Annotated in this window: 112 protein-coding genes and 2 pseudogenes (2 of these 114 only partly in view); 41 read left to right on the forward strand and 73 right to left on the reverse strand. The window is 67.7% G+C overall.

Annotation, left to right across the window (positions count from 1 at the left end; translation table 11 throughout):
- Positions 1-528 carry the 3' portion of a COX15/CtaA family protein gene (locus tag BJ980_RS03380; RefSeq protein WP_179500984.1) on the forward strand. 399 nt of this gene lie to the left of the window's left edge, so 528 of the gene's 927 nt are visible here — the last part of the coding sequence; its start codon lies beyond the left edge, outside the window; its stop codon occupies positions 526-528.
- Positions 529-548: 20 nt separating this feature from the next.
- Here BJ980_RS03380 and BJ980_RS03385 read toward each other — a convergent pair whose 3' ends face one another.
- A complete protein-coding gene (locus tag BJ980_RS03385) occupies positions 549-1,514 on the reverse strand; it encodes a heme o synthase (protein WP_179500985.1) in 966 nt (321 codons plus the stop codon).
- A 109-nt stretch (positions 1,515-1,623) separates the two neighbouring features.
- On the opposite strand from BJ980_RS03385, the gene tkt reads away from it, so the two are divergent.
- From tkt to BJ980_RS03410, 5 genes are read left to right on the forward strand one after another with little or no spacing between them, the layout of a single operon-like run.
- A complete protein-coding gene (gene tkt / locus BJ980_RS03390; RefSeq protein ID WP_179500986.1) occupies positions 1,624-3,729 on the forward strand; it encodes a transketolase in 2,106 nt (701 codons plus the stop codon).
- 59 nt (positions 3,730-3,788) lie between these two features.
- Positions 3,789-4,886, forward strand: a complete 1,098-nt coding sequence (gene tal, locus BJ980_RS03395; RefSeq protein WP_179500987.1) for a transaldolase — start codon at positions 3,789-3,791, stop codon at positions 4,884-4,886.
- The gene (locus BJ980_RS03400; protein WP_179500988.1) at positions 4,883-6,520 is read left to right on the forward strand and encodes a glucose-6-phosphate isomerase; all 1,638 of its coding nucleotides are present in this window, start codon (positions 4,883-4,885) and stop codon (positions 6,518-6,520) included. The genes tal and BJ980_RS03400 overlap by 4 nt, the downstream gene beginning before the upstream one ends.
- Positions 6,517-7,242, forward strand: a complete 726-nt coding sequence (pgl, locus tag BJ980_RS03405; RefSeq protein ID WP_179500989.1) for a 6-phosphogluconolactonase — start codon at positions 6,517-6,519, stop codon at positions 7,240-7,242. Before BJ980_RS03400 ends, pgl begins: the two co-directional genes overlap by 4 nt.
- On the forward strand, positions 7,239-8,009 hold the full coding sequence (locus tag BJ980_RS03410; RefSeq protein WP_179500990.1) for a tyrosine-protein phosphatase: 771 nt from the start codon (positions 7,239-7,241) through the stop codon (positions 8,007-8,009). The genes pgl and BJ980_RS03410 overlap by 4 nt, the downstream gene beginning before the upstream one ends.
- Before the next feature lie 5 nt (positions 8,010-8,014).
- Here BJ980_RS03410 and BJ980_RS03415 read toward each other — a convergent pair whose 3' ends face one another.
- From BJ980_RS03415 to uvrA, 12 genes are all read right to left on the reverse strand, one after another.
- A complete protein-coding gene (locus BJ980_RS03415; RefSeq protein ID WP_179500991.1) occupies positions 8,015-8,374 on the reverse strand; it encodes an RNA polymerase-binding protein RbpA in 360 nt (119 codons plus the stop codon).
- A gap of 20 nt (positions 8,375-8,394) precedes the next feature.
- Positions 8,395-8,634 carry a preprotein translocase subunit SecG gene (secG, locus tag BJ980_RS03420; RefSeq protein WP_179500992.1) on the reverse strand — a complete coding sequence of 80 codons (240 nt, stop codon included), beginning with the start codon at positions 8,632-8,634 and terminating at the stop codon, positions 8,395-8,397.
- 52 nt (positions 8,635-8,686) lie between these two features.
- Positions 8,687-9,487, reverse strand: coding sequence for a triose-phosphate isomerase (tpiA, locus tag BJ980_RS03425; RefSeq protein WP_179500993.1), 801 nt, complete (start codon positions 9,485-9,487; stop codon positions 8,687-8,689).
- A gap of 5 nt (positions 9,488-9,492) precedes the next feature.
- The gene (locus BJ980_RS03430; protein WP_179500994.1) at positions 9,493-10,710 is read right to left on the reverse strand and encodes a phosphoglycerate kinase; all 1,218 of its coding nucleotides are present in this window, start codon (positions 10,708-10,710) and stop codon (positions 9,493-9,495) included.
- A gap of 44 nt (positions 10,711-10,754) precedes the next feature.
- Positions 10,755-11,762, reverse strand: a complete 1,008-nt coding sequence (gene gap / locus BJ980_RS03435) for a type I glyceraldehyde-3-phosphate dehydrogenase (RefSeq protein WP_179500995.1) — start codon at positions 11,760-11,762, stop codon at positions 10,755-10,757.
- A 90-nt stretch (positions 11,763-11,852) separates the two neighbouring features.
- Positions 11,853-12,839, reverse strand: a complete 987-nt coding sequence (gene whiA / locus BJ980_RS03440) for a DNA-binding protein WhiA (protein WP_179500996.1) — start codon at positions 12,837-12,839, stop codon at positions 11,853-11,855.
- Positions 12,840-12,850: 11 nt separating this feature from the next.
- A complete protein-coding gene (locus BJ980_RS03445) occupies positions 12,851-13,804 on the reverse strand; it encodes a uridine diphosphate-N-acetylglucosamine-binding protein YvcK (RefSeq protein ID WP_179500997.1) in 954 nt (317 codons plus the stop codon).
- On the reverse strand, positions 13,801-14,682 hold the full coding sequence (gene rapZ / locus BJ980_RS03450; protein WP_179500998.1) for an RNase adapter RapZ: 882 nt from the start codon (positions 14,680-14,682) through the stop codon (positions 13,801-13,803). Before rapZ ends, BJ980_RS03445 begins: the two co-directional genes overlap by 4 nt.
- Before the next feature lie 5 nt (positions 14,683-14,687).
- A complete protein-coding gene (gene uvrC / locus BJ980_RS03455; RefSeq protein WP_179500999.1) occupies positions 14,688-16,655 on the reverse strand; it encodes an excinuclease ABC subunit UvrC in 1,968 nt (655 codons plus the stop codon).
- A gap of 44 nt (positions 16,656-16,699) precedes the next feature.
- Positions 16,700-17,110: a Rieske (2Fe-2S) protein gene (locus BJ980_RS03460; RefSeq protein ID WP_343047671.1), complete on the reverse strand. Its 411-nt coding sequence runs from the start codon at positions 17,108-17,110 to the stop codon at positions 16,700-16,702.
- A gap of 75 nt (positions 17,111-17,185) precedes the next feature.
- Positions 17,186-17,662 (reverse strand): Rieske (2Fe-2S) protein, encoded by a 477-nt coding sequence (locus BJ980_RS03465; RefSeq protein WP_179501000.1) that lies wholly within the window; start codon positions 17,660-17,662, stop codon positions 17,186-17,188.
- Between the two features lie 4 nt (positions 17,663-17,666).
- Positions 17,667-20,648 (reverse strand): excinuclease ABC subunit UvrA, encoded by a 2,982-nt coding sequence (gene uvrA / locus BJ980_RS03470; protein ID WP_179501001.1) that lies wholly within the window; start codon positions 20,646-20,648, stop codon positions 17,667-17,669.
- Between the two features lie 73 nt (positions 20,649-20,721).
- On the opposite strand from uvrA, the gene BJ980_RS03475 reads away from it, so the two are divergent.
- The 3 genes from BJ980_RS03475 to BJ980_RS03485 are packed head-to-tail and all read left to right on the forward strand — an operon-like array spanning position 20,722 to position 22,030.
- Entirely contained in the window at positions 20,722-21,390 is a 669-nt protein-coding gene (locus BJ980_RS03475; protein WP_179501002.1) for an MBL fold metallo-hydrolase, read from the forward strand.
- Positions 21,384-21,806, forward strand: coding sequence for a hypothetical protein (locus BJ980_RS03480; RefSeq protein ID WP_179501003.1), 423 nt, complete (start codon positions 21,384-21,386; stop codon positions 21,804-21,806). Before BJ980_RS03475 ends, BJ980_RS03480 begins: the two co-directional genes overlap by 7 nt.
- Positions 21,803-22,030, forward strand: coding sequence for an MBL fold metallo-hydrolase (locus tag BJ980_RS03485; RefSeq protein WP_179501004.1), 228 nt, complete (start codon positions 21,803-21,805; stop codon positions 22,028-22,030). Before BJ980_RS03480 ends, BJ980_RS03485 begins: the two co-directional genes overlap by 4 nt.
- Before the next feature lie 30 nt (positions 22,031-22,060).
- On the opposite strand, the gene BJ980_RS03490 is transcribed toward BJ980_RS03485, so the two are convergent.
- From BJ980_RS03490 to BJ980_RS03500, 3 genes are read right to left on the reverse strand one after another with little or no spacing between them, the layout of a single operon-like run.
- Positions 22,061-23,146, reverse strand: coding sequence for a ferredoxin--NADP reductase (locus tag BJ980_RS03490; protein WP_179501005.1), 1,086 nt, complete (start codon positions 23,144-23,146; stop codon positions 22,061-22,063).
- A complete protein-coding gene (locus tag BJ980_RS03495; protein ID WP_179501006.1) occupies positions 23,136-23,438 on the reverse strand; it encodes a hypothetical protein in 303 nt (100 codons plus the stop codon). The genes BJ980_RS03490 and BJ980_RS03495 overlap by 11 nt, the downstream gene beginning before the upstream one ends.
- Positions 23,438-24,580 (reverse strand): 3-ketosteroid-9-alpha-monooxygenase, oxygenase component, encoded by a 1,143-nt coding sequence (locus BJ980_RS03500; protein ID WP_179501007.1) that lies wholly within the window; start codon positions 24,578-24,580, stop codon positions 23,438-23,440. Before BJ980_RS03500 ends, BJ980_RS03495 begins: the two co-directional genes overlap by 1 nt.
- Before the next feature lie 62 nt (positions 24,581-24,642).
- Between BJ980_RS03500 and BJ980_RS03505 the strand changes: the two genes are divergently transcribed.
- The 3 genes from BJ980_RS03505 to BJ980_RS03515 all read left to right on the forward strand — a co-directional run bounded on the left by BJ980_RS03505 (position 24,643) and on the right by BJ980_RS03515 (position 27,399).
- Entirely contained in the window at positions 24,643-25,821 is a 1,179-nt protein-coding gene (locus tag BJ980_RS03505; protein ID WP_179501008.1) for an acyl-CoA dehydrogenase family protein, read from the forward strand.
- A 25-nt stretch (positions 25,822-25,846) separates the two neighbouring features.
- Complete coding sequence (locus BJ980_RS03510; protein ID WP_179501009.1) at positions 25,847-26,953, forward strand: acyl-CoA dehydrogenase family protein; 1,107 nt, start codon at positions 25,847-25,849, stop codon at positions 26,951-26,953.
- 68 nt (positions 26,954-27,021) lie between these two features.
- Positions 27,022-27,399, forward strand: coding sequence for a YdeI/OmpD-associated family protein (locus BJ980_RS03515; protein ID WP_179501010.1), 378 nt, complete (start codon positions 27,022-27,024; stop codon positions 27,397-27,399).
- A 6-nt stretch (positions 27,400-27,405) separates the two neighbouring features.
- Here BJ980_RS03515 and BJ980_RS03520 read toward each other — a convergent pair whose 3' ends face one another.
- The 4 genes from BJ980_RS03520 to BJ980_RS03535 are packed head-to-tail and all read right to left on the reverse strand — an operon-like array spanning position 27,406 to position 31,682.
- Complete coding sequence (locus BJ980_RS03520; RefSeq protein WP_179501011.1) at positions 27,406-28,131, reverse strand: NUDIX domain-containing protein; 726 nt, start codon at positions 28,129-28,131, stop codon at positions 27,406-27,408.
- A 22-nt stretch (positions 28,132-28,153) separates the two neighbouring features.
- On the reverse strand, positions 28,154-28,939 hold the full coding sequence (locus BJ980_RS03525; protein WP_179501012.1) for an enoyl-CoA hydratase/isomerase family protein: 786 nt from the start codon (positions 28,937-28,939) through the stop codon (positions 28,154-28,156).
- The gene (locus BJ980_RS03530; protein ID WP_179501013.1) at positions 28,939-30,039 is read right to left on the reverse strand and encodes an NAD(P)H-dependent flavin oxidoreductase; all 1,101 of its coding nucleotides are present in this window, start codon (positions 30,037-30,039) and stop codon (positions 28,939-28,941) included. Before BJ980_RS03530 ends, BJ980_RS03525 begins: the two co-directional genes overlap by 1 nt.
- Complete coding sequence (locus BJ980_RS03535) at positions 30,039-31,682, reverse strand: acyl-CoA synthetase (RefSeq protein WP_179501014.1); 1,644 nt, start codon at positions 31,680-31,682, stop codon at positions 30,039-30,041. The genes BJ980_RS03530 and BJ980_RS03535 overlap by 1 nt, the downstream gene beginning before the upstream one ends.
- 47 nt (positions 31,683-31,729) lie before the next feature.
- On the opposite strand from BJ980_RS03535, the gene BJ980_RS03540 reads away from it, so the two are divergent.
- Entirely contained in the window at positions 31,730-32,551 is an 822-nt protein-coding gene (locus BJ980_RS03540; RefSeq protein WP_179501015.1) for a crotonase/enoyl-CoA hydratase family protein, read from the forward strand.
- Here BJ980_RS03540 and fadD8 read toward each other — a convergent pair.
- Positions 32,548-34,128 (reverse strand): fatty-acid--CoA ligase FadD8, encoded by a 1,581-nt coding sequence (fadD8, locus tag BJ980_RS03545; RefSeq protein ID WP_218855398.1) that lies wholly within the window; start codon positions 34,126-34,128, stop codon positions 32,548-32,550. The genes BJ980_RS03540 and fadD8 overlap by 4 nt on opposite strands.
- Positions 34,125-35,171 carry an LLM class F420-dependent oxidoreductase gene (locus BJ980_RS03550; RefSeq protein WP_179501017.1) on the reverse strand — a complete coding sequence of 349 codons (1,047 nt, stop codon included), beginning with the start codon at positions 35,169-35,171 and terminating at the stop codon, positions 34,125-34,127. The genes fadD8 and BJ980_RS03550 overlap by 4 nt, the downstream gene beginning before the upstream one ends.
- Positions 35,172-35,253: 82 nt before the next feature.
- Between BJ980_RS03550 and BJ980_RS03555 the strand changes: the two genes are divergently transcribed.
- Genes BJ980_RS03555 through map form a run of 4 tightly spaced genes read left to right on the forward strand, consistent with a single transcriptional unit; the run spans position 35,254 to position 39,256 of the window.
- Positions 35,254-36,219, forward strand: coding sequence for a Zn-ribbon domain-containing OB-fold protein (locus BJ980_RS03555; RefSeq protein WP_179501018.1), 966 nt, complete (start codon positions 35,254-35,256; stop codon positions 36,217-36,219).
- Positions 36,220-36,229: 10 nt separating this feature from the next.
- On the forward strand, positions 36,230-37,282 hold the full coding sequence (locus tag BJ980_RS03560; RefSeq protein ID WP_179501019.1) for a thiolase domain-containing protein: 1,053 nt from the start codon (positions 36,230-36,232) through the stop codon (positions 37,280-37,282).
- Complete coding sequence (locus BJ980_RS03565) at positions 37,282-38,457, forward strand: thiolase domain-containing protein (protein ID WP_179501020.1); 1,176 nt, start codon at positions 37,282-37,284, stop codon at positions 38,455-38,457. Before BJ980_RS03560 ends, BJ980_RS03565 begins: the two co-directional genes overlap by 1 nt.
- 34 nt (positions 38,458-38,491) lie before the next feature.
- Positions 38,492-39,256 (forward strand): type I methionyl aminopeptidase, encoded by a 765-nt coding sequence (gene map, locus BJ980_RS03570; protein ID WP_179501021.1) that lies wholly within the window; start codon positions 38,492-38,494, stop codon positions 39,254-39,256.
- A 111-nt stretch (positions 39,257-39,367) separates the two neighbouring features.
- Here the strand turns inward: map and BJ980_RS03575 are convergent, their stop codons facing one another.
- From BJ980_RS03575 to BJ980_RS03620, 10 genes are all read right to left on the reverse strand, one after another.
- A complete protein-coding gene (locus tag BJ980_RS03575) occupies positions 39,368-40,312 on the reverse strand; it encodes a type IV toxin-antitoxin system AbiEi family antitoxin (protein ID WP_179501022.1) in 945 nt (314 codons plus the stop codon).
- A 197-nt stretch (positions 40,313-40,509) separates the two neighbouring features.
- Positions 40,510-41,610 (reverse strand): MlaD family protein, encoded by a 1,101-nt coding sequence (locus BJ980_RS03580; RefSeq protein WP_179501023.1) that lies wholly within the window; start codon positions 41,608-41,610, stop codon positions 40,510-40,512.
- A complete protein-coding gene (locus BJ980_RS03585) occupies positions 41,607-42,602 on the reverse strand; it encodes an MCE family protein (protein ID WP_179501024.1) in 996 nt (331 codons plus the stop codon). Before BJ980_RS03585 ends, BJ980_RS03580 begins: the two co-directional genes overlap by 4 nt.
- On the reverse strand, positions 42,599-43,657 hold the full coding sequence (locus BJ980_RS03590) for an MCE family protein (RefSeq protein WP_179501025.1): 1,059 nt from the start codon (positions 43,655-43,657) through the stop codon (positions 42,599-42,601). Before BJ980_RS03590 ends, BJ980_RS03585 begins: the two co-directional genes overlap by 4 nt.
- Positions 43,658-43,667: 10 nt before the next feature.
- Complete coding sequence (locus BJ980_RS03595) at positions 43,668-44,642, reverse strand: MCE family protein (protein ID WP_179501026.1); 975 nt, start codon at positions 44,640-44,642, stop codon at positions 43,668-43,670.
- On the reverse strand, positions 44,639-45,658 hold the full coding sequence (locus BJ980_RS03600) for an MCE family protein (protein ID WP_179501027.1): 1,020 nt from the start codon (positions 45,656-45,658) through the stop codon (positions 44,639-44,641). Before BJ980_RS03600 ends, BJ980_RS03595 begins: the two co-directional genes overlap by 4 nt.
- Positions 45,658-46,680, reverse strand: a complete 1,023-nt coding sequence (locus BJ980_RS03605) for an MCE family protein (protein ID WP_179501028.1) — start codon at positions 46,678-46,680, stop codon at positions 45,658-45,660. The genes BJ980_RS03600 and BJ980_RS03605 overlap by 1 nt, the downstream gene beginning before the upstream one ends.
- Positions 46,680-47,498: an MlaE family ABC transporter permease gene (locus tag BJ980_RS03610; protein ID WP_179501029.1), complete on the reverse strand. Its 819-nt coding sequence runs from the start codon at positions 47,496-47,498 to the stop codon at positions 46,680-46,682. The genes BJ980_RS03605 and BJ980_RS03610 overlap by 1 nt, the downstream gene beginning before the upstream one ends.
- A gap of 4 nt (positions 47,499-47,502) precedes the next feature.
- Positions 47,503-48,348: an MlaE family ABC transporter permease gene (locus BJ980_RS03615; RefSeq protein WP_218855399.1), complete on the reverse strand. Its 846-nt coding sequence runs from the start codon at positions 48,346-48,348 to the stop codon at positions 47,503-47,505.
- 111 nt (positions 48,349-48,459) lie between these two features.
- Positions 48,460-49,371: a DNA-3-methyladenine glycosylase family protein gene (locus BJ980_RS03620; protein WP_179501030.1), complete on the reverse strand. Its 912-nt coding sequence runs from the start codon at positions 49,369-49,371 to the stop codon at positions 48,460-48,462.
- Between the two features lie 90 nt (positions 49,372-49,461).
- On the opposite strand from BJ980_RS03620, the gene BJ980_RS03625 reads away from it, so the two are divergent.
- On the forward strand, positions 49,462-50,142 hold the full coding sequence (locus BJ980_RS03625) for a TetR/AcrR family transcriptional regulator (RefSeq protein ID WP_179501031.1): 681 nt from the start codon (positions 49,462-49,464) through the stop codon (positions 50,140-50,142).
- Between the two features lie 76 nt (positions 50,143-50,218).
- Here BJ980_RS03625 and BJ980_RS03630 read toward each other — a convergent pair whose 3' ends face one another.
- Positions 50,219-51,502, reverse strand: coding sequence for an acetyl-CoA C-acetyltransferase (locus BJ980_RS03630; RefSeq protein WP_179501032.1), 1,284 nt, complete (start codon positions 51,500-51,502; stop codon positions 50,219-50,221).
- Between the two features lie 179 nt (positions 51,503-51,681).
- On the opposite strand from BJ980_RS03630, the gene BJ980_RS03635 reads away from it, so the two are divergent.
- Together BJ980_RS03635 and BJ980_RS03640 are read left to right on the forward strand one after the other, a co-directional pair.
- Positions 51,682-53,010, forward strand: a complete 1,329-nt coding sequence (locus BJ980_RS03635) for a 3-oxoacyl-ACP reductase (protein ID WP_179501033.1) — start codon at positions 51,682-51,684, stop codon at positions 53,008-53,010.
- Between the two features lies 1 nt (position 53,011).
- Positions 53,012-53,899, forward strand: coding sequence for a MaoC family dehydratase (locus BJ980_RS03640; RefSeq protein ID WP_218855400.1), 888 nt, complete (start codon positions 53,012-53,014; stop codon positions 53,897-53,899).
- A 123-nt stretch (positions 53,900-54,022) separates the two neighbouring features.
- Here BJ980_RS03640 and BJ980_RS03645 read toward each other — a convergent pair whose 3' ends face one another.
- From BJ980_RS03645 to BJ980_RS03655, 3 genes are all read right to left on the reverse strand, one after another.
- Positions 54,023-55,258: a M23 family metallopeptidase gene (locus BJ980_RS03645; protein ID WP_179501034.1), complete on the reverse strand. Its 1,236-nt coding sequence runs from the start codon at positions 55,256-55,258 to the stop codon at positions 54,023-54,025.
- Positions 55,259-55,426: 168 nt separating this feature from the next.
- On the reverse strand, positions 55,427-56,299 hold the full coding sequence (locus tag BJ980_RS03650; protein ID WP_179501035.1) for an acyl-CoA thioesterase: 873 nt from the start codon (positions 56,297-56,299) through the stop codon (positions 55,427-55,429).
- A 45-nt stretch (positions 56,300-56,344) separates the two neighbouring features.
- Complete coding sequence (locus tag BJ980_RS03655; RefSeq protein WP_343047673.1) at positions 56,345-57,256, reverse strand: proteasome assembly chaperone family protein; 912 nt, start codon at positions 57,254-57,256, stop codon at positions 56,345-56,347.
- A 159-nt stretch (positions 57,257-57,415) separates the two neighbouring features.
- On the opposite strand from BJ980_RS03655, the gene BJ980_RS03660 reads away from it, so the two are divergent.
- Positions 57,416-58,108 carry a L,D-transpeptidase family protein gene (locus tag BJ980_RS03660; RefSeq protein WP_179501036.1) on the forward strand — a complete coding sequence of 231 codons (693 nt, stop codon included), beginning with the start codon at positions 57,416-57,418 and terminating at the stop codon, positions 58,106-58,108.
- 6 nt (positions 58,109-58,114) lie between these two features.
- Here BJ980_RS03660 and BJ980_RS03665 read toward each other — a convergent pair whose 3' ends face one another.
- From BJ980_RS03665 to BJ980_RS03695, 7 genes are all read right to left on the reverse strand, one after another.
- The gene (locus tag BJ980_RS03665) at positions 58,115-59,275 is read right to left on the reverse strand and encodes a gluzincin family metallopeptidase (RefSeq protein WP_179501037.1); all 1,161 of its coding nucleotides are present in this window, start codon (positions 59,273-59,275) and stop codon (positions 58,115-58,117) included.
- Between the two features lie 97 nt (positions 59,276-59,372).
- Positions 59,373-61,277 carry a 1-deoxy-D-xylulose-5-phosphate synthase gene (dxs, locus tag BJ980_RS03670; protein ID WP_179501038.1) on the reverse strand — a complete coding sequence of 635 codons (1,905 nt, stop codon included), beginning with the start codon at positions 61,275-61,277 and terminating at the stop codon, positions 59,373-59,375.
- Positions 61,278-61,344: 67 nt separating this feature from the next.
- Positions 61,345-62,271, reverse strand: a complete 927-nt coding sequence (locus tag BJ980_RS03675) for an SMP-30/gluconolactonase/LRE family protein (protein WP_179501039.1) — start codon at positions 62,269-62,271, stop codon at positions 61,345-61,347.
- Complete coding sequence (locus BJ980_RS03680) at positions 62,268-62,711, reverse strand: NUDIX domain-containing protein (RefSeq protein WP_179501040.1); 444 nt, start codon at positions 62,709-62,711, stop codon at positions 62,268-62,270. Before BJ980_RS03680 ends, BJ980_RS03675 begins: the two co-directional genes overlap by 4 nt.
- Before the next feature lie 35 nt (positions 62,712-62,746).
- On the reverse strand, positions 62,747-63,118 hold the full coding sequence (locus tag BJ980_RS03685; protein WP_179501041.1) for a hypothetical protein: 372 nt from the start codon (positions 63,116-63,118) through the stop codon (positions 62,747-62,749).
- 36 nt (positions 63,119-63,154) lie between these two features.
- Positions 63,155-63,757, reverse strand: coding sequence for a DUF3105 domain-containing protein (locus tag BJ980_RS03690; RefSeq protein WP_179501042.1), 603 nt, complete (start codon positions 63,755-63,757; stop codon positions 63,155-63,157).
- On the reverse strand, positions 63,754-64,050 hold the full coding sequence (locus tag BJ980_RS03695) for an MTH1187 family thiamine-binding protein (protein ID WP_179501043.1): 297 nt from the start codon (positions 64,048-64,050) through the stop codon (positions 63,754-63,756). Before BJ980_RS03695 ends, BJ980_RS03690 begins: the two co-directional genes overlap by 4 nt.
- A gap of 85 nt (positions 64,051-64,135) precedes the next feature.
- On the opposite strand from BJ980_RS03695, the gene BJ980_RS03700 reads away from it, so the two are divergent.
- Genes BJ980_RS03700 through BJ980_RS03710 form a run of 3 tightly spaced genes read left to right on the forward strand, consistent with a single transcriptional unit; the run spans position 64,136 to position 65,632 of the window.
- The gene (locus tag BJ980_RS03700; protein ID WP_179501044.1) at positions 64,136-64,363 is read left to right on the forward strand and encodes a hypothetical protein; all 228 of its coding nucleotides are present in this window, start codon (positions 64,136-64,138) and stop codon (positions 64,361-64,363) included.
- Entirely contained in the window at positions 64,360-65,316 is a 957-nt protein-coding gene (locus tag BJ980_RS03705; RefSeq protein ID WP_179501045.1) for a hypothetical protein, read from the forward strand. The genes BJ980_RS03700 and BJ980_RS03705 overlap by 4 nt, the downstream gene beginning before the upstream one ends.
- A 10-nt stretch (positions 65,317-65,326) precedes the next feature.
- Positions 65,327-65,632: a hypothetical protein gene (locus BJ980_RS03710; protein WP_179501046.1), complete on the forward strand. Its 306-nt coding sequence runs from the start codon at positions 65,327-65,329 to the stop codon at positions 65,630-65,632.
- A gap of 63 nt (positions 65,633-65,695) precedes the next feature.
- On the opposite strand, the gene acnA is transcribed toward BJ980_RS03710, so the two are convergent.
- The 6 genes from acnA to BJ980_RS03740 form a co-directional block, all read right to left on the reverse strand.
- Positions 65,696-68,521: an aconitate hydratase gene (gene acnA, locus BJ980_RS03715; protein WP_218855659.1), complete on the reverse strand. Its 2,826-nt coding sequence runs from the start codon at positions 68,519-68,521 to the stop codon at positions 65,696-65,698.
- Positions 68,522-68,827: 306 nt separating this feature from the next.
- On the reverse strand, positions 68,828-69,226 hold the full coding sequence (locus BJ980_RS03720) for a four-helix bundle copper-binding protein (RefSeq protein ID WP_343047674.1): 399 nt from the start codon (positions 69,224-69,226) through the stop codon (positions 68,828-68,830).
- A gap of 163 nt (positions 69,227-69,389) precedes the next feature.
- On the reverse strand, positions 69,390-70,652 hold the full coding sequence (locus tag BJ980_RS03725; protein WP_179501047.1) for an RNA polymerase sigma factor: 1,263 nt from the start codon (positions 70,650-70,652) through the stop codon (positions 69,390-69,392).
- Positions 70,653-70,708: 56 nt separating this feature from the next.
- Positions 70,709-71,086 (reverse strand): YciI family protein, encoded by a 378-nt coding sequence (locus BJ980_RS03730; protein ID WP_179501048.1) that lies wholly within the window; start codon positions 71,084-71,086, stop codon positions 70,709-70,711.
- A 175-nt stretch (positions 71,087-71,261) separates the two neighbouring features.
- Positions 71,262-71,660, reverse strand: a complete 399-nt coding sequence (locus BJ980_RS03735) for a YjbQ family protein (protein WP_179501049.1) — start codon at positions 71,658-71,660, stop codon at positions 71,262-71,264.
- A gap of 90 nt (positions 71,661-71,750) precedes the next feature.
- Positions 71,751-72,221: a DUF4383 domain-containing protein gene (locus BJ980_RS03740; RefSeq protein WP_179501050.1), complete on the reverse strand. Its 471-nt coding sequence runs from the start codon at positions 72,219-72,221 to the stop codon at positions 71,751-71,753.
- 346 nt (positions 72,222-72,567) lie between these two features.
- Between BJ980_RS03740 and BJ980_RS19560 the strand changes: the two are divergent.
- A pseudogene (locus BJ980_RS19560) lies at positions 72,568-72,963 on the forward strand (PAS domain S-box protein); the annotation flags it as partial.
- Positions 72,964-73,046: 83 nt separating this feature from the next.
- Here BJ980_RS19560 and BJ980_RS18815 read toward each other — a convergent pair.
- Positions 73,047-73,205, reverse strand: coding sequence for a hypothetical protein (locus BJ980_RS18815; RefSeq protein ID WP_246279918.1), 159 nt, complete (start codon positions 73,203-73,205; stop codon positions 73,047-73,049).
- A 6-nt stretch (positions 73,206-73,211) separates the two neighbouring features.
- On the opposite strand from BJ980_RS18815, the gene BJ980_RS18820 reads away from it, so the two are divergent.
- Positions 73,212-73,631 (forward strand): A24 family peptidase, encoded by a 420-nt coding sequence (locus tag BJ980_RS18820; protein WP_246280091.1) that lies wholly within the window; start codon positions 73,212-73,214, stop codon positions 73,629-73,631.
- 112 nt (positions 73,632-73,743) lie between these two features.
- On the opposite strand, the gene BJ980_RS03750 is transcribed toward BJ980_RS18820, so the two are convergent.
- On the reverse strand, positions 73,744-75,093 hold the full coding sequence (locus BJ980_RS03750) for an NAD(P)-binding protein (protein WP_179501052.1): 1,350 nt from the start codon (positions 75,091-75,093) through the stop codon (positions 73,744-73,746).
- 88 nt (positions 75,094-75,181) lie between these two features.
- Between BJ980_RS03750 and BJ980_RS03755 the strand changes: the two genes are divergently transcribed.
- The 4 genes from BJ980_RS03755 (at position 75,182) to BJ980_RS03770 (ending at position 78,732) form a co-directional block, all read left to right on the forward strand.
- Positions 75,182-76,024 carry a helix-turn-helix domain-containing GNAT family N-acetyltransferase gene (locus tag BJ980_RS03755; protein WP_179501053.1) on the forward strand — a complete coding sequence of 281 codons (843 nt, stop codon included), beginning with the start codon at positions 75,182-75,184 and terminating at the stop codon, positions 76,022-76,024.
- A gap of 101 nt (positions 76,025-76,125) precedes the next feature.
- Entirely contained in the window at positions 76,126-77,724 is a 1,599-nt protein-coding gene (locus BJ980_RS03760) for a phospholipase D-like domain-containing protein (RefSeq protein WP_343047675.1), read from the forward strand.
- Between the two features lie 573 nt (positions 77,725-78,297).
- Positions 78,298-78,402, forward strand: a complete 105-nt coding sequence (locus tag BJ980_RS03765; RefSeq protein WP_179501054.1) for an SRPBCC family protein — start codon at positions 78,298-78,300, stop codon at positions 78,400-78,402.
- 159 nt (positions 78,403-78,561) lie between these two features.
- The gene (locus tag BJ980_RS03770) at positions 78,562-78,732 is read left to right on the forward strand and encodes a hypothetical protein (RefSeq protein WP_179501055.1); all 171 of its coding nucleotides are present in this window, start codon (positions 78,562-78,564) and stop codon (positions 78,730-78,732) included.
- 64 nt (positions 78,733-78,796) lie between these two features.
- Here BJ980_RS03770 and BJ980_RS03775 read toward each other — a convergent pair whose 3' ends face one another.
- The 8 genes and pseudogenes from BJ980_RS03775 to BJ980_RS03800 form a co-directional block, all read right to left on the reverse strand.
- Positions 78,797-79,519 carry a hypothetical protein gene (locus BJ980_RS03775; RefSeq protein WP_179501056.1) on the reverse strand — a complete coding sequence of 241 codons (723 nt, stop codon included), beginning with the start codon at positions 79,517-79,519 and terminating at the stop codon, positions 78,797-78,799.
- A gap of 129 nt (positions 79,520-79,648) precedes the next feature.
- A complete protein-coding gene (locus tag BJ980_RS19205; protein WP_281363713.1) occupies positions 79,649-79,777 on the reverse strand; it encodes a hypothetical protein in 129 nt (42 codons plus the stop codon).
- A 125-nt stretch (positions 79,778-79,902) separates the two neighbouring features.
- Positions 79,903-82,425 carry a polynucleotide kinase-phosphatase gene (locus tag BJ980_RS03780; RefSeq protein WP_179501057.1) on the reverse strand — a complete coding sequence of 841 codons (2,523 nt, stop codon included), beginning with the start codon at positions 82,423-82,425 and terminating at the stop codon, positions 79,903-79,905.
- On the reverse strand, positions 82,418-83,830 hold the full coding sequence (locus BJ980_RS03785) for a 3' terminal RNA ribose 2'-O-methyltransferase Hen1 (protein WP_179501058.1): 1,413 nt from the start codon (positions 83,828-83,830) through the stop codon (positions 82,418-82,420). Before BJ980_RS03785 ends, BJ980_RS03780 begins: the two co-directional genes overlap by 8 nt.
- 155 nt (positions 83,831-83,985) lie before the next feature.
- Positions 83,986-85,173, reverse strand: coding sequence for a hypothetical protein (locus BJ980_RS18825; RefSeq protein ID WP_246279919.1), 1,188 nt, complete (start codon positions 85,171-85,173; stop codon positions 83,986-83,988).
- Positions 85,174-85,916: 743 nt separating this feature from the next.
- A pseudogene (locus tag BJ980_RS19565) lies at positions 85,917-86,432 on the reverse strand (ATP-binding protein); the annotation flags it as partial.
- A complete protein-coding gene (locus BJ980_RS03795; protein WP_179501060.1) occupies positions 86,429-86,605 on the reverse strand; it encodes a hypothetical protein in 177 nt (58 codons plus the stop codon). The gene BJ980_RS03795 and the pseudogene BJ980_RS19565, both read right to left, overlap by 4 nt.
- Before the next feature lie 88 nt (positions 86,606-86,693).
- Positions 86,694-89,975: an ATP-dependent DNA helicase gene (locus BJ980_RS03800; protein ID WP_179501061.1), complete on the reverse strand. Its 3,282-nt coding sequence runs from the start codon at positions 89,973-89,975 to the stop codon at positions 86,694-86,696.
- Positions 89,976-90,143: 168 nt separating this feature from the next.
- Here BJ980_RS03800 and BJ980_RS03805 point away from each other — a divergent pair, with 168 nt between their 5' ends.
- Positions 90,144-90,551, forward strand: a complete 408-nt coding sequence (locus BJ980_RS03805) for a hypothetical protein (protein ID WP_179501062.1) — start codon at positions 90,144-90,146, stop codon at positions 90,549-90,551.
- Positions 90,548-92,038, forward strand: coding sequence for an ATP-binding protein (locus tag BJ980_RS03810; RefSeq protein WP_179501063.1), 1,491 nt, complete (start codon positions 90,548-90,550; stop codon positions 92,036-92,038). The genes BJ980_RS03805 and BJ980_RS03810 overlap by 4 nt, the downstream gene beginning before the upstream one ends.
- Positions 92,039-92,282: 244 nt before the next feature.
- Here the strand turns inward: BJ980_RS03810 and BJ980_RS03815 are convergent, their stop codons facing one another.
- From BJ980_RS03815 to BJ980_RS03840, 6 genes are all read right to left on the reverse strand, one after another.
- Positions 92,283-92,537, reverse strand: a complete 255-nt coding sequence (locus BJ980_RS03815) for a hypothetical protein (protein ID WP_179501064.1) — start codon at positions 92,535-92,537, stop codon at positions 92,283-92,285.
- Between the two features lie 391 nt (positions 92,538-92,928).
- The gene (locus BJ980_RS03820) at positions 92,929-93,516 is read right to left on the reverse strand and encodes a dihydrofolate reductase family protein (protein WP_179501065.1); all 588 of its coding nucleotides are present in this window, start codon (positions 93,514-93,516) and stop codon (positions 92,929-92,931) included.
- Positions 93,517-93,580: 64 nt separating this feature from the next.
- Entirely contained in the window at positions 93,581-94,174 is a 594-nt protein-coding gene (locus BJ980_RS03825) for a hypothetical protein (RefSeq protein ID WP_179501066.1), read from the reverse strand.
- Positions 94,171-94,755, reverse strand: a complete 585-nt coding sequence (locus BJ980_RS03830) for a GNAT family N-acetyltransferase (RefSeq protein ID WP_179501067.1) — start codon at positions 94,753-94,755, stop codon at positions 94,171-94,173. Before BJ980_RS03830 ends, BJ980_RS03825 begins: the two co-directional genes overlap by 4 nt.
- Entirely contained in the window at positions 94,752-95,348 is a 597-nt protein-coding gene (locus tag BJ980_RS03835; RefSeq protein WP_179501068.1) for a hypothetical protein, read from the reverse strand. Before BJ980_RS03835 ends, BJ980_RS03830 begins: the two co-directional genes overlap by 4 nt.
- 71 nt (positions 95,349-95,419) lie before the next feature.
- Positions 95,420-95,827: a hypothetical protein gene (locus BJ980_RS03840; RefSeq protein ID WP_179501069.1), complete on the reverse strand. Its 408-nt coding sequence runs from the start codon at positions 95,825-95,827 to the stop codon at positions 95,420-95,422.
- A gap of 89 nt (positions 95,828-95,916) precedes the next feature.
- On the opposite strand from BJ980_RS03840, the gene BJ980_RS03845 reads away from it, so the two are divergent.
- The 5 genes from BJ980_RS03845 (at position 95,917) to BJ980_RS03870 (ending at position 101,333) form a co-directional block, all read left to right on the forward strand.
- Positions 95,917-96,516, forward strand: a complete 600-nt coding sequence (locus tag BJ980_RS03845) for a TetR/AcrR family transcriptional regulator (protein WP_179501070.1) — start codon at positions 95,917-95,919, stop codon at positions 96,514-96,516.
- 78 nt (positions 96,517-96,594) lie between these two features.
- Positions 96,595-98,985, forward strand: a complete 2,391-nt coding sequence (locus tag BJ980_RS18830; RefSeq protein WP_246279920.1) for a protein kinase domain-containing protein — start codon at positions 96,595-96,597, stop codon at positions 98,983-98,985.
- A 112-nt stretch (positions 98,986-99,097) separates the two neighbouring features.
- Positions 99,098-99,844, forward strand: a complete 747-nt coding sequence (locus BJ980_RS03860) for a hypothetical protein (protein WP_179501071.1) — start codon at positions 99,098-99,100, stop codon at positions 99,842-99,844.
- 3 nt (positions 99,845-99,847) lie between these two features.
- Positions 99,848-100,969 carry a hypothetical protein gene (locus BJ980_RS03865; RefSeq protein ID WP_179501072.1) on the forward strand — a complete coding sequence of 374 codons (1,122 nt, stop codon included), beginning with the start codon at positions 99,848-99,850 and terminating at the stop codon, positions 100,967-100,969.
- A gap of 52 nt (positions 100,970-101,021) precedes the next feature.
- Positions 101,022-101,333, forward strand: a complete 312-nt coding sequence (locus BJ980_RS03870) for a MobA protein (protein ID WP_179501073.1) — start codon at positions 101,022-101,024, stop codon at positions 101,331-101,333.
- A gap of 181 nt (positions 101,334-101,514) precedes the next feature.
- Here BJ980_RS03870 and BJ980_RS03875 read toward each other — a convergent pair whose 3' ends face one another.
- Complete coding sequence (locus BJ980_RS03875; protein WP_179501074.1) at positions 101,515-102,681, reverse strand: class I SAM-dependent RNA methyltransferase; 1,167 nt, start codon at positions 102,679-102,681, stop codon at positions 101,515-101,517.
- A complete protein-coding gene (locus BJ980_RS03880) occupies positions 102,678-104,735 on the reverse strand; it encodes an APC family permease (protein WP_343047676.1) in 2,058 nt (685 codons plus the stop codon). The genes BJ980_RS03875 and BJ980_RS03880 overlap by 4 nt, the downstream gene beginning before the upstream one ends.
- Positions 104,736-104,823: 88 nt before the next feature.
- On the opposite strand from BJ980_RS03880, the gene BJ980_RS03885 reads away from it, so the two are divergent.
- Together BJ980_RS03885 and BJ980_RS03890 are read left to right on the forward strand one after the other, a co-directional pair.
- Positions 104,824-105,474: a potassium channel family protein gene (locus tag BJ980_RS03885; protein WP_218855662.1), complete on the forward strand. Its 651-nt coding sequence runs from the start codon at positions 104,824-104,826 to the stop codon at positions 105,472-105,474.
- On the forward strand, positions 105,474-106,145 hold the full coding sequence (locus tag BJ980_RS03890; protein ID WP_179501077.1) for a potassium channel family protein: 672 nt from the start codon (positions 105,474-105,476) through the stop codon (positions 106,143-106,145). The genes BJ980_RS03885 and BJ980_RS03890 overlap by 1 nt, the downstream gene beginning before the upstream one ends.
- 56 nt (positions 106,146-106,201) lie before the next feature.
- On the opposite strand, the gene BJ980_RS03895 is transcribed toward BJ980_RS03890, so the two are convergent.
- Genes BJ980_RS03895 through dut form a run of 4 tightly spaced genes read right to left on the reverse strand, consistent with a single transcriptional unit; the run spans position 106,202 to position 108,512 of the window.
- Positions 106,202-106,942, reverse strand: a complete 741-nt coding sequence (locus BJ980_RS03895) for a DUF3159 domain-containing protein (RefSeq protein WP_343047677.1) — start codon at positions 106,940-106,942, stop codon at positions 106,202-106,204.
- A gap of 8 nt (positions 106,943-106,950) precedes the next feature.
- Positions 106,951-107,322, reverse strand: a complete 372-nt coding sequence (locus BJ980_RS03900; RefSeq protein WP_179501078.1) for an OB-fold nucleic acid binding domain-containing protein — start codon at positions 107,320-107,322, stop codon at positions 106,951-106,953.
- 18 nt (positions 107,323-107,340) lie between these two features.
- Entirely contained in the window at positions 107,341-108,003 is a 663-nt protein-coding gene (locus BJ980_RS03905) for a DUF3710 domain-containing protein (RefSeq protein ID WP_179501079.1), read from the reverse strand.
- Positions 108,000-108,512: a dUTP diphosphatase gene (gene dut, locus BJ980_RS03910; RefSeq protein WP_179501080.1), complete on the reverse strand. Its 513-nt coding sequence runs from the start codon at positions 108,510-108,512 to the stop codon at positions 108,000-108,002. The genes BJ980_RS03905 and dut overlap by 4 nt, the downstream gene beginning before the upstream one ends.
- Positions 108,513-108,563: 51 nt before the next feature.
- Between dut and BJ980_RS03915 the strand changes: the two genes are divergently transcribed.
- Positions 108,564-109,013, forward strand: a complete 450-nt coding sequence (locus tag BJ980_RS03915) for a DUF3093 family protein (protein ID WP_179501081.1) — start codon at positions 108,564-108,566, stop codon at positions 109,011-109,013.
- A gap of 31 nt (positions 109,014-109,044) precedes the next feature.
- Complete coding sequence (locus BJ980_RS03920) at positions 109,045-109,362, forward strand: DUF4235 domain-containing protein (RefSeq protein WP_179501082.1); 318 nt, start codon at positions 109,045-109,047, stop codon at positions 109,360-109,362.
- Positions 109,363-109,432: 70 nt separating this feature from the next.
- Here the strand turns inward: BJ980_RS03920 and BJ980_RS03925 are convergent, their stop codons facing one another.
- Positions 109,433-109,723 (reverse strand): DUF4193 domain-containing protein, encoded by a 291-nt coding sequence (locus BJ980_RS03925; protein ID WP_179501083.1) that lies wholly within the window; start codon positions 109,721-109,723, stop codon positions 109,433-109,435.
- A gap of 137 nt (positions 109,724-109,860) precedes the next feature.
- Positions 109,861-110,531, reverse strand: partial view of an inositol monophosphatase family protein gene (locus BJ980_RS03930; protein ID WP_179501084.1) — the 3' portion only. It continues 130 nt past the right edge of the window; only the last 671 of its 801 coding nucleotides appear in the window; the start codon falls outside the window, past its right edge; it ends in the stop codon at positions 109,861-109,863.

Consider the following 110,531-nt stretch of genomic DNA (forward strand, 5'->3'; position numbering starts at 1 on the left):
TCGTCGATGGTGATCATCATGATCTGCTTGGCGCTGCTGGACCACCTGCGCAGCCCGACCCGGCCGGCCGCGCGAGCAGGCCAGCGGGCCACCGCGTGGGCGATCTTCGCCGTGGGCTGGGTCGTGCTCTACCTCGGGACCGTCGTCACCGGGGCCGGCCCGCACGCCGGTGACCTGGACGCGAAGCGCAACGGGCTCGACCCGCAGACGACGTCACTGCTGCACGCTGGCTCGGTGACACTGCTGATCGTGCTCACCGTCGTCCTGCTGGTGCTGGCCGTCAGGGCCGGCGACCGGTGGCTGAGCGTGGTCACCGGCAGCCTGCTGGCCCTCGAGCTGCTCCAGGGCACGATCGGCTGGGTGCAATATGCGCTCGACCTGCCGGTCCTGCTGGTCGCCCTGCACATGCTGGGCGCCAGCCTCATCTCCGCGGGCCTGGCCCGGGTCCTGCTGGCCACGCGGGCGCACACGTCGGAGGCGACCAGGACCGGTCGACTGCTGGCCTGGGCAGCCGGGCACCGCCCCTAGCCCGACGACATCAGCGTGGGTCAGCCGCCGAGGTGGATCAGCGGGTCGATCGCCACGGCCACGAAGAGCAGGCTGAGGTAGAGGTTCGAGTTGTGGAAGAGCCGCATCGGCTTGATCTCCGCAAGGACGTCGCTGCCCTTGGCCCGGCGCCACATCTTGTGGGCCTCGACCAGGAAGACCGCGCCCAGGACGACCGCACAGGCCGGGTAGAAGTAGCCCGTGTCCGCCACCGGCCACAACAGCAGCGAGGTCGCCACCATCACCCACGAGTAGATGACGATCTGACGGCCGACCTCTGCAGCAGGCTTCACCACGGGCAGCATCGGGACGTCGACGTTCGCGTAGTCCTCGCGATAGCGCAGCGCGAGCGCCCAGGTGTGCGGCGGGGTCCAGAAGAAGACGACCAGGAACAGGATGACCGGGGTCCAGGCCAGCTCGTTGGTGACCGCCGTCCAGCCGATCAGCGCCGGGAAGCAACCGGCCAGCCCACCCCAGACGATGTTCTGGGTGGTGCGTCGCTTGAGCAGCATCGTGTAGACGAAGACGTAGAACGCGTTGGCGCCCAGGGACAGGCCCGCGGAGAGCCAGTTCACGAAGAAACCAAGGACCAGCGTCGAGGCCACGGCGAGAACTGTGGCGAAGACCAGCGCCGAGGTGGCCGAGACGATGTGGCGCGGCAGCGCGCGACGACGGGTGCGTCGCATCTGCTCGTCGATGTCGCGGTCATAGACGCAGTTGTAGGTGGAGGCCGAGCCGGCGGACAGCGTGCCGCCCACGACGGTGGCGAGGACCAGCCAGAGGTCGGGCACTCCGCGCTCGGCGAAGAACATCACCGGCACCGTGGTCAGCAACAGCAGCTCGATGACCCGAGGCTTGGTCAGCCCGACGTACGCACCGATCACATCGGAGATCGAGGCGCGTTCGGGGTCGGCAGGAGCCGCACCCTCCTGCTGCCGCGCAGAAGCTGACTGGCCGACGTACGTCACGAAAACCTCGGATGGAGAAGACTGGAGTTGCTGGAGCCGGGGTCGAGTCTATCCCTCGGGATGAGTAGGCTCGGAGTTGCCGTCACATCTGTCACGAGAGGATCCTCACTTGACCACCGAATCCGCCGCCCTGGAGTGGACCGAGCTCGACCGCAAGGCGGTCGACACAGCGCGTGTCCTGGCCATGGACTCGGTCCAGAAGGTGGGCAACGGGCACCCTGGAACAGCGATGAGCCTGGCCCCCGCGGCCTACCTCCTCTTCCAGAAGGTCATGCGCCACGACCCGAGCGACACCTTGTGGCGCGGACGCGACCGCTTCGTCCTGTCCTGCGGTCACTCGAGCATCACGCTCTACACCCAGCTGTTCCTCGGCGGTTTCGGCCTCGAGCTGGATGACCTGAAGGCGCTGCGCACGTGGGGCTCGAAGACCCCCGGTCACCCCGAGGTGCACCACACCGCCGGCGTCGAGACCACCACCGGTCCGCTGGGCCAGGGCATCGCGAACGCCGTCGGGATGGCAATGGCCGCCCGTCGCGAGCGCGGCATGCTCGACCCGGAGACCCCGCAGGCCGACTCCCCGTTCGACCGACACATCTATGTGATCGCCTCCGACGGTGACATCGAGGAGGGCGTCGCCAGCGAGGCGTCCTCGATCGCCGGGACCCAGCAGCTCGGCAACCTGACGGTCATCTATGACCGCAACCGGATCTCCATCGAGGGCGACACCGACATCGCGCTCTCCGAGGACGTTGCCAAGCGCTACGAGGCCTACGGCTGGCACGTCGAGGTCGTCGACTGGACCACGGGCGGCACCGGCTACAGCGAGGACGTCCCGGCCCTGCACGCCGCGATCACCACCGCCCGGAGCATCACTGACAAGCCCAGCATGATCGTGCTCGACACGATCATCGCCTGGCCGGCCCCGACCGCACAGGGCACCGAGGCCGCCCACGGCAGCGCACTCGGTGACGAGGAGGTCGCCGCCACCAAGGTGGTCCTGGGCTGGGACCCGGAGAAGACCTTCGAGGTGCCCGAGGACGTCCTGGCGCACACGCGTGGCCTGGTCGACCGGGGCGCCGCGCTGCGCAAGGAGTGGGACGAGCGTCTCTCCGCCTGGGGCGAGGCGAACCCCGAGGGCAAGGCGCTCCTCGAACGGACCAGCCGTCGCGAGCTGCCCGAGGGCATCGCCGCGGCGCTCCCTGCGTTCCCGGCAGACGAGAAGGGAGTCGCCACCCGCGCCGCGAGCGGCAAGGTGATCAACGCGATCGCGCCCCTGATGCCCGAGCTGTGGGGCGGCTCGGCCGACCTGGCCGGCTCCAACAACACCACCATCAAGGACGCTCCGTCCTTCATCCCCGAGAGCCGCTCCTCGCAGGAATGGACCGGGGACCCGCTCCGCGGCCGCGTGCTGCACTTCGGCATCCGCGAGCACGCGATGGCCTCGATCATGAACGGGATCACGCTCGACGGCCTGACCCGTGTCTTCGGCGGCACCTTCCTGCAGTTCGCCGACTACATGCGCCCGGCCGTGCGCCTCGCCGCGCTGATGGGCGTCCCGGCGACCTATGTCTGGACCCACGACTCGATCGGCCTCGGTGAGGACGGACCCACCCACCAGCCGATCGAGCACCTCGCCGGTCTGCGGGCCATCCCCGGCCTCGACGTGGTCCGCCCGGCCGATGCCAACGAGACCGCTGCCGCCTGGCTCGCTGTGCTCGAGCGCACCGATCGCCCGGCCGGCCTGTGCCTGACCCGCCAGGGCGTGCCGACCTTCCCCCGGGGCGAGGACGGCTGGGCCGACACCAGCAACGTCGCCCGCGGCGGCTACGTCCTGATCGACGCCGAGGGTGGCGAGCCGGACGTCGTACTGATCGGCACCGGCTCGGAGGTCCAGCTCGCCGTGACCGCCCGTGAGCAGCTCGCTGCCAAGGGCATCAAGGCGCGCGTCGTCTCGATGCCGTGCATCGAGTGGTTCAACGAGCAGGACGAGGCCTACCGCGCCTCCGTCATCCCGGTCTCCGTGAAGGCCCGCGTCTCCGTCGAGGCGGGCATCGCGCAGGGCTGGCGTGAGCTGGTCGGCGACGCCGGGCGGATCATCTCCATCGAGCAGTACGGCGCCTCTGCCAACTACCAGCGCATCTACGACGAGTACGGCGTCACGGCCGAGGCCGTCGCGTCCGCCGCGGAGGAGAGCATCAGCGCAGCGCGCGCCTGACCGAACGAGCCGGTGTCCGGCCGAGGCAGTCAACGACCCGAATTCCCAGGAGGAACAGAATGTCCGAACGACTCAAGTCCCTGGCCGCCGCCGGTGTCTCGGTGTGGCTCGACGACCTTTCGCGTGAGCGATTGGAGACCGGAAACCTGGCTGCGCTGATCGAGGACTCCTCGGTCGTGGGCGTGACTACGAACCCGACCATCTTCGCCGGTGCCATCGGTGCGGGCGATCGCTACAACGACCAGGTCGCCTCCCTCGGCGCCGAGGGCAGGACCGTCGACGAGGTGATCACCGCGCTCACCACCGACGACGTACGCGCGGCCTGCGACCTGTTCGCAGACGTGCACGCCGCCACCCCGCAGGACGGACGTGTCTCCATCGAGGTCGCGCCGGGCCTGGCCCACGACACCGAGGGCACCGCCGAGCAGGCCGTCGAGCTGTGGGAGAAGGTCGACCGTCCCAATGTGCTGATCAAGATCCCGGCCACCGAGGCCGGGCTCCCCGCCATCCAGCAGGCGACCGCGAGAGGAATCAGCGTCAACGTGACGCTGATCTTCGGCATCGACCGCTATCGCAAGGTGATGGACGCCTACCTCGCCGGGCTCGAGGAGGCCGCGGCAGCAGGCATCGACCTCTCCACGATCCACTCCGTGGCGTCGTTCTTCGTCTCCCGCGTCGACTCCGAGGTGGACGCCCGGTTGGAGGCGATCGGCAGCGACGAGGCGATGGGGCTGCGCGGCAAGGCCGCACTGGCCAACGCCTGGCGTGCCTGGGCTGCCTATCAGGAGGTCTTCACCTCCGAGCGCTTCACCGCACTGGCCGGAGCCAACGTGCAGCGTCCGCTGTGGGCGTCGACCGGCGTGAAGAACCCCGACTACCCCGACACCCTCTATGTCTCCGAGCTCGTCGTGGACGGGGTGGTCAACACCATGCCGCAGAAGACGATGGACGCCTTCGCCGACCACGGCGAGGTCACCGGTGACACCGTGACCGGGCGCAAGCCCGAGGCCGACGAGGTGTTCGCCGCACTGGAGCGGGTGGGCATCGACTTCGACGACGTCCTCGTGGTCCTCGAGGACGAGGGTGTGCAGAAGTTCGTCGCGTCCTGGGATGAACTTGTCGAGACCGTGAAGGGTCAGCTCGGGAGCACGCGATGACGGAGTGGGACGATAACTCCGGACCAGGAGCCCACCTGGGTCTCTGCTTCCCCGACGAGTCGGCCTACGCCGCCACCGTCGAGACTCTCGTCGCCGACGAGGTGGGCAGCCGGATCACCGCCGAGGACCCCACTCTGTGGGGCCCGGAAGCCGAGGAGGAGGCAGCCAAGCGGCTCGACTGGGTGTCGCTGCCCCGCAGCTCCCGCTCGCTGCTCACCGAGATCGCCGACCTCCGCGCCGATCTCGTGGCGCGAGGCCTGACCCGAGTGGTGCTGTGCGGGATGGGCGGCTCCTCGCTGGCCCCTGAGGTGATCTGCGCGGCCGCAGGCGTGCCGCTCGAGGTGCTGGACTCCTCCAACCCGGACACGGTGCGCGATGCCACCTCCGGCGACCTGACCTGCACCGTCGTGGTCGTCTCGAGCAAGTCCGGCGGCACCGTCGAGACCGACAGCCAGAAGCGCGCCTTCGAAGCAGCCTTCAAGGACGCCGGGATCGATCCAACCGAGCGGATCATCGTGGTCACCGACCCCGGCTCCCCCTTCGACAAGGGCGCGACCGTGGACGGCTATCGGGTGTTCCGCGCCGACCCGGACGTGGGCGGCCGCTACTCCGCGCTCACCGCGTTCGGCCTGGTCCCCTCGGGGCTGGCCGGCGCCGACATCGAGGCGCTGATGGACCAGGCCGAGGCCTTGCTCCCGGCGCTGGCGCTCGACTCGAACGACAACCCCGGTCTCCGCCTCGGCGGCCTGCTCGGACTGGCCGCCACCCAGCGGGTGGACAAGCTCGTGCTCGCCAACGCCGGTGCGGAGTTCGCGGGGTTGGGCGACTGGATCGAGCAGCTCGTGGCCGAGTCCACCGGGAAGCACGGCCACGGCCTGCTGCCCGTCGTGGTCGGGTCGGTCGACGCCCCCAACTTCACTCCCAGCACTGCTGACTCGATCCTGGTCAGCTATGGCCCTGATTCCCCCTTCGACGACGTACGACCGGCATCGGGGTTCGGCGCGGCCGTCGACGCACCCTTGGGCGCGCAGATCCAGCTCTGGGAGTTCGCGACCGCCGTCGCCGGACGGGTGATCGGGATCAACCCCTTCGACCAGCCCGACGTGGAGAGCGCCAAGCAGGCGGCCCGGGAGATGCTGGACGGACCGGACAAGGTTCCGGCGCCGCGCTTCGTCGACGGTTCCTTCTCGGTCCACGCGGGTGACTGGCTGCCGAGCACGGTGACCACTGCCCGCGAGGCGATCGAGACGCTCCTGGGCACCATCGTCCCGGCGAGCGGATATCTCGCGGTGCACGCCTACCTCGATCGCCACCGCGACGCCGACCTGGCCGACGTACGTCGTTCCCTCGCCACCCGCACCACCCGCCCGGTGACGTTCGGATGGGGGCCGAGGTTCCTGCACTCCACCGGGCAGTACCACAAGGGCGGACCGGCCACCGGGGTCTATCTCCAGATCACCACCGAGCCGGTCGAGGACCTCGAGGTTCCAGGTCGCGAGTTCACCTTCCAGGAGTTCTTCGGCTCCCAGTCGGTCGGCGACGCCCAGGTGTTGGCGGCCAAGGGACGCCCGGTCCTGCGGATCCACCTCGCCGAACCGGCGGCCGTCACCGAGCTGGGACGGTTGCTGCGATGAGCAGCGACGTCCGGGTCCACCCAGGTGCCGAGTCCCTCGCCGAGGCCGTCGCCGAGGCGCTGATCGCCCGGCTCAGCGACATCCAGGCAGAGGGCCGGGTGCCGGTCGTCGGGCTGACCGGCGGAACCATCGCCGCTGCGGTGCACCGCAAGGTCGCCTCGTCGCTCAACGGCTTCGATGTCGACTGGGACGAGGTCGACTTCTGGTGGGGCGACGAACGCTATGTCGACTCGAACAGTGGCGAGCGCAATGCGCGCCAGGCCCGCCGCGACCTGCTCGACCAGATCGAGGCCGACCCCGGACGGATCCACGAGATGCCCGGCACCGACTCGGGTCTCGCGCTCGCGGACGCCGCCGAGGACTACGCCGCGACCCTGCGTACCGAGGGCGGCGGCAAGTTCGACGTGCTCTTCCTCGGCATCGGGCCCGACGGGCACATCGCGTCGCTCTTCCCCGGCTCCGAGGCCGTGACCACCACCGGTGCCCTCACGGTGCCGGTGAGCGACTCCCCCAAGCCGCCGGCGCAGCGGATCAGCCTCACCCTCGAGGCCCTCAACCACGCGGATGCGGTGTGGTTCATCGCCTCCGGGGCAGGCAAGGCCGACGCCGTCGCCGCGGCCCACGCCGACGGATCCGTGACCGAGATCCCGGCACGCGGCGTCACCGGGCAGAACGAGACCGTGTGGTGGCTCGACCGGCAGGCAGGGTCAGCACTCGGATGACCGCCGCCATCAACTGGCTCGACCTGGACGGGGTCGTCAACATGCGCGACCTGGGCGGTCTGCCCACCACCGACGGCACCACGATCCGCGAGGGCAGGCTGCTCCGCTCCGACAACCTCCAGGACCTCTCACCGTCGGCTGTGCAGCACCTGGTCGAGGAGCTGGTCCTCACCGATGTCGTGGATCTCCGCAGTCACCACGAGGTCGAGTCGGAGGGACCGGGGCCGCTGCACGCGTGGTCCCGGGTCGCGCACCACCACCTGACCCTGTTGCCCGACATGGACGCGAGCTCCGGGCCGGTGGACGCCCTGCTGGTCAAGCGCGACCGCGCGCGTCGCGATGACGACCACTGGGCCAGCCATTACCTGGGCTATCTGGAGCACCGTCCCGAGTCGGTGCTGGCCGCGCTGCGGGTGATCACCCAAGCCTCCGGGGCAACCGTCGTGCATTGCGCGGCAGGCAAGGACCGGACCGGCACCGTGGTCGGGATGGCCCTCGCGGTCGCCGGGGTCACCGAGTCCGCGATCGTGGCCGACTACGCCGCGTCCGCGCAGCGCATCGACCAGATCCTCGCCCGCCTCGCTCCGCGGCCGACGTACGCCGGGGTGCTGAAGGGCGATCCGTCACGGCAGCGGCCGAAGGCCGAGTCGATGGCGCGGTTCTTCCGTGCCCTGCACGCGAAGTACGACGGCCCCGAGGGCTGGCTGGCGAGCCACGGCTGGTCTGACGCCGACCGCCAGGAGCTGCGGGCGGCGCTGCGGGACTGAGTCCCTCAGAAGATGATGTCGCCGGACTTGCGACGGGAGCGCAGGGTGGCGATCGCCTCGTCCAGGATGTCGGCCGCCTCCTGGTCGGAACGGCGCTCCTTCACATAGGCGAGGTGCGTCTTGTAGGGCTCGATCTTCGGTGCCGGCGGAGGGTTCTCCTGGTCCAGGCTGGCCGGGAGCCCGCAACGGGGGCAGTCCCACGAGTCGGGGACGTTCGCCTCGCTGGAGAAGGTGACCACCGAACGGTGGTCGTGCGAGCAGAAGTAGGTCACGCTCTGACGCGGCGCTGCCTCTCCCCGCTCGGCCTCGCCCATCGGGCCGGCGCCGACCCGGCTTCCCCGGATTGCATTTCCTGCACCAGCCACGTGTCAGTTCCTCTCGAGTCTCAGACGCCGTTGTAGGCCATCAGGAGCGACAGCGCGAAGATCGTCGCCGCCCAGATGACACCGATACCGACCGTGAGCCGGTCGAGGTTGCGCTCGGCAACCGACGAACCTCCGAGGTTGCTGGAGACGCCGCCACCGAACATGTCGGACAGACCGCCCCCGCGACCCTTGTGCATGAGGACCAGGAGGATCAGCACGGAGCTGGTGATCACGAGGATGATGGTGAAGAGCAGAGTCACGTCGGCAACCCTAACCCACACCTGCGCGGAACCAGCAAGAGCACCACGGAGCTCACAGCACCGGCATGTCGTAGAACCGGCAGACCCCGCCGAACTCGTCGGCCTGGAGGCTCGCGCCACCCACCAACGCCCCGTCGATGTCGTCCTTCGCCATGATGCCCGCGACGTTCGCGGCCTTCACCGATCCGCCGTAGAGCACGCGCAGCGCAGCACCCGTCTCCTCGCCGTGCACCTCGCTGACGCGGGCGCGGATCGCGGCGCAGACCTCCTGTGCGTCGTCCGGGGTGGCCACCTCGCCGGTGCCGATCGCCCACACGGGCTCGTAGGCAACGACGAGGCCGGAGACCTGCTCTGCGGAGAGTCCGGCCAGGGAGCCGTCGAGCTGGGCCAGGGTGAACGCGACGTGCTCGCCGCTCTGGCGGACCTGCAGACCCTCGCCGACGCAGACGATCGGAGTCATCGCGGCTGCCAGGGCCTTCTTGGCCTTGGCGTTGACGATCTCGTCAGACTCACCGTGGTGCTCGCGCCGCTCGGAGTGACCCACGACGACGTACGAGCAACCGAGCTTGGCCAGCATGCCGGCCGAGATCTCGCCGGTGAACGCACCCGAGTCCTGGGTGGACACGTCCTGTGCGCCGTAGCGGATCTTGAGCCGGTCACCGTCGACCATGGTCTGCACCGAGCGCAGGTCGGTGAACGGCGGGATCACCACCACCTCGACCTTGTCGTAGTCGTGGCGCTTGTCGGACAACGTCCAGGCCAGCTTCTGCACCAGGACGACTGCCTCCTGGTGGTTCAGGTTCATCTTCCAGTTGCCCGCCATCAGTGGGATGCGGGTCTGCCTCTTAGCCATGATCGTCAGCCTTCGTCCAAGACAGTGATACCGGGGAGTTCCTTGCCCTCGAGGTATTCGAGGCTGGCGCCGCCGCCGGTGGAGATGTGCCCGAAGGCCGCTTCGTCGAAGCCGAGCTGGCGGACCGCGGCTGCGGAGTCCCCGCCACCCACCACGGTGAGCCCCTCGACCTGGGTCAGGGCCTGGGCCACGGCGCGGGTCCCGGCCGCGAACTCGTCGACCTCGAAGACCCCCATCGGGCCGTTCCAGAAGACCGTCCTGGCGTCGGCCAGTGCGGCGGCGAACGCCGCGCTGGACGCCGGGCCGATGTCGAGCCCGAGCGCGTCGGCCGGGATCGCGTCGGCTGCGACCACCTGCGGCTGCGGGGCGCGGTCGCCCGAGGGGAAGGCGGTGTCCACGACCACGTCGTTGGGAAGCAGGATCTGCACCCCCGATTCGGCGGCGCGCTGGAGGTAGTCGCGGCAGACGTCGAGCTGGTCCTCCTCGAGCAGGCTCTTGCCGACCTCGTGGCCCTGGGCCTTGAGGAAGGTGAACACCATGCCGCCGCCGATCAGGAGTCGGTCGGCCTTCTCGAGCAGGTTGTCGATCACGCCGAGCTTGTCCGAGACCTTCGAACCACCCAGCACCACCGCATAGGGGCGCTCCGGGTCCACGGTGAGACGACGGAGTACGTCGATCTCGGTGGCCACCAGGGTGCCCATCGCGTGCGGGAGGCGCTTGGCCACGTCGTAGACGCTGGCCTGCTTGCGGTGCACGACCCCGAAGCCGTCGCTGACGTAGCCGTCGGCCAGGGCTGCCAGCTCGTCGGCGAAGGCGCCACGCTCGGCCTCATCCTTGCTCGTCTCGCCACGGTTGAAGCGGACGTTCTCCAGCACGGCGACCTGACCGTCCTCGAGCGCGGCGACGACCTCGGTGGCGCTCTCCCCCACGGTGTCGGTGGCGAAGGCGACCTGTGCACCCAGGAGCTCGCCCAGACGGACTGCGACCGGGGCCAGCGAGTAGGCGGGATCAGGGGTGCCCTTGGGCCGTCCCAGGTGCGCGGCCACGATCACCCGCGCCCCGGCCTCGACCAGCGCGCGGATCGTCGGGATGCTGGCCCGGATCCGCCCGTCGTCGGTGATGCTCGTGCCGTCCAGCGGCACGTTGAGGTCGGATCGGACGAGGATGCGCTTGCCGCTGAGGCTGCCGCCGAGTGCGGACGCGAGCGAGTCGATGCCTGCCATGACTTCCTTGTTCTTGGGGTGCGGTCTGGATCGTGTGCGGGGAGTCAGAGCGTGGAGCCGACGTGGCCGATCAGGTCGACCAGTCGATTGCTGTAGCCCCATTCGTTGTCATACCAGCCGACCACCTTGACCTGGTTCCCGATCACCTTGGTCAACGGAGAGTCAAAGATGCATGACGACGGATCCGTGACGATATCGGACGAGACGATCGGGTCGGTGGAGTACTTCACGAAACCGGAGAACGCGCCCTGCGCGGCCTCTTCGAACAGGGCGTTGATCTCCTCGACCGTGGTGTCCCTCGAGGCCTCGAAGGTGAGGTCGGTGACCGAGCCCGTGGGCACCGGCACCCGCAACGCATAGCCGTCCAGCTTGCCCTTCAGCTCGGGCAGGACGATGCCCAGCGCCTTCGCCGCCCCGGTCGAGGTGGGCACCACGTTGAGGGCTGCGGCACGCGCTCGGCGCAGGTCCTTGTGAATGTTGTCCTGGAGGTTCTGGTCCGCGGTGTAGGCGTGGATCGTGGTCATCAGGCCGCGATCGATGCCGATGCCGTCGTTGAGGATCTTCGCCATCGGAGCCAGGCAGTTGGTCGTGCAGGACGCGTTCGAGATCACCGTGTGCGCCGCGCCGTCGTACGTCGTGTGGTTGACGCCCATCACCAGCGTGACGTCCTCGTTGGTCGCCGGCGCGGAGATGATCACCTTGCGAGCGCCACCCTTGTCGACGTGGGCACGGGCCTTGTCGCCGTCGGTGAATAAGCCCGTCGACTCGACCACCACGTCGACGCCCTCGTCACCCCAGCCGATGTTGGCAGGGTCGCGTTCGGCGAACGCGCGGATCCGACTCTCCCCCACGCTGATCGCACCCTCGCCGGAGCTGACCTCCGCATCGAGCCTGCCCAGGATGGTGTCGAACTTGAGGAGGTGGGCGAGCGAGGCGTTGTCGGTCAGGTCGTTGACCGCGACCACCTCGATGTCGGCGCCCGAGGCACGCACCGCCCGATAGAAGTTGCGACCGATCCGGCCGAATCCGTTGATTCCTACTCGAACTGTCACGTGGTGCCACTCCCTGTCGGTTGCGGGTGGACTATCCGGTTCGGAACGAGACTAGCCGCTGTGCCGATGACGCACGTCACACAAGGAGGCTCAGGATTCCTCGACCAGCATGTCGGGGGTCAGCGAGGACTCCGTGTCGGGGATGCCGAGCTCCTCGGCGCGCTTGTCGGCCATCGCCAGCAGGCGACGGATGCGGCCGGCGATCGCGTCCTTGGTCAGCACGGGGTCGTGGAGCTGGCCGAGCTCCTCGAGCGAGGCCTGCTTGTGCTCGAGCCGCAGGTGACCGGCCAGCTGAAGGTGGTCGGGAACCTCGTCACCGAGGATCTCCAAAGCCCGCTCCACGCGGGCGCCGGCAGCGACTGCTGCGCGCGCCGAGCGGCGCAGGTTGGCGTCGTCGAAGTTGGCCAGGCGGTTGGCGGTGGCGCGCACCTCGCGGCGCATCCGGCGCTCCTCCCAGGCCATCAGGGATTCGTGGGCACCCAGCCTGGTCAGGAGGGCTCCGATCGCGTCGCCGTCGCGGATCACCACCCGATCCACGCCACGCACCTCGCGGGCCTTGGCCTGGATGCCGAGACGGCGGGCGACGCCGACCAGGGCCAGCGCTGCCTCGGGACCCGGACAGGTGACCTCGAGTGCGGAGGAGCGTCCGGGCTCGGTCAGCGACCCGTGCGCCAGGAACGCGCCACGCCACGCGGCGACCGCGTCGCAGCCACCGCCGGAGACCACCTGGGGCGGGAGGCCACGAACTGGCCTCCCCTGCTGGTTGAGCAGACCGGTCTGGCGGGCCAGTGCCTCACCGTCCTTGACCACCCGCAGGACATAGCGGCTGCCCTTGCGGATGCCGTTGCCCTGCACCATCGCCACCTCGGCCTGGTGGCCGAAGATCTCCGCGATGTCCGTGCGCAGCCGGCGTACGGCCGCTCCGGTGTCGAGCTCTGCCTCGACGACGACCTTGCCGCTGATGATGTGAAGTCCGCCCGCGAAGCGCAGGGTTGTGGACACCTCAGCCTTGCGGCAGCATGTCTTGGTTGTCTGGGTGCTCGCGAGCTCCGACTTCACCTGTGCCGTCATCGCCATGGGGCCGATCCTTACACACCGCGCATGATCCGCGCATAGGCGCCTGCCAACTTCTCGGGGTCGTGCCGGGGCGACCCGTCGTCCATCGACACGTCCTCGATCACGAGCTGCGCGCCGAGGCCGACGACCACCTGCTCCAGGAGCTCGGCATCGGGAACCGCTCGTGGATCGGCGAGCACCGTGTGCACGGCGAGATCGGGGGCATGGTGCAGCAGCGCTCCCAGCAGGTCCTCGGGCTGGTAACCGGAGGTCTCGCCCTTCTGCTCCTCCAGGTTGAGTACGACGATCACCCGGCCGTCGCTGCCGGCGATGGCCCGGTGCAGGCCGGGCACGATCAGGTGCGGGATCACCGAGGTGAACCAGCTGCCGGGGCCGAGCACGATCCAGTCGGCGCTGTTGACCGCCTCGATCGCCTCGGGGCAGGGCTCGGGGTCCGGAGGATCGAGCTGGATCCCGGTCAGGTGCCCCTCGGTGCGGGCGACCGCGACCTGTCCCTGCACGTGCGTGAGCACATCGGGGTCCGCGGGGTCCAGGCCGCGCACCTCGGCATGGATGTCCATCGGGGTGATCGCCATCGGCAGCACCCGCCCGTGGGCGCCGAGCAGCCGGCCGACCCACTCGAGGGCTGCTACGTGGTTGCCGAGCAGCTCCCACAGGCCCACGATCAGCAGGTTGCCGACGGTGTGCCCCTTCATCTCGCCGGTGCCGTCGAAACGGTGCTGCAGCAGTCGCGCCCAGGTCTGGCCCCACTCGTCGTCGCCGCACAGCGCGGCCAACGCCATCCGCAGGTCCCCGGGCGGGAGCACGCCGAACTCCCCGCGCAGCCGACCCGAGGAGCCGCCGTTGTCGGCGACGGTGACGATCGCGGTCAGCTCGTCGACGACCCGTCGCAGGGCGGACAGCGATGCGTGCAACCCGTGCCCCCCACCGAGGGCGACGACGGAGGCATCGACCTGGCCGCTCACTCGTTCCCCAGGTCGCGGTGCTGGGCGCGGGCGTCATAGCCCTGCTCCCGCAGCCGCGCGGCGACTGCCTCGCTCATCGCCACCGACCGGTGCTTGCCGCCGGTGCAGCCGATCGCGACGGTCAGGAACCGCTTGCCCTCGCGTAGATAGCCCGCGGCCGCCGTGGCGATGACGGGGACGAATTGATCGATGAACTGCTGTGCGTCGGGACGGGTGATGACGTAGTCGGAGACGTCCGGGTCCGTGCCGTTCATGGCGCGCAGGTCGGGCTCCCAGTAGGGGTTGGGCAGGAAGCGCATGTCGGCCATGAAGTCCGCGTCGACGGGGATGCCGTATTTGAACCCGAAGCTGACCACGGTGATCTTCAGCGTCATCGCCTCGGGGGTGCCGAAGTGCTCCGCGATCTTCGAGGCGAGCTGGTGGACGTTGAGGTTGCTGGTGTCCACCAGGACGTCGGCAGTGCCGCGCAGCGGCGCCAGCACCACGCGTTCGCGCTGCAACCCGTCGAGCAACCGGCCACCCTCCTGGAGCGGGTGCGGACGCCGTGCGGCGTCCTGTCGGCGGACCAGCACGTCGTCGTCGGCCTCCAGGAAGAGCAGCGTGGTCCGGCGGCTGATCGCCTTCTGCTCGATGTTGGCACGTAGGGTCTCGAAGAAGGCACCCGAGCGCACGTCGACGACCACCGCGATCGGCTGGTCGGTGCCGGAGTCCTCGTTGACCAGGTGCACGATGTCGGGCAGCAGCGAGGGCGGCAGGTTGTCGACCACGAAGTAGCCGAGGTCCTCGAGCTCCTTGGCGGCCGTGGACCGGCCGGCACCGGTCATCCCGGTGACGACGACGAGCTCGCCGGCTCGTTGGTCGGGTTCGGGTGTGCTCATTGGCATCAGTGCTCCTCGACTTCCCCGGTGGCGGTGTTCACGCTGACAGTCTTGCTGGTCGAGGCCCCCACTGCATCCTTGATCGCCGCAGCCGTTGCCGGACCGATACCGGGGACCTGGGCCAGCTCCTCGACGGTGGCCGTCTTGAGCTTGCGCAGCGAGCCGAAGTGCTTGATCAGGGTCTTGCGGCGGACCTCCCCCAGACCCGGGACGTCGTCGAGCAGGCTCTCCACCATCGTCTTCGAGCGACGGCCGCGGTGATGGGTGATCGCGAACCGGTGCGCCTCGTCGCGGATCCGCTGCAGCAGGTAGAGGCCCTCGCTGGACCGGGGCAGGATCACCGGGTCCTCCTCGCCCGGCACCCAGACCTCCTCCAGCCGCTTGGCCAGGCCGCAGACCGGAATGTCGTCGATGCCGAGCTCCTTGAGCGCCGCAACCGCCGCGGCGACCTGGGGCGGCCCGCCGTCGACCACGACCAGGCCGGGCGCATAGGCGAACTTGCGTGGCCGACCCGTCTCGGGGTCGACGAGCATCGGCCCCTCGGTCTCGTCGGTGCTGACCTGGGCGCTGGTCGCCTGCTCGTCGAGCATCCGGCGGAACCGGCGGGTGATCACCTCGTGCATGGAGGCGACATCGTTCTGGCCGTCAACCGACTTGATCACGAAGCGGCGGTATTCGCCCTTGCGGGACAACCCGTCCTCGAAGACGACCATGCTGGCCACGACCTCGGTGCCCTGCAGGTTGGAGATGTCGTAGCACTCGATCCGCAGGGGTACGTCGTCCAGCGTCAGCGCGGCCTGGATCTCCTCCAGCGCCCGGTTGCGGGTGGTCAGGTCGCTGGCGCGCTTGGTCTTGTGCAGGCCCAGGGCCTGCAGGGCGTTGCGTGCCACCGTGGCCTGGAGCGTCTTCTTGTCGCCACGCTGCGGGACCCTGATCGCGACCCGGCCGCCGCGGCGCTCGGCGAGCAGTTCCTCCATGGTCTCCAGCTCGGGCGGCAGTGCCGGGACGAGGATCTCACGCGGGATCGTGTCACCCTCCTCGCCGCCGTAGAGCTGGAGCAGGAAGTTCTCCACCAGCTGGCCGGTGTCCCCCTCCTCGACGCGGTCGGCGACCCAGCCGCGTTGGCCGCGGATCCGGCCGCCGCGCACATAGAAGATCTGGACGGCGACCTCGAGCGGGTCCTCGGCGACTGCGATCACGTCGGCGTCGGTGCCGTCGCCCAGGACCACCGCCTGCTTCTCGAGCGCCTTGTTCAGGGCGCCCAGGTCGTCGCGCAGCCGGGCCGCCTTCTCGAAGTCGAGCGCGTCGGAGGCGGCGTACATCTCCTTCTCGACGCGCTTGACGAAGGCGCTGGTCTGGCCGCCCATGAAGTCGCAGAAGTCGTCGACGATCGCACGGTGCTCCTCCGCGCTGACGTTGCCGACGCAGGGCGCCGCACACTTGTCGATGTAGCCGAGCAGGCAGGGTCGGCCGATCTGCGCGGACCGCTTGAACACCCCGTTGCTGCACGAGCGCATCGGGAAGACCCTCAGCAGCAGGTCGACGGTCTCCCGGATCGCCCAGGCATGCCCGTAGGGACCGAAGTAGCGGGTGCCCTTCCGCTTGGCACCCCGGCCCACCATCACCCGCGGGAACTCCTCACCGACGGTGACCGCGAGCCACGGATAGGACTTGTCGTCGCGATATTTCACGTTGAACCGCGGGTCGAACTCCTTGATCCAGGAATATTCGAGCTGCAGCGCCTCGACCTCGGTGTTCACCGTCGTCCACTCGACCGCTGCCGCGGTGGTGACCATGGTGGCCGTCCGAGGGTGCAGGTTGACGATGTCCTGGAAGTAGGACGTCAGGCGTGAGCGGAGGTTCTTGGCCTTGCCGACATAGATGACCCGGCCCTTGGCGTCCCGGAACTTGTAGACGCCCGGCTGCGTCGGAATCGAGCCGGTCTTGGGGCGGTAGGTCGACGGATCAGCCACGCCGCAACCCTACGTCCGGGCACTGACAGGCCGACCGGTGCGCCTCAGGCAGCGGTGATCTGTCCACCCTTGACCGTGATCGCGATCTCGGGGAGTCCCTCGGGTGCCGGCCCACCGGCGACGCTGCCGTCCGCGATGGCGAAGGCGCTGTTGTGGCACGAGCAGTCGATGGTCGTGGAGACGCCCGTCACCAGGCAGCCCTGGTGGGTGCAGGTGGCGGAGAATGCCTTGAACTCCCCCGCCGTCGGCTGGGTGATCACGATCTTCTCCTCGTCGAGGATCAGGCCACCGCCCACCTCGATGTCGCTCGTCTTCGCCAGCACGGTGCCCGCGTCGGGTGCGGCCGGCTTGTCGCTGGACCCACCGCCGCAGGCGGCGAGGAGGGGTACGCCGACCCCGACCACGGCGGCACCGCCGAGGGCCCGACGACGACTGAGGCAGGTGCTGGGCTCCACGGCGATCTCCTTGTTGGCTGGGGCTGCGCCCAAACCTAGCGAACCCGTTGAAACGTCAACAGCCACGCGCCTGGCTCAGTCGAGATTGATCTGGTCGCCGGTGACGCTGAGGTCCCGCGACTCCAGCGGGGACGGGGCCGGTCCACCCTGGACGCTTCCGTCACTGAGGGAGAACTTGCTCTGGTGGCAGCCACAGTCGATGGTCGTGCTCACGGCGCTGACGATGCAGCCCTGATGGGTGCACACAGCAGTGAAGCCCTTGAACTCCCCCGCCGTCGGCTGGGTGACCACGAGCTTCTCCTCGGCCAGGATCACCCCGCCGCCGACCGGGACGTCCTCGGTCGAAAGCAGGCCTGTCGACGCCTCGGCCGAGGGTGGCGAGGAGCTCTCCGACTCGTCGGCCGGCGCGCTGGGTGTCGCCGAAGTGCCTGTGCCAGTGCCTGGATCGGTGGCCTTGCTCGGTGAGTCACCGCCACCACAGGCAGCCAGCGTGGGCAGGGCGAGCCCGGCAGCGGTGAAGCCACCGAGGGTGCTGCGTCGACTGAGGTCCATGGACCTAGTCTGCCGTCGATTTCCTTGCTGCGGCAGTGCGCTTGCTGGTCGACTTCGTCGCTGCTGCCTTCTTCGCCGGACGCGTGGCCGTCTTCTTGGCCGCCTTCTTCACCGGCGCCTGCCCGGGCACGACGCCGAGGATCGGCGCCAGGAAGCGACCGGTGTGGCTGGCCGGGTTCGCCGCCACCTCTTCGGGCGTTCCCTCGGCGACCACCGTTCCGCCACGCGATCCGCCCTCGGGCCCCATGTCGATGAGCCAGTCGGCGGTCTTGATCACGTCGAGGTTGTGCTCGATGACCAGCACTGTGTTGCCCTGGTCGACCAGGCGGCCCAGCACCAGCAGCAAGCGGCTGATGTCCTCGAAGTGCAGACCCGTCGTGGGCTCGTCGAGGACATAGACGGTGCGACCGGTCGAGCGCTTCTGCAGTTCGCTGGAGAGCTTGACCCGCTGCGCCTCACCACCGGACAGGGTGGTGGCCGGCTGGCCCAGGCGGACATAGCCGAGACCGACCTCGACCAGGGTCTTCATGTGCCTGGCGATCGCGGGCACCGCGGCGAAGAACTCGGCAGCCTCCTCGATCGGCATGTCGAGGACCTCGGCGATGGTCTTGCCCTTGTAGTGCACCTCGAGCGTCTCGCGGTTGTAGCGCGCGCCGTGGCAGACCTCGCACGGGACGTAGACGTCGGGGAGGAAGTTCATCTCGATCTTGATCGTGCCGTCACCCGAGCATGCCTCGCAGCGCCCGCCCTTGACGTTGAACGAGAAGCGGCCCTGGAGATAGCCGCGCATCTTCGCCTCGGGCGTGGAGGCGAAGAGCTTACGGATGTGGTCGAAGACGCCGGTGTACGTCGCCGGGTTGCTGCGCGGCGTACGACCGATCGGCGACTGGTCGACGTGGATGACCTTGTCGACGTTCTCGATCCCGGTGATCCGGCGGTGCCGGCCCGGGACGGTGCGCGCGTTGTAGATCTGCTTGGCCAGCGAGGTGTAGAGGATGTCGTTGACCAGCGTCGACTTCCCCGAGCCGGAGACACCCGTCACGGCACAGAACACCCCGAGCGGGAACGAGACGTCGACGTCCTGCAGGTTGTGCTCGGTGGCTCCGTGCACGGTGAGGTCGCGGCCCTTGGTCAGCGGACGGCGTACGTCGGGGACGGGGATCTGGCGACGACCCGACAGAAAGGCGCCGGTGGAGGAGTCCTTGTCGTCGAGGAGCTCCTTGACCGTGCCGGAGACGACGACCTGGCCACCGTGCTCGCCGGCACCGGGACCGATGTCGACGACCCAGTCGGCGGCGCGGATGGTGTCCTCGTCGTGCTCGACGACGATCAGGGTGTTGCCGAGGTCACGCAGGCGCACCAAGGTCTCGATGAGTCGCTGGTTGTCGCGCTGGTGCAGGCCGATGGACGGCTCGTCGAGGACGTAGAGGACGCCGACCAGGCCGGCTCCGATCTGCGTCGCGAGGCGGATCCGCTGTGCCTCACCACCCGAGAGCGAGCCCGACGGCCGGTCGAGGGAGAGGTAGTCGAGGCCGACGTCGAGCAGGAAGTTGAGCCGCTCCTGGATCTCCTTGAGCACCCGCTCGCCGATCTGGCGCTCCCGGACGCTCAGGTCGAGGGTGCGCAGGTGGTCGGCGGTCTCGTTGATCGGCAGGGCGCAGAGCTCGGCGATGTTGAGGCCACCGGCCTCGCGGCTGCCCAGGGTGACCGCCATCGAGACCGGCTTGAGCCTGCTCCCCCGACAAGCCGGGCAGGGCACCTCGCGCATGAACCCCTCGAAGCGGTCCCGGCTGGTGTCGGTCTCCGCCTCGCGGTGGCGACGCTCGATGTAGGGCCGGACGCCCTCATAGGCCGCGTAGTAGGAGCGCTCGCGGCCGTAGCGGTTCTTGCTGCGCACGTGCACCTTGGTGGGGTGGCCGTCGAGGATGATCCGCTGGAACTCGGGCGAGAGGTTCTCCCACGGGGTGTCGACATCGAAGCCGAGCTCGTCACCCAGCGCCTTGAGGAGTCGCCCGAAGTAGTCCGCCACGTGTGCGCCGCTCCACGGCTGGATCACGCCTTCGGCGAGGGTGGCCTGCGGGTCGCTCACGACCAGCTCCGGGTCCACCTCCATCCGGGTGCCGAGGCCGGAGCACACCGTGCACGCGCCGAACGGGGAGTTGAACGAGAACGAGCGCGGCTCGAGGTCGTCGGTGTCGAGGGTGTGGTCGTTGGGGCACGACATCTTCTCCGAGAACTTGAGCTCGCGCTCGGGGTCCTTGGCATCGCGGTCGACGAAGTCGAACACGACCAGACCACCGGCCAGGCCCAGCGCGGTCTCCACGGAGTCGGTGAGCCGGCGCTTGGCCGAGCCCTTCACCGCGAGCCGGTCGACGACCACCTCGATGGTGTGCTTCTTCTGCTTCGCCAGGGTCGGCGGCTCGGCGAGCTGGTGCGTCTCGCCGTTGATCCGAGCCCGGGAGAACCCCTGGCCCTGCAGCGAGCGGAACAGCTCGACGTACTCGCCCTTGCGGCCGCGGATGACCGGGGCCAGCACCTGGAAGCGGGTGCCCTCGTCGATCTCCATGATCCGGTCGACGATCTGCTGCGGGGTCTGCCGTTCGATCGGCGCACCACAGGTCGGGCAGTGCGGACGACCGGCGCGCGCATAGAGCAGGCGCAGGTAGTCGTAGACCTCGGTGATCGTGCCGACGGTGGAGCGCGGGTTCTTGGAGGTGGACTTCTGGTCGATGGAGACCGCGGGCGAGAGGCCCTCGATGAAGTCGACGTCGGGCTTGTCCATCTGGCCGAGGAACTGACGCGCATAGGCCGAGAGCGACTCGACGTAGCGTCGCTGCCCCTCGGCGAAGATCGTGTCGAAGGCAAGGCTGGACTTGCCCGACCCGGACAACCCGGTGAAGACGATGAGGGCGTCTCGCGGCAGGTCGAGCGAGACGTCCTTAAGGTTGTGTTCGCGGGCACCGCGGATGATGAGTTGATCGGCCACGGACATACCTTACAAGGTGGTTCGAACAGGTGTTCGTGATCACACGCCGCGGCTGGTGTCCTAGTCTCGTGCCATGACTGACTACACCGGCGACGTGACCCCCGGCGGACCGGCCGATGTCCGCGAGCTCGACCAGTTGACGATCGCGAAGATGGCGGTCGACGAGAAGATGGCGAACAACGCCTACCTGCTGACCTGCCGCACCACCGACGAGAAGCTGCTGATCGACGCGGCCGACGACGCGCCCGCACTGTTGTCACTCGTCAACGGCTCGCTGTCCGCTGTCGTCACCACGCACCAGCACTGGGACCACCACCGCGCGCTGGCCGACGTCGTCGCCGCCACCGACGCTCCGGTGCATGCCGGCGCACCGGATGCCGACGCGATCACCGAGCAGACCGGTGTGCAGATCGCCCGCCGGCTCGAGCACGGCGACGAGGTCCGCGTCGGTGAGGTGTCGCTGTCGGTGATCGCGATCGCCGGGCACACGCCGGGCTCGGTAGCCCTGCTGTATGCCGACCCGTCGGGCCACCCACACCTGTTCACCGGGGACTCCCTGTTCCCCGGCGGTCCTGGGAGGACCATAGAGGCGGAGGACTTCGACTCGATCATGGCCGACCTGCAGACCAAGGTCTTCGACCGGTTGCCGGACGAGACGTGGTTCTACCCCGGACACGGCAACGACTCCACTCTCGGCGCCGAGCGTGACTCGGTCCCCGGGTGGCTTGAGCGCAGATGGTGACGGACCCCGACGAAGAGTCCCTCGCGATCCTCGATCGGGGAGCCGCAGAGCTCTGGCGCAACGGTTTGCTCGTTGGGCACCTGACATCCGCACTGGAACGTGGGTGGGGGCTGGCGCGACCGCTCGGCACTCAGACTTTCGTTTGGTTCCTCGTCACCCTCGTCGACGGAGGCCGCTACATCATCGAGGACTACCCGCCTTACGCCACGCTCCCTGACGCGCTCATAGGTCGTCTCGAGCCCGAACAGTCCTCGGACGGTGACTTCGAGGTGCGCTGGTTGACCGGCGAGGCACGAGCCCGGGCGTGGACCGACTATGGCATCCATGAGTCCTTCGGCTCCTATCGCTTCGAAGGAAGCCACGTCCAGGAGTGGTGGTGGTCGCGTCTCCTCGACCGCCTCAAGGGGCGCTCATGACCCGGACAATGTGTTGTCCATCAACGGGCAACTCCCTCTTCCCCGGCGGTGTCGGTGCGACCTTCGGTGACGACGAAGCCTTCGCCCAGCTCGTCAACGAGGTGGAGACCAAGGTCTTCGCGACACTGCCGGACGACACCTGGTTCTATCCGGGTCACGGCAAGGACGGACAGCTGGGCAACGAGCGTCCGCACGTGGCGCAGTGGCGCGAGCGCGGCTGGTGAAGCGGTGGGGCTCGGACGAGCCCCACCGGCTCAGCCGTTGTAGGTGATCTTCAGCTTCTCCGTGAGAGGCACCGACTGGCACCCCAGACGTACGCCGTCGGCGAGGTCGTCCGCGTCGAGCACCTCGTTGTGGCGCATCTTCACCTCACCCTCGAGGACCAGGCAGGCACAGGCGCTGCACTGACCCTCGCGGCAGGAGAACGGAGCCTCGACGCCCTTGGACTCGAGGAAGTCCAGCACCGTCTGGTTGGCCGGGTAGTCATCGAACTCGTAGTGCTGGCCGTCCAGCTCCACCTCGAGGCGGACCGGGCCGGTCACCGCGACCTCGTCGTCGTCCTCGTGGTCATCGGCGTCGGCCAGCGTCTGCTCGGCCTTCTGCAGCTCCTCGACATCGCCGAACGGGTTTCCGCCGAGCGAGACGAACTTCTCCTGGTGGCGGCGCTCACGCGGGAACTCGAGCTCGCGCAGGGCCAGGGAGACCGACTTCATGAACGGCGCCGGGCCGCAGCAGAAGGCGTCGTACGTCGTGAAGTTGGCGGCGAATGCCTTGAGCTGCTCCAGCGACGGCAGTCCTTGGACCGACTCGAGCCAGTGCACGACGATGAGCCGCTCCGGGTTGGCCGCCGAGAGCGCCGCCCACTCACGCGCGAAGATCACGGACTGCTCGTCGCGGTTGGCGAAGAAGACCACGATCTTGCCGCTGCCGTTGGCCAGCGCGGTCCGCGCGATCGAGATGATCGGGGTGACCCCGCTGCCGCCCGCGAAGAGCAACAGGTCGTGGTCGAGGTTCGCGGGGGTGAAGATGCCGCTCGGCGGAAGCACCCGCACGGTGTCGCCGGCCTTGAGGTTGTCGCAGATCCAGTTCGAGGCATAGCCGTCGACCGTGCGCTTCACGGTGACCGTGAGCGGCTGGTCGCCAACCGGTGAGCTGCTCAGCGAGTAACAACGCGCCGCAAGCCCGGTCTCATCGCTGGGCACGGCCAGGGTGAGGAACTGGCCGGGCTTGTAGTCGAAGTGGTCCTTGGCCTCCGGGGTCAGGTCGAAAACCACGGAACAGGCGTCCGAGGTCTCGTTGATCACCTCGAGGACTGGTAGGACGAACGACTCAGTATCCATCTTCTGCTCCGATGGGGATTTTGCCCTCGCGGGTGGCCGCTTCGATGCTGGCGACCAACCGTGGGCACGACACGTGGACCTGGCGCCCGTCTGGCGCCGTGGACATTCTCGCGAACTCAGGGCATCGGGACACGGCCTGTCCCGACCACTGGATGGAGGTGTGGTGCTCGCTGTTCTTCTTCACCCCCACCGTGGCCAGACAGTCCAGGCACTCGACCTGATTCAACCGCGCCTCGGTGTAGAGGAACTGGTCCTCGATGGTGTCCGCGTTGGTCGGCACGATGTAAGCCATCAGGCGTCCGCAGGCTGGGCTGCTTCCTCGGCCGCCTTCTTCGCAAGGTTCTCCGCCACCTCGGCGCGCCAGAACTCGTTGGCCTTGGTGGTGTCCACCTCGAACTCGAAGCGGTCGGTCATCTCCGCGACGACGTCGGCCTTGTCGACGTAGAACTGCTCATACCACCGGCGCAGCTGGTAGACGGGCCCGTCCTCCTCGCACAGCAGCGGGTTCTGCACGGGCGCCTTGTTCAGCCAGATGTGCACGTCCTGCATGAAGCCGTCGCCGAACATGTCGGCGTACTTCTTGCCAATGTAGTTGGCCGTCTTGTCGTCGAGGCCCTCGGGCTTCTCAACGCAGAGGCCGTACTGCAGCTTGAAGGAATCAGGTCCGGTCGGGATGTGGCAGTTGACCAGGATCACCTTGGTGATGAAGCCCTTGTAGTCAGTGGTGAGCCAGTTGATCATGTAGCTCGGCCCGTAGTAGGTCGCCACCGACTCCAGGACCAGGTCCTCGTCGCCGTAGCCGTCGCCGGCCATGTCCGGGCGCCCTGTCGACTCCATGAACTGGGTGGCCATGTGGCCCTCGAAGACGTTGCGGAAGTTCGTCGGGAACGCGAAGTGGATGTAGAAGAAGTGCGCCATGTCCACGACGTTGTCGACGATCTCGCGGCAGTGCGCGGTCGGTACGTCGAGCACGTTCCAGGTCCACTCGGTGTAGCGATCCGTGCCGACGCCCTCGAGCTCGGGCGGCAGGATGTCCATGTCCGCAGGGCTGCCCTCGACGTCGTGCCAGACCAGCACCTGCCCGTTGCGGACCACGGTCGGGTAGGTCTGCGTGCGGGCCCGCAGCGGGACGCGGCGGGCATAGGGGATCGCCTTGCACTTGCCGTCGCCGCCCCAACGCCAGTCGTGGAACGGGCAGGCGATCTCGTCGCCCTTCACGGTCCCCTGGGTCAGGTCGCCGCCCATGTGCCGGCAGTAGCCGTCGAGCACCTTGATCTCGCCGCTGCTGTCCGACCAGACGACGAGCTTGCCGCCGAACGCCTCGACGGCGTGCGGCTTGCCGTCACGGAAGGACTCGGCCAGGCCGAGGCAGTGCCAACCGCGGGCAAAGCGTTCGGGCGCGGAACCCCGGTCGAGAAGGCGGGCGTCAGACATGGAAGCTCCTCATGAACGTGGAAGCGCTAGCGCAAAATGAGAACACGTTATAGTTTTACCACATGTACGTCGCCCTGACACCAGACCAGGAACGCCTCCGCGAAGAACTCCGAGGCTACTTCTCCGAGCTCGTCACACCCGAGCGTCGCGCCGCGCTGGCCATGGCCACCGGCGAGTTCGGCGACGCGCAGGTCTACAAGGAGGTCATCCGCCAGCTCGGCACGGACGGATGGCTGGGGATCGGCTGGCCCGAGGAGTACGGCGGCCAGGACCGGTCGATGATCGAGCAGCTGATCTTCACCGATGTCGCCGCAGTGGCCGGCGTACCGATCCCCTATCTCACGCTGAACACCGTGGGCCCGACGATCATGCGCTACGGCTCGGACGAGCAGAAGGAGTTCTTCCTCCCGAAGATCCTCGCCGGCGACCTGCACTTCTCGATCGGTTACTCCGAGCCGGGTTCGGGAACGGACCTGGCCTCGTTGAAGACCCGCGCGGTCCGCGAGGGCGACGAGTGGGTGATCAACGGCCAGAAGATGTGGACCTCGCTGATCCAGTACGCCGACTGGATCTGGATGGCCTGCCGCACCGACCCCGACCTGCCGCGCCACAAGGGACTCTCGATGATCCTGGTGCCGGCCGACGCACCGGGCTTCTCCTACACGCCGGTGCACACGGTGGCTGGCGTGCACACCAGTGCGACGTACTACGAGGACGTGCGCGTCCCGGTCACCAACCTGGTCGGCGAGCTCAACGGCGGCTGGAGCCTGATGACCAACCAGCTCAACCACGAGCGGGTCGCCCTCACCTCCTCCGCCGCGCTGGTCGAGTCCATCGAGCAGGTACGCCGGTGGGCCCAGGACACCAAGAAGGCCGACGGGTCCCGGGTGATCGACGCCGAGTGGGTGCAGATCCTGCTCGGCCGCGCACACGCCCGCACCGAGGCCCTGACCCTGGTCAACTGGAAGCTGGCCTCGAGCGTCGACTCGCTCTCGCCGGCCGATGCCTCCGCCACCAAGGTCTATGGTTCGGAGCTCGCCACCGAGGTCTACCGGGCCCTGATCGAGATCGTCGGGCCGCACGCCGGACTGACCAGCGACTCCCCCGGTGCCGTGCTGGCCGGGCGCCTCGAACGCTACTTCCGCTCCTCGCTGGTGATGACCTTCGGCGGCGGCACCAACGAGATCCAGCGCGACATCATCGGCTACGTGGCCCTCGGGCTGCCGGCAGCCCGACGCTGACCAGGCCGAGAGAACAGGACACACCATGGACTTCACCTTCACCCCCGAGCAGGAGGACGCGGCCGCACTCGCAGCCGGGATCCTCGCGGACAAGACCACCCCGGAGCGGATGCGCGCGGTCGAGAAGGCCGGCGACCGGTTCGACCGCGACCTGTGGCAGGCCCTCGGCGACGCCGGGCTGCTCTCCCTCGCCGTGCCCGAGGAGTACGACGGCGCCGGACTCGGCCTGATCGAGCTCAGCCGGGTGCTGATCGAGGTCGGCCGCAAGGTCGCCCCGGTCCCCCTGGCCACGCACGGACCGGCTGCCCTGGTGCTCGCCGAATTCGGCACCGACGCGCAGAAGCAGGAGTGGCTGCCCCGCGCAGCCACCGGCGAGGCCGTGCTGAGCACAGCCCTGACCGAAGAGCTCGAGCACCTGCCCGCCACCCCCGGCGTGACCCTGGTCGACGGCGTCCTCAACGGCACCAAGACCCTGGTCCGCGCGGGAACCGTGGCGGACCTGCTGCTGGTCACCGCGAGCACGCCCACCGGAACCGTGGTGGCGCTGGTCCGCCCCGGTGACCCGGGGGTCACCGTCTCGGCCCAGCGCACCAGTGACGGCGACACGACCGCCCTCGTCCAGCTCGACGGCGTACCCGTCGGCGCGGACCGGATCCTGGGCGAGGCCGACGGCGGTGCGGACGGCGGGGCCGCGACGCGCCTGGCCCAGGTGGCCACCGCCGCTGCCTGCGCCGAGCTGGCCGGGGTCGTCCACGGTGCGGTGCGGCTGACTGCCGACTATGCCAAGACCCGTGAGCAGTTCGGTCGCCCGATCGGCAGCTTCCAGGCTGTGGCCCAGCGTCTGGCCGACGGCTACATCGACAGTCTCTTCCAGGAGCTGACCCTGTGGCAGGCCGTCTGGCGGCTCACCGAGGGCCTGCCGACCACGACCGAGCTGGCGATCGCGAAGATGTGGGCGGCCGATGCGGCGCACAAGGTCGCGCACACCACCGTGCACGTCCACGGTGGCGTGGGCATCGACCTGGACGGTGAGGCGCACCGCTACTTCACGGCCGCCAAGCGGTTCGAGTTCTCCTTCGGGGGCACCACCGAGCAGTCGCTGGCCATCGGTCGGGCACTCGCCGCTCGATGACGTGACCCCGGTGGCTCGGAGCCAGCACGCCGATGGCAAGTCGTCGTCGCGTGGCTACCGTGGAGGCCATGGAGCCCAACGACGGTGACGCTGTCCTCGACCTCCCCTCACGCGCCGACTTCGATGCGTGGCTGGAGGCCCAGCCCGCGGCGACGCGTGCGGTCTGGGTGCGGACGGCGAAGAAGTCGTCAACCCTGGAGTCGATCACCGAGGACGAGATGGTCGACGTCGGCCTGTGCCACGGCTGGGTCTCCGCCGTACGCCGTCGCTGCGACGAGGACACCTACCTGCAGCGCTACACCCGCCGGACCAGGACCAGCAAGTGGTCCCGGATCAACATCGCCAAGGTCGAGCAGCTCACCGCCGCCGGTCTGATGCGTCCCGGCGGACTGGCCGAGGTGGCGGCCGCCAAGTCGGACGGACGCTGGGAGAACCCGTGGACCTGAGGGCCCTCAGCGCCAGGCAAAGGTTGGCTGCTCGAAGTCGACGACCGGCTCCGGGTTTCCCTCCAGCGCGAGCCACCTGAACTGCACCAGCACGGCACCTGTCGGTGCGTGGATCAGGTCGTTGCCCAGCGGCACCTGGACCACCGGCCGGTCACTCTCCGGGATGTCCACGAACCGCGGTGAGTCGGGCACCAGCAGGTTGTGCAGGCCGATCCGGTAGGCGGCGAGCACCTCGTCCGGGGACGGCGCGATGTCGAGTCGACCGCCACCCCACACCACCACCGGGGTGATCACATAGCCGGAGCGGGTCGGATAGTCGTCGAGCAACCCGAGCACCGCGTCGCGGCCCAGCTCGATGCCGATCTCCTCGTGGGTCTCCCGCAGTGCCGCGTCGACGGCGTCCTCACCCTCGTCGAGCCGGCCACCCGGTAGCGCCCACTGGGTGGCGTGTGCGCGCAGCCGGGCTGCTCGACGGCACAGCACGAAGGCGGCACCGCCGGCGACGTTCGCCATCCGGCCGTCAAGATCGCCCGCTCCGCCCGGGATCACCCGCATCGCGCCGTCCTCCCACGGGGACGGGTCGATCCGGTCCTCCCCCACCTGGGAGTCGACGACCAGGATGGCCACGGCGGCATGGCGTCGCCCCTCGACCGGGACCACCCGGCGCCGGTGTCCGGCGAGGTTGGTGCGGATCCGGTCACGCAGGGCGTCGTCGTAGGCCAAGGGAGTCACCCGGCCATTGTCGCCCGGCGTCTCACCAGCCCGGAGGCAGGTCCGTGAAGTCGGGCTGGCGCCCTTCGGCGAAGGCGGTCAGTGCCTCCAGGTTCGCCGGACCACCCATCAGCTCGACGAAGGCCGCGTTCTCGCGCTCACGGGCCGCGGCGATCGCGGCGCGGTGCGGCTCGGTCATCGTCCGCTTCACCGCGACCAGGCTGGAGATCGGCCGTGAGGCCAGCACCACGGCATGCCGGCGAGCGGTGGCCATCAGGTCCTCGGGTGCGCAGAGCTTCCAGACCAGGCCCATCGCGTGCGCTTCCTCGGCCTGGATCCACTCGGCCGAGAGCAGCATCCAGGCCGCGTCCTGACGGCCCACGAGCTGTGGGAAGAGCAGGCTCGATGCGGCCTCGGGGGCGACCCCGAGGCTGGTGAAGGGGCACTTCAGCTTGGCCGTGGTGGACATGAACGACAGGTCGGCGAAGCCCAGGATGGTCGCACCGATGCCCAGCCCCAGTCCGTTGACGGCAACCACCAGCGGCTTCGGGAAGTCGACCAACGCATCGAGCAGTCCGGGGAAACCGTGCTTGCCGCGCTGGAAGTCCGGATTGGTGGCGATCTGCTGCATCTCGAGCAGGTCGGTGCCGGCGCTGAACGCCCGCCCCTCACCAGTCAGCAGGACCACGGCGACCGACGAATCGGCCGCAGCGTCGAGCAGTGCGTCGGCCAGGGCGTCGTACAACTCCTCGTTGAAGGCGTTGAGCGCCTCCGCCCTGGCCAGCGTCAGGGTGCGGACCCGGTTGGCGTCCTCGACCCGCAGCACCATCAGGAGTCGAGGCCCTGCAGGCCTGCGACGGTGGCGTTGTACTCCTCGACCAAGTCGGCCATCACCTCGGCCACCGGGCGCACCTTGTTGGTCCGACCGACGATCTGCCCGGCCGGCATCGAGATGGTCTCCGGGTTGTCGCCGGAGTTCATCCGGTTGTGCGCGTCGGCGACGAGCAGGTTCTGCAGCGGCATCGGCAGCGGGGACGGTGCGCCCTCCTCGGTCCAGGCCTCGGTCCACTTGGTCTTGAGCAGGCGCGCCGGCTTCCCGGTGTAGACGCGGGTGCGCACGGTGTCGCCCGATCCGGCTGCCAGCAGCGCGTCGCGGATGCCGGTGCCCGCGGAGAGGTCGTACTCCTCCACGGTCAGCCAGAGCGAACCGGTCCAGGCGCCCTGCGCGCCGAGCGCCATCGCAGCAGCCATCTGCCGGCCGGAGCCGATCCCACCGGCGGCGAGGACGGGTACGTCGGGACCGACGGCGTCCACGATCTCCGGGGTGAGCACCATCCCGGCGATCTCACCGGTGTGGCCACCGGCCTCGTAGCCCTGGGCGACGATGATGTCGACCCCGTTCTTCACGTGCGAGAGCGCGTGCTTCGCAGCGCCGGCCAGGGCAGCCACCTTCACACCGGCCGCATGGGCCTGCTCGATGACGTCGACCGGCGGCGAGCCGAGGGCGTTGGCGATCAACACGGGACGGTGCGACAACGCCACGTCGACGTGCGAGCGTGCCACCGAGTGCAGCCAGCCGAGAACTCCCTCCCGGCCCTCGCCTTCGGGCAACGGTGGCACGCCCAGCTTCTGGAGGGTCTGGTCCACGAAGGAGATGTGCTCCTCGGGGATCATCGCCTTGAGGTCGACAGCCTTGCCCTCGGTGGGGATCTTCATCGGCATCACGACGTCGACACCGTAGGGCTTGCCGTCGGTGTTCTCGTCGAGCCAGGTCAGTGCCTTGTCGAGCTCGTCGGCGTCGTTGAACCGCACGGCACCCAGGACGCCCAGGCCACCGGCGCGGGAGACGGCCGCGGCAACGTGCTCGGAGGGGGTGAAGGCGAAGATCGGTACGTCGATGCCGAGGGCCTCGCAAATTGGTGAGCGCATCAGACTGCAGCCCTTTCGGTGTCGGCCCGGCCGGTATCGGCCAGGGCAAGTTCCTTGGCGCGGGGGTATTGCGCCTTTCCAGTGGCGTTGCGCGGGATCTCGTCGACGACGGTCAGCCCGCGCGGAAGCTTGTAGCCGGAGAGCAGGGGGCGCAGGAAGTCGCGCAGCTCCTCGAGGGTGAGCGTCTCCCCCTCGCGCAGCTCGATGACGGCGTTGACGCTCTGGCCGTACTTCTCGTCCGGCAGCCCGATCACGAGCACGTCGTAGACGGCGGGGTGTCCCTTGATCGCCATCTCGACCTCCTCGGGGTAGACCTTCTCCCCGCCGGTGTTGACGCAGTTGGAGCCGCGTCCCAGGAGGGTGAGCCGGTTGCCCTCCTCGATCCGGGCGTAGTCGCCGGGGATCGAGTAGCGCATGCCGTCGATCTCGATGAACGTCTTCGCGGACTTCTCCGGGTCCTTGTAGTAGCCGACCGGGACGTAGCCGGCCTTCGCCGTACGTCCGACCTTGCCGACGTCGACGCTCGGGTCGAGGACCTTGCCGTCGTCGTCGATCACCACGGTGCCGGCGGCGATGGTGACCACGGGGCCGTCGGTGGACAGTGCGCTGGCGTCCTGGAGTCCGGTGCCCTGGAAGCCGGTCTCCGACGAGCCGACGGAGTCGGTGAAGACGGCGTTGGGGAACTTGGCCATCCAGCGCTCCTTGACCGCCTTGGAGAAGACCGCGGCGCTGCTGGCGATGGCGAAGAGGCTCTGGCCGTCGAAGCCGCCCTCCTCGTAGGCCTCGATCAGCGGGCGCGCCATCGCGTCGCCGGTCATGAAGACCATCTGCACCTTGTGCTCGTCGATCAGCTGCCAGGTCTGGACCGGGTCGAACTTGGGCGCCATGATCGTCAGCTGGCCGGCGAACAGGTGCATAAGCAGGCTGGCCTGCGCGCCACCGTGCATCAGCGGGCTGAGCGGCAGGGTGATCAGGGAGGCCCCGGCGGCCGCGGCCTCGGACTGGTCGAACTCGGTCTTGAGCTCGCCGGTCATGAAGTCGACGCCGCCGCCCAGGACTCGCCAGAAGTCCTCGTGGCGCCACATGACGCCCTTCGGGAAGCCGGTGGTGCCGCCGGTGTAGATGATGTGGATGTCGTCGGCGCTGCGGGGACCGAAGTCCCGGGCGTCGCTCTGGCCGGCCATCGCGTCCTCGAGAAGGACGCCGCCGTAGCCGCTGACGTCACTGGCGTCGTCGGTCTCGAGCGGGTTGGGCACCGCGATGATCGTCTTGAGCCGGTCGAACTTCGGGGCCACCTGGCCCACCAGTCCGGCGTACGCGCGATCGTGGATCAGCCCGACCAGGTCGGCGTTGTCGAAGAGGTAGTCGAGCTCGCCGGCGACGTAGCGGTAGTTCACGTTGATCGACACGGCGCGGACCTTGAGGATCGCGATCAGGCCGATGACGTGCTCGATGCTGTTCTTGGCATAGAGGCCGACGTGGTCACCCACCCCGATCCCCTGGGCGGCGAGGTAGTGCGCCAGCTGGTTGGACTTGTGCTCCAGCTCGGCAAAGGTGATCGCGTCGTCGCCCACCCGGACCGCAAGGCGATCGGGGACGGCGTCGACGGCGTGCTCGAAGAGATCAGCGATGTTCAGGGCCATGCTGATGAGACTAGAACACGTTCTCGTTTCTGACTAGAGTCCTTTCCATGACCACCAAAAATGAAGCTGAGAACGCAGCCGGGAATGAACCCCACTGCCTCGTAGAGCTCGTCGACCACAAGCTCATCGTGACCATGAACCGCCCCCAGGCGCGCAACGCGCTGTCGGGCGAGATGCTCTCGATCATGGAGCAGGCGTGGGAGCGCGCCAACACCGATCCCGAGGTCCGGGTCGTCATCCTGACCGGCGCCGGTGGCTACTTCTGCGCAGGCGCCGACCTCAAGGCGATGTCGAAGGACTCCCCCAGCGACAAGTTCGAGTCCGGCTCCTACGACCCGAGCATCATCAAATCGCTGCTGAAGGGCTATCGACTCACCAAGCCGCTGATCGCGGCCGTCGAAGGCCCGGCCATCGCCGGTGGCACCGAGATCCTCACCGCCACCGACATCCGCATCGCCGGCGAGTCCGCCAGGTTCGGCGTCTCGGAGGCGAAGTGGAGCCTCTATCCGCTCGGTGGCTCGGTGGTGCGCCTGCCCCGCCAGGTGCCCTACACGGTGGCGATGGACCTGCTGCTGACCGGTCGCCACATCAAGGCGCCCGAGGCTCGCGAGATCGGCCTGATCGGGTACGTCGTACCCGACGGCGAGGCGTTGGCGAAGGCGCACGAGGTCGCCGATCTGATCTGCGCCAACGGCCCGCTCTCGATCCAGGCGATCGTGAAGACCGTCCGGGACTCCGAGGGCAGGCACGAGGACGAGTGCTGGGTCGACGACGCTCGCATCGGCGCCGCGGTCTTCGCCAGCAACGACGCGAAGGAGGGCCCGCGCGCCTTCGCCGAGAAGCGGAAGCCGAACTTCACCGGCTCCTAGCCGACGCTTCGGCCGCCCTCCCAGAACCGCGCGCGCAGCGCCTTCTTGTCGGGCTTGCCGAGTCCCGTCAGCGGGATCGAGTCCACCGCGATCACCTGCTTGGGCGCCTGGACCGCACCCTTGCGCTCCTTGACCGCAGCCTGGATCTCGGCCGTGACGGCGTCGGTGAGCTCGGCGCCGTCACGCAGGACGACCAGCGCGGTGACGGCCTCCCCGAACTTTTCGTGGGGAGTGCCGATCACCGCGACCTGGGCGACGGCGGCGTGCTCGGCCACGACGTCCTCGACCTCGCGGGGGAAGACGTTGAAGCCGCCAGTGACGATCATGTCCTTGGTCCGGTCGACGATGAACCAGAAGCCGTCCTCGTCCTCACGGGCCACGTCGCCGGTGTGCATCCAGCCGTCCCGGAACGTTGCCGCGGTCTCGTCGGGAAGGTTCCAGTAGCCGCCGGCCAGCAGCGGCCCGGAGACACAGATCTCCCCCGGCTCGCCCTGGGCCACCGGCGTTCCGTCCTCGCCGAGCAGGGCGGCGCGGATGAACGCGGAGGGCCGTCCGCACGACGTCAGCCGCGCGGTGTCGTGGTCACCCTTGCCGAGGTAGGTGATCGCCATCGGCGCCTCGGACTGGCCGTAGTACTGCGCGAAGATCGGACCGAACCGGTCGATCGCCTCCTGCAGGCGCACCGGGTTGATCGCGGACGCGCCGTAGTAGACGGTCTCCAGGCTGGACAGGTCCCGAGTTTTCGAGTCCGGGTGGTCGAGCAGGGCATAGAGCATCGACGGCACCAGCATGGTCGCGGTGATCCGCTGCTCCTCGATGGTGCGGAGCACCTCGGCAGGATCGAACTTCGGCAGCACCACCAGGCAGCCGCCCTTCATCACCGTCGGCACGAAGAAGGCGGCACCGGCGTGCGAGAGCGGCGTACACATCAGGAAGCGCGGGTTGTCGGGCCATTCCCATTCCGACATCTGGATCTGGGTCATCGTGTTCATCGCCCGCGCCGTGCCGATGACGCCCTTGGGCTTGCCCGTGGTGCCACCGGTGTAGGTGATCGAGACGATGTGGTCGGGCGGCAACAGCGCCGCCGTCAACGGCGAGGGGTCGTACGACGCGGCCGCGGCGGCCAGGTCCTGCCCGATGTGGGCGAGCTCCTCGGGGACCGGGCCGATCGTCAGCACCTTGGTCAGCGTCGGCACCTTCTCGAGCAGGCCGAGTGCGCGCTCGACGAACATCGGCACCGGGTCGATGATCAGCGTGCTGATCCCGGCGTCGGCGATCACGTAGGCGTGGTCGTCGAGCGACCCGAGCGGGTGCAGCGACGTACGCCGGAAGCCCTGGGTCTGGCCGGCGCCGAGGATGAAGAGCACCTCGGGTCGGTTCAGCGCCAGCAGCGCCGAGGACGAGCCGGTCCCGGCGCCGAGCGCCTCGAAGGCCTGGACGTACTGGCTGATCCGCGCGGCGACCTCGCCGCCGGTGAGCACGGTGTCGCCGAGATACATCACCGGGTCGTTGCGGTGCCGCTTGAGCGCGGCCACCATCAGGTCGCCGTTGTGCGTGCCGTCATACATGTTGCTCATCCGAGCACCTCCGCGATTCGTCGTACCTCGTCGCCCGTGCGGCAACTGAGCAGGAGTGTGGTCACTCCGGTTTCCTCCCATTGCGCGACGCGCTCCTTGACGGCGCTCGCGGTGCCGACGATGTGCATGTCGTCGACCAGCTCGTCGGGGATCAGGGCCGTGGCCCCTTCGCGGTCCCCGGCGAGGAACAGCTTCTGGACCTCGTCGGTGATGCGCTCATAGCCCATCCGTTCGAAGACCTGCTTGTGGAAGTTGGCCTCCTTGGCCCCCATCCCGCCCATGTAGAGCGCGACGGTGGGCTTGAGGCGGTCGAGGACGGCCTGGCGCGCGGGCCCGTCGTCCTCGGTGATCTGCAGGTGGCAGGTGGCGGTGATCTCGAAGTCCGCGCGGGTACGTCGTGCTCCCGGGCGCGCGAAGCCCTCGTCGAGCCAGGGCTGGTACATCCCCGAGGACTTCGGGGTGTAGAAGATTGGGATCCAGCCGTCGGCGATCTCGGCGGTCTGCGCCACGTTCTTGGGGCCCTCGGCGCCCAGCCAGATCGGGATGTCGGAGCGCAACGGGTGCACGATCGACTTCAGCGGCTTGCCCAGCCCGACGGCGCCGGGGCCGTCGAAGGGCAGGCGATGGTGCGGGCCGTCGTTGGTGACCGGAGCCTCCCGGGCGAGCACCTTGCGGATGATCTCGACGACCTCACGGGTCCGGGCCAGCGGCTTGGCGAAGGCCTGGCCGTACCAACCCTCCACGACCTGTGGGCCGCTCACGCCCATGCCGAGGATGAAGCGACCGTTCGAGAGGTGGTCGAGGGTCAGCGCGTGCATCGCGATCGAGGCCGGACTGCGTCCGGACATCTGCACGATCGAGGTGCCCAACCGAAGTTTGGTCGTGTCGCGACCCCACCAGGCCAGCGGGGTCAGGGCGTCGGAGCCCCAGGCCTCGGCGGTGAAGAGCGAGTCGAAGCCGGACTCCTCCGCCGCGGCCACGAGCTCCGCAACGCCCGTCGGGGGTTGTGCACCCCAATATCCGAGTTGCAGGCCGAGCTTCATCGGTTCTCCTTCACGAATCGCCACCAACTGCTCATGGACACATGCTTGTGCTGCACACTAGAACATGTTTCAGTATTGGGCTATGACCACCAGTGAAACGCGCACCCTCAGCGCCCCGGTGCATGTCGGTTTCGACTACACGCGCTCAGTCGGCCCAGTGCTCGGCGAATTCTTCTCAGGATTGCGCGACGGCCGCCTCGTCGCGGGTCGCCTCGCCGACGGCAGCGTCGTGCTTCCGCCACCCGAGTTCGACCCGACCACGCACGCCCAGGTGACCGACTTCGTCGACGTCGGCCCGGCCGGGACCGTGCAGTCGTGGACCTGGGTCCCCGAGCCGGTGCCCGGACAGCCCTTCGACCACCCGTTCGCGTTCGCGCTGATCCTCCTCGACGGAGCCACCGCCCCCTTCCTGCACGCACTCGACGTGCCGCGCGACCAGCTCGAGGTCGGCATGCGGGTCGGTGTCCGCTGGGCCGCCGAGCGGACCGGGAGCATCACCGACATCGAGGCGTTCGTCCCCGAGGACGCCGCGTCCGCGCCGCTCGCCCTCGCCGAGGGAACGGTGGACCCGGTCACCGGAATCATCACCCCGGTCAACCTCGACTACGTCTATGCCGCCAGCCCCGAGGAGAGCGCCTTCTTCCGCGCCCTCGAGGAGGGCCGGATCATCGGGCAGCGGTGCCCGACCTGCCACAAGGTCTACACCCCGCCGCGCGGGGCCTGCCCGGTCGACGGCGTACCCACCACCGATGAGGTCGAGCTCGCCCACACCGGCACCGTCACCACGTTCTGCATCGTCAACGTGCCGTTCCTGGGCCAGAAGATCACCCCGCCCTACGTGTCGGCCTATGTGCTGCTCGACGGCGCGGACATCGCCTTCCTCCACCTGATCCTCGGGGTGGATGCCGCCGAGGTCCGGATGGGCATGCGGGTCAGGGCGGTGTGGCGTCCCGAGGAGGAGTGGGGCACCACTGTCGAGAACATCAGTCACTTCGAACCCACCGGTGAGCCGGACGCGGAGTTCGACACCTACAAGCAGCACCTCTGAGGGGGCAGCCATGCGAAACGTTGCAGTCGTGGGCTTTGCCCAGCGCCAGATGAAGGAATTCGACGGGTCCCCCACCATGGTGGAGCTGCTCGTCCCGCTCTTCGCCGAGCTCTATGAGCAGACCGGCTTCACCCGCAAGGACATCGGGTTCTGGTGTTCCGGGTCGTCGGACTACCTGGCCGGCCGGTCGTTCTCGTTCGTCTCCGCCGTCGACGCGATCGGTGCACTTCCGCCGGTCAACGAGTCGCACGTCGAGATGGACGCCGCCTGGGCGCTCTATGAGGCCTGGTTGAAGATCCAGACCGGGGAGATCGACACCGCCCTGGTCTACGGCTTCGGCAAGTCGTCCGCCGGCACCCTGCGTCGCACCCTGGCGCTCCAGCTGGATCCCTACACGATGACTCCGCTGTGGCCCGACACCGTCTCCCTGGCCGGTCTGCAGGCCCGGCTCGGGCTCGAGGCCGGGCTGTGGGACGAGAAGGCGATGGCCGAGGTCGCGCTCCGCTCGCTGAGCGACGCCGAGCGCAACGAGTACGCCGTACGCTCCGGTGGCTCGTCCATCGATGACCTGCTGGCCCGGCCGCTGTATGCCGACCCGCTGCGCAAGCACGACTGTGCACCCGTCACCGACGGTGCCGCGGCGATCATCCTGGCGGCCGACGACCGCGCCTCCGACGCGTCCGAGACACCTGCCTGGATCACCGGCTTCGCGCACAACATCGACCCGCTTCACCTGGGTGCGCGCGACCTGACCCGGGCACCGTCGGCTGCTGCCGCCGGCTCGGCCGCCGGCGTCGAGGGCGTCGAGGTCGCCGAGCTGCACGCACCGTTCAGCCACCAGGAGCTGATTCTCCGCGAGGAGCTCGGCCTGGGCGCGAACGTGAAGATCAACCCCTCGGGCGGCGCGCTCACCAGCAACCCGATGTTCTCGGCCGGACTGATCCGGATCGGCGAGGCCGCCGCGGCGATCAGCCGTGGCGACGCCGGCCGCACCCTTGGCCACGCAACGGCGGGGCCGCTCCTGCAACAGAACCTGGTCTGCGTGATGGAAGGAGCCCACTGATGGGCAAGCAGGGGAACCACAAGCAGCTGGCCGCCGTGATCGGTGTCGGCCAGACCCACCACCGCGCGAAGCGCGAGGACGTCTCGATGGCAGGTCTGTGCCGCGAGGCGATCGACCGCGCCCTCGAGGACGCCGGGCTCACCTTCGACGAGATCGACGCCATCGTCGTCGGCAAGGCACCCGACCTGTTCGAGGGCGTGATGATGCCCGAGCTCTACCTGGCCGAGGCCCTCGGTGCCGCCGGGAAGCCGCTGCTCCGGGTGCACACCGCCGGCTCCGTCGGCGGCTCCACCGCCATCGTGGCGGCCTCGCTCGTGCAGAGCGGGGTGCACAAGCGAGTGCTCACGGTGGCCTACGAGAAGCAGTCCGAGTCGAACGCGATGTGGGCGCTGTCGGTGCCGGTGCCGTTCATCATGCCGGTGCACGCGGGCGCGGGTGGCTACTTCGCCCCGCACGTGCGCTCCTACATCCGTCGCTCGGGTGCGCCCACGCACATCGGCGCGATGGTGGCCGCGAAGGACCGGCAGAACGCGCTGAAGAACCCCTATGCGCACCTGCAGAACAAGGACACCACCGTCGAGTCGGTGCTTGCCTCGCAAATGCTGTGGGACCCGATCCGCTATGACGAGACCTGCCCGTCCTCGGACGGCGCGTGTGCACTGGTCATCTCGGATGAGGCGACCGCGTCCTCGGTGGAGAACCCGGCCTGGATCCACGCCACCGCGATGCGCTCGGAGATGACCACGGCCGCCGAGCGCGACCAGGTCAACCCGCAGGCCGGCCGCGACGCCGCGGCATACCTCTACAAGCAGGCCGGGATCACCGATCCCTTCAACGAGATCGACGCGGTCGAGATGTACGTGCCGTTCTCGTGGTTCGAGCCGATGTGGCTGGAGAACCTCGGCTTCGCCGAGGAGGGCTCCGGCTGGAAGCTGACCGAGGGTGGCGTCACGGCGATGGACGGCGCGCTCCCGGTCAACTGCTCGGGTGGCGTGCTCTCCTCCAACCCGATCGGCGCCTCCGGGATGCTGCGCTTCGCCGAGGCCGCGTTGCAAGCGCGTGGCCGTGCCGGAGACCACCAGGTCGACGGCGTACGCCGTGCGCTCGGCCACGCCTATGGAGGTGGCTCCCAGTTCTTCGCGATGTGGATCGTCGGAGCCGACAAGCCCGCGTGAACCTGAAGGGCAACAACGGCCGTAGGCTGGGCGCATGATCGAGCTCCGGACTCCTGCACAGATCGAGGAAATGCGCCCAGCCGGGCGGTTCGTCGGTGAGGTCCTCACCGCACTCCGCCAGGCGGCCCACGTGGGTGTCAACCTGCTCGAGCTCGACGAGCTGGCACACAAGATGATCAAGGATCGCGGGGCGGAGTCCTGCTACATCGACTATCACCCGTCGTTCGGTGCCTCTCCCTTCGGGAAGGTGCTGTGCACGTCGGTCAACGATGCGGTGCTGCACGGACTCCCCCACGACTACACGCTGCGCGACGGTGACCTGCTCAGTGTCGACTTTGCGTGCGCGGTGGACGGTTGGGTGTCCGACTCGGCGCTGAGCGTCGTCGTCGGCAACGCGCGTCCCGAGGACCTCGAGCTGATCGCGGCCACAGAGCAGGCGCTCGAGGCCGGCATCACCGCGGCCGTGGTCGGCAACAAGGTCGGCGACATCGGTGCCGCCATCGGCGACGTGGCCCGGTCGCGGGGGCTCAAGGTCAACCTGCAGTTCGGCGGGCACGGCGTCGGCCGGACCATGCACGGCGACCCGCACATCCCCAACGACGGCCGCCCGGGCCGAGGCTTCCCGCTCAAGCCGGGCCTGGTGATCGCGATCGAGCCGTGGTTCCTGCACACCACCGACGAGATCTACACAGACCCCGACGGTTGGACGTTGCGCAGTGCGGACAAGTCACGCGGCGCGCACTCCGAGCACACCATCGCGATCAGCCCCGACGGCCCGATCGTCCTCACCGCCCGCTGACCGCGAACTGGCAGTTGTTGCGCGTCCAACCTGCACTTGTTGCGCGTTGAGCTGGCAGTTGTTGCTGTCCGAACCTGCAGTTCTTGCGCGTTGAACCTGCAGTTGCTGCGCTCACGCCTTCTGCCAGCGCACAGCACTCCGGGCATACCTGCGCCGCCGCGGCGTACTCCGCTCCGCGACAACCGTTGCCAGTTCCTCCAGCCATGCTTCGAGTGCAGCGCCTTTGAGGCAATGCTTGCGTACGACGATGACGTGCCAGCCTTGCTCGCGAAGCCACCCCCGACGGCGTTCGTCGTGCTCACGCTGCTCCTCACCGTGGAACTCCTCACCATCGAACTCGACCGCCACCTTGCAGTGGCGGTGGGCAAGGTCAAGACGGGCCACCAGGACGCCGTTCTCGAAGACCTCGACCTGCGGCTCAGGAACGGGCAGGTCGGCTTCGATGATCGCCGACCTGGTCCATGACTCCCCTGGTGACTCCGACAGCGGGGTCGCCAGGCCGACGAGCTCGCGGGCCTGGGTCACCCCTCGACGACGCCGGAACCTGAGCAGCTGCTGGCGGAGGTCCTGCTCACTGACCCCACAATGGCGCATGAAGGCATCGAGCGCGGCCAGCGCGCTTCGTCGCCCGCGCAGGCAGGCGAGGTCGACAGCTGTTCGTGCAGGCGTGGTCAGTCGTACGCCGTGCACCTGGGTGATCTCCGTCTTCGCCAGGTCACGCTCGACGCCGTTGATTCCGGTCCTTCGCAACCGCACTTGGCCCGGCGCCACCGCCACCTCGAGATCGGCGATGGTGAATCGTTCGTCGGGATCGTGGACATCGATCCCCCAGATCCAGGCGGCAGACCGGTCGCACAGGACCGCATAGGTCGGAAGGACGAGCGCCGCGCACCGGGCCCGCAGCTCCAGAGAGTCCGGGAGCAACGCCGAGACATAGACGCCCCGCAGGACACGGCGTACACGACCGTCCTGGAGCCAGCGCCTCAGCGTGAAGGGGGCAATGGCCAGGTCGTCGAAGTGGGACCACAGGAACGGGCTGGTCGGGGGTTCGATCATGCCCGACACAGTGACCGGAGCCGACCAAAATCGGAACCCACCTCACCGCCACCTGTGGACAATCCGCTCACACAGGGTCAGGAGAGCGACAACAACTGCCGGCTCAACGCACAACAACTGCCAGTTCGACGCACCACAACTGCCGGTTCAACGCGCAACAAGTGCAGGTTGGACGCGCAACAACTGCAGGTTCGCGGTCAGCGGGACAGGGCGGGCGGGGCGTGGTTGGCGCCGCGCCACGGGAACTCCCCGCAGTGGCCATCCGTCAACGTCTGGCGCTTGTCCGGACCCGACATCGGATCGTTCTTCTTGACGCCGTAGTCGCAGGTCTTCTGGCCGTTGATGTTGGCCGTGACGTTCATGTAGCCGTTGTACATCACGCTCGCGAAGCGCCCGAAGCCGTAAGGCGTCATCTCCAGGGTGGCCTGGAGGTGCGGACCACGCAGGGCCAGGAAGCGGCTCAGCGGATTCAGGTCCTTCAGCACCCCGGGCAGTCGCCGATCCACTCCGTCGATCAGCACCATCAGGTTGGTCAGGTCGGCCGGCATCGTCTTCAGCACCTTGACCAGGTCGGGGTTCCAGTCGATGAACCAAGTCCCCACCGTCGCCGCAGAGGCCGCGAACGAAACCAGGGTCTCCCGGTTGTCGGCGAACATCTCGAGGCTGGTCTTGCCGTCCTTGAGGATGTTCTCCACCTGCGGCCAGCTGGTGTCGAGCGTCTCCAGGATCGTCTCGGTGTTGGTCAACAGCGCGTCGAGATCGTCACCGCTGCCGGCGAAGGCGATGTTGAGCTCCTTGAGGACCGTGCGGACCTTGTCCGGGTCGACCTGTCGCATCGCGGCCTGCAGTCCGGTGACCATCTTGGCCAGGGAGACCGGCAGGTCCTTGGCGTCGGCGGCGACCACGTCGCCACTGCGCAGATAGGGACCCTCGGCCGATGTCGGCCGGAAGTCGACGTACTGCTCCCCCACCGGCGAGAGCGAGCGCACCTTCGCCTCGACCTGGCGCGGCACCTTCGCACCGGCCTTGAGCCGCACCGTGGCCCGGACACCCTTGTTGTCCAGGTCGATGTGGGTGACCTCGCCGATGTTCACCCCGCGATAGGTGGCCGCCGATCCCTCGAACAGACCGCCGGTGAACGGCATGGTCACGGTGATCTCGGCACGCTCCTGCCCGATCGGAGCCCGGAGGATCCATGCGAACAGCAGGGCCAGGCAGGCGATGAGTACGACGCCGAGCACGGCCGCTCCGAAGATCAGCTTGCCCAGTGACGCGGTGGCCACCTTCTTGTTCTTCATCGGCTCTCCTCCCGACCGCGCGTGGTTGCCGTCGGCAGGCCGAAGTCACCGGAGAGCTTCATCACGAGGAGCAGGTTGAGATATTCCGTCGGGACCGCCCGATCGATCTTTCCCGAGAGATCGGTGGCCTGGATCAGCATCCTCTTGGCCTGCCCCTTGGACGCCTGGAGCGTCTCGAGCACCGGCCCGATCTCGGTCAGGGTCGCGGTCAGGTCCTCCCGCGTGGCACTGACCAGCCCGTCGACGGTCCCGCTCATCGCCTCGATGTCGGCCAGCAACGTGGTGATGTCGTCCTTGTTGCGTCGGACCACCTTCGCGACCGGGCCCGCGACCTCGAGGGCCTCGTTGATGTCGTCCTCACGCGCGTTGAGCATCTTCGAGGTGTCCGCGAGCGCGGTCATGAACGCGTCGAGGTCGGTGGTGCTGTCGTTCAGGGTCGACACCAGGGTTCCGGTCCCCTCGATGAAGTCCCTGATCGTGGTCGTACGCCCGTCCATCGTCGTGTTGATCTCGGTGACGATCGTCTTGATCTGGCTCAGGCTGCCGCCGTTGATGAGCAGCGAGGCCGCCGCCAGGCCGTCCTCCACGGTCGGCGCCACCCGGGTCTGGTCGGAACCGATCACGGCCCCAGACGCGAGTCGTGCCGTCGCATCGCCACGGATCACCTCGACGAACAGCTCACCGAGCGCGGTGGTGGGACGCAGTCGGAAGGTGGTGTCCTCGGGCAGCTTGGTGCGCCCGTCCATGTCCAAGGAGACCTTGGCCTCGAAGTTCTCGGTGGACACTTCCTGCACCCGACCGACGGTCGCCCCGTCGATCTTGACCGCAGCACCGTTGGCAAGGTTGAGCGCGTCGGGGAAGAAGACCGTGATCGAGTAGGGATCCTTCACACCGGTCGCGACGGGGATGTTCTCGGCGTTGAGCACCGAGCAGGCGGAGCCGAGCAACGCCAGCACCACGGCCACGACGGCAGCTCTCAGTGGTCGGGTCATGGCTTCAGCCCTCCGAGCAGCTCGTCGAGGATGCGCCCGAGATCGGGCGAGGTGCCGAGCTCCTCACAGATCACCGGCGGCAGTAGGCCGCAGATCGACTTCAGCAGGTCCGAGCCCGGCAGCAGCATCGTGGGGGGCAGCTTGATGTCGAGTCGTTTCCGGTCGTTGATCGCCATCCCGAGGCTCTCCATCGCCACCGGCATCACCCTGAGGAACTCGTCGAGTGAGCCGTCGTGCTTCATGATCCGCGTGCTGATGTCCTCGACATTCGTCGCGGCCGCACTCAGGTCCTCGCGGTGGTGCGTGACGAAGATGCCGAGCAGCTTGATCGTCTTGGCGATGCTGTCGACGGAGGTCTCGATGTTGAGCCGCTCGTCCTTGACCAGGTCGGTGGTGTCCGCGACCCGCTTGATGAACTCGCGCCCCAGCTTGTCGTTGGCGGCGATCGCGGCGGTCAGGGACTCCAGGTTCTTGACGGTCTTCTGGAACTCACCGCTGTTGCTCGCGAAGGCTTCGGTGCCGCCGACCAGGTTCTCGATCGTACGACGGATCTCGGCGCCGTTGCCGTCGAGCGCACTCGACGAGGAATCGAGCAGCCGCTTCAGGGACTTGCCGTCCTTGCCCTCTCCGTTGAGGCCTTCGGCGAGCTTGTCCACCGCGGCGAGCACCTGGTCCCACTCCACCGGGGTCCTGGTCATCTCGGGGGTGATGACCGCGCCGTCCTTCATGGTTGGGCCCTTGGAGTAGACCGGGGTCAGCTCGACATAGCGGTCGGTGGCCATGCTCCGCGACACGACCACGGCCCCGGCCTTCGCGGGCACCTTGACGTCGGCGTCGACCTCGAGGGTGATCCTGACGTGGTCGCCCACCGGTTCGATCGCGGTGACCTCACCGACCGGGACTCCCAGGACGCCGACGTCGTTGCCGATGAAGAGGCCCGAGCTGTCGGCGAGCTCGACGGTGATCTCCATCTTGTCGTCACCGACGACGGAGCAGCCGCTGAGGCCCAGCAGCATCAGCACGCCCGCGAGGAGCACGCTGAGGGGCTTGATCATCGATGACATCTCAGCACTTCCCCTCGAGCTTGCAGCGGATGCCGTCCGGCGTCGCTTCGGGCATGTACTGGTCCAGCCAGGACCCGGATCCGGTCGAGTTCGCGAAATAGCGAGCGGTGGGCCCGAGCGTCTCGGCGATCTCGCCGAGCTTCTTGTGGTTCTTGGTGAGCAGGGTGATCGTCGCGTTGAGGTTGTCCAGCATCGGGCCGACGTCCTCGCGATTCTCGGTCATCAGGGTGGTGAGCTCGGTGCCGACCGCCCTCAGGTCGACGAGCAGGTTGTGGATCGACGTACGCCGCGACGTCAGCTCGGTCATCAAGACGTTGGCCTGCTTGAGCAACTGGGTGATGTCGTCACTGTTGCTGTTCAGCTGCTCGCTGAACGTGCTGGTCGACTTGAGCAGGGTGGCCAGGTCGTCGGATCGCTCGGCGAACATCTGGGACACGTCCGAGATGCCGCGCAACGCTGGCACGAACTCCTCGCGGGAGGCGTCCATCGTCGTGGAGATCTCGTCGAGGGACTTCGTGATCGCCTTGACGTCCAGCTTCTGCGACAGGTCCCCGGTCTCGTTGAGGACGTCCTGGAGGTTGAACGGCACCCGGGTCTGCGCCAACGGCACGTTCTGGGCGGCCAGCTCTCCCCCGCCCTGTGGGCTGACCAGCAGGAAGTGGGTGCCGAGCAGCGTCGCGACCTTGACCTCGGCCGTGGTCTCCTTGCCCAGCTCGATGCTCTTGTCGACGGTGAACTCGATCCGAACGCGCTTGCCGTCGAGCTCGATCTTGCGCACCTCGCCGACCCCCACCCCGGCGACCTGCACCTCCTCGCCGACGCGCAGGCCGGCAGTGTGCTCGAGCTCGGCGGTGTAGGTGTCCTTGCCGAACGGGAACAGGGTGAGCGCCATGATCAGGGCGGCCACGAGGGCAAGCGCCCCGGCACCCATCAGGCCGATCCGGCGATATCCCCGGGGGGACTTATCGAAGCTCATCGGCATGCCTCCGAGAACGGACCGTCGGTCGGGCCCAGCCACAGCGGCTCGTCCCCGATCAGGCTGATCCCGAAGATGCACGGATAGACCTGCAGGTGACTGCCGTAGGACTGCGAGCGCATGAACGCCGAGAGCAGGTCCGGGAGTGCGTCGAAGGCCGTCTCGATCGTGGGGGTTCCCCGCTTGATCGTCCCGCCGAGCGTCTTGATCGCCTCGATGTCGCGCTGCAGCGAGGGACGGATGTCGTTGATCAGCTTCGTCGTGGAGGCCAGGTTCTTGCTGATCATGGCGAGCGGGGTGAAGAACTGGTCCGAGCTCTTGTTCAGCTCGGTGACCAGGGTCTTGAGCTCGACCAGTGCCGTGTCGAACTCGTCCGACTTGCTGGACAGGTTCTCGATCACCGGCGTGAGGTTGTCGACGACCTCACCGAAGACCTCATCGCGGTCAGCCAGGAACGCGGTGAGCTCGGCCGTCTCGCCGAGCAGCGACTCGATGCTTCCGGACTCGCCCTGCAACACCGAGACGATGTTGTGGGCCAGGGTGTTCAGGTCATCGGGCGAGAGCACGTTGAACAAGGGCTCGAAGCCGTTGAGCAGTGCGGTCAGGTCGAATCCCGGATCGGTCCGGTTCAGTCCGATCTCGGCGTCCGCGGCCAGCCTCTTGCCCGGCGTCGAGCCAGGGGTGAGCGCGAGATATTTCTGGCCGAGCAGGTTCTGGTAGCGCATCTCCACTCGGGTGGTGTCACTGACCGCCTGCTTGTCCTGGACGGTGAACTGGACCCGGGCCAGGCGGTTGTCCTGGACCTCGATCCCCTCGACGCGGCCCACCTTGACCCCCGAGATGCGTACGTCGTCACCGGCGCGCAGCCCGCTGACGTTGGTGAACGACGCATAGAGGGTCTTGGTCTCGCCCTCCACCTTGTTGGTCATCGTGTTGTAGAGGGCTGCGAACAGGAGGATGGCGATGAGCCCGAAGATGCCGAACTTGATCGCGATCATGCGTACGCCGCGTTCCATCAGCACCCCTCTCCGCGCAGGCCCTGATAGGTCGGGCAGTCCTTCTGGCGATATTCCGGCTCGTCGAAGAACTTGATGTCGGCGTCGATGCGCATGTAGGGGCCGTAGTTGAAGGCCGGGATGCCGTTGTCGGCGAGCGCGAGCACGGCAGCGAACGTGCGTGGGACGTCACCGCGGGAGGCGTGCAGGGCGTGCACGACCCGGGCGAGATAGGGAACCTGGTAGGTGAGCGCCTCGTTGTTGGACGCGACCAGCTCGTCCACCGAGACACCGGCGTCGGAGAGGCCGGCGAGCACGTCCTGGAACTCCTTCTCCCGGTCGATCATCGTCCGGGAGGCGGCCACGATGCCGTCGAGCGCGGTGAACAGGTTCGGGGTGATCCGCGAGAACGTCGACATCACGATCGTGGCCAGCCGGATGTCCTGACGGATCAGCGGCATCATCGGGGTGATCCGGGAGACCACCCGGTCCGCCGTCTCGATCATCGTGCCGATCTTCTCGCCCTTCCCGTCCAGGGTGCTGGCGAAGGTCTCGAGCATGGTGGCCAGCTCGGCCGGGCCGAGCGCGTCGACGAGCTCCTGGGTCTCCTCCAGCAGGTCACCGAGCTCGACGGTGGTGGCCGACTCGTCCTGCTTCAGGACGACGTCGTCGGTGAGCACACCCGTGGAGGACTTGGGCCGCAGCAGCTCGACGTACGCCGCTCCGAAGATGCTCACCGGGAGCACCCGGACGGTGGAGTTCGCCGGCACCTTCTTGGCCTGCTCGGGCTCGAACTCGAGCTCGAGGCGTACGCCGTTCTCGGCGGGCCGGATCTGTGAGACCTCACCGACCACCACGCCCTCGAGCTTGATCTCGGCGCCGGTCTCCAGTGCCCCGCCGGCGGTGTCGAGGACGACCGAGCCCGGCACGACGGTGTCGAACTTGCCGAACGACTTGGCGAGGAGCAGCGCGAGCAGCACGCCGCACAGGATCAGCATCAGTCCGCCTCGCAACGCGGGCGACACCGTAGGAGCGCGCCTCATCAGCCAGCCACCCTGAATCCCGGATCGTTGCCCCAGAAGACCAGGGTCAGGATCATGTCCATCACCACGACGGACACGATGCTGGCGCGGATCGCCCGGCCCGTTGCCTCGCCCACGCCCTGGGGACCGCTGGAGGCGCGGAACCCGAACCAGCAGTGGATCAGGGAGACCATCAGCGCGAAGATCAGGATCTTCACGATGGACAGGAACACGTCGCGGGCGTCGATGAAGGAATAGAAGTAGTGCTCGTAGGTCCCTCGCGACTGGTTGAAGATGAGCACCACCGAGGCCTCGGAGGCGGCGTAGGCACCCAGCAGGCCGATCAGGTAGAGCGGCAGGATCGCGAACATGCACGCCAGCACGCGGGTGGTGACCAGGTAGCGCATCGGTTCGACGGCCATCACCTCGAGCGCGTCGATCTCCTCCGAGATCCGCATCGAGCCGATCTGCGCCGTGAACCGGCAGCCCACCTGGCCGCCGAGTGCGAGCGCTGCGACCAACGGGGCCAGCTCACGGGTGTTCACCCCGGCCGAGACGAAGCCGGTGAGCGGGGCCAGGCCCATGATCTCGAGGCCGTTGAAGCCCTCGATGCCCAACGACGTCCCCGCCGACAACGAGAGCAGCACCATCACGCCGACGGTGCCGCCGCCGACCAGCAGGGCACCCGATCCCCAGCTGATGTCGGCCAGCTGGCGCAGGACTTCCTTGTAGTAGCGCTGCAGCGTGAAGCGGGTGCCTCGGAAGGTCGTCCAGCAGAACCAGGCGAAGTCCGCGAACCGGGTGAGGGCGTCCTGGACGCCTGCCGTTGCCTTTGCCATCGCCCTACGCGATCCGGGCCGGGGCGAGCATCACGTAGGCCTGGGTCAGGCCGACGTTGACGATGGCGAGTGCGACGACGCTGATCACCACGGCCTCGTTCACGGCGTCGGCCACACCCTTGGCGCCGCCGGTCGCGGTGAGGCCCTTGTGGCAGGCCACGATCGTGGCGATGAAGCCGAAGATGAGCGCCTTGAAGCTGGCCAGGAACAGGTCCGTGGGCTGCGCGAAGGAGACGAAGGCGGCGATGTAGGTCCCCGAGCTCACCTGGCCTCCCCCGACGTTGAGGACGTAGCCGGTGATGATCGAGGTCGAGGCCACGATGATGTTCAGGAAGAACGCGACGACGAGCGCTGCCAGCACCCGGGGGGCGACGAGTCGCTGGACCGGGTTGATCCCCATCACCTTCAGGGCGTCGACCTCCTCGCGGATGGTTCGCGCGCCCAGGTCGGAGGTGATGGCTGCGCCGACTGCCCCGGCGATCATGATCGAGGTGACCAGGGGCGCGCCCTGGCGCAGTACACCGATGCCGTTGACCGCACCGGCGAACGACGAGGCGCCGATCTGTGCGGCTACGCCACCGACCTGGATCGACACAATGATGCCGAACGGGATCGCGACCAGGATCGTCGGCAGGACGGAGACCCGGCTCATGAACCACGCCTGGAGCAGGAACTCCGACCAGGAGAACCTGCCACGGATGATGTCGGTGAATCCCGAGGCGATCGATTCGCAGGCGAGCACGATCATCGCACCGGCGGTCTCGATGCCCGTACGGATCCGGCCGCCGAGGTCGGTCATCACCCGCGCCGGCAGCGACGCCGTCACGCCGCCCCCACCCTGCGTCCTCATCCGACCCCTGTCCGCTGCTGATGCCCTGCACTGCCCACAACGCCCGACAGTGACGCAAGTTACGAAGCGGCCGACACGCGAAGACCATTTGTATCATTGTTGGACATCTGCTCAACCAGGTAAATGACCGCGTGGCGACATTCTCGGCCCTCGACGGGGACGATGGGCGCCCGCCAGCCCGAGCAGCCCCTGCACCCGGTAGCGATGTCCGGCCCACTCCCGCAGTAGGACGGCCAGGCCCGCGTCGTCGACCGGCTCCCCGGTCAGTGCCCAACCGATGTCGGCCGCGACGTGATAGTCGCCGAAGCTCACGGCATCGGGGTCCCCATGGGCGCGCACCCGTGTCTCGGCACTGGTCCAGACTCCGATCCCGGGCACCGAGCGCATCCGGCGATCGGCCTCGGGGTGCGGCAACCCCGTCAGTCGCTCGAGACTCCCGGCGACCCGCGCCGCCGCGACCACTGCTCGCGAGCGCGCCGGATCGACGCGGAACCTGAGCCAGTCCCACGACGGTACGGCGACCAGCCGCTGCGGGTCGGGCTGCAGCCACAGGTCCGGATGCGGACCAGGGGCCCGCGAGCCGTGGGCGCGCACCAGTCGCCGGAACCCCATGAAGGCCTCCTGACCGGTCACCTTCTGCTCAATGATCGCGGGCACCAGCGCCTCCATCACCAGGCCGGTGCGCCCGATCCGCCAGTGCGGGTGGCGCCTGCGCGCCTCGACCAGCAACGGGTGGCGCGGCTCGAACCCACTCCAGTCGTCCTCGGCACCCAGCATCTGGGGCAGCTGGTCCAGCACCCACTCGGCCCCCTCGCCCCAGGCCTCGGCGCACACCTCGCCCGAGGACGCGGTCTCCCAGACCCGAAGGGCAGTCGGCCCGGTGGGCGCGCGGATGCCGCGCCAGTGCGCACCGGCATCGTCGACGCGGTAGGTCGGGTCGCCCGCTCCGCGCCGGGCGACCGAGAGGATCTGCCGGGCCGGACACGGCCAGGCCGGCCGCCACCTGCGTTCCACTGCTTCCATGCCCTTCAGTCCAGTCCCGGGATCGAGCAATCACGTAACACGTGTCAACACAGCGTGCCACAGTGAGTTACACCAGCCTAGGATGAACCCATGAGCACTGCGAAGCCGGACAAGAGACGGACAGCTGCCGCCACGCGCCGCCGACAGCGTGAGGCCGAGATCCTGGCAGCGACCCGGGCGCTCTTCGACGAGCGTGGCGTGCGGGACGTGCAGATCGACGAGATCGCCAAGTCGGTGGGCACGAACCGGGCCATCCTGTATCGGCACTTCTCCGGCAAGGAGGAGCTCTTCGCGCTCACCCTGGTCGGCTATCTCGACGAGCTGCGCGATGCGATGGCCAAGGTCGTCGCCGAGGGGAAGGGCCCCGAGGCGCAGCTGGCCAGCCTGGTGGAGACCTTCGTCGACTTCGGGATCGAGCACCCCGCCTTCGTGGACTGCGCCCAGACACTGATGCGCCGACCCGGCCCCGAGCTGCTCGACGAGATCTCCGAGTCCGCGCTCTTCCGGCTGGGCCGTGGCATCTCCTCGTGCCTGGTCCAGCTCAGCTCCACCCTCGACGAGGGTGTTGCGGCGGGCCTGTTCAAGGTCGACGACACGACCCTGCTGGCCAACTACATGTATTCCACCGGCTTCGGGGCGCTGCAGCTGGCCCGGGTCGGCATGGTGATCCAGGAGCTCGCCCCCGGCATCCCGACAATCGCCCCGCTCTCGGTGGCCCAGGTGCGTCGCTACCTCATCGACACCAGCCTGGCCTTGGCCAAGGGAGCCTGACTCCACGCTCACGAACGCCGAAGGGCGCCGGCATCCAATGAGGATGCCGGCGCCCTTCGCCGTGTTCAGGTGGTGATCACGGGCGTTCGAGGATCGCCACGACACCCTGGCCGCCAGCGGCGCAGATGGAGATCAGGCCCCGGCCGCTGCCCTTCTCCGCGAGGAGCTTGGCCAGGACCGGAACGATCCGGCCACCGGTGGCAGCGAACGGGTGAGCGGCCGCCAAGGACGAGCCGTTCACGTTCAGCTTGCTGCGGTCGATGGCACCCAGCGGGGTGTCACGCCCGAGGCGCTGCTTGCAGAACACCGGGTCCTCCCATGCCTTCAGCGTCGAGAGGACCTGGGCGGCGAACGCCTCGTGGATCTCGTAGTAGTCGAAGTCCTGGAGGGTGAGCCCGGCCCGGTCGAGCATCTCGGAGACGGCGTACGCCGGGGCCATCAGCAGGCCCTCGTCACCACCGACGTAGTCGACGGCCGAGGTCTGGAACTCGGTCAGGTAGGCGAGCACGGGCAGACCGCGCTCCTTGGCCCACTCCTCCGAGGCGAGCAGCACCGCGGAGGCGCCGTCGCTGAGCGGGGTGGAGTTGCCGGCCGTCATCGTGGCGGCCTCGCCCTTGCCGAAGACCGGCTTGAGCTTGGCGAGCTTCTCCACGGTGGAGTCGGGCCGCAGGTGGCTGTCGCGCTCGACGCCGCGGAACGGCGTGACCAGATCGTCCATCCAGCCCTGCTCCCAGGCCCGGGCGAGGTTCTGGTGCGAGGTGGCCGCCAGTTCGTCCTGGGCCTCGCGGGTGATTCCCCACTCGAGTGCGGTGATCGCCTGGTGGTCACCCATCGACAGGCCGGTGCGCGGCTCGATGTTCGCCGGGGGAAGGATGCCGATGTCGCCGGGGCGAATGTTGAGCAGCTTGCGCAGCTTGCCCTTGGTGTCCTTCTCCTGGTTGACCTTGATCAGCTTCTTGCGGAGCTTCTCGCTGATCGCGATCGGGGCGTCCGAGGTGGTGTCGGAGCCACCGGCGATGGCGACGTCGATCTGGCCCAGGGCAATCAGGTTGCCGACGGTGATCAGCGCCTGGAGACCGGTACCGCAGGCAATCTGCATGTCCACGGCGGGAGTGCGCGGGCTCAGCTTGGAGCCCAGGACGACCTCGCGCACCAGGTTGAAGTCGCGGGAGTGCTTGACCACAGCGCCACCGGCAACCATGCCGAGCTGCTCACCCTCGAGCCCGAAGCGCTCGACGAGCCCGTCGACGGCCGCGGTCAGCATCTCTTGGTTGGAGGCGTCTGCATAGACCGTGTTCGAGCGGGCGAAGGGGATGCGATTGCCACCGATGATGGCAACGCGACGGGTCTCTGCCTGCATGAGTCTCTCCTGTGTTGTTCGGGGGCTGCTTATCCTTGCCGCTGGTGCGCAGGGATGGAAACCATTGAGTCAGAGATCACGAAAAGTGGACTCTGAGTTACACCTTTAGTTACATATCCTGCATGTGGCCTGACGACCAGGCCGAACCGACCCCCGACGTCGACAGGACGAGATCAACCATGAGCGACCGCTACCAGTCCTTCACCAAGTCCCCGATCGGCAAGCTGCTGGTCAAGAACCTGGGCCTGCCCGACCCAGTGGAGCTCGACCGCTGGACGGAAGGCGCCCCACTCGTTGACGGCACCGTGATCACGGGTGGCGACGGCCGCCTCGCCCTCACAGAGGCCCTGGACCGGCTCGGTGTGGCGAACACCGACGAGAAGGCCGAGAGCGAGAAGTACAAGGGCCTGGTCTTCGACGCGACCGGCCTGAAGTCCTCTAGTGAGCTGATCGCCCTGCAGGAGTTCTTCACTCCCCTGCTGCGCAGCCTCAAGTCGTGCGCCCGCGTCGTTGTCCTCGGCACCCCGCCCGAGCTGGTCGAGGGCGGCGAGAGGGTTGCGCAGCGCGCCCTCGAGGGCTTCACCCGCTCGCTGGGCAAGGAGCTCGGCCGGGGTGCGACCTCGCAGCTGGTCTATGTGGCGCCCGGCGCCGAGCAGGCCGTCGACTCGACGCTCGCCTTCCTGCTTTCTCCCAAGTCGGCCTATGTCAGCGGCCAGGTCGTCCGGATCGGCACCCACGGCGAGAAGAAGGCAGTCAAGCTCAAGGACTGGGAGCGCCCGCTGGCCGGCAAGCTGGCCATCGTGACCGGCGCGAGCCGTGGAATCGGCGAGCAGATCGCCCGCGTCCTGCACCGCGACGGTGCGACGATCCTCGGCATCGACGTCCCGCAGGCCGCCAGCGAGCTGCAGTCGGTGATGAAGGAGCTGAACGGCGACAGCCTCACCCTCGACATCACCCACGACGACGCCCCGCAGCGCATCGCGCACCACGTCAAGGAGAACCACGGCGGTGTCGACATCGTCGTGCACAACGCGGGCATCACCCGCGACAAGAAGCTCGCCAACATGGCTGAGGACCGTTGGTCCTCGGTGATCTCGGTGAACCTCACCGCTCCGGAGAAGATCACCCGCGAGCTCCTCGACCAAGGCGCGATCAACAAGAACGGGCGCATCATCGGTGTCGCCTCGATCGCCGGAATCGCTGGCAACGTGGGCCAGACCAACTATGCGGCCTCCAAGGCCGGGGTCATCGGCTTCGTGGACTCCCTCGCCGACGAGCTCACCGACGGCATCACCATCAACGCCGTCGCACCCGGGTTCATCATCACCGCGATGACCGCCGCCGTGCCCTTCGCGACGCGCGAGGTCGGCCAGCGACTCAACGCGATGCAGCAGGGCGGGCTCCCGGTCGACGTCGCCGAGACGATCGCCTGGTATGCCAACCCGGCCTCGACCGCGGTCAACGGCAACGTGGTCCGGGTCTGCGGCCAGATGATGCTGGGTGCCTGAGATGACCGAACCTGCCGAGGTACGCACGCTGAGCGGCGCCGGGGGCGGCATCTCCACGATGCTCCGGGCTGCGCTGCCGACCCTGCCCGGCGTCAACCAGCTCCCCGGCGTCAAGAAGACCAGTCGCGACCTGCCCGATCTCGCGTTCCGGCGAGAGGGTGTCGTGGTGGAGCGCGACCACGTCAGCGCCTATGCCCGCGTCTGCGGCTTCCCGGTCAAGGACGTCGCACCGCTGCCCTATCTGCACATGGTGGCCTTCCCGCTGCACATGGCGATCATGTCGGACCAGTCGTTCCCGTTCCCGGCGATCGGCACGGTCCACCTGGAGAACCGGATCGTCCAGCACCGGCCGGTCCGCATCGGTGAGTCCGTCAGCGCGGTGGCGCAGGCTCGGAACCTTCGGGTCCACAGCAAGGGACGCGCCTTCGACATGGAGGTCTCGATCGAGGCCGACGGCGAGACCATCTGGGAGAGCACCTCGACCTACCTGCGGGTGGGCAAGGGCGACAAGGAGAACGGTGAGCGCGGCCTCGACCTGGCCGCGGTCACCTCCGGTGGCGCCACCTGGCGCCTGCCTGCGGACCTGGGTCGCAGATATGCCGCCGTCTCCGGCGACAGCAACCCGATCCACCTCCACCCCCTGACGGCCAAGACCTTCGGCTTCCCGCGCCACATCGCCCACGGGATGTGGACCAAGGCCCGCGCGATCGCCGCGATCGAGAACCGACTGCCCGACGCGGTCTGCGTCGAGGCGGCGTTCAAGAAGCCGGTCTTCCTGCCAAGCTCGGTCACCTTCGGTGCACGGGCCACCGCGACCGGTTTCGACTTCGCGGTCAACAGCGCGAAGTCGAAGGCTCCACACCTGCTGGGTCGCGCACGCTCGCTCTGAACACGGCAGCCCTGGGCACCACTGCTCTGGGCACAACCGCGCTGGGCACGACCAAGGGGCGCCGCACATCTCTCGATGTGCGGCGCCCCTTTGCGTCGGTGAGCCAGCCGTTCGGCCAGCAGCTCAGCCCCGGTTCAGCCCGAAGATGGTCTTGACCGACCGGCGAGCATTCGTGGGTGCCGGTCCACCGTTGCGGAGGTTGAACTCTGCAGTGGCCTGGACCCAGACGCCGAGGTCCGTGCGTCCATCGGCCTCCCAGTCGCCGGTCACCGGCATGCTGTTGGCCGCACCGTGCTGGACCTGACCGAGCCAGACCATTCCCTCGTTGTCGACCTTGCGCAACGTGAAGGTGGCCGAGCGCCGGTCGAAGACCCCGACGTCGTCCTTGCCGTCGCCGTCCCAGTCGCCTGCCACCGGCAGGTCGTTGGAGTCACCGAGCTTGATGCTGGTGACCGCGCCGTTGGCAGCGCGCAGCCGGAACTCACCGGTGGAGGGCGTCCAGACCCCGACCTCGTCCTTGCCGTCGCCGTCCCAGTCGCCAGCCACCGGCTTGTCGCCGATCTTGCCGAAGGTGATCTTGGTCGTTCCCTGCTTGTAGACATACGAGGTGAACGTGGACGTCGCGGGCGTGTAGACCCCGACATTGACCGTGCCGTCGCCGTCCCAGTCGCCCACCAGCGGATCGTCACTGGCCGTGCCATAACGACGTACGGCCGGGTCCTTGCCGGGGCTGTAGATCAGGAACTCCGACTTGGTTGCCCTGCGATAGATCGTGATCCGGCTCTTGCCATAGCCATACCAGTCGGCAGCCAGGGGCACCTCGACACAGTTGGTCGAGACCTTGTTGGTGTTGAAGGTGAACTTCACCCCGGCGAAGTAGGGCTGCACCACCTTGCCGCTGGCGATCTGCTCATAGTGCAGGTGGTCACCCGAGGAGTTCCCCGTCGAACCGACGGTGCCCAGCAGGTCGGACTGCTCAACCGCCTGTCCGGCCACCACGGTCACCGAGGCCAGGTGCGCATAGCGGGTGCGCTCCTTGTTGCCGTGGTCGATGAGGACGAACTTGCCGTAGCCGCCCTTGTCCGTCTTCTGCGCGGTGATCACGGTCCCGGCGGCCGACGACACCACCGGCATCCCCTTGTCGGCGGTGCGGTTCCAGTCGATCGACAACGTGCTGGGCGAGTGCCCCGACCTGGTCGTGCCTCGCCAGTTCTGACCACACATGAACGGCATCTGGTACGCCGTCTGCGGGGCCGCTGCTGCAGCGCTCGACGCCTGTCCACCACCGGGCGCCACGAACGGCCAGGCGCCAACCATCAATCCAGCAGCCACAGCCGCCCACCACGTGCGCGCGCGCATGCAGACCCTCCACGTTTGTTTGGGGGGTTCGCACCCGCCGCGATGCGCAGTGGTCACATTGGTGACCACACGCAACTCCAGTCACAGGAGCAAACAAAGTGTGCAGCATCCGGCGTGTCTTGTCACGAATTACACCGTTGTAATGTTATCGGCGCCTGGCGGGACGGGTCAGTGCTGGCGGATCAAGCCCTCCTGAGCCACCGTGGCGACCAGCGTTCCGTCCTCCGAATAGACCTTGGCGAGCGCCAGCCCGCGCCCTCCCGCTGCCCTCGGGGAGTGCTGGTCGAAGAGCCACCACCGGTCGGCCCGGAACGGTCGATGGAACCAGATGGTGTGGTCGAGCGAGGCCACCTGCATCCCCGGTGAACCGACATATCGATCGTGCGGAACCAACGTGGCCCCGATCAAGGTCATGTCACTGGCATAGGTGAACGCGGCCACCTGGTCCAGCGGGCTGTCCGGCAGCTCGCCGGCGACCCTGACCCAGAGCTGCGCACGCGCGGGCCGGGACGGGTCCTCCGCGACTCCCCCGGCGCTGGAGTTGCCGACATAGCGGACGTCGAGAGCCGCCCACTCCCGCTCCCACTTCTCGTCGTCGGGCGTGCGCACCGCCTCGGGATTCCGGCTCCGGACGACCTCGGCCAGCGATAGCGAGTCTTCCGGACCGGGCACCTCGGGCATGGCGTCCTGGTGCTCGAGGCCCTCCTCGAAGACCTGGAAGCTGGTCGACAGGAGATAGATCGGACGACCGTGCTGGCGCGCCACCACGCGACGCGTCGCGAACGACCGGCCGTCGCGCAGGGTCTCCACGTCATAGACGATCGGCACGGCGGTGTCGCCCGGGCGCAGGAAGTAGGAGTGCAGCGAGTGCACGCTGAATGACGGATCGATCGTGCGCGCCGCTGCGATCAGCGCCTGGGCGGCCACCTGTCCGCCGAACACCCGCTGCAGCTCGGTGTCGGGCTGCCTGCCCCGGAACAGGTTGACGTCGATGCTCTCGATGTCCAACAACTCACGGAGCTCTTCTGCGGAGCTTGGCATGGTGGAAATCCTTCTCGTGCGGGGGATGACTCGGCGGAGTCGGGGTCAGGCCTGGTTGTCGGGGTCGTCGAGCCCGGCGAGGAACTGCTCGAACTGGGCACCGATCTCATCGCCGGACGGGATCTCGGTCTCGTCGGCGAGCAGGCTGCTCCCCGACTCCTCGGAGCGCGCGAACGCGTCGTACTGCTGCTCGAGGCCGGCAACGACCTCGGCCACCTCGGGGTGCTCGGCGAGGTAGTCGTCGATCTCGCGCGCCTTCTCCTCGGCAGCGACCTTGAGCGCGTCGAGGTCGAAGCTGAGGCCGGTCGCCTCCTCCACGCCCTCCAGCAGGCTGAGCGCGGCAAGCGGATAGTCGAACTGGGCGACGTAGTGCGGCACATGGGCGACGAACCCGGTCGAGTCGTGACCCTGCTCCCCCAGCCGGATCTCCAGCAGCGCCGCGACCGAGGCAGGCACGCGGATCTCGCCGACCCACGGGTTCTGCCGAGTCACCAGCTCCGGACGGTTGGCGTGGTGGGTGAGCGCCAGCGGGCGCGAGTGCGGAGCAGCCATCGGCACCGAGCCCAAGGAGACCACCAGGTCCACGTTGAACCTGGTGATGAGCGTCTGGACGCCACGCGCGAACGCCTCCCACCGGGTGTCCGGCTCGGGCCCGACCAGGAGCAGGTAGGGGCTCCCCACGGCGTCGTGCATGAGGCGGACGATCAGCTTGGGTGCGTCGAATCCGGAGTAGTGGTCGCGGACGAACGAGACCGCAGGTCGACGGGCGCGATAGTCGTGGAACACGTCCACGTCGAAGGTCGCCACCACTGGCCCGGTCGCATCGGAGGTCACATGATCGATGGCCAGGCCGGATGCGTTGCCGGCGTCGAGGAATCCCTGCAGCGCCACGACCATCGGCAGTGACTCCACTTCAACGAGTTCGGGGACCTCGTCAACGACGTGCAGGTGCTCCACAGTGTTCCTTCCTGATGCTCTTCGGTCTTCCGAGACTAGTGCGACAACATCAGCGATCCGCACAGTGTTCCCGCAACCAGCCCCGGTCCGCCGCAAATCGGGGGCATAATTCGATCCACCGCGAACGAGCCCGTTCGACGAGACCCCGGGAGTGGATCGATGAAGCGTGCTCTGGTCCTGACGATCATGCTGGTCGCTGGAACGATGACGGCCCTGATGCCTTCCTCCGCCCAGTCAGCAACGACGATCGAGCGTGCCCAGTGGCACCTCAACAAGCTCGGCTGCGACGCCGGTCCGCAGGACGGCCGACTGGGCACCTGGACCAAGGCCGCACTGATCCGTTTCCAGTCCCGTCACGGTTTTTCCCAGACCGGGAAGCTGGACACCAGGACCAGGACCCGGCTGCTCGCCGGCACCGGTCGGCGCTGCGACACGCGCGCCGTCCCCTGGCAGGCGGGCAAGCGACGACAGATCGTGATCAGCCAATCGCAGAACTGGGTGTGGATCACCGACACCCGCGGCCGGGTGATCGTCCAGGCCGGCATGATCGACAACCCGTCGGTGTTGCGCAAGGGCACCTACCGCACCGGTTCCTACTGCGGGCGCGCCGCACGGGTGAAGCTGAACCGCAGCGGCAGCCTGTGGCTCGACAACTTCGTGCGGTTCGCACCCTGCGGGGTCGGCTTCCACCAGATCCCACGGCGGATGGCCGGCGGGGCGTCGATCCACGGCACCAACATCCTCGGCACGAACATGTCCGAGTCGCACGGCTGCATCCGCCTGAGCAGGACGATGTCGCTGAAGGTGTGGAACTTCACCAGCGGCCGCACCACCGTGATCAAGGTGGTCTGAGCCCGCTCAGCCGAAGGTCGCGATGATCTTCTTCCCTGCCGCCTCGGCGACCTCGGACGAATCCACGCCGAGGACCTCGCGGAGTACGTCGTCCTGCCGGGCCTCGCTGGTCCCGCCGGCGCGACGCATCTCGTCGAACACCCGCCACAGCGTGTCCTGGCCGAAGGTGGCGGCGATGTATTCGCAGGCATACCAGGCGATCCCGTAGTTCTGGCTCGACTCAGCGCCGTTGAACGAGTCGTCCCGGGGCAGCTCGGTCATCCCTGCCTGCGCGGCCTCGAGCGCATCGCGCGAGATCATCCGCTCGTAGGCCGGGACCGGCTGGACCGAGACGAACTCGGCCAACCCCTCGGAGAGCCAGATCGGCACGTTGTCGTCGCGAGGGCCCATCGCCACGTGGGTCAGCTCGTGGCGCACCAGCCTGTCGCGCAGCGGCTCGTCGCGCCTGATCATCCGCGGATGGATCATGAACCGGGTGCTGGCGACCTTGGTGGAGTCGGCTCCGGCACGCACCGGGAAGGCCACGCCGTCCAGGGCGTCGGGATCCCCGCCGGGAAGGTTGTCCAGCGACGCCAGCACGTCGACCGAGCTCAGTGCATAGACGACGACGTGACCGTTCCAGTCGAACGGGACCGTGGCCTGCACCTGCCCGGCCCCGTCCCGGACGGCGTCGAGGATCTCATCGGCGGCATCGACGCTCGCCTCGTCGAAGATGCCGAGCACGCCGGACTCCTCCTCGGCCCGGATCGGGTAGAGGTCCCAGGGCGCCAGGTCGACATCGTGGCGGCGTTCCCATGCCCGGTCATGGGCGGCGCTCAGGACCAGCATTCCCTCGGTGTTGCGGACGAACGAGAACCGGGCCGGGGTGGTGACCGGGACGGCGTCGTAGCCGTCCAGCTGGAGGCGCACCAGGACCAGCAGCGTGGTCGTGTCGCCCTCGGTCGAGGGGGTGGAGCTCTTCGGGACCGTGTAGCCAAACCGGCCCAGCGGAAGCTGCTGCAGGTTTGCGTAGTACTGCTTCTGGCTGACCGTGAACCCGGCGTCGGTCGTGTTGATCCCGCGGAGGTAGTCCTCGAGCCGACCGGCCTTGATCGCCTCGGCCCGCGCGTCGAGCACCTCGATCACCTCCTCGACGAGCGCACTGGCGCCGTCCACCGGCGTTGCCACCGGTGGCGGTCCTCCCAGTCCGCATCCGGTGAGTCCGAGTGAGCCGATCAGCAGGGCCACCAGGACGACGAGTGAAGCGCTTCCCTCCCGAAGCGACCTATGTGCCGTGGTCCGCATCGATCAACGACCTGCCCTCGGACACCGCCGTGATGTCCTCGACGATGGACAGCGCCAACGCCTGTGGGGTGAGACCGATCCGTTCCAGGATCGCCGCGCGCTTGGCGTGGTCGAGGAACTCCTGGGGAATCCCGCGCAACCGGAACGGCGTCTCGACGTGAGCCGCGTTGAGGGTCTGCAGCAGGACTGCGCCGCAGCCACCGACGATGCCGTTGTCCTCCAGGCTCACCACGAGCCGGTGCTCGCGAGCGAGCTCAACGATCGCCGGGTCCACGGGCTTGACCCACCGCGGGTCGACGACCGTGACACCGATGCCCTGCGCCTCGAGGCGCCCGGCCACGTCGACGGCAACAGTGGCCATCGAGCCGACGGCCACGATCAGCACGTCGTGCTCACCCTCGCGAACGAGGATGTCGGCGTTCCCGGCCTTCCCGATCGGTTCGATGTCGTCGGGCGGCGGTCCCTTCGGGAAGCGCACCACGGTGGGCGCGTCGTCGACCTCGATGGCCTCGTTGAGCAGCTCGACCAGTCGGGCGCGGTCACGGGGGGCGGCCAGGCGCAGGCCGGGCACGATCTGCAGGATCGACATGTCCCACATCCCGTTGTGGCTCGCGCCGTCGTCCCCGGTGACACCGGAGCGGTCGAGGACGAAGGTGACCCCGCACTTGTGCAGTGCGACGTCGAGCAGGACCTGGTCGAAGGCCCGGTTGAGGAACGTGGCATAGAGCGCGACCACGGGGTGCAGGCCGCCCATCGCCAGCCCGGCGGCGGACGTGGCCGCGTGCTGCTCGGCGATGCCGACGTCGAAGGTCCGGTTGGGGAACTCCTCGGCGAAGCGGTGCAGACCCACGGGGTGCATCATCGCGGCGGTGATCGCCACGATGTCCTCACGCCGTCGACCGATCTGCACCATCTCGTCAGCGAAGTAGTCGGTCCAGATCGGGTCCTTCGGCTTCTCGATCCCGGTCTGCACGTCGAAGGGCCCGGGGGCGTGGAACTGGTCGGCCTCGTGTCGCACGGCCGGGTCGTAGCCCTGGCCCTTGCGGGTGATCGCGTGCACGATGACCGGCCCGTTGAAGCGCTTGGCCCGGGTGAGGGTCTGCTCCATGGCAACCCGATCGTGGCCGTCGACGGGGCCGACGTACTTCAGGCCGAGGTCCTCGAACAGTCCCTGCGGCGCGAGGGCGTCCTTGACGCCCTTCTTCATCGCGTGCAGCGCGTCATAGGCGGCCGGGCCGACGCCGGGAACCGCGTTGAGCCGGCGCTTGACCTGGTCGAGCACCTGCTCGTAGCGCGGGTTGGTCCGCAGGGTGGTGAGCGCGGTGGCCAGGCCGCCGATGGTCGGCGTGTAGGAGCGCTCGTTGTCGTTGACCACGATGACCAGACGGCTGTCGTGCGCGATCGCGATGTTGTTCAGGGCTTCCCACGCCATGCCGCCGGTCAGGGCACCGTCGCCGATCACGGCGACCACGTGACGGTCCTCGCCCTTGATCGCGAAGGCCTTCGCCAACCCGTCGGCATAGGAGAGCGAGGTCGAGGCGTGGGAGTTCTCGACCAGGTCGTGCTCGGACTCCGCCTGGCTCGGGTAGCCGCTGAGGCCACCCTCGCGGCGCAGGGTGCCGAACTGGTCGGCGCGCCCGGTGATCAGCTTGTGCACGTAGGACTGGTGACCGGTGTCGAAGACGACCTTGTCCTTCGGGCTGTCGAAGACCCGGTGGATGGCGAGGGTCAGCTCGACCACGCCGAGGTTCGGGCCGAGGTGCCCGGTGTTCGTGGCCACGGTGCGGATCAGGACGTCGCGGATCTCCGCGGCCAGTCCGTCCAACTCCCCCGGGTCGAGGGCACGCAGGTCACTGGGGGTCGAGATCGACTCCAGATAGCTCATGCGTGCGGTTCTCCCATCTCCGGTGCAACAAAGGTGTCCAACGAGCATAGACGCAAGGTGTGACGGGTCAGGAGTCGACGACTGCGATCGCCGGCTCGTGCAGGCTGCCGAGCCAGATCCTTCCCTCGTGCTCGCGCACGCCAGTGACCATGTGGAAGTCGGGCGTGTCCAGGTCGAGGTCGCGCACCAGCCGTCCCGAGTCGTCGTACGCCTGCACCCGCACCGTCCGCTTGGGCTTCGGCTGGAGCGCCGCGGGAAGACGGGTCGCGGCACGGCGCAGCCACATGGGTCCGGACTGCAAGCGGTCCACCACCGGGTCGTGCGGCGAGGCGATGGTCACCCAGATCAGGCTGTCGCTGCCGCGAGCGATGTTGTCCGGATAGCCGGGCAGGTCCTGGGCCAGGAAGTCACGTTGCCCGGCGCGCTCACCGCTCAGCCAGTGGCGTACGACGCTGCGCGCGGCTGTCTCGGCGACCGCGACGAAGGACTCGTCGTGGGCCAGGGCCACGCCGTTGGCGAAGGCGAGGTCATCGAGCACCACCTCTGGTTCACGGGCGCCTTCGGCGAGGTGCAACAGACGACCCGTGCGGGTGTTCTGGACCAGGTCGTTCTTCCAGCGCTCGATCCCGAAGTGGGTGGAGCTGTCGGAGAACCAGATCCCGCCGTCGCGTGCGACGGCTGCGTTGTTGCAGAAGACGAAGGGCGCTCCCTCGGCGGAGTCGGCCAAGGTCTCGAGGGCTCCGTCGCGGGGGTCGACCCGCAACAGGCCGGCATGCGCGTCGCAGACCAGGAGCGCACCGTCCGGCAGGAGCTCGATGCCCAGTGGTCGGCCTCCGGTGTCGGCGACTCGATCGATCCGGATGCCGTCGTGGCTGATCCGGAAGATGCTGCCGTCCTCGGTGCCGGTGAAGACGGCGCCCTCATCGGGACCGGAGGTGGCCACGACGACGTCCTCGGCGCCGGGTCCGGGGACAGGGATCACAGTGAGGGTCATCGGGTCTCCCGGTGCTCGAACAACGAGCGATAGTCGGTGGAGGCGAGGAAGTCGTCCAGGGCCAGGGCGGCCGCGCGGGTCAGCGGGAGACCGGGCACGTCGGCCGGGTCGACGAAGAGGATCTGTCGGCCCTCCATGCAGGTGACGTCGGCATCGGTGAGGTCGGTTGGAGCGAGGAAGAGGTGGACCAGGTCGTCGCCGTCGCGTCCGGCATGGCGCACGGAGAGGTCGCGCCAGTGGCGCAGGGTGCCCTCGGAAAGGGTGACACCTGTCTCCTCGGCGAACTCGCGATAGGCGGCCTCGAGGGCGGTCTCCCCCGCCTCCATGTGTCCGCCCGGGCATCCCCAGCACTCGGGGTCGATCTCGGGGAACTCGTCGCGTTCCTGCAGCAGCAACCAACCTCGTCGGTCGACGAGGAGGACGCTGGCGAATCGACGCATGGGGGCAGGCTACTGCCCGGACGCGAGGAGCCGACTCACAGACGCGCTCGGAAACGGCGTCCGCGGATCGCCTCCTCGACCAGCCCGGCTGCCCGGCGTACCCCGAGCAGACGGGCGGACTCTGCGTGCCATGCCTGCACCGCGGCTTCCACGACGTCCAGGTCGGCCACGTCACGCAGCTCCGCACGCGCCTGGCTCAGCCCTCGATTGCAGGCGAGCTGGCTGGCCTCGACATGGAGCACCGCGAAGCGGGCCAGCACGACCGGGTGCCGACGCAGGACCGGATAGGAGCGGAACTCGGGCGGGCTGATGTCCAGCAACCAGTTCTCGGCCGTGCGCTCCCACATCGGGGCGTCGGGGGGACGGACCTGGCTGGGCCAGCCCGGTGGTGCGACATAGGAGGCCATGACCACCATCTTATCGAACATTTGTTCGATCGATGGTCACGCCGCTGAGCCGTCCTCACTCTCGAGGCGCTGTACGCCGCCGTGGCAGCTCGCCATCGGTTCCGGCGCGGTCTCGCCTTGGCCATAGGCGTCGAGGAAGAGCTGGATCCGGATGTCCCCTGCTCCCGTCAGACGCAACTGGGTCCCCCAGACGGTGATGATCGCCGGGGCCGACTGGCCCTCGTTGGGCGAGAGGATGCCCTCGTCCGGCAACAGCTCGGCCAGCTTCGCGACGTCCGAATCAGACAGTGAGGAGTCATAGGTGATCCACACCGTTCCGTGCTCGAGGGCGTGCACCGCATTCTCCTCGCGCACCTGCTCGTCATAGACACCACACTCGAGCCACGCACCATCGTGGTTCCCGCCCACCGGCGGGGACTGCGGATAGTCCACGGTCTCGGGGGTGTGCTGGATCGAGGGCACCTCGAACTTCTGCACGGCAGCCAGGTCCTTGGTGTCCACCGGGCCCACCTGCCCGTTCGCAGAGCCCATCCGCCCAGCAGCCTTGTCGTCGGATCGCGCCAGCAACGGCAGCACGATGGCACCGCAGATCAGCACGCCGGCGATCAGCACAGCCAGGACGGTGCGCAGCGCTCTCACTCCAACGCCGCCTCGATGCGCTCGACCTTGGCCTGCAACTGTCCCACGTGACCGGGACGGATGTCGGCCTTGAGCACGAGCCCGACACGCGGCGAGACCTCAGCGACGGCGTCCACGGCAGCCTTGACCACCGCCATCACCTCGTCCCACTCCCCCTCGATGTTGGTGAACATCGAGTTGGTCTCGTTGGGCAGGCCGGACTCGCGGACCACACGGACGGCGGCAGCGACGGCGTCGGTCACGCTGCCGGTTCCGTCCGCCGAGACGGGCGAGATGCTGAAGGCGACGATCATGCGGACAACCTATCGAGGATCGCGCCGGAAGCTTCCCGGGCGGAGTACGGTGAGCCGCGATCTCCATCCCCTGAAGAGGATTCCCATGGCAGACATCACCGATCTGGCCTCACGACTGGACGTCCCGGCCACCACCCTGGCCGGACTCGACGACGTAGGTGCGGAGGAGGTCGCACGGCTCGTGACGCTGGTCGATGACACCTTCGCCCGTGAGGACAGCGCGGTCGAGGTCGGCCTCAAGGCGACCGTCAACGCGATCCCACGCCCCCTGCGTGGCCGCGCCAAGGCCCTGCTCTTCGGCGGCGAACGGTGACCACCTCCCTGGCCGGTCGCGTCGAGAGTCTCAAGCTGGCCCAGGCGCTCGGGGTGCACCCTGACGAGCTGGCATTCCTCTCCGACCATGACCCGGAAGCCATCCGGCAGGTCCGCACGGCCCTGGGCGAAGCGCTGTTCCGACGACATGAGTCGCGGTTCCGCAGGGTGGGCAAGCTCGCGACCTCCGTGCCCGCCCCGTTGGCGGCGAAGATCGCCCAGCTCGCTCTCGGCCCGATGCTGGCCGCGCGCGTCGCCGCATGCATGGACCCGAAGGTCGCGGTGAAGCTTGCCGGCAGCCTGACGCCCGACTACCTGGTGGAGGTCAGCATCGCGCTCGACCCGGTGCGCGCCGAGCCGATTCTGGACGGCCTGCCGGAGGCCCTCGTGGTCGACGTCGGCAGGCGACTGCTCGAACGCGGCGAGCACCTGACTCTCGGAAGGTTCATCTCGGTGATCACACCCGAGATCGCCCTGCAGGTCGTGGATGCCGCAGCCGGCCCCGACCTGCTGGCGGTGGCGCTCTATGCCGACGACAGCGCAGCGCTCGACGTGCTGGTCGCGCGGATCGACGAGCAGCTGCTCGTCGACTCCATCCGGGCCGCCCACGAGACCGGGGCGTACGCCGATGCCATCACCCTGGTCTCCCAGGTCTCCGAGGGGAGCCGCAGCCGTCTCGTCCCCCTGATCGTGGCCCTCGACGAGGCCGGGCGCGACGGGTTCGCGCTCTCACTCCACGAGCACGACGCGTGGGGTACGGTCCTGCCCGCCTTGTCGACGCTGGACGACGACGCACTTGCGGCCATCGCGAACACCCCGGCGACCCTGACACCCGGAGTCCTCGACCGAGCAGTCACAACAGCCCACGAGATGGGGCTCGACGAACTCTCCGACCGCCTGCCCGGAGTCCTCGACCAGGCGCACCGCACGGTGCTGTCCACACCGGGGGCATAGTCTCGAGAGCATGGACGCGGAGCAGGTCGGCACCTTCCTCGAGGCCATGCCGCGGTGCCGCCGCAAGGGCAGCGCCGACCGTCCGGCGTGGTACGTCGACAATCGCCTCGTCGCCCGTCTCGAGGACTTCGACACCTTGACCATTCGCTGCGCCCGCGAGCTGCGCGACGAGCTCACCGCAGCGCATCCGGAGACCTTCGGGGTCACTCCCCGCATGGAAGCCCACGACAAGGTGCAGGCATCCCTGGCCCACCGCAACGACGCGGCTCTGCGCCGGGCACTCGCAGCGGCGTACTCCATGCAGGTGCGGGACTGAGATGTCCACGGACGGCAGCAGGCCCGCCACCGGAGAGGTGGCGGGCCTGCTGCGTGGGGTCGATCAGGCCTTGCGCAGGTTGCGCAGGACGTACTGCATGATGCCGCCGTTGCGGTAGTAGTTCGCCTCACCGGGGGTGTCGATGCGCACGACTGCGTCGAACTCGACGTCGCCGGCCTTGACCTTGACGGTCTTGGGCGTCGGGCCGTCGTTCATCGCGGTGACGCCGGTGATCGAGAAGGTCTCTTCGCCGGTCAGGCCCAGCGACTCCGCGTCCTGGCCCTCGGGGAACTGCAGCGGCAGCACACCCATCATCAGCAGGTTCGAGCGGTGGATCCGCTCGTACGACGCCGCGATGACGGCCTTCACGCCGAGCAGGGCGGTGCCCTTGGCAGCCCAGTCACGCGAGGAGCCCGAGCCATATTCCTTGCCGGCCAGGACGACGAGCGGAACGCCCGCCTCGATGTACTTCTCGGAGGCCTCGAAGACCGTGGTCACCGGGGTGTCCTCGGCCAGCAGGTCGCGGGTGAAGCCACCCTCGGTGCCGGGCGCCATCTGGTTGCGCAGACGGATGTTGGCGAAGGTGCCGCGAATCATCACTTCGTGGTTTCCACGACGCGAGCCGTAGGAGTTGAAGTCACGGTTCGAGACGCCGTGCTCGGTGAGGTACTTGCCTGCGGGCGAGTCCTTCTTGATCGCACCGGCCGGGCTGATGTGGTCGGTGGTGACCGAGTCGCCGAGCTTGAGCAGCACCCGAGCGCCCTCGATGTCGGTGACCGGCTGCGGGTCCTCCGGCATGCCGTCGAAGTACGGCGCCTTGCGGACGTAGGTGGAGTCCGCGTCCCACTCGAAGACGTTGCCCTCCGGGGTCTGCAGCGCCTTCCAGCGCTCGTCACCGGCGAAGACGTCGTCATAGCTGTCGAACATGTCCGAGGTCAGCGTCGAGGCGATGATCTCCTCGACCTCGGTCGGCGAGGGCCAGATGTCCTTGAGGAAGACGTCGTTGCCCTCGGTGTCCTTGCCGAGCGAGTCGTTGAACAGGTCGACGTCCATCGAGCCGGCGAGGGCATAGGCGACGACCAGCGGCGGAGAGGCCAGGTAGTTCATCTTGATGTCGGGGTTGATCCGACCCTCGAAGTTGCGGTTCCCCGAGAGCACCGAGACGACGGCGAGGTCGTTGTCGTTGACCGCCTGGCTCACCTCGGGGATCAGCGGACCGGAGTTGCCGATGCAGGTGGTGCAGCCGTAGCCGACCAGGTTGAAGCCGAGCTTATCGAGGTAGGGCGTCAGGCCGGACTTCTCGTAGTAGTCCGAGACGACCTTCGACCCCGGAGCCAGCGTGGTCTTGACCCACGGCTTGCGCTGCAGGCCCTTCTCCACGGCCTTCTTCGCGAGCAGGGCCGCACCGATCATCACCGAGGGGTTGGACGTGTTCGTGCACGACGTGATGGCAGCGATGGTGACGGCGCCGTGGTCGATCTCGAACTCGGTTCCGTCGGCCAGCTTGACGTGCGCCGGGTTGGCCGCGCGTCCGCCGTCCTTGGGGGCGCAGGACATGTAGTCACGTGCCGGGGTCTGACCGTCCACGCCGTCGTGGGCGGCCGGCGCGTCCGAGGCCGGGAAGGACTCGTCGAGTGCCTCGTCGTAGGCACCGGCGACGGTCGGCGCCTCGTGGTCGACGTACGCCGAGAGCGCGCCGCGGAAGGACTGCTTGGCGTCGGTGACCTGGATGCGGTCCTGAGGACGCTTCGGGCCGGCGATGGAGGGAACCACGGTCGACACGTCGAGCTCGAGGCGCTCGGAGTAGCGCGGCTCGGCCGAGGGGTCGTGCCACATGCCCTGTTCCTTGGCGTAGGCCTCGACCAGGGCGATCTGCTCCTCGCTGCGACCGGTCAGGCGCAGGTAGGTGACGGTCTCCTCGTCGATCGGGAAGACCGCGATCGTGGAGCCGAACTCGGGGCTCATGTTGCCGATCGTGGCGCGGTTGGCCAGCGGCAGCGCGGAGACGCCGGGGCCGTAGAACTCGACGAACTTGCCGACGACGCCGTGCTCGCGGAGCATCTCGGTGATCGTGAGCACGAGGTCGGTGGCGGTGGTGCCCTCGGGGAGGTCGCCGGAGAGCTTGAAGCCGACCACGCGCGGGATCAGCATGGAGACCGGCTGGCCGAGCATGGCTGCCTCGGCCTCGATACCGCCGACGCCCCAGCCGACGACGCCGAGGCCGTTGACCATGGTGGTGTGCGAGTCGGTGCCGACGCAGGTGTCGGGGTAGACCTGCGTGACGCCGTTGTTGTCACGGGTGAACGCGACGCGTGCCAGGTGCTCGATGTTGACCTGGTGCACGATGCCGGTGCCGGGCGGGACGACCTTGAAGTCGTCGAAGGCGCCCTGGCCCCAGCGCAGGAACTGGTAGCGCTCCTTGTTGCGCTCGTACTCGATCTCGACGTTCTTCTCGAAGGCGTCGGGAGTGCCGAAGACGTCGGCGATGACGGAGTGGTCGATGACCATCTCGGCCGGCGCCAGCGGGTTGATCCTGCTCGGGTCGCCACCCAGGTCGGCCATCGCCTCGCGCATGGTGGCGAGGTCGACGACACAGGGAACCCCGGTGAAGTCCTGCATGATCACGCGGGCAGGCGTGAACTGGATCTCCTTCGAGGGCTCGGCGTCGGCGTCCCAGCCGGCGAGCGCCTTGATGTCCTCGGCAGTGATGTCCGCGCCGTCCTCGGTGCGGAGCAGGTTCTCGAGGAGAACCTTGAGCGAGAACGGCAGCGACTCGACGTCGATACCCTCACCCTTCACCGCGTCGAGGCGGTACATCTCGTAGGACTTGCCGTCCACGTCCAGGGTGCTCTTCGCACCGAAGCTGTCCTGACTGGCCACAGTCAACATCTCCTCAGAAGTCTCGATTCGCTCGGCACCCATCTTGCCGTCGCTTACCGGCATTACGTAAGAGAGGCAACCCTTAGTGGTCGGGGCCGAGCAAGGTCTCTTGACATCAAGATACATGAGATCGAAGCGGAACCGAACCCAGCCCCGAATTCCGCCGTACGTGTCGCATCTCCTCGGGGCCAGGCGAGGCATTCCAGGCACGCGCCGACCCGCCTGGAGACCGGTGGCGTCCCAGGAGCGCGGCACCTACCGGGCGACGCCGACCGATCCTCAATGCCTCGGCCACCGACTGACCTCCATAGGTCGTCAGAGGGTGGCGATCAAGGCACGGCACGCCTCTTCACACCGACGGCACGCCTCAGCGCAGATCCTGCAGTGCTCGTGCATCTGGGCATGCTGTGCGCACTCGTCACCGCATGCCTTGCACACCGTCGCGCAGGCCTCGAGGAACGCTCGGGTGAGACGCGCGTCGGACCCGGTGCGCCGCGAGAGAGCGTTCCCAGTGGCGACGCACAGGTCCGCGCAGTCGAGATCCGTCCGGATGCATGTGGTCAGATCGGCGACCATGTCCTCGCTCAGGCAGGCGTCGGCGCAGGCCGTGCACACCTGAGCGCACTCGAAACAAGCGGCGATGCAGTCCGCGAGCTTGTCCTTGTCGATCCCGCCCAGGTCCTTGGGGTGAGCCTCGAGCATTTCGGTGTGCACCACTCGGTCCTCCGTCCCGCGACGTCGCGGCACCGGGAGGGCGCCTCAGAACAACGTCGCCTGACCGACGCGGTACCCAGGGATGGGAGAAGGGTGCGGGTCGCAGTGGGGCGTACACCGTCTGGCGCACGGCACTGCACCATGCAGCCTTGGCCACCCACCATCAGCCCAAGCTCTCCGCACGCCCCAACAACACCGCCCGCTCCCTTTCGTTCTGCGTGAGTCCCGCGGCCTCGCGGAACGCAACCGCGGCCTCACTCCCCCGCCCTGCCCGCGCCAACAGGTCGCCGCGCACACTGGGCAACAGGTGTGTCCCGGCAAGCGCACCGTCTGGCAAGGCGTCGAGGACAGCGAGCCCCGCGGCCGCGCCGTACGCCCGCCCATGCGCGACGGCGCGGTTGACCTCCACGACGGGTCCTGGTGCGGCCTGGGCGAGCACGTCGTACATCCGTGCGATGCCGCGCCAGTCCGTCTCCTGGGCCGTGTCCGCACGCGCATGGTGCGCCGCGATCACAGCCTGCAAGAAATAGCGCCCCACCGGTCTGCCTGATGCAGCAAGTTGCTCCGCCGTTGCCAACGCGGCCAGGCCGCGCCGGATCAGCAATACGTCCCACAGTGCGCGGTCCTGGTCCTCGAGCAGCACGGCATTCCCCGATGCGTCGACACGCGCCCCCATCCGCGAGGCCTGCAGCTCGAGCAGCGCCTGGAGCCCATGCACCTCAGGCTCGTCCAGCACCAGCGCAGCGATCATCCGCGCCAGCCTGATCGCCTCGGCGATCAGTTCCGGCCGCATCCAGTCGCTTCCCGCGGTGGCCGTGTAGCCCTCGTTGAAAACCAGGTAGATCACCGCCATCACATCGTCGAGGCGCGCCATGCGCTCGGTGCCGACGGGCAGGTCGAACTCGATGCCGGCATCGGTCAGGGTCCGCTTGGCGCGCGAGATCCGCTGCCCCATCGTTGCCTCGGGCACCAGGAAGCCGCGGGCAATCTCGGCGGTGGTGAGGCCGCCGACCAACCGCAGGGTCAGCGCGGCGCGGGACTCGGCGGTGAGCCGTGGATGACAGGAGAGGAAGATCAATCGGAGCACGTCGTCCTCGATGGAGTCGACCTGCGTGCTGAGGTCGGGCATGCCGTCCTCCTCGCTGAGGCTGTGACCGATCTCGGCGGTCCTGCGACGCAGGGTCTCTGCGCGGCGGAAGGTGTCGATGGCGCGACGCTTGGCGGTCGTCATCAGCCAGGCACCGGGAGTGGCTGGTACGCCGTCGCGCGGCCATTGCTCGAGCGCGGCGAGCAGTGCGTCCTGGGCAAGGTCCTCGGCCAGGTCGAGGTCCCGGGTCATCCGGGTGAGGGCACCGACCAACCGAGCGGATTCGGCACGCCATACCGCGGTGATCGCGGCAACGGTCGACTCCCGGTCCTGGCCCATGCGGCCAGCCTAGTGAGGATCACGAGACTGGCCGCACGGTCGAGGTGTTGGACCCTTCAGCCGTCAGAGGGCGACGGAGGCTCCTCGGAAACCTGGCGCAGCGTCGCGACCATGGTGAGCTCGGGCCAGTGCTTGGCGTGCAGGTCGGCGAACTCGCGTTGCGCCTCGACCGCCTCCTCGAGCGTCGCATAGTCGAGCAGCGACCAACCACCGACGATCTCCTTGGCCTCGGCGTAGGGACCGTCGACCCGGGTGGTCTCCCCCGCGCGCACGACGAAGTTCACCGCGTCCTCAGTGCCATAGAGGCCACCGCCGTCCAGGAAGTGACCCGCCGTTGCCTGCTCTGTGATGTAGACGCCCATCGCGTCCATCAGCGCCTGCGGCGGCTGACCGATTCCTTCTTCCATCCGGACGAATCCCATGAAACGCGGCATTGCTGGCTCCTCGATGTCGGTGGTGCACCGCTTGTTCGGTGACCGCTCACACGTACGTCGTGTGGCATCTTGCTCTTTCGACATCGGTCACGAAAGTTTTTCCGAGCCTGCCTCCCAACTCGCAGCACCATCGCCAGCACCAAGCAGCGATCACGACCACCTACGTCTGGCTATGTCACAAGAAGCTGAAGCGCACGGTGCGCTCGGGGTTGTCGACGTTGAGGTCGACCAGGCAGACGCTCTGCCAGGTGCCCAAGGCCATCCGGCCCTCGAGCACCGGGACCGATGCATACGGCGGGATCAGCGCTGGCATCACGTGGGAACGACCGTGACCACGACTGCCGTGACGGTGCTTCCACCGGTCATCTGCAGGCAGCAGGTCGACCAACGCGGTCAGCAGGTCGTCGTCGCTGCCGGCGCCCGTCTCGAGGATGGCCAGTCCCGCCGTCGCGTGCGGGACGAACAGGTTCAGCAAGCCGTCACCCCGACCATTCACGAAGTCCGTGCAGTCCCGCGTCAGGTCGAGCACCACCTCGCGGTCACCGGTCACATAGGTGCGGGTCTCAGAGTCCATGCCGTCATCGTGGCACGGGACCGACCATTGGCACATGACAGAGCCGGCGCCCCCAATAGCGCCGGCTCTGCCAAGTCAGGGAAGTCGGAGTCAGCGACCCGCAACACCCGAGACCGGACCCCGCAGCATTCGCTGGCCCATCACGCCGAGGCCGACCATGCCCAAACCCAGCACGAAGTGCAGCCAGTCGTCGGCGGTGTTGAGGGGCACGAAGTTCGCCTCGCTCATCTTGTCGGTGACCAGGCCGTAGATCCACAGCACCAGGTAGATCACCCCACCGCCGATCAGGAAGGCGATCGAGCCCCTCGCGGTGCGGGCCATGGCCAAGCCGGCCACACCGAACAGCAGGTGCACGATGTTGTGCAGGACGGAGACCTGGAAGAGGCCGATCAGCTTCGCGCCACTCTCGTGCCCGGCGAACTCCATCGTGTCGTAGTCGGTCGTGATCCCGGGGATGAAGCCGAGGACCCCGACGGCGAGGAAGACGACCCCCACCACCAAGGCAGCCATGCGGACCTTCTGCCCGCGGTCCCCGGTGTCGATTCGGTTGTTGTCAGTCATGGTCTTGCCTCCTCAAATCTGGTTTGTCCCCGCAGAAGTACCCGGGCAGGGGCACGAACATGCCCCCACAAGCCGACATCCCCGACTTGCGGAGGGATCGCTGTCGCCCCGCCCTCGCTGCCGCTTCTCGCCGGGGCAGCCTTCTCGTGACCAGCCGCACGGTCCGTCGTTGAGCACCCGAATCTCCCGGAGACCCACGACCACCGGCGTCGATGGAGTGTGAATTCGCCATCCACTCCCCATTGTCCGGACGCGGCAATCAGGGTGGGTCACAATGAACTTGCGGGCGCCAACCGTGGGAGCTGACGGAGTCTCCACGGCGCGTCGCCGAGCACGAAGGAACGTCATGGAAGGTGAGACGGTTGACCCGTCCGGCACGCTCGACGAAGACACCCGACTCTTCTTCGAGCAGTCACCCCTGCCCCAGGCATTCACCGACTTCGACGGAAACTTCACCGAGGTCAACCGCACCCTGACACAGCTGCTGGGCCACGACCGGGACTGGTTCCCCGGGCGTGAGGTGTTCTCGGTGATGCATCCCCTTGACGACCCGACGCTGCGGGGAGAGCTCGATCGGCTGCGCAACGGTGACACCGACACCATCTCCGTCGAGGTGATCGCCGTGCACTCCGAGGGTCGCTCACTGCAGCTGCTGGTGGACGCGGCGCTGATCCGGGAGCCGGACGGGGCGCCGCGGCACATCGCACTCGTCGCTCACGACCTGACTGCCTTGCGCAGCGCTGAGGAGCGACTCGCCGGCCAGGAGCGGCTCTATCGAGCCCTGAGCAATCGCGCCGCAGACGCCGCCCTGGTCACCGACAGCGATCAGTTGATGATCTTCGCCTCGCCCAAGCTCACGGAGAACTGTCCACCAGCGCGGTCTTCGCAGGTGTCGCCACGACCGTCGGTTTCACGGCACACCTTCCTGCATTCCTGTTCCTCGCGGGAGCTGGAATCGCCCTGTTCGTCATCGACCTCGAGCACCAGCGACTGCCCTTCGCCGTCACCGGCGTCGCGGCCGTGGGGTGCTCGTTGCTCCTGGGCCTCGACGTGTGGGTCAGCGGTCCGCAGCCGATCGCGGGCGCCCTGCTCGCTGCCGGACTCTGGTTCCTGGTCTATGGGGGGATCTGGTTTACCACCGCGGGGCGTGGCATGGGCCTCGGCGACGTGGCTCTCGCACCCTTGCTCGGATTCGTGCTGGGGTGGCTCGGCTGGGGTGTCACCCTCACTGGTCTGCTGGCGGGATTCGTGCTCGGCGCCGGCGTCGGGCTCGGCTTGTTGGCGTTCGCCGGCGCCTCCCGTCGGGCGCGGGTGCCGCACGGTCCGTTCATGCTGGCCGGAGCCGCGGTCGCGGTGGTCGTCGGTGCGAACCTGTGGCACGGATATCTCTCGGTCACGGGGATGAGCTGACCCTCCGCACCATCACGCGACGGGTCAGACGATCATTCGACCTGCGTGGTCGCGGTGTCGAGGTGCTCGAATTCGTGTCTCAGACCGTCCGGCGTACTCCAACTGAGGTGCCTCACCGAGCGGGGCGGCCCAGGCTGATCAGCTCCGGTTCGACGGTGGGGGCTCCGCAACAGCCGCCGGTCGAGGCGACCGCGTCTGGGGCGTCGAATGCGCCGGCGCCGTTGCAGACCCCGGTGTCGGGCAACTGCAGCTCCACCCGGCCTGCTGAGTCGAGGTCGCCGGCGAGCGCGGCGATCACGGATCGGACCTGTTCGAATCCGGTCATGGCCAGGAACGAAGGGGCCCGGCCATAGGACTTCATGCCGACCACATAGAAACCCTCCTCCGGCTGGGCCAACTCCTTGTACCCGTGTCCCGGGACGTCGCCACAACTGTGGTGATCGGGGTGCACCAGTTCGGCCAGGAACCGTGCTGACTCCAGTGCAGGGTCGAGGTCGAGACGCACCTCGGAGAGGAAACCGAAGTCGGGACGGAAACCGGTGACGACGATGATCTCGTCGACGCCCGCAACCTGCTGACCGTCGATGGAGCCGAGCGTGAGCCGACCATCGCGCTCGGCGATGACGGACTCGGTGCGGAACTGGGTCACATTGGTGACCAGTCCGCTGGTGGCCGCCGCCTTCGCGTCCTGACCGAGCTTGCCGCGCTGTTCGAGCTGATCGTTGTCGCCTCCCCCAAAGGCATCGCCGACGCTGGGCCGGCGCAACAACCACGAGACATGAGTGTCGGGGTCTCGCCTGGCGATCTGGGCCAGCCCGATCAGTACACCCTGGGCCGAGGCGCCCTTGCCAGCGACGGCGACGTGCTTGCCGGCGTACCGCGCAGCGACCGTGGCGTCGGTGAAGTCGGGGATCCCGTAGGTGATGCGGTCGGCATGCTCGCGCTCTCCGCGTGCGGGGTAGCCGTCGGCCCCCAGCGGGTTGGGGCTGGTCCAGGTGCCGGAGGCATCCACGACCGCACTGCCCAGCAGCCGCTCGTGACCTTCGGGACCGATCACGTGGACGGCGAAGGGGTCGTTGTCGCGCCCGGAATCGACCAACAGGTCCCGTCCGGCGCGGCTCACACCGGTGACCTGCGTGTTGTAGCGCACGCTTCCGTGCGCGGAGGAGTCCAAGAGGTCGGCCAGCGGCTCGAGGTATGCCGCGCGCCACTCGGCACCCGTGGGGTAGGCGTCGTCGTCCGGGGCAGTCCAGTCCCCGGCGGCTTCGAGAAGCCGACGCGCGGCTGGGTCCACCAGTTCGAGCCACGAGGAGAAGAGCCGCACGTGTCCCCACTGGCCCACGGCTGCTCCGGCATCAGCGCCGGCTTCGACGACGGTGAAGTCCATGTCGCGTTCGGCCGCATTCGCTGCCGCGGCCAACCCGATGGGTCCGGCACCAATGATGATCACGGGTAGTTGCATCTCGAACTCCTCACCAGACTTTCATCGACGGGCGTCGATAGAGGAACAATATCGACCGAGATCGATAGATGCAAGGTATTCTTCGACCATGAAGATTTCTGGTTCGGAAGCGCTCAGTCTCGACCGAGCGAGCGCGGAGCAATTCGCTGAGTGGTTCGCACTGCTCGCTGACCCCACCCGGGTTCGATTACTCCACACCCTCTCGACCTCGCGGTCCGGCTCGATGCGGATCGGCGATCTGGCCGAACTTCTCGGTATCTCCCAGTCCACCTGTTCGCACCATTGCCAGGTGCTCAAGAAGGTCGGCTTCGTCGTGGTCGACAAGGTCGGCACCTCCAGCATGGTTTCGGTCAACCCTGCGTGCTGCACCGGACTGCCGCACGCGGCCGACGTCGTCATGGGCACCTTGTCGGCACCACCGTGCTGCCCCTCGGACCTGCCCGCCGATGTGATCGCGCGGCCGGCGGTCGAGGCGGACATGGCCGCGATTCTCGCCATCTATGAAGAAGGTCTCCTCACTCGCAACGCCACCTTCGAGACCTCAGTCCCCACGATTGACGAACTCCGCGCCAAGTGGCTCCCGGGGATGGCGTGGGTCGCCGAACTCGACGGCCGGGTTGCGGGCTGGACTGCGATCCAGCCCGTCTCGGATCGTGCGTGCTACGCCGGCGTGGGCGAGACCTCCGTCTATGTCACCGAAACCGCGCGCGGTCGTGGCGTCGGGAAGGCATTGCTGTTCACCCAGGTCACCGAGGCCGACCGGGCCGGCCTGTGGACGCTGCAGACCTCGATCTTCCCGGAGAACCGGGCCAGCCTCGCGCTGCACCGCTCCGCGGGGTACCGCACCCTGGCCGTACGGGCTCGCGTCGCACAGCTCGACGGCGTCTGGCGCGACACCGTCATGCTGGAACGTCGCAGCGACATCAACTGATCCTCCGCCGCCGACCGCTGGACGCGCTTGTCGGGATGTGACGCAGCATGCGCCACCACCAGCCTCACCCCCTGCACTTCGCTTGTGCCATGGTGGGTGCCGTGCCCTATCCGGACGACGTCGAGTGGCTGCTGACCCCTGGCGAGCGCGGCAACGGGCAGACACGGCTTGATGATGGCCACCAGGGCCGGGCGTGGTCCGAGGGAAACCTGGTACGGCCGCTGATCCACGGCGCTACCTATTTTGCCGAGCTGTACCAGCGGATCGAGGCCACGGGAGCTGGCGATTCCATCGTCTTCACCGACTGGCAGGGCGACCCCGACGAGCAACTCACCGGCGAGCCGAGCAGTGAGGTCATGGCCGTACTGGGCCGGGCCGCCGCCCGCGGGGTCGACGTACGAGGTCTCGTATGGCACTCCCACATCGCAGCGGTCACCGATGCCGAGGGCGACAATGCCGAGTTCGGTGCGCGCCTGCGGGCCCACGGCGTCGAGGCATGGCTCGACATGCGGGTCCGGAACCGAGGCTCCCACCACCAGAAGCTGATCGTGCTGCGGCACCGGGACGACCCCACGCGCGACGTGGCCTTCGTGGGTGGCATCGATCTGTGCCACTCCCGCAGGGACGACGCCACCCATGCCGGCGACCCTCAGTCCTACGAAATGGCCGCGGAGTACGGCGCCACCCCGCCGTGGCACGACGTCCAGGCCGAGATCTCCGGGCCGGCCGTGCACGATGTGGAGACAGTCTTCCGGGAGCGGTGGGAGGATCCGGCTCCGCTCAACGGCAGTCCTCGTCGCTGGTGGGGGCTGCGGCGAAGCAGCTCGCCTTCCGCCACGGGTCCGACACCGAGCCCGCTGCCGGCACAGCGTCCCCCGCCGCCACCCGTGCCTGGTGGCACGCACGTGGTACAGCTGCTGCGGACGTACCCCAAGCTGCCCTCCAGCCGTGACTACCCGTTCGCCAGGGGTGGCGAGAGGAGTGTGGCGCGCGGATACGCGAAGGCCATCGAGCATGCGCGTCGACTGGTCTACGTGGAGGATCAGTACCTGTGGGGGCATCACGTTGCGCAGATGTTCACTACGGCCTTGGAGCGAAATCCTGACCTGCACCTCATCGGGGTGGTGCCTCTTTTCACCGACTTGGAAGGTGTGCTGGGACGACTCCCTCAGCTGGAGGGTCGCCGCCGAGCGATGCGTGACCTGCTGCGGAAGTTCCCCGACCGAGTCGCGATCTACGGCCTGGAGAATCACGCAGGAGTCCCTGTCTACGTGCATGCCAAGGCCTGCATAGTCGACGACACCTGGGCGACCATCGGCTCCGACAACTTCAACCGGCGCTCGTGGACCCACGATTCCGAACTCTCCGCGGTCGTCATCGACCGGGATGGCGAGTTCGGTCGCCATCTCCGACTCACCCTTGCCGCCGAGCACCTGGACCGAGAATGGGGTGACCGGGATGATGCGATGGCCGACTGCCTGGAACCAGCCGACATGTTCGCCACCTTCGCAGCAAGTGCGGCCCGCCTCGACACGTGGTGGCATGGTGGGCAGACCGGTCCACGACCGGAGGGGCGCCTTCGCAGGATCGAGTCGCCAGAGCTCGGGCTGCTGACTCGTGCGGTCGCCTCGGTGCCGTATGCACTCCTGCACGACCCCGACGGACGGCCGCGTCGGCTACGACGCGCGGACGACTTCTAGGTCCCGTTCAGGGGTAGGACACAAGGACAGCTCTCGTCGTCCCGTGCGTGATGACGGCGCCGCCGCGGCTGTCAGACGCAGCAGTGGGCGTTCACATCCGCAGTGCCTGGGTCCTGCAGACCTCAGACCGAGCCCAAAGCGGGTCTCAAGACCGATTGCCACTGGAGAAACACATCCCTCCAGATCGCATCAGCGCAGGTCAGAGCCGGTTTTCGTCAGCAATGCGACGCATTCCACGTGATGCGTCATCGGGAAGACGTACATGACCCCGAGCGTAAGTGCGATCCTTTGCGGGCGCCTGCGCTCATGAGGCCGAACGAGCCCGTGACCTGCGGCGATGCCGTTTCGGACGCGAGCTGGCGTCGGCGTCCAACTGCGGGTGATTGCGAATGAAAGCGAGCCCAATCCGAGCCCTCCCACAGACGGGCGCCGACGGACGCAAACGACCGCAGCGAGCGCACGAGGCTGCCCACCCTGCAAGGCGCCAGTTCGCGCTGACCTACGACATCTGATTTGGCGCCTTTCAGCCCCTGCAGCCGTCGTTGAGTCGGATCTGCGCAACCAGGAGGATCAGTGAACACTGCCCCACTCGAGGTGACCACGCACATCGCCGCGACACCGGAGCAGGTGTGGCCGTACCTCGCCGACCCGGCCCGCTACGCGCTGGTGGATGGGTGAACCTACCTCCGCAAAGGAGGGTAAGCGGGGGGCGATCGCGTCTCACCTTCCGAGTGAACTCGGCCGCGCCGAGGACCCGAGTCGCCGGATCCGGACGGTCGAGGGCATCGTTGGACCATGCCCGGAAGAGGACGTTTCCACCCAGCCGACCCAACCGAGATGCTCGAGACCCTCGCGACCTTGAACACCGAACTGGAAGGGCTGAGGACCAAGGTCGCCGCAGGTGAGGCCGACCAAGTCACCGCGCTCGACAGAGCGCTGCAAGGTCTACTGGAACTCGCGTCGGTCATCGAGCCGCTCGTCCAGGACTACCGCGTCCGCCACCGCTGATCGTCCAGCTCGACGACCGATTGCAGAACACAGCTCGTCGGTAATGCCCGTGCCGATACGCCTCTCAGGTCGTAGAGGTAACTAGCGTGCCAGGGAGGGCTGCAGCGATCGCGTCGCCGAACGCCTCCACCGGTGACGGGTCAGCACCGAAGTAGCTGAACGTGCTGGCGAGCACTTGGTAGTAGGCGACGAGGACAGCGCCGGCCAGTCGCTCGAGGAACCCGATGTCGATCACCAGTCGAGTCCCGGCATGGTCACCGTGGTCGACGTACTCACGCAGCTGCCGTGCCTGGTACAGCGTCGGATGAGTACCGCTCGACAGGAAGTCATATAGGCCCTCGGCCTGCTTCTCGTCGAAAGCTCCGCCGGCATGCTCACGGAGCAGCTCGTAGAACCACTTCAGGCACTCCTCGACCCCTGGCTTCTTCTCCCCGCCCAGCTCGCCGGCGTCGATGGTCGTCGGCGTGGCATCCGGGAACGCGGCGATCATGCGCGCCCGAACCTCCTTCCAACGGGCCCGTGCGGCCTGATGGACCGGGTCAGCCTTCCCGCCAAGGTGACCAGCGGTGCGTTTGGCGACCATCGAGCTGTAGAACTCCTCGAGGTACGCCCGAGCCAGTCGGGCTTCAGCCTTGTCGCCCGTCTTCCCGAGCACCCACTGCGCCCGGGCACAGTTCTCGATCACGCTCCTGGCGAGCGGCTTCGGCGGAAAGAACACCTCGCCGGAATAGAACAGCAGGCCCATCCCAGCGAGGTGTCCGGCGCCGATCTCCAGGTAGGTGGCCACGACCTCATGGATGAGGCTCGGCCCAGAGAAGATGCCGTCCTTGCCGTTCGTGGCTGTGTCGATGGCGGTCAGGGCGCCGTTGTCCAGCGATGCCTGCGACGCGCGCCCTGGGCGCCAGTGGAAGTCGCTCTAGGACGACAGGAACGTGGTCCGAGCAAGCCACAGCAGCTCACCGAGCTCGCGGGCACGGTCCCGGTCCGAGGCGCCGCCAGCGCTCTCTTCGGCCTCGGGCACCTTGGGTACTTCCTCGTCGGCCATGGGAGAAGCGTGCATGGGGAAGGCGCCGACCTCCAAAGCGGTTTACACCCGCCAGTCTTATCGAAGCTCGCCTGGTCTGCTCACTGATGCTGGATCGCGGCATCTCAGGAAACTCGCCGAATCCTTCAGAGCCGCGGGTCGACAGGTTCCGACTCAAGCGCGAGAACAGCGAAGACCGACTGGTGGACTTTCCAGAGCGGCTCGTGGTCAATGAACGCGGTGAGCGCTTCCAGTCCGAGTCCGTGCTCCCGCTGGGCAAGTTGGCGCTTCTTGCCGAGGTGGCGGTCGCGGAGTACGTCGAGTGCGTCGGTGTAGTCGGGCCCGTAGATGATCCGCAGGTACTCGCGACCGCGCACCTTGATGCCCGGCTGGATCCGTCCCTCGGAGAGGTGAGCGGGCTTGACGACCATGCCCTCTCCCCCGCCGGCGGTGAGGTCGAGCCACCAGTGCGTGGCAGCGTCCCGCTCGTCCTGCGAGGCGAGGTCGACGAACCGGTGCCGCGTTGGCGTGATCAGGTCGCCTTCGAGCTTGGCGAGCTCGGAGAGGTGCCACTCGTGGGACTCGGTGAGCGCAAGAGCCCGGCCTTCGGAGGCCAGGATCTGGAACGGTGCGAGCGTGACACCTTCGAGCCCCTGGGTCGGGTGGACGTAGGCGGCGTAGGCATCGCGGAACGCCTCGGCGTTGCCGAGTCGACGGTCGACCTTCTCGACGAGTCCCGCGACATCGAGTCCACGAGCAGCGGCCTGCTCGAGAACCTTGCGTGCATCGGGAAGCACGTGGCGTGCGGCTGTGCCGACCGATGCGTATTGGGCCTTGATCAGATCCATGGCCTTGGCCGACCAGGGCAGGAGTTCGCAATCGAGGGCGAGCCAGTCGGTGTCGAGGGACTCGAACAGTGGCGCGACGGTCTCCCGCAACCGGTCCACGAGCTCGCCGGCGTCCGCGAAGAAGGGTCGTCCGGTGCGGGTGTAGACCACTCCCGTGGTGCCGTCGCCGATGCCGAACCTTCGCTCGGCGGCGTCGGCGTCCTTCGCGATGACCGCCACGGCGCGTGAGCCCATGTGCTTCTCTTCGCAGACGACTCGGGTGACGCCCCAGCCGGAGTACTCGTCGAAGGCCTGGGCGGGGTGCTCCAGGAAGCCATCGAGCTTCGAGGTGGCGACCGGCGACATGGTTGGCGGCAGGTAGATCAGCCACCGTGGGTCGACGGCGAATCGGCTCATCACCTCGAGTGCGGCTGCGGCGTTCTCTTCGGGGATCTTGACCTTGCCGGCATGGGTGGTCTCCAGCCAGCGGGTGCCTGCGACGTCGCTGATTTTGAGCACCGACGCTTCGCGATCCCCAGCAGAGGGCGCGAGCGGCCGGACGGGTGCGTACCACTCCTTCTCCGCAGAGACCGAGACGATTTCCCGCTCCGGGTAGCGCAGCGCGGTGAGTTCGCCGCCGAAGACGACTCCGGTGTCGAGGCAGATCGTGTTGTTGATCCACTCGGCCTTGGGGACTGGGGTGTGGCCGTAGACGACCATTGCCTGGCCGCGGTACTCCTGCGCCCAGGGGTAGCGGACCGGGAGCCCGTATTCGTCGGTCTCGCCGGTGGTGTCGCCGTACAGCGCGAACGAGCGGACTCGTCCGGACGAGCGGCCGTGGTAGGCCTCCTTGAGGCCGGCGTGGGCGACGACGAGCTTTCCGTCGTCGAGGACGTAGTGGCTGATGAGGCCGTCCATGAAGTCCAGTGCCTGCTTACGGAAATCGTCCGGGTGGCCTTCGAGTTGTGCGAGTGACTCTGCGAGGCCATGGGAGACAGTGACCTTGGAGCCTCGAAGGGCTCGGACGAGCTTGGCCTCGTGGTTACCGGACACGCAGAGCGCCGTGCCCGCGGCGACCATGCCCATGACGAGACTGATGACGCCTGGGGTGTCCGGGCCCCGGTCGACCAGGTCGCCAACGAAGACGGCCTGTCGGCCCTCGGGGTGCGAGGCACCGACGGCCGTGTCGCCGTCGTACTCGATGTTCCAACCGAGTTCGGTAAGGAGCGTGCGGAGCTCGGAGGCGCAACCGTGGACGTCGCCGATGATGTCGAAGGGCCCGTGGATCTCCCTGCGATCGTTCCAGGGTCGCTCGCGCACGATCTCCACGCTCTCGACCTGACCAGTACCGCTCAGGACGTGAACGCGACGGAAACCCTCCTTCGTCAGGCGCCGGAGGGACCGCATGAGATCGCGGTGCTGACGAGAGACGACGTGATCGCCGAAGTCGCGATCCGGCCGCTGCCGGTTGCGCTCGATCGCCACCGATGCGGGGACGTCGATGACGATGGCGTCGACGAGGACGTCGTGGCTCTTGGCGAGCTTGACCAGGGAGGCTCGCGCCGGCTGCTGGACGTTCGTCGCATCCACGACGGTGAGCAGCCCGCGACGCAGGCGGGTGCCGACGATGTAGTGCAGGACGTCGAACGCGTCGGGGGTAGCGGACTGGTCATTCTCGTCGTCCGCGACGAGGCCGCGGCAGAAGTCGCTGGAAACGACCTCGGTCGGCTTGAAGTGACTGCGCGCGAACGTCGACTTGCCACTTCCCGAGACCCCGACCAAGACGACCAGGCCCATGGCGGGAACGGTGACCTGCTGCTGTTCGGTTGCTGCGTCAGTCATCGGATCCCTCCTTTCGGGTGAAGATGGCCATCTGTGTCGGTGTGCCCAGAGTGTCGTCGAGGTCGCCGATGCCGCGGCGTTCGACGGCGTAGCTGTAGGTCGAGGCGACGTGGTCGGACCAGTGGGCGAACTCGGCCCGGGTCCATTCAAAGCGGTGGTCGGGGTGCCTCATGCCGACGAGTCCTTCGTAGAGCACGTTGTACTCGCCATTGGGGGTGGTCACGATGACCGCACCTGGCTTGGTGGCTCCGAACACAACACGCTCCAGCGCCTCCAGCCGCGGAGGGTCGACGTGCTCGACGACCTCCATGAGTACGGCGGCGTCGAACCCGGCGTATCGCTCGTCCTCGTAGGTGAGCGCACCCTGGAAGAGCTGCACGCGCTCGGCCTGTCGCTCGCTCATGCGGTCGACGTGAAGGCGTCGAGCGGCGTACTGCAGCGATCGGGTGGAGACATCGGATCCGGCGATGCGCGAGAAGGATGCCGTCTTGATGAGCCGGTCGAGGAAATGACCCGGGCCACAGCCCATGTCGATGACCGAACGTGCCCCGAGTTCGAGCAGAACCTGGTGCACGGCGTCGTGGCGCTGGGCGTTGAGCGGGACCCGCTTCTCGACAGGTTGGAGGGCTTCCTCGTCCTCAGCCGGATCGATGGCCTCCTCCACGTCGTCGCCGAGCTCGGCGAGCCGCGCGAGAGCGACGCGGGTCAGGCCGCCGCTGCGGCCGAGGTAGCGGCGGGTGATCAGCTTGGCTTCCGGGTGGGTGGCGAGCCAGCCCTCCCCGGATCGCATCAGCTTGTCGACCTCGTCGGGACCCTGCCAGTAGTGCTTGGACTCGTCCAGGACGGGAAGCAGGACGTGCAGTTGGTTGAGCGCATCGGCCAGTCGGACAACCCCGATGAGGTGCAAGCGGACGTAGCGGGAGTCGCCCCAGTCGGCGAAGGCATCGTCCAGCGGGATGGGCTCGGCCTCGACCGTCCAACCCAGCGGTTCGAACAGCCGATGCGCGATCTCCGGTCCACCCCGGCAGGGCAGCACCGGGACAGAAATTTCGAGCGGGATCGCCGAGTCGGCAAGGTCCTGTCGGGAATCACAGCGACCGCTGCGAGCGGTGCTGAACACGTCGGCCATCGCCACGCCGAGAAGCGACGACGCTGCGTACGAGCGGTCGTTCACGTACTGGGCGAGGCTGAAGTCCGGGGCGTTCTTGCCCCGCGAGCGGGCCAGCCGGACCGGATCGACGTCGAGGATCAGCGCAACGGTGCAACGCTCGTCGGTGGATTCGGGGTAGAAGACCGTCACTGTTCCGAACGACTGCTTGAACTCCTGCACACGGTCGGGGTGCTTGTGCAGGAGGTAGCCAAGATCGGTCGCCGGCTGGTGGGTGGTCGTGACGGTCAGGAGCACGCGCTCAGTCTGCCCGAGAGGGGCGACCCATTTTCGAACATTACGCTAGCCCCGACTGCGAAGAATCGATCCGTCGGCTCGAAGCACTGCACGAATGTGCGGCCACTCGTCCGATAGCTAGAGCACTCGGTTCTGCACCTGACGGGCCATTGGCTCTACCGCGTCAACAGGTTGAGGCTGTACGTGCCGCAAGCACATCGCAGTGCTTCTTCCTGTCCCGGCGGCCCAGACACGTAGATCCATGACCCGCAGTCGGGGCTGGAGCACTTGAACAGGTCGAAGAACAAACGCCAAGCCTCGACCACGGGCTGGAAGTCAGCCTTGCTGAGGTTCGCCCATTCGTTGTAGTGGACCAGCGGGTTGATGGCCCAGGACTCCGCTTGCTGGGCCAAGACAGTCTGTTGGCGCGCCTCTTTCAGTGCTTCCACTTGTTCCTTGACTGCGGTGTTGCCCCAAGAGTTCGCGGACGCGGACGCCTTCTTGAGCCAAGAAGCGTGTCTGCCGGTCGTGGCGCTGAGGAAGTCGCCCAACTCGTAATTGTTCTCGGGTTTGTAGGTGACTTGTCCGCGCAGTCCGGCCGCAAGATCGCCGAGCGTGGCTTCCAGGTATCTGCGGAGTTTTGCAGCGGCAGGGCTCACCTCTCCCGCAGCGAGGTCAGCTGCTATGGCGTCCCATACATCGTGTCCCTGTTGAACGTGCGGCCCGTCATCGACAGTCCATCCGTGAAATCGGGCTTGGGCATTTCGACCGATTAGCCCGGAACCCTGCATCTGCCTGACCCAGACTTCATCGTGGGTTGTGATGATGAACTGGACCTCCGGGAAGGTGCTCGTCAGAAGCGCGCAGAACTGCCGCCGATGGTTCTTGTCGACAGACATGACAACGTCGTCCAGGACTGCGAACCGGAACTCGTCGCCGAGTAACCGCTTGACCAGTGCTAGGTAGAGGCATACGCCCATCCCGTCCTGATGCCCCTCGCTGTGATATGCAGCTGGAGGGAACATGCCCTGGCCATAGAAGTCGACCTCCAGATCGAGTTTGCCGGCGTCAGGCTGCAATTCAGCCATGAACGTGCCCTCGTCGTCGGAGTTGATGTACCGGTAGAACTCGCTGAACTCGGTCTGGATCTCCTCGTAAAGCGAGGTAAGCACTTGATCGGCGACGGTGCAGTAGGTGTCGTATACCGCGCTGGCGGTGTCGTAAGTCGCGACGGCCTTGGCCTGCGCGGCACGAGCTTGGCAAACGCGGTTCCACCGGTCCTGAGCCATGGTGAGGAAGGATGCAGCCTCAACCGCTGCCGAGTCGTCAGGAAGTGCGTCGACCTGATCTGCCAGCCGCACCACGCGTCGAGATAGCCAGGCGGAATCGGAATCGGATCACTCGTGAGGGAATGCCGCGCTTCGACCACTTGCTCGACTGAACCCAACGATCCTTCGAATCGTGCCAGGTCGCTTCGCCACGACTCAAGGACGGCCAACAAATCGACGCTCCCGAGCGCTCTGGCATGCGGAACGATGGCGTCGATCAGCGTCCGGGTCCCGCGTGCCTCCGCGATGATGGCATCAGCTGAGGACCGAATCCGCTCACCCAAACGTTGAGCCGCCGCAGAGCGATGCAGCTTCTCTTGGAGATGCTGCCTCAGCGAGGCCACATCAGCCCATTCGACATCGCAAAGCGGACACGTCGGCTCGTCCGCCAGCTGAAGGCCGAGCTCAACCAATCCTCGATGCCGAAGCGCCGCCAGGACGGCTGGCTCCTCATCCAAGTCAGTCAGCGCGTCCTGGAGGCGGCCCTTGGCAGAGTCGAGTCGATCAGGTTCAGAGAGCCGATCCCTGAGCGCCTTGATGTCTCGCCCGGCTGACACCTTGTTCACCGCCGTGGACCCCGCAAGCTGGACCCCCACTGTCAGATCAGAGGAGGCCGAAATGGTGTCGATGGCGTCCAGACCAAGAACCTCACGGCGACTGTTGATGGCCTTCGTGATCCCGTCCGTCAAGAGTTCCGCAATGTCCAGGTGGCGCCGAAGAGCGTCCTCAGCTCCAGCCACCTCGGAGTCCGCTGTCGTTTTCGTCCGACTGGTGTTGGTCTGAGCGGTTCGAAACAGCCGGCGGACTTCATCAATCCGATCAAGCTTGAGCAGGATCTGAACGTCCTGCGCCCGCTTACCAGCCTCCGCTACGACGTACTTGATAATTTCGCGCCGCGACAGCGTCAACTCGGGGTGGATGCTTGCTTGCTTGACTGCGGCTCGCATTTCCGGCGTGTCAGGCTCGAGCGTATAGGTGCTCGCTGACCGAATGGTGCGGGAGAGAACCGCGGTCTGCGCCGTCGCCGGGTCACGCACGGTCAGTGCCACCCTGGCGGCCGCAGCGTTATCGCGCTGCGTTACATGCGGCCCATGCTTGAGGACGCTCAGGCCACCAGTTCCCTGGCCCGTCAGTCGCCCGATGTTCCCGGTGAGCGCAAAATCGATGGCATCGACGACCCCACTCTTCCCGGAACCATTCGGCCCCCACACGGCAAACGACTTGCAGGCCAGATTCAGCGTAAGGTCTCGGATGCCACGGAACTCCTGGATGTGGATCTCTTCGATCTGGATCACGCGAGCTTGTCTCCGCTCGAGTCCGCAAACAGTACGACGAGGGACTCAGCCCGAGGCAGCCGGTCTTCCGAGAGTGCGGCTTGGAGCGCCCCGACGACGGACTCGTTCACGGCCTCGTGCTCGGCGAGCGTTTCGAAGAACTGATCCAATACCTCGGCCTCGATCCGCGCCATACTCCCTCAACTCCTCTTGCTTCACCAGTCGCACCTGTCCACGTCCGGCCAAATGCGAGATTACGACGATGCACCGACAGCCTTGCGCCTAGCGTCGCCCTGGCGCCTTCTTCGCAGCACGACGTGGTGTGGCGGAACCGAGTATCTGTTTCGCCATGGACTCCCATCCAGGCTGATCTACTCCGTTGCTGTCGTCGGTCCACATCAGGACTCCACGGGTCCCAGGGCCAGCTGGGTCGTCGAATGGCCGGTAGCCATGCGCGATGTACCAGGCCTTCTTTGCCTCCCAATCGGACGCGTACTTGGGGTTGCTCATCATCCCGAGGTGTTCCCAGATCACCTCGTCGCCTGCAGGGGTCTCGATCATGAAGTCGGGATACTTCGTCACCCCGTCGATCGACAGCGGGCGCTCGTACGACCACCGGTCCGGCGCGAGGCCCTGCAAGATCGACGCAACGATCACCTCGTTCTTGCTCCGCACAAGCACCCCACCGGGGGCGACGTGGATGAGATTCGCGTCGAACCTCCGCATAGCGTCACCGAACGCTAGTTCCCGCGGCGCGGGCTTGCGGAACAGGTCGGTCATCCGTCGCGCGGTCTCGGACAACGCTGGCGAGGCGAGCTCGAACAGTTCATCCACGGTGCCTTCGTGCAGGATGACGACTTTGCGCGTCTGTCGGGTCAGCGCGGTGTACAGCAGCTCGCGACTGACAGCGACCCTCGACGGCAGGACCAGGAAGGTCACTCCGAACTCCGAACCCTGCGACTTGTGAACCGTCACAGCCCACGCCAACTCGAGCGGAGGGTCGTCCGACGACGAAGGGCGGTACCCGTAGGTGGCGCCGACTTGCGAGGAGAACTCGACGTTGGCGAAGTTCGGGGACTTGCTTGCCCGTCCGACCACAACACCGATCTCGCCGTTGGCGACGTAGTTCATGCCGGCGCCGTCCGGATACGCCTTAGCCCGGCTGTCGTTTCGCGTCTGCATGACCTTGTCGCCCATGACGATTCGCTCCGGACCGATGGGCTTTGGCGGGCGATGGCCGTAGAAGTTCTCCGCTCGCCGCAGGTCACCTGCGCGGTATCGCTGCTTGATCAAGCGGTTCAGCTCGACGGTTCCGAACACCCTGGAACGGGTCGGGGAAAGCACCTGCCAGTCTTCGCAGCGGTCGCCGGCGCCGCCGTCTCCGGTGCGCCAGTTGACCCACTTTCCATCGTCCGACAGGTGGCCGCCGTAGGTCAGCTTGAACGCCCGCTCTGGGTCGGTTGCATCTTCTAGTCCGAGCTCGGTCTCGATTGCTTGGATGAGGGTCGGCACGATGCCTTCATCGGCCCACCTCCGGTACGCAAGGGTTTCTGACGGGCTCCCAACCCGGAGTCTCTGCCAGATTTCGTCGGCGGCCCCTGGGAGGTCTTCGCCGCCGAACCATCGTGCGAGGGCGAGGTCATCACGCTGGCCCTCCTCACCCTTCTGGCGCCGGAAGACCGTGAGTTCCACGTATCCGGGACCGACTCGGGCTGTCCCGGTGAACGTCTCCGGCTTCAGCCACTCGACGAGGTCAACGAATGGCCGTCCGGGACCGATGGGTGGCAGTTGGCGATGGTCTCCTACGAGGATGAGCCGCTTGACGCCTTCGAGTCCGCTGAGGGTCGCAGCGAGCATTTCCTCCGTGAGCATCGACGCCTCGTCGATCACGACGAGTCCTACCTTCGAACGCTTTGCCCGATCGACTGATTGGTAGCGACCGGTGTTGGGGTCGAAGCCGCCCTTCTTCACGAGGAAGCTTGCAAGCGTCTGAGCCTCAAAGTTGACCTTCGACTGGAGCTGCACCCGGGCTTTCCCGGTGGGAGCAAGGAGCAGGACGCCGTCCTGCTGGATTTCAGGTTGGGCGACGAGCGTCTGCAGCAGGGTCGTCTTGCCGGTTCCGGCAGGTCCAACGAGCACGGACAGCCGGGAAGTGAACAGCTCACCGAGCCCCGCCGCTTTCTCGGTGCGCGCCACCTCTTCTTCAATGTCGCCAGGGTCCGCGGGCCCGAACGCTCCGTCGATGGCCGCACGCGGGTCGAACGAAAGGTTGAACCTGCGGGCGTCCCGCCGCTCGATCATGTGATCGGTGATGTCGAGGCCGACGTCACGAAGGTGGGCGAGCTTGTACGCCGGCTCCCCGCCAGCCAGTTCGGCCGCCGCTAGCGGTGTCCAGCGCCCGTATTCGTCTAGGTCGCGAGCGTTCAGCCGGTATGTGTTGAGAAGTGGTCGTGAGATCGGACAGGGGCGGGTAGCGGTGATGTTCGCGGCAGCGGCGAGGACGTCCTCCTCCCCAGCGAGGGTGTCGCCGTTCTCGGCCATGCGTTCGAGTACGTCGACCATGAACGCCTCAAGGCGTCGCGGATCACCGGGATCGCTGAGCTCGCTGATGGGGGCGATCAGATTCGCCCACCGCACGTGCGAGGCCGGAAAGCATGCCTGGTCCACGGTGGACAGCGGAATCGTGCCGGTGAGCTTGGCGAGGAGCATGGCGTGCTCGGGCGTCGTCTTCTTGAAATCGGGTGAGCGAGTGTTGAGCCGCTTGGCGCGGAACTCGACCATCAGGTACTCGGTCGCGGCGCGCTGCTGGTCGGTGAGGCTGGCGGCGATCCCCTCTGGCCGTTGAGTGGTCGGGCGCAGGTGGCCGTCGCCGTCGAAGGAGGCGCCGATCGCCGCAGCGATGTCGGCGTTGCGGTAGGCGTACTCGAACGCCGACATCGCTAGACCAGATCCGGTGACGTAGTCCCGCAGGCTCGGATCCCGGTAGGCGACCCCGGACAGGAAGCGTCGCATCTCGGCCATCTTGATGAACCGGACGACGTCGACGTCCGGATAGTCCGCCTTGATGTTGTCGACCGTGACGCCGGGCCCGAGCAGGGAGTAGTAGTAGTTGGCCTGCTGATCGCGGCTCCACCGCTTCTTCGGCACCGTGGTGTGCAGCCGGGCAATGTGCGGGTTAGCCGCCTCCCGGGACGCGGCCACGAGCACGCGGATCGCCTTAGGCAGATCCTCAGCCTCCACGGCATAGCGCTTCAACAACCCGCGCAGGTCGTGTGCATGCGACGGGACGCTGTCGGGATCGAGGAGGCCCTTCAGCGCGCTGACCCTGCGGTTGCCCTCGAGCACGACAAACGCGCGGTCGTCCTCGATAACTATCGGGACCTCGTTGTCGAAGTAGCCGTCCCGCAGGATGAGCTTCGCTGCACCCAAGACGTCTTCCTCTGCGTAGAGGTAGTTCAGGGCGGCCGCCTCGTCATCGGGACGCGTAGGAATCCGGTAGTTGGCTAGATCGAGCAGGAGATCCTCGACGTTGACCTCCACCATCGGCAACTGCACGTAGCTCATCCATCCCTTCCCACCGGCAGCAGATCGAGCATGCCACGCACCACGGACCCGTGCCGGGAGATCTGTAAAGAGCGCCGACGGTTCCTGCGCTTCGCGGGCTCCTCCGGTCAACACGACGGGCGGCCACGCGCACCTTCTCGATGAGCACCACTCATCGAGGAGGATCCGATGCCTACCTTCAAAGACCCGGTCGCGGACGCCGACGAACTCCGGGAAGCAGTCCGCGGTCTCGCTCACGCGACGCGCACGATCGACGACCCGACAGCGGTCTACGCAGTTCTGGGTTCCATCAGTTCCGCTCTCGCGTCGCTTAGCCAGTCGCTGCACCAGCTCGGCGAGTTCCACGACGGGCCGACTCGCAAGCAGGCGTGGATGAACGGCGATGCCCACGCCGGGCGAGCGGCGTCGTACAGGGAGTCCTGGGAGCTTCATCGCGCCGCCGAGATGATCCATCAGGTCGCCGAGTGCGTCGACCGGGCACACGAGATCGAGGCGACCATCGCCTACGACATCGCGGACTACCCGTCGCTCGCGCCGGTCCCCCGGCCCCTGCCGGATCGCGGGCTGTCGTTGTGACCGGCTGGCAGGACGGCCGACTCCATTCGGCCGTACTCGTCTCCCCAGGGCGCGAGCGCCGCAGGGACCGGAAGCAGCGCAAGGCCGCCGCCCGGGCCCGGATGTCGGAGGACCGCGAAGCCCGCCGTATCGACGCGAAGCGGAAGGCCGACGCGCTCGGCGCGGAGAAGCGTTCCACCGTCACCCTTCCGCGGGCTGGAGAACCCGGTCCGGCAGCGCTCCGCACTCCCGGCAGGTTCCGACTCCCGCGGCATCAGGACACCTCGGCCACCCTCGCCGGCGCGTACCCGTTCCTCGCCGAAGGTGGCCTGGGCAGCGAAGGCGTCTTCGTAGGCCAGGACCTCTACTCCGGAAGCTCGTTCGTCTACGACCCGTGGATCCTCTACGCCCGCGGCCTCATCACCGCACCGAACCTCGTCCTCGCCGGCATCGTCGGCTCCGGCAAGTCATGCCTCGCCAAGAGCCTCTACACCCGCTCGATCCCGTTCGGCCGCCGCGTCTACGTCCCCGGTGACCCCAAGGGTGAGCACACCGCCGTCGCCGAAGCGGTCGGCGGACGCGCCATCGCCCTGGGCCACGGCATGCCCAACCGGCTCAACCCGCTCGAAGAGGGACACCGCCCCTCCGGATACGACGATGTGCAGTGGGCCAGCCAGATCGCATCCCGTCGGCGGGACCTCGTCGGAGCTCTGGCCGAGACCGTGCTCGAACGCCGCCTCACCCCACTCGAGCACACCGCCGTCGACATCGCCATTGACCGCACCGTCCAAGGTGCCGACGTACCCGTCCTCCCGATGGTCGTCGACCGACTCCTCGCCCCCGACCCCGCCGACGATCCCGACAGCCGGCTCACCGAGGACGGACGTCTCGTCGGCCACGCACTGCGTCGCCTCGTCGCGGGCGACCTCGCCGGGCTCTTCGACGGACCCTCCACGGTCGCGTTCGATCCGAGCCTGCCGATGATCTCCCTCGACCTGTCCCGCGTCACCGAGAACGCCACCCTCATCTCGGTCCTGATGACGTGCGCGTCGGCATGGATGGAATCCGCGCTCCTTGACCCCAACGGGGGCCAGCGCTGGGTCGTGTACGACGAGGCCTGGCGGCTCATGTCCCACCCCGCGCTGCTGCGGCGGATGGACGCCCACTGGCGGCTCGCGCGGCACTACGGCATCGCAAACATGCTGATCTTCCACAAGCTCACCGACCTCGACAACGTCGGCGACTCCGGCTCCGCGATGCGGGCCCTCGCCTCGTCCCTTCTCGCGAACGCCGAGACCCGCATCGTCTACCGCCAGGAAGCCGACCAACTGGGCGCGACCTCGGCCGCGCTCGGCCTCACCGGCACCGAGCAGTCACTGATCCCCACCCTCGGCACCGGCCAGGGACTGTGGCGGATCAAGAGCCGCTCCTTCGTCGTCCAGCACCAGATGCACCCCGCCGAGCTCGAGCTCTTCGACACCACCGGACGCATGACAGGAGCCCTTTAGAAGTTCGCGCGAAATTTGACGGTTTCGCGACGAACCTGAGCATACGCAACGTCCTCGAGCCACGTGCGGACGCTCAGGTTCTAGGAGTTTGCGGTGAGAAGCGTGTCGCGCTCCGGATAGGGAGCCGTCACCGAGAACCTCTTCGGACGGCTATCCGGGACGCTCGAATAGGGCGAGCGGGCCGGCCTGCGGCTTCACCGTTGCCGGGTTCGCAATACAGACGGCGAAATCTCGAGCAAGCCGCCTAAGCCTCAGCCAGGATTCTGATGACGTGAAGGGATGCGGCTGGTATCGACGATCGGACATTTCTGGCCAACGCATGAGCACTTTTCTCATCGTCAAGGACGATGACCGCGTGGGCGGCGGTGACGTCATCCGGGGCCTGTCCCCAGAGGCCGCGAACGAACCCCGCTTGCTCACTGACGGTGGCGGCGATGTGCGCGAGTTGGTCTTGGTCCAGTCGGTCGTCAACTGGCCAGCTGCCGATGATGGCGAACATGGATCCCTCCTTGGGTCTGGGTGTGGGCAGGTGGACGGCTCGGCCATCAAACTTTCACCTGTTGATGCGGCTCGGTTGAGTCGCGAAGGAGTTGCCTGGTCGAGCACGCCGCCTCCGCTGCTGCGGCCGGGCGACAGCTTGAGATGTTGTCGGGCGAGGTCGCGGCGTGGCTGCGGGATTCCGCGCGTCTGGCGGAGCGGCTTCGATGCGCGATGGCGCTCGGCCTCGGCGAGGCGTTCCTGCTGAATTGCACGTACGAGCTCCGGGTTGATGTGGGTCAAATCAGGTCACGCTTTCTTGGAGGGCGGTCAGGGTGGTTCCCAAGCGGCTTGGCGTCGGAGACGACGGGTGGCACCGGCGCGTCGCGATGCAGTAGGACGTGCGGAGAGGGTCACCTGCTGGTCACGTCGTAGGTGATGGCGAGACTTCCCATGGGCGTTGTCTCGCAAGTGGTAAGGGTGAGTGATCGCGGCGTGTCGAGATCGCCGAACAGGCGCTTGCCAGATCCGAGCACGAGGGGGTGGACGAATAGTCGCAGGGTGTCCACCAGGTCGGCGCGCAGGAGATCGCGGACGAGTACGCCGCTGCCGAGGATCGCGATGCTGCCGTCGCCCGTGTGCTTCAGCTCGGAGACGGCGTCGCAGGCCGCGCCGGTGAGCAAGCTCGTATTCTCCCAGGTCACCGTCGTCAGCGTGTTGCTCACGACGTGCTTGGGCGTCGTGTTCATGTGCGCTGCGATGGGGTTGGAGCTGGGCTGGTAGGGCCAGTAGGTCGCCATCTTCTCGTAGGTCTTGCGGCCGAAGAGGTACGCGGTAGTGCCACCCAGGGCGCTGGAGCCGCTGGAGGCGTGGATCGCTTCTGCGAACGGTGCTCCCCAGCCTCCGTGCTCAAAACCGCCCTCACGGTCCTCGTCGGGCGATCCGAGCCCCTGCATCACCCCGTCGACGGAGACGAACTCGATCGCGATCAGTGTGCGCATGCTGTACTCCATTTCGGGTCAGGAAGTTTGCCCTAGCGGGCAAGACGTGAGCTGTTCCGTCGGCTCATCGACTCACTCCGCGCTCGGGCTCGGGCTCCGCCGGCGCTCCGGCGGTGAGCCGAGAACTCGCATGGACACCGAGTAGTAGGGCCAGGCCGAGAGTGGACGCGACCGGCTCCCATCTCCCGGTCCACGCTGCGGCCACTGCCGTTGCCGCACCCAGGGCTGTGATCGCTGCTATGTCGACGGCTGTCGCATCGCCTCGGTGCGGCGCCGACCCTGCGAAGGAGCGCGGCAAAGCGTCGAGAAAGACGCAGAGGCCGACTCCGATGGCCGACCCGGTGGCGAAGGCGGTCAGCTCGACGGCGACGCCGTCGTACTGCATCCGCGCGAGGATCGCGCAGGATCCGATGCCCAGGCACATCAGGGTCGTCATCTGCTCCCCGACCAGCGAACCTGTTCGCCCGCGCTGCGCGGCGTCATGGCCCGCGGAAGTGACGTCCCGGACTCCTCGGAGGCTGGCCCGTTCGACCAGTACGGCGACCGCGGCCACCGTGATCGTCGCCGCTGTGGGCGCCATCCAGGACCCGGTCGCTGCCCAGGCGACAGCCGCCATCGCAAATGTGGCCGGAGCAGCCGGTACTCGTCCCCGGATCATCGTCCTGCCTCAATCGGCTCGGTGATCTCGTCCGTGTACTGCCACTCGTGGCTGAGCAGACCGAAGACGAGGCTGTCGACCCACTCGTCCTTGTACCGGCGGTCCTCGCGCAGATGCCCTTCCAGCTTCATGCCGAGCGAGCGGCACAGCGCGGCCGAGGCGGCATTGCGAGGATCGAGACCCGCGCGGACCCGACGCATCCCGTAGTGCCCGAAGGCCAGACTTATCAGCGCGGACACCGACTCGCAAGCGTACCCACAACCGCGGGCGGAGGGGTGCAGCGCCCACCCGAGCTCGCCCAGGAGCAGCGTGTCATCGGCCGGCCACAGCACCACGTCGCCGATCACCTGGCCACCCCGCTCGACCACCAGGCTCAGCGCGGAGTCCGGTGTGTCGATCGCGACGCGGGAGATCCGCTTGGCCAATGCCAGCTCAGCGTCCTGTCGTGTCCAGGGCGCCCAGGGCAGATATCGGGTCACCTCCGGGTCGGAGTAGTAGGACATCAGCGCCGCCAGATCGTCCGTGCGGTGGGCCCGCAGCACCAGACGCTCGGTCCTGACAGGCAGGTCGAGCGCTCTCATGTGAAGACCACGAGTGCGAGCACCCCGACCCCCAGGGAGATGTCGAGCGCGGCGCACCATTCCGCGAGCGAGCGGGAGACCACCGCGCGGCGTCGCCAGTGGACGATGTCCCAGGCACCGTGGAGCAGCAGGCCCACAGCGAGGACGACTTTCGCGGCCGTCACGTCGAGCAGCATCGCCGTGATGACACCCGTAAGGAAGACTAGCGCGCCCCAGGGCTGCCAACGCATCTCGGCTGGCGGCGGGCGCCACCGTCCGGCCGCGGTGCCACCCACCACGGTGGCGACGGTGATGCCGAGCAGGATGACGGCGCCCGGGAGGGAGAGCGCTTCTCCGGCGAGATAGGTCACCACGACCAGCCCAGTGAGGGGCCAGGTCCACGAACTGTTCCCGCCCAGTGCGATCAGCGCATAGGCACAGGTCGGGATCAACAAGGTGAGGAGGACGCCGTCGATGCTGCTTGGATCGTCGGTGGCGATCGAGAACACGCCCACGACGAGACCGGTGGCGATCGGCCACCAGGCCAGAAACGAGCGTCCGCGGCCGACAGGTTCCGCGGGACCTTGGTCCTCAGCGGTGAGAGGTTGCTGCATGTGCCTTCCTTCGCGGCAGTCGTGTACGTGATGTTGGGTGGTGAGCGCGGGTGTCGGTGGCGCGCAGCCGGTCAATGCCGATGGGTGTACTCCTCGGGTCGGTGGACCATGACTAGCGCCATCAGCAGGAGCATCGCCACGTGACCGACGCCGAGCAGGGCCGCCTGACCGATGAGACCTGCCCATAGAAACGGGAAGAGCGCGATGAAACCGGCGTACATCGCCAGACACATCTCGGCGACTACAGCGATTCCGTGACCACGCAGGACCATCCACCCCGCCATTGGCACTGCCATCGCCGTGGCCATCGCAATCGCCTCGATCTCGGTGCGCACCAGCCAAGCTGCGTCCAGCCTCCCGACCGCTGCTGCCCACACGGGGTAGAGGGTCGCCATGCCGACCACCATCGCCACCACCATCTCGACGTAGTGCCGCGCGAGGGATCGAACTCCTCCGCGCGACCTCATCGTGGTGTGCATGCCGCCCCCGTAACTCGTACTCTATTGTTTGAGATCAGAGATCGTAACTCAGACATTGCCGTTTGAGAAGAGGGGTGGGCTGCGGCACGATGGACGCCGTGACCGATAAGGATCTGCATGCGAAGCGAGCGGACGCGCGGATGAACATCGCGGCGATCCTCGACTCTGCGACCCGTTGTCTGGCACGCGACCCAGACGCCAGCCTCGCCGACATCGCCCGCGAGGCAGGAGTAGGCCGAGTCACTCTCTACGGCCACTTCGACTCGCGCTCGACCCTGGTCGCTCACGTGGTTGACGCCGCCATGGCCCACTCTGAGAGCGAGTTGGAGAAGGTCGACCTGACCGGGGACCCAGTCGACGCGATGCAACGGCTTTTGGTGGCCTCCTGGTGGCTCACGCACCGCCACGGCGCCCTCGTGCAGGCCGCCGAGAAGAGCCTCGAGCCGGCACAGATCCACGCAGCGCACGAAGAGCCCCTCACGCGCATGCGCGCTCTCCTGCAACGAGGCCGTCTTGCCGGGTGCTTCCGCCAAGACATGCCCTTGCCCTGGCAGGTCACGATGATCCAAGGCATCTTGCACGGGGCCTCGGCCGCGGTGCACCGAGGCGACCACACAGCCGACGAGGCCTGCGAACTCATCGCGACCTCCGTGCTCGCCGCCCTCACCCCTCCTGACGCTGCGGGCTGACTACAACGGGATCGGGGCGCGGAGCGTGCCACAACGGGATCGCTGACCAGCGCCGAGGAGAGCGGGGATGATCGTGGCATGACTGATCAACGCGGGCTGGGGGTGACCTTCGACTCGGCCGCTGATCTCTACCAGCAAGCCCGGCCCGACTACCCCGAGCAGCTGTACGAGGCGATGATCGCCGCCGCCCGGCTCGTTCGGGGTGACCGGCTGTTGGAGATCGGTTGCGCCTCCGGCAAGGCGACGTTGCCGCTGGCCCGCCGAGGCCTTCACATCACCTGCGTCGAGCCTGGCCCGGCGCTGACCACCGCAGCGCGCCGCAACCTGGCCAGCTTCCCCGACGTCGAGGTCGTCCAGTGCACGTTCGAGGACATCTGCCCCTCTGAGCACGAGCCCTTCGATCTGGTGTTCGCGGCTACCGCATGGCATTGGCTTGATCCAGAGCTTCGTTACCGGCGCACGTGGGAGCTGCTGCGGCCCGGAGGACACCTGGCATTCTGGAGTGCCACACACGTCTTTCCGGAAGGCGGGGACACCTTCTTCGCCGACCTGCAGCAGGTCTACGACGAAATCCGCGAAGGTCTGCCCGAGGGGGCGACGTACCCCCGACCGGGCGAGTTGCCCGACCAGCGCGAGGACATCGAAGCCAGCGGACTGTTCGAACCGGTCCTGGTGCGTCACTTCGACTGGGAGGTCACTTACGACGCTGACGGCTACATCGGGCTCCTCGACACCTTCTCGGGCCACATCGCAATGGAGCCGTGGCAGCGGCGGCGCTTGTACTCGGAAATCCGGCGCCGATTGGATGAGCGAGCCGACGGGTTGCTACGCCGCGGCTGGGGCGCCGTCCTACACGTCGCGCGGCGACGCGACCTCCCCGTTGCGCCACAACGGGATCCCGCACCGGGTCGCTCCTCCTGTCGAGATCCAATGAACATTTACGCCGCACCCGCGGGGCACTTTGACGAGATCGGACGAACCGCGACAGCCGGTCAGGGTGCGCCCGCCAGAAGAGCTATCCGTATGGGCCCCGCTGCGGCAATCGCAGCCGGACGGGTCGACCGGGACGCTCGGGTGCCGCCACCGCCTGCAATCTGCGGCATTCCCGCCGGAGGTTCCCCCTACGGTCCGAGCAAGCCTCACATTGAACTGAACTGCCCCGGCGAGTCCGAAGACTCTGGCGTGTCCCGGGTTGGTTCACACGGAATCGACGGTCTGCGAAGGCCGCGCCGGCCACGAAGGAAGGGTGTGCGGTTGGGGTGTGATGGGATGAAACGGCTTGAGAGAAAGGAGGACGGGATGGCCAATCCGGTGGACTTCATGTTGGCCGATCTCCGGGAGAAGTACGAGGCGGTGCCCTCCTCCAGGGCCTTCGACCGCCTCTACGACGATCCCGAGTGGGGTCACATGTTCGCAGTCCTGCACAAGCGGCTGAACGAGCACTTCACCGACATAAACGGCAGAGCCGAGACCACGCGCCACTACTGGGCCGACAACAGCAGGGACCTCCTCTCTCTCATTCAGGAGATCGAGGCCGATCTCCACACGTTGAGGCGGGCAGGCGTGGAGGTCGAGTTGGCCGACTCCTACCAGGACGCGCTGGAGCGCTGTCGGCCGTGGCTGTCACCAAGCGGGGGCAGTGCCATGCCAGAGGACTTCGAGCCCATCGAGGTCATCGCCTACGAGCCCGTGTTCACTCACGCGGCCAAGAGCGTGAAGCTGGAGAAGCATCAGAAGGCCATCGAGCTGAAGATGGTGGGTAGCGGGTCCTACGCACACGTGTACTCCTACGTGGATCCCGACTACGGCATCAAGTTCGCTGTCAAGCGAGCGAAGACGGACCTCGACGAGCGAGACCTTGGACGCTTCAAGCAGGAGTTTGAGGTCCTCAACAAGCTGAGCTTCCCCTACGTGGTGGAGGTCTACCGCTACGACGAGGCCCGCAATGAGTACCGCATGGAGTACTGCGACACCACCCTGCGGGACTACATCGCGAAGAAGAACGCCACGATCTCCTTCGCCGCGCGGAAGCGCATCGCGCTCCAGTTCCTCTACGGCATCAACTACCTGCACCACCAAAAGCTGCTCCACCGCGACATCAGCCTGCAGAACATCCTGCTGAAGGTCTTCGGATCCGGCGCGGTGTTGGTAAAGCTCTCGGACTTCGGCCTGGTGAAGGACCAGGCGAGCGAGTTCACGCGGACCCAGACAGAGATGAAGGGAACGGTCCGCGACCCCATGCTCGGCAGCTTCAAGGACTACGCGGTCGTCAACGAGATGTACGCGATCGGCCACGTCCTCGCCTACATCTTCAAGGGCCGGGAGTCCCTCCCGCCGGCCACTGACGAGGTGGGGCGCATCATCCACAAGTGCGCCGTCAATGACCTCGACCAGCGCTACCGGGCTGTCACTGAACTCATCGCGGAGGTGGAGAGGCTGGAGGCGCCGCCGGTTCAGGCGACCGCGTAGGACCATTCGGGACGGCGAGCGTCGAGCTTGGGTCTCGCGGTTCTGTCGGTGGCGCCAACTACCTTCGACACCGAGGGCAGGGCCAGGCCTGCTCGCCGGGCGGAGGGCCACGATGTTCGATCACGACCGGGACTTCCCACGGGCCTACACAGTGCCCGGGATTCCACACAAGGCCGCCAGCACGTTGGGTGTGAAGTGGGCGCTGGAGCAGGCCGAGGCGCTCGGCTCGGCGGTGTCGCTGTACGCGCCGGGCAAGCAGAACCTCCAGCACGTGGCTCAGGACCACCCGGCTGCGCACGCCCTCATTCAGCGCGGTGTCCGCGTCACGACGTGGAGGGACTTCGGCCCGGGCAGCGGCGTGGTCGTCGCCCTCTGGCCGGACGAGAAGCACCTCCTCGAGGCCGATGAGAGCGGCTCGACTCGGGCGCTGGTGGCGGTCACGTGGAGTCCGCGGCAGACGTTGGAATGGGCGCAGGCCAAAGGCGCGGAGCCCCTTGGTGGTCCCCGCCCCGACATCAGTCCGACGCGGCCCCTTGATCCCGTGGTGGCCGAGGCGGTTGATGGGCTCGGCATCCTCGTTGGGCAGCACAAGACAGCCGATCAGCGCTACCGGGCGGCCATGGCGAAGGGCCTCACTATTCTGTGCGATGCCGGCTATGCCCTCGACCCGAGCGCCTTGCACACCCATGCCATCGGGCATGGTTGGCGGGCCAGCAATGCCGAGAAGCTTCGGGAGGTCGCCACCCGCATCAACGAGGGCCGAGTTATCCAGGGCATGAAGTCGGCACCCCTCAGCGATGACGTCCTGGCCCACTGGCGTGAGCGTGCGGCCCGGGGTTCATCGGCGGACGAAGAGTGACCCATGCCGGACACCACCGTGATTGAGGGAACTTCCGACCAGCCAGTGGACCCGGGCACCGGACGAACCTTCGGGGAGGTCGTGCCGACTCGCAGCCGGGCCGACTCCAAGATCGAAGCCCAGGTGCGAGCCTTCCTCGCCGAAGCGGGGTATCCAGTCCCACCGCGCCGCGTGGGCGTGCTCTGCCACCACACTGACCCGAAGTGGCCGTTCCTCACGCTCACGCCGGACGTTGTGCTTGCTGACCTGCGCCTCGCCATCGAGGTCGACCCATGCGGCCCGGCCCCCTCACACCGGGGGTCCAGCCACCGCGGAGGCGAGGGCAAAGACCGTCTCCGTAACGAGTTGCTCGCCGCGGTCGGGTGGACGGTTCTCCGTCTGCGGCTCGATGCGAGGAAGGGCGACCACATCGGCGACCGCGATGTCGTGGTCGAGTCCTCCGGTTTCACTAGGGCGGCGCAGTCCGCGCTCGTCGAGGCCATCGAAGAGTTCAAGGAACAGCGCCCCGGAAGGGTGAGGATCGTCCCGAAGGGCAAAAGCCCCCGGGCGGCGCAGCGGCGATCCCACATCGCCGACATCGGCCCCGACCGCTACAGCGATGACACCTATTGGTTCACCTGGTACCCGAGGCTAGACAGCCCTGAGCGCCACAGGTTGCGCCTGGCAGTTGGCGGCCGATACCTCTACTGCGCGGCGGGCCGGGGATCGCTATTCGTGGATGAGGTGGGCCTCCACAAGGTTGCCCGGGACGACTGGAAGGCCCGGCTGACCGCCTACCTCGCGGGTAAGACGCCAGCGGACCTCCGAGGAGCCACCAAGTGGCCTTGGGGTGACAATCTGCTGATACCCCACGACCCTGTCGACGTGCTCGCGGCCGAGATCGTCGCGGCCAGCGACCACGAGAAGCAGACCATCGACCGCATCGACTTCTGGTTCACCGTCAGCGGCGACCACATCGCCAAATGGTCCTCAGAGGCTCTCCTTCGAGCGGACGAGACTCCCGTCGTGCATGTCCACACCGCCGCCCTTGGGGCCGGCTACCGGATTGTCGACGTCACCCTCGACCATGGCTACCTCGGCCCCTACCAGCGCATCGCCGTCAGCCGTGCGACCGGCGAAGGCTAAGGAGCCAAGGTGAGGGCGGTGCTCCCTCCGCAGGAGCCCGTAGCCTGACATCGTGCGGATGGGGTCTTTGTTCACTCCGGAGCCGGAGCAGTGGGGCCTGCGCGGTGACTCCCACCTCTGGCGAGCACTTCGCGAGGCGCTCGAGGAAACGTCGATCCCGGCGACGGACGAGGCTGTTGCCAGCCTGCTTGTCGACCGCATCAAGGACCTGACGGACGTCGACATCCGGTTGGAACGGCAGGAGGCGGTGTATCGGGAGGAGTTCGCGCACGGAGGGATGTCGAGCGGGCAGATCCACATTCCGACCTGGAGGGATCGGCTTATCCCGCTGTTGATCGCCAGAGCCGCAGGCAGCCGTGCCTGATTCGCGAGATCAGCAGCTTGGGGTCGATCTGCCGGCAACGAGAAGGCGCATCACAAGGCTGCAGACGGCCGTCCCGACAGGGCGAGTGAGGCGTCACAAACCGAGCCCGAGAACTCAAAGTGAGCCCAAAGTGAGCCTTAAGGCCCGTTCTCGGGACTCACGCCCGAGAGTCCAGATCGCATCAGCGCAGGTCAGAGCCGCTTTTCGTGAGCAATGCGACGCATTCGACGTGATGCGTCATCGGGAACAAATCAAAGGCACGCAGCTCACGCATCACATAGCCGAACTCCGCGAACGTCGCCACGTCACGAGCCAAGGCTGCCGGGTCACAGGCGACATAGGCCACGGCGCGCGGAGCCCGGTCGACGACCTGGGTGACCACCTTGCGACGAGCGCCCTCTCGGGGCGGGTCCAGGACGACCAGGTCGAACGACTCGTCAAAGTCATGAGCAAGGACCCGGTCCACCGATCCGGCACGGAGCCGCACCTGTCGTTGATCGGCGAGGTTCGACCGTGCGTGACCCGTGGCCTCCCGGCTGCCCTCGATGGCCACGACCCGACCCGATTCCCCCACCCGCTCGGCGAGGAACCGAGTGAACAGTCCCGCCCCCGAATAGAGGTCCAGTGCACGCTCACCCGGCTGCGGGTCGAGCATGCCGATGACGGTGTCGACAAGGGTTTCGGGAGCGCCCGGGTGGACCTGCCAGAACCCGTCGGCGGCCACACTGAACCCGCGCCCGTGCACCTCCTCGAGCACCGGTCGGTCCCCGGCCGTCGCCGTGTCGATCGCGTTCGGCGCGGCAATCAGGCACTCGTCGATCGGGATCACCGAACGCGAGCGGTGCCGGCGCATCCCCCGCCATCCGGCAGGGGTCTTGGCATATTCCATCCGCGTGCGCCAGGCCAGGCCGTTGACGTCACCGGGCACGGGCTCGACGGTGACGTCGACCTCCATCCGCGCCAACCTCGAGAACTGCTCGCGGATCACGGCAGCCTTGAGCTCGCGCTGGGCGGGCACTGCCACGTGCTGGAAGTCGCACCCACCGCAGGCACCTGGGCCGGCATAGGGACAGGGAGCCTCGACCCGGTCGGGCGAGGGCATGTTGATCCGCACCGCATCGCCGCGCCAGAACCTGTCTCCGTCGGTTCCCTCGGTGATCTCCACGATCACCTCTTCGCCCGGGAGTGCGTGCCTGACGAACACGACACGGGTCTCGTCGCTGTCCGGACCGACCGGGATCCTCGCGACACAATGGCCGCCGTGCGCGACCGGTCCGACAATGACTGCGTGCTTCTCTCCCGCGTGGGAGGCACCGCGTGCCTGGCGCGCCCTGGGGTTGCGAGTCATGGGCGTCCCACCGGTCCTCCGCCACGGGAGTCGCGGTCACCCACGGCGCCACGACGGACGTCACCGGCTCGAGATCGCGCAGCCTCCCTCTTGCTGCGCTCAAGCGCCACCGCCGAGGACCTCAACTGGTAGGGCACCGAGATGACCATCACGCCAGGCGTGAAGAGAAGGCGGCCCTTGAGCCGCAGGGCGGTCTGGTTGTGCAGCATCTGCTCCCACCAACGTCCGACGACATATTCCGGGATGAACACCGCCACGACTCCACGCGGGTTGGCGCTGCGGATCGCCCCCGCATAGTCCACGATCGGCTTGACCAGCTCACGATAGGGCGAGTGCAGGACCTTCAGCGGTACGTCGATCCCGCGCTCGTCCCACTCCTCCAGCAACTTGTCCGTGGCCCGCGCATCCGTGCCGACATAGACCGCCTCGAGCACGTTGGGCCTGGTCGCCTTGGCGAAGGCCACCGCCCGCAACGTCGGCTTGTGCAGCTTGGCCACGAGCACGATCGCGTGCACCCGCGTGGGCAGCACCTTGTCCTGGTCATCAGCGGCGAGCTCGTCGGCCACCGAGTCATAGTGCTTGCGAATGCCCTGCATGATGCAGAAGAAGAAGATCATCGCCAGGACGGTGATCCACGCGCCCTGGGTGAACTTGGTGACCAGCACGACCACGAGCACCGCGCCGGTCATCGCCAGTCCGACCGTGTTGATGGTGCGGGACTGTTGCATCTTGCGACGCCTGGCCGGATCCTCCTCGACGGCGAGGTGCCGGGTCCAGTGCCGCAGCATGCCCAGCTGGCTGAGGGTGAAGGAGACGAACACCCCGACGATGTAGAGCTGGATGAGCCTGGTGACCTCGGCGTCGAAGGCGAGGATCAGCGCGACCGCGATCACGGCCAGGAACAGGATGCCGTTGCTGTAGGCGAGCCGGTCGCCGCGCTGGCCCAGGGCACGGGGTGCGAACCCGTCGCGCGCGAGGATCGAGCCGAGCACCGGGAAGCCGTTGAACGCGGTGTTCGCGGCCAGCACCAGCACGACGCCCGTCATCGTCACCACGAAGTAGAACCCCGGGGTGAAGTTGTCGAAGATCGCGCGGGCCAGCTGCGCGATCACGGTGTGCTGGTCATAACCCTCCGGCAGTGCCGACCCGTCGGCGCGGGTCAGTCGCTCCAGGTGGTGCGGGTCGACATACTTCAACCCCATCTGGTGGGCCAGGCTGATCACGCTGAGCATCATCGTGATCGCGATCAGGCCGAGCATCAGCAGCGTGCTGGCGGCGTTCTGCGACTTGGGCTTGCGGAAGGCGGGCACGCCGTTGGAGATCGCCTCGACACCGGTCAGCGCGGCACAGCCCGAGGAGAACGCCCTGGCCAGCAGGAAGACCAGTGCGATGGTGGTCAGCTGGTCGTCGTAGCCGGGCATCGCGGTGACCTTGAACGAGGCACTCTCCACATCGGGAAGGGTGCCGGTGGCCGACCGGATGAGCCCATAGGCACACATCCCGAGGATGGCGAGCATGAACGCATAGGTGGGAACCGCGAAGAGGGTCCCCGACTCGCGGACTCCACGCATGTTCAGTGCGGTCAGCACCACGACCAGGGCAACCGCGAAGGTCGCCTCGTGCCCGGACAGGGCCGGGATCGCGGCGGCGGCATATTGCGCACCGGAGGAGATGGAGACCGCAACGGTCAGCACGTAGTCGACCAGCAGGGCGCTGGCCACCGTCACTCCGGCCTTGCGCCCGAGGTTCACCGTGGCGACCTCGTAGTCACCGCCACCGCTGGGATAGGCGTGCACGGTCTGCCGGTAGGAGGCAACCACCGCGATCATCACCAGCGCCACCGCGAGCCCGACCTTCCAGGACCAGGTGTATGCCGACACCCCGGCCATGGCGAGCATGATGAAGATCTCGTCGGGTGCATAGGCAACCGATGACAGGGCGTCGCTCGCGAACACCGGAAGGGCCACCCGCTTGGGCAGCAGCGTCTCTCCGAGCTGCGAGCTACGAAGCTTGCGGCCCAGGAGGATGCGCTTCGAAACGTCTCCAACTCCCACGAGCGAACAGGCTAGCCCTGTGCGGCGGCAAGTGTGACAACGCCGCACCCGTGGCTGCGGTAGCGTCTGCCACGTGCATGTCGTGATCATGGGGTGTGGCCGTGTCGGCTCGACCCTCGCCCGCAGCCTCGAGGACCGCAACCACACGGTGTCGGTCATCGACAGCAATGCCGATGCCTTCCGACGGCTGGGCCCGTCGTTCAACGGGGACAAGATCACCGGCTACGGCTTCGACCAGGCGGTGCTGACCAAGGCCGGCATCAATCGGGCCGATGCCTTCGCGGCCGTCTCCAGCGGCGACAACTCCAACATCATCGCCGCCCGCGTGGCACGCGAGACGTTCGGCATCCAGCAGGTCGTGGCCCGGATCTATGACCCCGGTCGCGCCGAGGTCTACCAGCGCCTCGGCATCACCACCGTCGCCACGGTGAAGTGGACCGCCGACCAGGTCCTGCGCCGGATTCTTCCCGCCGGCGCCGAGCCCGACTTCCGCGACCCGTCCGGGACGATCCGGGTCGACCAGTTCCCGATCACCACGCCGTGGATCGGTCAACAGACGGTCGCCCTGCAGCAGCAGGCCGGCGTACGCATCGCCTGGATCGATCGCCTCGGCGAGGGAATGCTGCCCACCAGGGACACCGTGATGCAGGAGGGCGACCTGCTGCACATCGCGATGCGAGAGCAGAACGCAGCCGCGGCCTACGCCGTGCTGGAGAACGGTCCGGAGGCCGACGACTGATGCGGGTAGCAATTGCCGGGGCCGGCGCAGTGGGTCGCTCCATCGCCAGGGAGCTCATCGACAACGGCCATGAAGTGCTGCTGATCGACAAGAACGCTGGCTCGATCAAGCCCGAGAGCGTGCCGGACGCCGAGTGGCTCCTCGCCGACTCGTGCGAGCTGAGCTCGCTCGAGGAAGCTCGTCTCCAGCACTGCGACGTCGTGATCGCGGCGACCGGTGACGACAAGGCCAACCTGGTCACCTCGCTCCTGGCCAAGACCGAGTTCGGCGTGCCCCGCACGGTCGGTCGGGTCAACCACCCCAACAACGAGTGGCTCTTCACCGAGGCCTGGGGAGTCGACGTCAACGTCTCCACCCCGCGGATCATGTCGGCACTGGTCGAGGAGGCGGTCTCGGTCGGCGACCTGGTCCGACTGTTCACCTTCCGCAAGGGCAACGCGAACCTGGTCGAGATGACTCTCCCCGAGGACTCCCCCTATGTCGGCGAGCCGACCGGGCTGATCCCCTGGCCGGAGAACTGCGCCCTGGTCAGCATCCTGCGCGACGGGCAGGTCTACACCCCGGCCGGTGAACAACCCCTGGAGTCCGGGGACGAGCTGCTCTTCGTCGTCTCGGCGGACGTCGAGGAGACGCTCGAGCGGATGCTCGCTCCGTCAACCCACGGCGGCTGAGCAGCCCCAGAGATCAGGCCCGAATCGATCAGACCCGAGCGATCAGGCCCGAGCGATCAGGCCGGGTCCGCGTTCTTCTCGATCGGGGTCGCGTTGCGGCTCAGCAGCCACACCATCGCCCCGAGGGCGGCCAGCTGGAGCGGCCAGCCCATGACGAACTTGCAGAGCCCGAGCACCGCCACCGCAACGTCGGGATCCATGGCATCGCCCGTGGCTGCCAGATAGATCGGTGCCTGTACGACGACCCGGATCAGGCACGGCGCGACCAGCAACCAGGTCAGCCGTTGGCAGAGCCGGACCAGCTGCCGGTCCTGGCGCCACTCGGTCGGTTCGCCGGTGACACTGCCGACCATGAATCCGACCAACGGCCACCGGATGATGTTCGTCAGCGACAGGACGACCGCATATCCGGCGTTGTAGAGGATGCCCGGCAGGAAGTAGGCCAGCACCTGGTCATTGGCATCCCCGCCGCCCTTGGCTGCGCGCATGGCGAAGAAGGCACCGATCCCGATGCCGACCAGCGCGTTCACCGCGAACTGGATCGTGGAACGTTGGACCAGGCGCACCAGCAGCGCCAGCGCCGCGATCGCGGCGCTGACGATCAGGGCCAGCCGCAGGTCCTTGGTGGTCAGGAACAAAGCGGTGAACACGATCGTCGGAACAGCAGCCTCGACCATGCCGCGCCCGCCACCCAGCGCCTTGGAGAGCTGCTGACGAACCAGCATCTCGACCGTCTCGGGGGTCGCGTGGGCCTGAGTCTCGCCGGCCTCGGGCACCTGCTCGGCTGGCTGGTTCACGGGGACCTTCACGGTAGGAGTTCGTAGCGGGGGTTGTACATCACGCGCAGGCCGTCCTGGATGCTGATCCGTCCTTCGACGGTCAACGAGCGCCCCGGGTCGATGGCGGTGATCCGGCGACGGCCCAACCAGATCAGGGTGAGCACGCCGGTGCCGTCGGCGAGGTCGGCCTCCAGTGCCGGTACGCCACCGCGCGGTCGCAGGGTGACGGTCCGGATGCTGCCACTGAGCCGGACACGTTCCCGGTCCGGTGCGGCATCGATCGTCACCTGGCCCGAGGAGGAGAAGGATTCGCGCAGCTCACGCGTCTCCTGGTCCCCGCTGTCGGCCCAGTTGCTCAGTGCGCGACGCAGTCGACTGCGCACCTTCCCATCCGCCATGCTCACAGAGTAGGCGAGTCAGTCCACCTTGCGCGCCTGGGGCGGCAAGGTGATCGGCAGGGGGTCGCCGGGGGCCATCGGGCCCTCGCCACGGCGTACGACCAGCGAGCGGATCGCCTGGTTCCAGGGACCGGCCGCATCGGCCTCGACTGCGGGGCGACCGAGGAAGGTTGCCCGCAGGAACCAGCGCGGCCCGTTGATCCCGACGATGCGCGAGGGCTGGGTCGCGGTCGCGCCGTCGTCGGTCTTGACCGTGCGCTCACAGAACAGCTCGGTGCCGAAGTCACCCTCCTGCTCGGTGGCGGTGCCGCCGCGGCGCGCGGTGTCCGCGGCGATCTGACGACGTACATCGCTCCACATGTCACCGTTGCGCATGGCAGCGAAGGCACGCACCTCTACCGCGCCGGTCGGACCGGCCAGCATGATGCTCTGCACCTCGTTGGTCGTCTCCTCCACCTGGAGGCGCACCTCGAGTCCCTCGGCCGGCGCGATCAGGAGTCCACCGAGGTCGACCCGGTCGACGCCGTCACCCTCGAGATCGATCTCGGACGCGTCGTAGGGGCCGGTGGGCTCGGCGGCGACGGGATCGGCGGTCTCGTCGGTGGCCTCGTCCGTGGTCGCCTCGGCGGCCGTCGTGTCGGCTGCCGGGCTCTCGGTCTTCGACTTGCGACCAAACTTCACTGTGCACTCCTCGGGGTGCCGGCGGCCTGGCCAGCCGGCACGTGATCGGACGGATCGGGTGTGAAACCACCAGTGGAACCGTAGCCCCCGGATCCACGCGCGGTCTCATCCAACGTGTCGATCTCGACGAAGTCGGCACGCTCATAGCGCTGTACGACGAGCTGGGCGATCCGGTCGCCGCGGTTGAGCTGGACGGCGCTGTGGGCATCGAGGTTGACCAGCAGCACCTTGATCTCCCCGCGATAGCCGGCGTCGATGGTTCCCGGCGCGTTCACGATGCTGACGCCATGCCTCGCGGCCAGCCCGGAACGCGGGTGGACCAGGCCGACATACCCCTCGGGCAGCGCCAGGGCGACACCGGTCGGGACTAGTCGTCGCTCCCCCGGGGCAAGGGTCACGTCCACGGTCGTCATCAGGTCTGCACCGGCGTCGTCGTGGTGCGCGTAGGACGGGACGGGGAGGTCTCGATCGAGCCTCACGAGCGGGATCCGCACGGAGTTCACAGCCATGGTGGCGACCCTACCTGCGCGGCTCGGAAGTGGAGGTGGCAGGCTTCTCCCGTGCTGTACGCCGAACGCCTCACCGTGCCGCTGCGCTGGTGGGTGCAGGGAACGATGTTGGTTGCCTCCTTCTGGTTCGCCGTCGCCGTGGCGGTCCCGTCCGTCCTGGCCGCTGCCCTGGTGGCCCTGGCGTTCGGGCTCCTCGTCGCTGCCGGCTTCCTCTCCTACGGCAAGGCCAAGGTCTCGGTGGGTGAAGGGGAGCTGCACGCCGGCAGGGCGCACATCTCGCTTGCCCATGTCCGCGGCGCCGAGGCGCTCGACGCCGAGCGCACCCGACTGGTCGCCGGCCGCGAGGCCGACGCCCGCGCCTACCTCCTGCTGCGCCCCTACCTCAAGCGATCGGTGCGGGTGTGGATCGAGGACGACCGCGACCCCACGCCGTACTGGCTGATCTCCACGCGGCGCCCCAAGGCGTTGGTGGCTGCACTGGAGCAGACCACGAGCCACTAGTGTTGGTGCCATCGACCCACAGGAGGAACAGATGGCATCCGGCTCGAAGGCATGGACGATTCTCTCGCTCGTCGCGACCCTGGGCAGTGCGGCAGTCGCGAAGAAGGCGATCGACGGCGGCTGGAAGGCCGCCACGGGCAAGCAACCGCCGAGCAACCCCGCAGACCCTGACGTGGACATCTGGGAAGCCGTAATGTGGGCAACCGTCAGCGGCACGTTCATCGCGGTGATGAAGATGCTGGCCTCTCGCAAGGCCGCCAACTACTACGTGAAGTCCACCGGGCACCTGCCGCCCGACCTGCAGTCAGACGTCGACGCGGCTGCCAAGGCAGCCGGCGCGAAGGGCTGATCCACCTCGTCGCAGACGACACGAAGGAGCCGCGACCCCCGATGGGGTTGCGGCTCCTTCGCGTTGCGGTTCAGATGCAGTCGCGGCAGATGAGCTTCTTGGCATCCGCCAGCTGGCTGCGGTGGTGCACCAGGAAGCAGCTCATGCAGGTGAACTCGTCATCCTGGCGAGGCTTCACCTCGACGGCGAGCTCCTCGTGCGACAGGTCGGCCCCGGGCAGCTCGAAGGCTTCCGCCGCCTCGGCCTCGTCCTCGTCGACCTTGCCCGAGTTCTTGTCATGGCGGCGCGCCTTGAGCTCCTCGATGCTCTCTTCGCTCTGCTCTTCTTCGTTCTTGCGCGGTGCGTCGTAATCGGTCGCCATCAACTTCTCCAGTCAATCAACTGCGGGTAAGCGTCGTTGTCGTGGTGCATGACCCGGCGCAGATTGTGCACCATTGGCCGGGGTTCTGCACGCGCATTTCACACGACGTGTCGGGACCAACCGACACCGGGGTCCGGCTATTCCCCGAGGCTGCCGGACGACCCCGCCAGGAGGCCGCTGTCGACCAGTGCGGAACGCAGTGCCGCGAAGCCTTCGGGGGGTGCACAGATGAGCATCTGCCGTCCCGCGCGACCGGTGGTCAGCTCGGTCTGGGCACCCGCTTCTCGGGCGATCAGGGCCCCCGCCGCGTGGTCCCACTCGGCGATGCCCTCCTCGTAGTAGCCGTCCGCGGTTCCCTCGGCGATGTGGCACAGGTCCAGGGCACAGGACCCGAAGCGCCGGATGTCGCGGACCCGGGGCAGCAGGGTGGCCAGACCGGCCGCCTGCACGCGGCGTACGTCGGAGTCGTAGTTGAAGCCGGTGAGCACCAGGCTCTCGGCCAGTGGCGGGGCCGGGCGCACGCGGAGCCCGATGCCGTCGCGCTGGGCGCCCTCACCGAGCGCTGCCGACCACTCGACGCGGGTGGCCACGTTGACGACGGCTCCGGCCACCACCCGGCCGTCCTGCTCGGCGGCGATGGAGATCGCATATTCGGGCAGGCCGTAGAGGAAGTTCACCGTGCCGTCGATCGGGTCGACGATCCAGCGCACACCCGAGGTCCCGGCGACGCCGCCGTCCTCCTCGCCGAGGAAGCCGTCCTCGGGACGCTCGGCCAGGATCCGCTCGCGGATCAGACGCTCACTGGCCC

It is taken from the genome of Nocardioides daedukensis (genome assembly GCF_013408415.1).
In the GTDB taxonomy this organism is placed as follows: domain Bacteria; phylum Actinomycetota; class Actinomycetes; order Propionibacteriales; family Nocardioidaceae; genus Nocardioides; species Nocardioides daedukensis.

What these genes read in the sequence shown, in the direction of transcription:
- tal (WP_179500987.1), top strand. Translation starts at nt 3,789, where the DNA reads ATGTCCGAACGACTCAAGTCCCTGGCCGCCGCCGGTGTCTCGGTGTGG.
- BJ980_RS03400 (WP_179500988.1), top strand. Translation starts at nt 4,883, where the DNA reads ATGACGGAGTGGGACGATAACTCCGGACCAGGAGCCCACCTGGGTCTC.
- pgl (WP_179500989.1), top strand. Translation starts at nt 6,517, where the DNA reads ATGAGCAGCGACGTCCGGGTCCACCCAGGTGCCGAGTCCCTCGCCGAG.
- BJ980_RS03410 (WP_179500990.1), top strand. Translation starts at nt 7,239, where the DNA reads ATGACCGCCGCCATCAACTGGCTCGACCTGGACGGGGTCGTCAACATG.
- tpiA (WP_179500993.1), bottom strand. Translation starts at nt 9,487, where the DNA reads ATGGCTAAGAGGCAGACCCGCATCCCACTGATGGCGGGCAACTGGAAG.
- BJ980_RS03430 (WP_179500994.1), bottom strand. Translation starts at nt 10,710, where the DNA reads ATGGCAGGCATCGACTCGCTCGCGTCCGCACTCGGCGGCAGCCTCAGC.
- whiA (WP_179500996.1), bottom strand. Translation starts at nt 12,839, where the DNA reads ATGGCGATGACGGCACAGGTGAAGTCGGAGCTCGCGAGCACCCAGACA.
- rapZ (WP_179500998.1), bottom strand. Translation starts at nt 14,682, where the DNA reads ATGAGCACACCCGAACCCGACCAACGAGCCGGCGAGCTCGTCGTCGTC.
- BJ980_RS03465 (WP_179501000.1), bottom strand. Translation starts at nt 17,662, where the DNA reads ATGGACCTCAGTCGACGCAGCACCCTCGGTGGCTTCACCGCTGCCGGG.
- BJ980_RS03475 (WP_179501002.1), top strand. Translation starts at nt 20,722, where the DNA reads ATGACTGACTACACCGGCGACGTGACCCCCGGCGGACCGGCCGATGTC.
- BJ980_RS03480 (WP_179501003.1), top strand. Translation starts at nt 21,384, where the DNA reads ATGGTGACGGACCCCGACGAAGAGTCCCTCGCGATCCTCGATCGGGGA.
- BJ980_RS03485 (WP_179501004.1), top strand. Translation starts at nt 21,803, where the DNA reads ATGACCCGGACAATGTGTTGTCCATCAACGGGCAACTCCCTCTTCCCC.
- BJ980_RS03490 (WP_179501005.1), bottom strand. Translation starts at nt 23,146, where the DNA reads ATGGATACTGAGTCGTTCGTCCTACCAGTCCTCGAGGTGATCAACGAG.
- BJ980_RS03495 (WP_179501006.1), bottom strand. Translation starts at nt 23,438, where the DNA reads ATGGCTTACATCGTGCCGACCAACGCGGACACCATCGAGGACCAGTTC.
- BJ980_RS03500 (WP_179501007.1), bottom strand. Translation starts at nt 24,580, where the DNA reads ATGTCTGACGCCCGCCTTCTCGACCGGGGTTCCGCGCCCGAACGCTTT.
- BJ980_RS03505 (WP_179501008.1), top strand. Translation starts at nt 24,643, where the DNA reads ATGTACGTCGCCCTGACACCAGACCAGGAACGCCTCCGCGAAGAACTC.
- BJ980_RS03510 (WP_179501009.1), top strand. Translation starts at nt 25,847, where the DNA reads ATGGACTTCACCTTCACCCCCGAGCAGGAGGACGCGGCCGCACTCGCA.
- BJ980_RS03515 (WP_179501010.1), top strand. Translation starts at nt 27,022, where the DNA reads ATGGAGCCCAACGACGGTGACGCTGTCCTCGACCTCCCCTCACGCGCC.
- BJ980_RS03525 (WP_179501012.1), bottom strand. Translation starts at nt 28,939, where the DNA reads ATGGTGCTGCGGGTCGAGGACGCCAACCGGGTCCGCACCCTGACGCTG.
- BJ980_RS03530 (WP_179501013.1), bottom strand. Translation starts at nt 30,039, where the DNA reads ATGCGCTCACCAATTTGCGAGGCCCTCGGCATCGACGTACCGATCTTC.
- BJ980_RS03535 (WP_179501014.1), bottom strand. Translation starts at nt 31,682, where the DNA reads ATGGCCCTGAACATCGCTGATCTCTTCGAGCACGCCGTCGACGCCGTC.
- BJ980_RS03540 (WP_179501015.1), top strand. Translation starts at nt 31,730, where the DNA reads ATGACCACCAAAAATGAAGCTGAGAACGCAGCCGGGAATGAACCCCAC.
- fadD8 (WP_218855398.1), bottom strand. Translation starts at nt 34,128, where the DNA reads ATGAGCAACATGTATGACGGCACGCACAACGGCGACCTGATGGTGGCC.
- BJ980_RS03550 (WP_179501017.1), bottom strand. Translation starts at nt 35,171, where the DNA reads ATGAAGCTCGGCCTGCAACTCGGATATTGGGGTGCACAACCCCCGACG.
- BJ980_RS03555 (WP_179501018.1), top strand. Translation starts at nt 35,254, where the DNA reads ATGACCACCAGTGAAACGCGCACCCTCAGCGCCCCGGTGCATGTCGGT.
- BJ980_RS03560 (WP_179501019.1), top strand. Translation starts at nt 36,230, where the DNA reads ATGCGAAACGTTGCAGTCGTGGGCTTTGCCCAGCGCCAGATGAAGGAA.
- BJ980_RS03565 (WP_179501020.1), top strand. Translation starts at nt 37,282, where the DNA reads ATGGGCAAGCAGGGGAACCACAAGCAGCTGGCCGCCGTGATCGGTGTC.
- map (WP_179501021.1), top strand. Translation starts at nt 38,492, where the DNA reads ATGATCGAGCTCCGGACTCCTGCACAGATCGAGGAAATGCGCCCAGCC.
- BJ980_RS03575 (WP_179501022.1), bottom strand. Translation starts at nt 40,312, where the DNA reads ATGATCGAACCCCCGACCAGCCCGTTCCTGTGGTCCCACTTCGACGAC.
- BJ980_RS03580 (WP_179501023.1), bottom strand. Translation starts at nt 41,610, where the DNA reads ATGAAGAACAAGAAGGTGGCCACCGCGTCACTGGGCAAGCTGATCTTC.
- BJ980_RS03585 (WP_179501024.1), bottom strand. Translation starts at nt 42,602, where the DNA reads ATGACCCGACCACTGAGAGCTGCCGTCGTGGCCGTGGTGCTGGCGTTG.
- BJ980_RS03590 (WP_179501025.1), bottom strand. Translation starts at nt 43,657, where the DNA reads ATGATCAAGCCCCTCAGCGTGCTCCTCGCGGGCGTGCTGATGCTGCTG.
- BJ980_RS03595 (WP_179501026.1), bottom strand. Translation starts at nt 44,642, where the DNA reads ATGAGCTTCGATAAGTCCCCCCGGGGATATCGCCGGATCGGCCTGATG.
- BJ980_RS03600 (WP_179501027.1), bottom strand. Translation starts at nt 45,658, where the DNA reads ATGGAACGCGGCGTACGCATGATCGCGATCAAGTTCGGCATCTTCGGG.
- BJ980_RS03605 (WP_179501028.1), bottom strand. Translation starts at nt 46,680, where the DNA reads ATGAGGCGCGCTCCTACGGTGTCGCCCGCGTTGCGAGGCGGACTGATG.
- BJ980_RS03610 (WP_179501029.1), bottom strand. Translation starts at nt 47,498, where the DNA reads ATGGCAAAGGCAACGGCAGGCGTCCAGGACGCCCTCACCCGGTTCGCG.
- BJ980_RS03615 (WP_218855399.1), bottom strand. Translation starts at nt 48,348, where the DNA reads ATGAGGACGCAGGGTGGGGGCGGCGTGACGGCGTCGCTGCCGGCGCGG.
- BJ980_RS03620 (WP_179501030.1), bottom strand. Translation starts at nt 49,371, where the DNA reads ATGGAAGCAGTGGAACGCAGGTGGCGGCCGGCCTGGCCGTGTCCGGCC.
- BJ980_RS03625 (WP_179501031.1), top strand. Translation starts at nt 49,462, where the DNA reads ATGAGCACTGCGAAGCCGGACAAGAGACGGACAGCTGCCGCCACGCGC.
- BJ980_RS03630 (WP_179501032.1), bottom strand. Translation starts at nt 51,502, where the DNA reads ATGCAGGCAGAGACCCGTCGCGTTGCCATCATCGGTGGCAATCGCATC.
- BJ980_RS03635 (WP_179501033.1), top strand. Translation starts at nt 51,682, where the DNA reads ATGAGCGACCGCTACCAGTCCTTCACCAAGTCCCCGATCGGCAAGCTG.
- BJ980_RS03640 (WP_218855400.1), top strand. Translation starts at nt 53,012, where the DNA reads ATGACCGAACCTGCCGAGGTACGCACGCTGAGCGGCGCCGGGGGCGGC.
- BJ980_RS03645 (WP_179501034.1), bottom strand. Translation starts at nt 55,258, where the DNA reads ATGCGCGCGCGCACGTGGTGGGCGGCTGTGGCTGCTGGATTGATGGTT.
- BJ980_RS03650 (WP_179501035.1), bottom strand. Translation starts at nt 56,299, where the DNA reads ATGCCAAGCTCCGCAGAAGAGCTCCGTGAGTTGTTGGACATCGAGAGC.
- BJ980_RS03660 (WP_179501036.1), top strand. Translation starts at nt 57,416, where the DNA reads ATGAAGCGTGCTCTGGTCCTGACGATCATGCTGGTCGCTGGAACGATG.
- dxs (WP_179501038.1), bottom strand. Translation starts at nt 61,277, where the DNA reads ATGAGCTATCTGGAGTCGATCTCGACCCCCAGTGACCTGCGTGCCCTC.
- BJ980_RS03675 (WP_179501039.1), bottom strand. Translation starts at nt 62,271, where the DNA reads ATGACCCTCACTGTGATCCCTGTCCCCGGACCCGGCGCCGAGGACGTC.
- BJ980_RS03680 (WP_179501040.1), bottom strand. Translation starts at nt 62,711, where the DNA reads ATGCGTCGATTCGCCAGCGTCCTCCTCGTCGACCGACGAGGTTGGTTG.
- BJ980_RS03685 (WP_179501041.1), bottom strand. Translation starts at nt 63,118, where the DNA reads ATGGCCTCCTATGTCGCACCACCGGGCTGGCCCAGCCAGGTCCGTCCC.
- BJ980_RS03695 (WP_179501043.1), bottom strand. Translation starts at nt 64,050, where the DNA reads ATGATCGTCGCCTTCAGCATCTCGCCCGTCTCGGCGGACGGAACCGGC.
- BJ980_RS03700 (WP_179501044.1), top strand. Translation starts at nt 64,136, where the DNA reads ATGGCAGACATCACCGATCTGGCCTCACGACTGGACGTCCCGGCCACC.
- BJ980_RS03710 (WP_179501046.1), top strand. Translation starts at nt 65,327, where the DNA reads ATGGACGCGGAGCAGGTCGGCACCTTCCTCGAGGCCATGCCGCGGTGC.
- acnA (WP_218855659.1), bottom strand. Translation starts at nt 68,521, where the DNA reads ATGTTGACTGTGGCCAGTCAGGACAGCTTCGGTGCGAAGAGCACCCTG.
- BJ980_RS03725 (WP_179501047.1), bottom strand. Translation starts at nt 70,652, where the DNA reads ATGGGCCAGGACCGGGAGTCGACCGTTGCCGCGATCACCGCGGTATGG.
- BJ980_RS03730 (WP_179501048.1), bottom strand. Translation starts at nt 71,086, where the DNA reads ATGCCGCGTTTCATGGGATTCGTCCGGATGGAAGAAGGAATCGGTCAG.
- BJ980_RS03735 (WP_179501049.1), bottom strand. Translation starts at nt 71,660, where the DNA reads ATGGACTCTGAGACCCGCACCTATGTGACCGGTGACCGCGAGGTGGTG.
- BJ980_RS03740 (WP_179501050.1), bottom strand. Translation starts at nt 72,221, where the DNA reads ATGACTGACAACAACCGAATCGACACCGGGGACCGCGGGCAGAAGGTC.
- BJ980_RS03750 (WP_179501052.1), bottom strand. Translation starts at nt 75,093, where the DNA reads ATGCAACTACCCGTGATCATCATTGGTGCCGGACCCATCGGGTTGGCC.
- BJ980_RS03755 (WP_179501053.1), top strand. Translation starts at nt 75,182, where the DNA reads ATGAAGATTTCTGGTTCGGAAGCGCTCAGTCTCGACCGAGCGAGCGCG.
- BJ980_RS03770 (WP_179501055.1), top strand. Translation starts at nt 78,562, where the DNA reads ATGCTCGAGACCCTCGCGACCTTGAACACCGAACTGGAAGGGCTGAGG.
- BJ980_RS19205 (WP_281363713.1), bottom strand. Translation starts at nt 79,777, where the DNA reads ATGGCCGACGAGGAAGTACCCAAGGTGCCCGAGGCCGAAGAGAGCGCT.
- BJ980_RS03780 (WP_179501057.1), bottom strand. Translation starts at nt 82,425, where the DNA reads ATGACTGACGCAGCAACCGAACAGCAGCAGGTCACCGTTCCCGCCATG.
- BJ980_RS03795 (WP_179501060.1), bottom strand. Translation starts at nt 86,605, where the DNA reads ATGGCGCGGATCGAGGCCGAGGTATTGGATCAGTTCTTCGAAACGCTC.
- BJ980_RS03800 (WP_179501061.1), bottom strand. Translation starts at nt 89,975, where the DNA reads ATGAGCTACGTGCAGTTGCCGATGGTGGAGGTCAACGTCGAGGATCTC.
- BJ980_RS03805 (WP_179501062.1), top strand. Translation starts at nt 90,144, where the DNA reads ATGCCTACCTTCAAAGACCCGGTCGCGGACGCCGACGAACTCCGGGAA.
- BJ980_RS03815 (WP_179501064.1), bottom strand. Translation starts at nt 92,537, where the DNA reads ATGTTCGCCATCATCGGCAGCTGGCCAGTTGACGACCGACTGGACCAA.
- BJ980_RS03820 (WP_179501065.1), bottom strand. Translation starts at nt 93,516, where the DNA reads ATGCGCACACTGATCGCGATCGAGTTCGTCTCCGTCGACGGGGTGATG.
- BJ980_RS03825 (WP_179501066.1), bottom strand. Translation starts at nt 94,174, where the DNA reads ATGATCCGGGGACGAGTACCGGCTGCTCCGGCCACATTTGCGATGGCG.
- BJ980_RS03830 (WP_179501067.1), bottom strand. Translation starts at nt 94,755, where the DNA reads ATGAGAGCGCTCGACCTGCCTGTCAGGACCGAGCGTCTGGTGCTGCGG.
- BJ980_RS03835 (WP_179501068.1), bottom strand. Translation starts at nt 95,348, where the DNA reads ATGCAGCAACCTCTCACCGCTGAGGACCAAGGTCCCGCGGAACCTGTC.
- BJ980_RS03840 (WP_179501069.1), bottom strand. Translation starts at nt 95,827, where the DNA reads ATGCACACCACGATGAGGTCGCGCGGAGGAGTTCGATCCCTCGCGCGG.
- BJ980_RS03845 (WP_179501070.1), top strand. Translation starts at nt 95,917, where the DNA reads ATGGACGCCGTGACCGATAAGGATCTGCATGCGAAGCGAGCGGACGCG.
- BJ980_RS18830 (WP_246279920.1), top strand. Translation starts at nt 96,595, where the DNA reads ATGACTGATCAACGCGGGCTGGGGGTGACCTTCGACTCGGCCGCTGAT.
- BJ980_RS03860 (WP_179501071.1), top strand. Translation starts at nt 99,098, where the DNA reads ATGTTCGATCACGACCGGGACTTCCCACGGGCCTACACAGTGCCCGGG.
- BJ980_RS03865 (WP_179501072.1), top strand. Translation starts at nt 99,848, where the DNA reads ATGCCGGACACCACCGTGATTGAGGGAACTTCCGACCAGCCAGTGGAC.
- BJ980_RS03875 (WP_179501074.1), bottom strand. Translation starts at nt 102,681, where the DNA reads ATGACTCGCAACCCCAGGGCGCGCCAGGCACGCGGTGCCTCCCACGCG.
- BJ980_RS03885 (WP_218855662.1), top strand. Translation starts at nt 104,824, where the DNA reads ATGGGGTGTGGCCGTGTCGGCTCGACCCTCGCCCGCAGCCTCGAGGAC.
- BJ980_RS03890 (WP_179501077.1), top strand. Translation starts at nt 105,474, where the DNA reads ATGCGGGTAGCAATTGCCGGGGCCGGCGCAGTGGGTCGCTCCATCGCC.
- BJ980_RS03900 (WP_179501078.1), bottom strand. Translation starts at nt 107,322, where the DNA reads ATGGCGGATGGGAAGGTGCGCAGTCGACTGCGTCGCGCACTGAGCAAC.
- dut (WP_179501080.1), bottom strand. Translation starts at nt 108,512, where the DNA reads ATGGCTGTGAACTCCGTGCGGATCCCGCTCGTGAGGCTCGATCGAGAC.
- BJ980_RS03920 (WP_179501082.1), top strand. Translation starts at nt 109,045, where the DNA reads ATGGCATCCGGCTCGAAGGCATGGACGATTCTCTCGCTCGTCGCGACC.
- BJ980_RS03925 (WP_179501083.1), bottom strand. Translation starts at nt 109,723, where the DNA reads ATGGCGACCGATTACGACGCACCGCGCAAGAACGAAGAAGAGCAGAGC.